Annotated in this window: 112 protein-coding genes and 2 tRNA genes (1 of these 114 running past the window's edge); 54 read left to right on the top strand and 60 right to left on the bottom strand. The window is 70.9% G+C overall.

Going from position 1 to position 108983, the window contains the following annotated elements; all coding sequences use genetic code 11:
• The 5 genes from ABD716_RS03025 to ABD716_RS03005 form a co-directional block, all read right to left on the bottom strand.
• On the bottom strand, positions 1–676 hold the 5' portion of the coding sequence (locus ABD716_RS03025; protein ID WP_344773665.1) for a zinc-binding metallopeptidase family protein. Its footprint begins 335 nt before the window's first position; 676 of the gene's 1011 nt are visible here — the first part of the coding sequence; its start codon is at positions 674–676; its stop codon lies off the left edge, out of view.
• Positions 677–686: 10 nt separating this feature from the next.
• Positions 687–1565, bottom strand: coding sequence for a transglutaminase family protein (locus ABD716_RS03020; protein WP_344773663.1), 879 nt, complete (start codon positions 1563–1565; stop codon positions 687–689).
• A gap of 2 nt (positions 1566–1567) precedes the next feature.
• Positions 1568–4078 carry a circularly permuted type 2 ATP-grasp protein gene (locus tag ABD716_RS03015; RefSeq protein WP_344773661.1) on the bottom strand — a complete coding sequence of 837 codons (2511 nt, stop codon included), beginning with the start codon at positions 4076–4078 and terminating at the stop codon, positions 1568–1570.
• A complete protein-coding gene (locus tag ABD716_RS03010; RefSeq protein WP_344773659.1) occupies positions 4075–4224 on the bottom strand; it encodes a transglutaminase family protein in 150 nt (49 codons plus the stop codon). Before ABD716_RS03010 ends, ABD716_RS03015 begins: the two co-directional genes overlap by 4 nt.
• A gap of 249 nt (positions 4225–4473) precedes the next feature.
• On the bottom strand, positions 4474–5070 hold the full coding sequence (locus ABD716_RS03005; protein WP_344773657.1) for a helix-turn-helix domain-containing protein: 597 nt from the start codon (positions 5068–5070) through the stop codon (positions 4474–4476).
• A 192-nt stretch (positions 5071–5262) separates the two neighbouring features.
• Here ABD716_RS03005 and ABD716_RS03000 point away from each other — a divergent pair, with 192 nt between their 5' ends.
• From ABD716_RS03000 to ABD716_RS02985, 4 genes are read left to right on the top strand one after another with little or no spacing between them, the layout of a single operon-like run.
• Positions 5263–6834: an NCS1 family nucleobase:cation symporter-1 gene (locus tag ABD716_RS03000; protein WP_344773655.1), complete on the top strand. Its 1572-nt coding sequence runs from the start codon at positions 5263–5265 to the stop codon at positions 6832–6834.
• Positions 6835–6857: 23 nt separating this feature from the next.
• Positions 6858–8924 carry an aspartate/glutamate racemase family protein gene (locus ABD716_RS02995; RefSeq protein WP_344773653.1) on the top strand — a complete coding sequence of 689 codons (2067 nt, stop codon included), beginning with the start codon at positions 6858–6860 and terminating at the stop codon, positions 8922–8924.
• A 35-nt stretch (positions 8925–8959) separates the two neighbouring features.
• On the top strand, positions 8960–10144 hold the full coding sequence (locus ABD716_RS02990; RefSeq protein ID WP_344773742.1) for a pyridoxal-phosphate-dependent aminotransferase family protein: 1185 nt from the start codon (positions 8960–8962) through the stop codon (positions 10142–10144).
• Positions 10141–11379 carry an allantoate amidohydrolase gene (locus ABD716_RS02985; RefSeq protein ID WP_344773651.1) on the top strand — a complete coding sequence of 413 codons (1239 nt, stop codon included), beginning with the start codon at positions 10141–10143 and terminating at the stop codon, positions 11377–11379. The genes ABD716_RS02990 and ABD716_RS02985 overlap by 4 nt, the downstream gene beginning before the upstream one ends.
• Here ABD716_RS02985 and ABD716_RS02980 read toward each other — a convergent pair whose 3' ends face one another.
• A complete protein-coding gene (locus ABD716_RS02980; protein ID WP_344773649.1) occupies positions 11380–11958 on the bottom strand; it encodes a nucleotidyltransferase family protein in 579 nt (192 codons plus the stop codon). It abuts the gene before it with no gap.
• A 36-nt stretch (positions 11959–11994) separates the two neighbouring features.
• Here ABD716_RS02980 and uraH point away from each other — a divergent pair, with 36 nt between their 5' ends.
• Entirely contained in the window at positions 11995–12822 is an 828-nt protein-coding gene (uraH, locus tag ABD716_RS02975) for a hydroxyisourate hydrolase (RefSeq protein ID WP_344773647.1), read from the top strand.
• Positions 12823–12828: 6 nt separating this feature from the next.
• Here the strand turns inward: uraH and ABD716_RS02970 are convergent, their stop codons facing one another.
• The 10 genes from ABD716_RS02970 to ABD716_RS02925 form a co-directional block, all read right to left on the bottom strand.
• Positions 12829–13332, bottom strand: a complete 504-nt coding sequence (locus ABD716_RS02970) for a nucleoside deaminase (RefSeq protein ID WP_344773645.1) — start codon at positions 13330–13332, stop codon at positions 12829–12831.
• Positions 13329–14195 carry a factor-independent urate hydroxylase gene (pucL, locus tag ABD716_RS02965; protein WP_344773643.1) on the bottom strand — a complete coding sequence of 289 codons (867 nt, stop codon included), beginning with the start codon at positions 14193–14195 and terminating at the stop codon, positions 13329–13331. Before pucL ends, ABD716_RS02970 begins: the two co-directional genes overlap by 4 nt.
• Positions 14195–15538: an allantoinase AllB gene (gene allB / locus ABD716_RS02960; RefSeq protein ID WP_344773641.1), complete on the bottom strand. Its 1344-nt coding sequence runs from the start codon at positions 15536–15538 to the stop codon at positions 14195–14197. The genes pucL and allB overlap by 1 nt, the downstream gene beginning before the upstream one ends.
• Positions 15539–15571: 33 nt before the next feature.
• Positions 15572–18403 carry a molybdopterin-dependent oxidoreductase gene (locus ABD716_RS02955; RefSeq protein ID WP_344773639.1) on the bottom strand — a complete coding sequence of 944 codons (2832 nt, stop codon included), beginning with the start codon at positions 18401–18403 and terminating at the stop codon, positions 15572–15574.
• Positions 18400–19212: an FAD binding domain-containing protein gene (locus tag ABD716_RS02950; RefSeq protein ID WP_344773637.1), complete on the bottom strand. Its 813-nt coding sequence runs from the start codon at positions 19210–19212 to the stop codon at positions 18400–18402. The genes ABD716_RS02955 and ABD716_RS02950 overlap by 4 nt, the downstream gene beginning before the upstream one ends.
• 65 nt (positions 19213–19277) lie before the next feature.
• A complete protein-coding gene (locus ABD716_RS02945) occupies positions 19278–19748 on the bottom strand; it encodes a MogA/MoaB family molybdenum cofactor biosynthesis protein (protein WP_344773635.1) in 471 nt (156 codons plus the stop codon).
• Positions 19745–20260, bottom strand: a complete 516-nt coding sequence (gene moaC, locus ABD716_RS02940; RefSeq protein ID WP_344773633.1) for a cyclic pyranopterin monophosphate synthase MoaC — start codon at positions 20258–20260, stop codon at positions 19745–19747. Before moaC ends, ABD716_RS02945 begins: the two co-directional genes overlap by 4 nt.
• On the bottom strand, positions 20253–21461 hold the full coding sequence (locus ABD716_RS02935; protein WP_344773631.1) for a molybdopterin molybdotransferase MoeA: 1209 nt from the start codon (positions 21459–21461) through the stop codon (positions 20253–20255). The genes moaC and ABD716_RS02935 overlap by 8 nt, the downstream gene beginning before the upstream one ends.
• Positions 21462–21524: 63 nt before the next feature.
• Positions 21525–22241 carry a cysteine hydrolase family protein gene (locus ABD716_RS02930; RefSeq protein ID WP_344773629.1) on the bottom strand — a complete coding sequence of 239 codons (717 nt, stop codon included), beginning with the start codon at positions 22239–22241 and terminating at the stop codon, positions 21525–21527.
• Complete coding sequence (locus ABD716_RS02925; protein WP_344773627.1) at positions 22238–23656, bottom strand: uracil-xanthine permease family protein; 1419 nt, start codon at positions 23654–23656, stop codon at positions 22238–22240. Before ABD716_RS02925 ends, ABD716_RS02930 begins: the two co-directional genes overlap by 4 nt.
• Before the next feature lie 158 nt (positions 23657–23814).
• On the opposite strand from ABD716_RS02925, the gene ABD716_RS02920 reads away from it, so the two are divergent.
• Positions 23815–24435: a helix-turn-helix domain-containing protein gene (locus ABD716_RS02920; protein WP_344773625.1), complete on the top strand. Its 621-nt coding sequence runs from the start codon at positions 23815–23817 to the stop codon at positions 24433–24435.
• Here the strand turns inward: ABD716_RS02920 and ABD716_RS02915 are convergent.
• Genes ABD716_RS02915 through msrB form a run of 4 tightly spaced genes read right to left on the bottom strand, consistent with a single transcriptional unit; the run spans position 24416 to position 26934 of the window.
• Positions 24416–25291, bottom strand: coding sequence for an ABC transporter permease (locus ABD716_RS02915; protein WP_344773623.1), 876 nt, complete (start codon positions 25289–25291; stop codon positions 24416–24418). The two genes, ABD716_RS02920 and ABD716_RS02915, sit on opposite strands and share 20 nt — an antisense overlap.
• Complete coding sequence (gene modA / locus ABD716_RS02910; protein WP_344773621.1) at positions 25288–26079, bottom strand: molybdate ABC transporter substrate-binding protein; 792 nt, start codon at positions 26077–26079, stop codon at positions 25288–25290. The genes ABD716_RS02915 and modA overlap by 4 nt, the downstream gene beginning before the upstream one ends.
• Complete coding sequence (locus tag ABD716_RS02905; protein ID WP_344773619.1) at positions 26076–26480, bottom strand: TOBE domain-containing protein; 405 nt, start codon at positions 26478–26480, stop codon at positions 26076–26078. Before ABD716_RS02905 ends, modA begins: the two co-directional genes overlap by 4 nt.
• Before the next feature lie 34 nt (positions 26481–26514).
• Positions 26515–26934 carry a peptide-methionine (R)-S-oxide reductase MsrB gene (msrB, locus tag ABD716_RS02900; protein WP_344773617.1) on the bottom strand — a complete coding sequence of 140 codons (420 nt, stop codon included), beginning with the start codon at positions 26932–26934 and terminating at the stop codon, positions 26515–26517.
• Positions 26935–26985: 51 nt separating this feature from the next.
• Here msrB and ABD716_RS02895 point away from each other — a divergent pair, with 51 nt between their 5' ends.
• From ABD716_RS02895 to groL, 5 genes are all read left to right on the top strand, one after another.
• Positions 26986–27495 (top strand): GNAT family N-acetyltransferase, encoded by a 510-nt coding sequence (locus ABD716_RS02895; protein ID WP_344773615.1) that lies wholly within the window; start codon positions 26986–26988, stop codon positions 27493–27495.
• A gap of 16 nt (positions 27496–27511) precedes the next feature.
• Positions 27512–27769 carry a DUF3263 domain-containing protein gene (locus ABD716_RS02890; protein ID WP_344773613.1) on the top strand — a complete coding sequence of 86 codons (258 nt, stop codon included), beginning with the start codon at positions 27512–27514 and terminating at the stop codon, positions 27767–27769.
• A gap of 46 nt (positions 27770–27815) precedes the next feature.
• Positions 27816–28400, top strand: a complete 585-nt coding sequence (locus ABD716_RS02885; RefSeq protein ID WP_344773611.1) for a LytR C-terminal domain-containing protein — start codon at positions 27816–27818, stop codon at positions 28398–28400.
• Positions 28401–28562: 162 nt separating this feature from the next.
• Positions 28563–28766 carry a cold-shock protein gene (locus ABD716_RS02880; RefSeq protein ID WP_344773609.1) on the top strand — a complete coding sequence of 68 codons (204 nt, stop codon included), beginning with the start codon at positions 28563–28565 and terminating at the stop codon, positions 28764–28766.
• Between the two features lie 217 nt (positions 28767–28983).
• On the top strand, positions 28984–30603 hold the full coding sequence (gene groL / locus ABD716_RS02875) for a chaperonin GroEL (protein ID WP_344773607.1): 1620 nt from the start codon (positions 28984–28986) through the stop codon (positions 30601–30603).
• 113 nt (positions 30604–30716) lie between these two features.
• Here groL and ABD716_RS02870 read toward each other — a convergent pair whose 3' ends face one another.
• The 3 genes from ABD716_RS02870 to ABD716_RS02860 all read right to left on the bottom strand — a co-directional run bounded on the left by ABD716_RS02870 (position 30717) and on the right by ABD716_RS02860 (position 33680).
• Positions 30717–31013: a WXG100 family type VII secretion target gene (locus ABD716_RS02870; protein ID WP_344773605.1), complete on the bottom strand. Its 297-nt coding sequence runs from the start codon at positions 31011–31013 to the stop codon at positions 30717–30719.
• A 131-nt stretch (positions 31014–31144) separates the two neighbouring features.
• Entirely contained in the window at positions 31145–32917 is a 1773-nt protein-coding gene (locus tag ABD716_RS02865) for a sensor histidine kinase (RefSeq protein ID WP_344773603.1), read from the bottom strand.
• A gap of 70 nt (positions 32918–32987) precedes the next feature.
• Positions 32988–33680, bottom strand: coding sequence for a response regulator transcription factor (locus ABD716_RS02860; RefSeq protein ID WP_344773601.1), 693 nt, complete (start codon positions 33678–33680; stop codon positions 32988–32990).
• A gap of 96 nt (positions 33681–33776) precedes the next feature.
• Here ABD716_RS02860 and ABD716_RS02855 point away from each other — a divergent pair, with 96 nt between their 5' ends.
• From ABD716_RS02855 to ABD716_RS02835, 5 genes are all read left to right on the top strand, one after another.
• A complete protein-coding gene (locus ABD716_RS02855) occupies positions 33777–35021 on the top strand; it encodes an NAD(P)/FAD-dependent oxidoreductase (RefSeq protein ID WP_344773599.1) in 1245 nt (414 codons plus the stop codon).
• Positions 35018–35938 (top strand): dihydropteroate synthase, encoded by a 921-nt coding sequence (folP, locus tag ABD716_RS02850; protein WP_344773597.1) that lies wholly within the window; start codon positions 35018–35020, stop codon positions 35936–35938. Before ABD716_RS02855 ends, folP begins: the two co-directional genes overlap by 4 nt.
• Positions 35939–35979: 41 nt before the next feature.
• Positions 35980–36750: a pyrimidine reductase family protein gene (locus ABD716_RS02845; RefSeq protein WP_344773595.1), complete on the top strand. Its 771-nt coding sequence runs from the start codon at positions 35980–35982 to the stop codon at positions 36748–36750.
• A 98-nt stretch (positions 36751–36848) separates the two neighbouring features.
• Positions 36849–37628, top strand: a complete 780-nt coding sequence (locus tag ABD716_RS02840) for a nucleoside phosphorylase (protein ID WP_344773593.1) — start codon at positions 36849–36851, stop codon at positions 37626–37628.
• Positions 37625–38986: an 8-oxoguanine deaminase gene (locus ABD716_RS02835; RefSeq protein WP_344773591.1), complete on the top strand. Its 1362-nt coding sequence runs from the start codon at positions 37625–37627 to the stop codon at positions 38984–38986. Before ABD716_RS02840 ends, ABD716_RS02835 begins: the two co-directional genes overlap by 4 nt.
• Before the next feature lie 36 nt (positions 38987–39022).
• On the opposite strand, the gene ABD716_RS02830 is transcribed toward ABD716_RS02835, so the two are convergent.
• Genes ABD716_RS02830 through ABD716_RS02820 form a run of 3 tightly spaced genes read right to left on the bottom strand, consistent with a single transcriptional unit; the run spans position 39023 to position 42830 of the window.
• A complete protein-coding gene (locus tag ABD716_RS02830) occupies positions 39023–40672 on the bottom strand; it encodes a DNA repair helicase XPB (protein ID WP_344773589.1) in 1650 nt (549 codons plus the stop codon).
• A 57-nt stretch (positions 40673–40729) separates the two neighbouring features.
• Positions 40730–42538: a helicase-associated domain-containing protein gene (locus tag ABD716_RS02825; RefSeq protein WP_344773587.1), complete on the bottom strand. Its 1809-nt coding sequence runs from the start codon at positions 42536–42538 to the stop codon at positions 40730–40732.
• Between the two features lie 25 nt (positions 42539–42563).
• The gene (locus ABD716_RS02820) at positions 42564–42830 is read right to left on the bottom strand and encodes a hypothetical protein (protein WP_344773585.1); all 267 of its coding nucleotides are present in this window, start codon (positions 42828–42830) and stop codon (positions 42564–42566) included.
• 76 nt (positions 42831–42906) lie between these two features.
• On the opposite strand from ABD716_RS02820, the gene ABD716_RS02815 reads away from it, so the two are divergent.
• Together ABD716_RS02815 and ABD716_RS02810 are read left to right on the top strand one after the other, a co-directional pair.
• On the top strand, positions 42907–43287 hold the full coding sequence (locus tag ABD716_RS02815) for a cold-shock protein (RefSeq protein ID WP_344773583.1): 381 nt from the start codon (positions 42907–42909) through the stop codon (positions 43285–43287).
• Entirely contained in the window at positions 43287–43943 is a 657-nt protein-coding gene (locus ABD716_RS02810) for a DUF3027 domain-containing protein (RefSeq protein WP_344773581.1), read from the top strand. The genes ABD716_RS02815 and ABD716_RS02810 overlap by 1 nt, the downstream gene beginning before the upstream one ends.
• Before the next feature lie 178 nt (positions 43944–44121).
• Here the strand turns inward: ABD716_RS02810 and ABD716_RS02805 are convergent, their stop codons facing one another.
• Positions 44122–44871 carry a hypothetical protein gene (locus ABD716_RS02805; RefSeq protein ID WP_344773579.1) on the bottom strand — a complete coding sequence of 250 codons (750 nt, stop codon included), beginning with the start codon at positions 44869–44871 and terminating at the stop codon, positions 44122–44124.
• A gap of 395 nt (positions 44872–45266) precedes the next feature.
• Complete coding sequence (gene serC / locus ABD716_RS02800; RefSeq protein WP_344773577.1) at positions 45267–46379, bottom strand: phosphoserine transaminase; 1113 nt, start codon at positions 46377–46379, stop codon at positions 45267–45269.
• A 117-nt stretch (positions 46380–46496) separates the two neighbouring features.
• Between serC and ABD716_RS02795 the strand changes: the two genes are divergently transcribed.
• The 5 genes from ABD716_RS02795 (at position 46497) to ABD716_RS02775 (ending at position 50743) form a co-directional block, all read left to right on the top strand.
• Positions 46497–47186, top strand: a complete 690-nt coding sequence (locus ABD716_RS02795; protein ID WP_344773575.1) for an iron-dependent transcriptional repressor DtxR — start codon at positions 46497–46499, stop codon at positions 47184–47186.
• Between the two features lie 231 nt (positions 47187–47417).
• Entirely contained in the window at positions 47418–48302 is an 885-nt protein-coding gene (locus ABD716_RS02790; RefSeq protein ID WP_344773573.1) for a C40 family peptidase, read from the top strand.
• Positions 48303–48710: 408 nt separating this feature from the next.
• Positions 48711–49211 (top strand): HNH endonuclease, encoded by a 501-nt coding sequence (locus ABD716_RS02785; RefSeq protein WP_344773570.1) that lies wholly within the window; start codon positions 48711–48713, stop codon positions 49209–49211.
• Between the two features lie 78 nt (positions 49212–49289).
• Positions 49290–50450: an inorganic phosphate transporter gene (locus tag ABD716_RS02780; RefSeq protein WP_344773568.1), complete on the top strand. Its 1161-nt coding sequence runs from the start codon at positions 49290–49292 to the stop codon at positions 50448–50450.
• Positions 50447–50743 carry a hypothetical protein gene (locus tag ABD716_RS02775; protein ID WP_344773566.1) on the top strand — a complete coding sequence of 99 codons (297 nt, stop codon included), beginning with the start codon at positions 50447–50449 and terminating at the stop codon, positions 50741–50743. The genes ABD716_RS02780 and ABD716_RS02775 overlap by 4 nt, the downstream gene beginning before the upstream one ends.
• 24 nt (positions 50744–50767) lie before the next feature.
• Here the strand turns inward: ABD716_RS02775 and ABD716_RS02770 are convergent, their stop codons facing one another.
• Complete coding sequence (locus ABD716_RS02770; RefSeq protein WP_344773564.1) at positions 50768–51178, bottom strand: VOC family protein; 411 nt, start codon at positions 51176–51178, stop codon at positions 50768–50770.
• Between the two features lie 31 nt (positions 51179–51209).
• The gene (locus tag ABD716_RS02765; protein WP_344773562.1) at positions 51210–51737 is read right to left on the bottom strand and encodes a pyridoxamine 5'-phosphate oxidase family protein; all 528 of its coding nucleotides are present in this window, start codon (positions 51735–51737) and stop codon (positions 51210–51212) included.
• A 60-nt stretch (positions 51738–51797) separates the two neighbouring features.
• Between ABD716_RS02765 and ABD716_RS02760 the strand changes: the two genes are divergently transcribed.
• Both ABD716_RS02760 and ABD716_RS02755 read left to right on the top strand, forming a co-directional pair.
• A tRNA-Arg gene (locus ABD716_RS02760) sits at positions 51798–51869 on the top strand.
• 123 nt (positions 51870–51992) lie between these two features.
• A complete protein-coding gene (locus tag ABD716_RS02755) occupies positions 51993–52340 on the top strand; it encodes a hypothetical protein (protein WP_344773560.1) in 348 nt (115 codons plus the stop codon).
• Between the two features lie 110 nt (positions 52341–52450).
• Here the strand turns inward: ABD716_RS02755 and ABD716_RS02750 are convergent, their stop codons facing one another.
• On the bottom strand, positions 52451–52774 hold the full coding sequence (locus ABD716_RS02750; RefSeq protein WP_344773558.1) for an SdpI family protein: 324 nt from the start codon (positions 52772–52774) through the stop codon (positions 52451–52453).
• Between the two features lie 831 nt (positions 52775–53605).
• On the opposite strand from ABD716_RS02750, the gene ABD716_RS02745 reads away from it, so the two are divergent.
• The 4 genes from ABD716_RS02745 to trxA all read left to right on the top strand — a co-directional run bounded on the left by ABD716_RS02745 (position 53606) and on the right by trxA (position 55653).
• On the top strand, positions 53606–54145 hold the full coding sequence (locus tag ABD716_RS02745) for an Hsp20/alpha crystallin family protein (protein WP_344773556.1): 540 nt from the start codon (positions 53606–53608) through the stop codon (positions 54143–54145).
• A gap of 106 nt (positions 54146–54251) precedes the next feature.
• Entirely contained in the window at positions 54252–54890 is a 639-nt protein-coding gene (locus ABD716_RS02740; protein ID WP_344773740.1) for a peroxiredoxin, read from the top strand.
• A complete protein-coding gene (locus ABD716_RS02735; protein WP_344773554.1) occupies positions 54887–55204 on the top strand; it encodes a glutaredoxin family protein in 318 nt (105 codons plus the stop codon). The genes ABD716_RS02740 and ABD716_RS02735 overlap by 4 nt, the downstream gene beginning before the upstream one ends.
• Entirely contained in the window at positions 55201–55653 is a 453-nt protein-coding gene (trxA, locus tag ABD716_RS02730; protein ID WP_344773552.1) for a thioredoxin, read from the top strand. Before ABD716_RS02735 ends, trxA begins: the two co-directional genes overlap by 4 nt.
• A 216-nt stretch (positions 55654–55869) precedes the next feature.
• Here trxA and ABD716_RS02725 read toward each other — a convergent pair whose 3' ends face one another.
• Positions 55870–56415: a TetR/AcrR family transcriptional regulator gene (locus tag ABD716_RS02725; protein ID WP_344773550.1), complete on the bottom strand. Its 546-nt coding sequence runs from the start codon at positions 56413–56415 to the stop codon at positions 55870–55872.
• Between the two features lie 102 nt (positions 56416–56517).
• On the opposite strand from ABD716_RS02725, the gene ABD716_RS02720 reads away from it, so the two are divergent.
• The 5 genes from ABD716_RS02720 to ABD716_RS02700 all read left to right on the top strand — a co-directional run bounded on the left by ABD716_RS02720 (position 56518) and on the right by ABD716_RS02700 (position 61828).
• Positions 56518–56880 (top strand): DUF4267 domain-containing protein, encoded by a 363-nt coding sequence (locus ABD716_RS02720; RefSeq protein ID WP_344773548.1) that lies wholly within the window; start codon positions 56518–56520, stop codon positions 56878–56880.
• Between the two features lie 29 nt (positions 56881–56909).
• On the top strand, positions 56910–58262 hold the full coding sequence (locus ABD716_RS02715; protein ID WP_344773546.1) for an FAD-binding oxidoreductase: 1353 nt from the start codon (positions 56910–56912) through the stop codon (positions 58260–58262).
• Positions 58263–58440: 178 nt separating this feature from the next.
• Positions 58441–58806: a histone-like nucleoid-structuring protein Lsr2 gene (locus tag ABD716_RS02710; protein ID WP_344773544.1), complete on the top strand. Its 366-nt coding sequence runs from the start codon at positions 58441–58443 to the stop codon at positions 58804–58806.
• A 214-nt stretch (positions 58807–59020) separates the two neighbouring features.
• Positions 59021–60163 carry an esterase-like activity of phytase family protein gene (locus tag ABD716_RS02705; protein WP_344773542.1) on the top strand — a complete coding sequence of 381 codons (1143 nt, stop codon included), beginning with the start codon at positions 59021–59023 and terminating at the stop codon, positions 60161–60163.
• A gap of 72 nt (positions 60164–60235) precedes the next feature.
• Positions 60236–61828: a S53 family peptidase gene (locus tag ABD716_RS02700; protein ID WP_344773540.1), complete on the top strand. Its 1593-nt coding sequence runs from the start codon at positions 60236–60238 to the stop codon at positions 61826–61828.
• 19 nt (positions 61829–61847) lie between these two features.
• Here ABD716_RS02700 and ABD716_RS02695 read toward each other — a convergent pair whose 3' ends face one another.
• A complete protein-coding gene (locus ABD716_RS02695) occupies positions 61848–62582 on the bottom strand; it encodes a pyridoxamine 5'-phosphate oxidase family protein (protein WP_344773538.1) in 735 nt (244 codons plus the stop codon).
• 69 nt (positions 62583–62651) lie between these two features.
• Between ABD716_RS02695 and pdxR the strand changes: the two genes are divergently transcribed.
• From pdxR to ABD716_RS02680, 3 genes are all read left to right on the top strand, one after another.
• Positions 62652–64079, top strand: coding sequence for a MocR-like pyridoxine biosynthesis transcription factor PdxR (gene pdxR / locus ABD716_RS02690; RefSeq protein WP_344773536.1), 1428 nt, complete (start codon positions 62652–62654; stop codon positions 64077–64079).
• 120 nt (positions 64080–64199) lie between these two features.
• Positions 64200–67919, top strand: coding sequence for a DEAD/DEAH box helicase (locus ABD716_RS02685; protein WP_344773534.1), 3720 nt, complete (start codon positions 64200–64202; stop codon positions 67917–67919).
• A gap of 320 nt (positions 67920–68239) precedes the next feature.
• Positions 68240–68374: a hypothetical protein gene (locus ABD716_RS02680; RefSeq protein WP_344773532.1), complete on the top strand. Its 135-nt coding sequence runs from the start codon at positions 68240–68242 to the stop codon at positions 68372–68374.
• Positions 68375–68402: 28 nt separating this feature from the next.
• On the opposite strand, the gene mscL is transcribed toward ABD716_RS02680, so the two are convergent.
• The 3 genes from mscL to ABD716_RS02665 are packed head-to-tail and all read right to left on the bottom strand — an operon-like array spanning position 68403 to position 69859.
• A complete protein-coding gene (mscL, locus tag ABD716_RS02675; RefSeq protein WP_425553370.1) occupies positions 68403–68879 on the bottom strand; it encodes a large conductance mechanosensitive channel protein MscL in 477 nt (158 codons plus the stop codon).
• A 58-nt stretch (positions 68880–68937) separates the two neighbouring features.
• Entirely contained in the window at positions 68938–69195 is a 258-nt protein-coding gene (locus ABD716_RS02670) for an FmdB family zinc ribbon protein (protein ID WP_344773528.1), read from the bottom strand.
• Positions 69196–69241: 46 nt separating this feature from the next.
• Complete coding sequence (locus ABD716_RS02665; protein ID WP_344773526.1) at positions 69242–69859, bottom strand: 5-formyltetrahydrofolate cyclo-ligase; 618 nt, start codon at positions 69857–69859, stop codon at positions 69242–69244.
• A 39-nt stretch (positions 69860–69898) separates the two neighbouring features.
• Here ABD716_RS02665 and galU point away from each other — a divergent pair, with 39 nt between their 5' ends.
• Genes galU through ABD716_RS02650 form a run of 3 tightly spaced genes read left to right on the top strand, consistent with a single transcriptional unit; the run spans position 69899 to position 72836 of the window.
• Positions 69899–70864, top strand: coding sequence for a UTP--glucose-1-phosphate uridylyltransferase GalU (gene galU / locus ABD716_RS02660; RefSeq protein WP_344773524.1), 966 nt, complete (start codon positions 69899–69901; stop codon positions 70862–70864).
• Between the two features lie 34 nt (positions 70865–70898).
• Positions 70899–71555 (top strand): GNAT family N-acetyltransferase, encoded by a 657-nt coding sequence (locus ABD716_RS02655; RefSeq protein WP_344773522.1) that lies wholly within the window; start codon positions 70899–70901, stop codon positions 71553–71555.
• Positions 71556–71606: 51 nt separating this feature from the next.
• Positions 71607–72836 carry a hypothetical protein gene (locus tag ABD716_RS02650; RefSeq protein WP_344773520.1) on the top strand — a complete coding sequence of 410 codons (1230 nt, stop codon included), beginning with the start codon at positions 71607–71609 and terminating at the stop codon, positions 72834–72836.
• On the opposite strand, the gene ABD716_RS02645 is transcribed toward ABD716_RS02650, so the two are convergent.
• From ABD716_RS02645 to ABD716_RS02595, 11 genes are all read right to left on the bottom strand, one after another.
• On the bottom strand, positions 72837–73337 hold the full coding sequence (locus ABD716_RS02645; protein WP_344773518.1) for a flavin reductase family protein: 501 nt from the start codon (positions 73335–73337) through the stop codon (positions 72837–72839). It lies immediately after the preceding gene.
• Between the two features lies 1 nt (position 73338).
• A complete protein-coding gene (locus ABD716_RS02640) occupies positions 73339–73839 on the bottom strand; it encodes an NADPH-dependent FMN reductase (RefSeq protein ID WP_344773516.1) in 501 nt (166 codons plus the stop codon).
• Entirely contained in the window at positions 73839–75251 is a 1413-nt protein-coding gene (locus ABD716_RS02635) for an MFS transporter (RefSeq protein ID WP_344773514.1), read from the bottom strand. The genes ABD716_RS02640 and ABD716_RS02635 overlap by 1 nt, the downstream gene beginning before the upstream one ends.
• An 18-nt stretch (positions 75252–75269) precedes the next feature.
• Positions 75270–76604 (bottom strand): NtaA/DmoA family FMN-dependent monooxygenase, encoded by a 1335-nt coding sequence (locus ABD716_RS02630; protein WP_344773512.1) that lies wholly within the window; start codon positions 76602–76604, stop codon positions 75270–75272.
• The gene (locus ABD716_RS02625; protein ID WP_344773510.1) at positions 76601–77281 is read right to left on the bottom strand and encodes a cysteine hydrolase family protein; all 681 of its coding nucleotides are present in this window, start codon (positions 77279–77281) and stop codon (positions 76601–76603) included. Before ABD716_RS02625 ends, ABD716_RS02630 begins: the two co-directional genes overlap by 4 nt.
• Complete coding sequence (locus tag ABD716_RS02620; protein ID WP_344773508.1) at positions 77281–78342, bottom strand: LLM class flavin-dependent oxidoreductase; 1062 nt, start codon at positions 78340–78342, stop codon at positions 77281–77283. The genes ABD716_RS02625 and ABD716_RS02620 overlap by 1 nt, the downstream gene beginning before the upstream one ends.
• Before the next feature lie 103 nt (positions 78343–78445).
• Positions 78446–79558 carry an ABC transporter substrate-binding protein gene (locus ABD716_RS02615; protein WP_344773506.1) on the bottom strand — a complete coding sequence of 371 codons (1113 nt, stop codon included), beginning with the start codon at positions 79556–79558 and terminating at the stop codon, positions 78446–78448.
• Positions 79559–79681: 123 nt separating this feature from the next.
• Positions 79682–80554 carry an ABC transporter permease gene (locus ABD716_RS02610; protein ID WP_344773504.1) on the bottom strand — a complete coding sequence of 291 codons (873 nt, stop codon included), beginning with the start codon at positions 80552–80554 and terminating at the stop codon, positions 79682–79684.
• 13 nt (positions 80555–80567) lie between these two features.
• The gene (locus ABD716_RS02605; RefSeq protein ID WP_425553373.1) at positions 80568–81398 is read right to left on the bottom strand and encodes an ABC transporter ATP-binding protein; all 831 of its coding nucleotides are present in this window, start codon (positions 81396–81398) and stop codon (positions 80568–80570) included.
• A 190-nt stretch (positions 81399–81588) separates the two neighbouring features.
• On the bottom strand, positions 81589–82008 hold the full coding sequence (locus ABD716_RS02600) for a hypothetical protein (RefSeq protein WP_344773500.1): 420 nt from the start codon (positions 82006–82008) through the stop codon (positions 81589–81591).
• Positions 82009–82107: 99 nt separating this feature from the next.
• On the bottom strand, positions 82108–82701 hold the full coding sequence (locus ABD716_RS02595) for a DoxX family protein (RefSeq protein ID WP_344773498.1): 594 nt from the start codon (positions 82699–82701) through the stop codon (positions 82108–82110).
• Between the two features lie 146 nt (positions 82702–82847).
• Here ABD716_RS02595 and ABD716_RS02590 point away from each other — a divergent pair.
• Positions 82848–82920 (top strand) — tRNA-Ala (locus tag ABD716_RS02590).
• 46 nt (positions 82921–82966) lie between these two features.
• Here the strand turns inward: ABD716_RS02590 and ABD716_RS02585 are convergent.
• Positions 82967–84187 carry an acyl-CoA dehydrogenase family protein gene (locus ABD716_RS02585; protein WP_344773496.1) on the bottom strand — a complete coding sequence of 407 codons (1221 nt, stop codon included), beginning with the start codon at positions 84185–84187 and terminating at the stop codon, positions 82967–82969.
• A 128-nt stretch (positions 84188–84315) separates the two neighbouring features.
• On the opposite strand from ABD716_RS02585, the gene ABD716_RS02580 reads away from it, so the two are divergent.
• Together ABD716_RS02580 and ABD716_RS02575 are read left to right on the top strand one after the other, a co-directional pair.
• Positions 84316–84507, top strand: coding sequence for a hypothetical protein (locus tag ABD716_RS02580; protein WP_344773494.1), 192 nt, complete (start codon positions 84316–84318; stop codon positions 84505–84507).
• Positions 84508–84543: 36 nt separating this feature from the next.
• Positions 84544–84957: a hypothetical protein gene (locus tag ABD716_RS02575; RefSeq protein WP_344773492.1), complete on the top strand. Its 414-nt coding sequence runs from the start codon at positions 84544–84546 to the stop codon at positions 84955–84957.
• A gap of 74 nt (positions 84958–85031) precedes the next feature.
• Here the strand turns inward: ABD716_RS02575 and ABD716_RS02570 are convergent, their stop codons facing one another.
• Entirely contained in the window at positions 85032–85970 is a 939-nt protein-coding gene (locus tag ABD716_RS02570) for an LLM class F420-dependent oxidoreductase (RefSeq protein ID WP_344773490.1), read from the bottom strand.
• A gap of 67 nt (positions 85971–86037) precedes the next feature.
• On the bottom strand, positions 86038–86430 hold the full coding sequence (locus ABD716_RS02565) for an arsenate reductase ArsC (protein ID WP_344773488.1): 393 nt from the start codon (positions 86428–86430) through the stop codon (positions 86038–86040).
• A gap of 174 nt (positions 86431–86604) precedes the next feature.
• On the opposite strand from ABD716_RS02565, the gene ABD716_RS02560 reads away from it, so the two are divergent.
• Together ABD716_RS02560 and ABD716_RS02555 are read left to right on the top strand one after the other, a co-directional pair.
• On the top strand, positions 86605–87900 hold the full coding sequence (locus ABD716_RS02560) for an inorganic phosphate transporter (protein WP_344773486.1): 1296 nt from the start codon (positions 86605–86607) through the stop codon (positions 87898–87900).
• Positions 87897–88229 (top strand): peptidase, encoded by a 333-nt coding sequence (locus ABD716_RS02555; RefSeq protein ID WP_344773484.1) that lies wholly within the window; start codon positions 87897–87899, stop codon positions 88227–88229. Before ABD716_RS02560 ends, ABD716_RS02555 begins: the two co-directional genes overlap by 4 nt.
• 30 nt (positions 88230–88259) lie before the next feature.
• On the opposite strand, the gene ABD716_RS02550 is transcribed toward ABD716_RS02555, so the two are convergent.
• From ABD716_RS02550 to ABD716_RS02525, 6 genes are all read right to left on the bottom strand, one after another.
• The gene (locus tag ABD716_RS02550) at positions 88260–88598 is read right to left on the bottom strand and encodes a DUF7882 family protein (RefSeq protein WP_344773482.1); all 339 of its coding nucleotides are present in this window, start codon (positions 88596–88598) and stop codon (positions 88260–88262) included.
• 127 nt (positions 88599–88725) lie between these two features.
• The gene (locus tag ABD716_RS02545) at positions 88726–89658 is read right to left on the bottom strand and encodes a helix-turn-helix transcriptional regulator (protein ID WP_344773480.1); all 933 of its coding nucleotides are present in this window, start codon (positions 89656–89658) and stop codon (positions 88726–88728) included.
• A complete protein-coding gene (locus ABD716_RS02540; protein WP_344773478.1) occupies positions 89655–89822 on the bottom strand; it encodes a hypothetical protein in 168 nt (55 codons plus the stop codon). The genes ABD716_RS02545 and ABD716_RS02540 overlap by 4 nt, the downstream gene beginning before the upstream one ends.
• A 188-nt stretch (positions 89823–90010) precedes the next feature.
• On the bottom strand, positions 90011–90220 hold the full coding sequence (locus ABD716_RS02535) for a cold-shock protein (protein WP_344773738.1): 210 nt from the start codon (positions 90218–90220) through the stop codon (positions 90011–90013).
• Between the two features lie 393 nt (positions 90221–90613).
• The gene (locus ABD716_RS02530; protein WP_344773476.1) at positions 90614–91732 is read right to left on the bottom strand and encodes a fatty acid desaturase family protein; all 1119 of its coding nucleotides are present in this window, start codon (positions 91730–91732) and stop codon (positions 90614–90616) included.
• Between the two features lie 126 nt (positions 91733–91858).
• Positions 91859–92353: a universal stress protein gene (locus ABD716_RS02525; protein ID WP_344773474.1), complete on the bottom strand. Its 495-nt coding sequence runs from the start codon at positions 92351–92353 to the stop codon at positions 91859–91861.
• A 95-nt stretch (positions 92354–92448) separates the two neighbouring features.
• On the opposite strand from ABD716_RS02525, the gene ABD716_RS02520 reads away from it, so the two are divergent.
• The 4 genes from ABD716_RS02520 (at position 92449) to yczR (ending at position 99347) form a co-directional block, all read left to right on the top strand.
• Complete coding sequence (locus ABD716_RS02520) at positions 92449–95178, top strand: cation-translocating P-type ATPase (protein WP_344773472.1); 2730 nt, start codon at positions 92449–92451, stop codon at positions 95176–95178.
• Positions 95175–96317, top strand: a complete 1143-nt coding sequence (locus ABD716_RS02515) for a S1C family serine protease (RefSeq protein WP_344773470.1) — start codon at positions 95175–95177, stop codon at positions 96315–96317. Before ABD716_RS02520 ends, ABD716_RS02515 begins: the two co-directional genes overlap by 4 nt.
• 40 nt (positions 96318–96357) lie before the next feature.
• Positions 96358–97443, top strand: a complete 1086-nt coding sequence (locus ABD716_RS02510; protein ID WP_344773468.1) for a YihY/virulence factor BrkB family protein — start codon at positions 96358–96360, stop codon at positions 97441–97443.
• Between the two features lie 464 nt (positions 97444–97907).
• A complete protein-coding gene (gene yczR / locus ABD716_RS02505) occupies positions 97908–99347 on the top strand; it encodes a MocR-like transcription factor YczR (RefSeq protein WP_344773466.1) in 1440 nt (479 codons plus the stop codon).
• A 7-nt stretch (positions 99348–99354) separates the two neighbouring features.
• On the opposite strand, the gene ABD716_RS02500 is transcribed toward yczR, so the two are convergent.
• On the bottom strand, positions 99355–101613 hold the full coding sequence (locus ABD716_RS02500) for a transglycosylase domain-containing protein (RefSeq protein ID WP_344773464.1): 2259 nt from the start codon (positions 101611–101613) through the stop codon (positions 99355–99357).
• A 118-nt stretch (positions 101614–101731) separates the two neighbouring features.
• Between ABD716_RS02500 and ABD716_RS02495 the strand changes: the two genes are divergently transcribed.
• The 5 genes from ABD716_RS02495 to ABD716_RS02475 are packed head-to-tail and all read left to right on the top strand — an operon-like array spanning position 101732 to position 105749.
• Entirely contained in the window at positions 101732–102700 is a 969-nt protein-coding gene (locus ABD716_RS02495) for a quinone oxidoreductase family protein (protein WP_344773462.1), read from the top strand.
• A complete protein-coding gene (locus tag ABD716_RS02490) occupies positions 102700–103911 on the top strand; it encodes a type III polyketide synthase (protein ID WP_344773460.1) in 1212 nt (403 codons plus the stop codon). The genes ABD716_RS02495 and ABD716_RS02490 overlap by 1 nt, the downstream gene beginning before the upstream one ends.
• On the top strand, positions 103908–104615 hold the full coding sequence (locus ABD716_RS02485) for a methyltransferase domain-containing protein (RefSeq protein WP_344773458.1): 708 nt from the start codon (positions 103908–103910) through the stop codon (positions 104613–104615). The genes ABD716_RS02490 and ABD716_RS02485 overlap by 4 nt, the downstream gene beginning before the upstream one ends.
• The gene (locus tag ABD716_RS02480) at positions 104597–104935 is read left to right on the top strand and encodes a hypothetical protein (protein ID WP_344773456.1); all 339 of its coding nucleotides are present in this window, start codon (positions 104597–104599) and stop codon (positions 104933–104935) included. Before ABD716_RS02485 ends, ABD716_RS02480 begins: the two co-directional genes overlap by 19 nt.
• 10 nt (positions 104936–104945) lie before the next feature.
• The gene (locus tag ABD716_RS02475; RefSeq protein ID WP_344773454.1) at positions 104946–105749 is read left to right on the top strand and encodes a nitroreductase family protein; all 804 of its coding nucleotides are present in this window, start codon (positions 104946–104948) and stop codon (positions 105747–105749) included.
• A 31-nt stretch (positions 105750–105780) separates the two neighbouring features.
• Here the strand turns inward: ABD716_RS02475 and ABD716_RS02470 are convergent, their stop codons facing one another.
• The 3 genes from ABD716_RS02470 to ABD716_RS02460 all read right to left on the bottom strand — a co-directional run.
• Positions 105781–107790, bottom strand: a complete 2010-nt coding sequence (locus ABD716_RS02470; protein ID WP_344773452.1) for an efflux RND transporter periplasmic adaptor subunit — start codon at positions 107788–107790, stop codon at positions 105781–105783.
• Positions 107783–108676 carry a DUF5666 domain-containing protein gene (locus tag ABD716_RS02465; RefSeq protein ID WP_344773449.1) on the bottom strand — a complete coding sequence of 298 codons (894 nt, stop codon included), beginning with the start codon at positions 108674–108676 and terminating at the stop codon, positions 107783–107785. The genes ABD716_RS02470 and ABD716_RS02465 overlap by 8 nt, the downstream gene beginning before the upstream one ends.
• 27 nt (positions 108677–108703) lie before the next feature.
• A partial coding sequence (locus ABD716_RS02460; protein ID WP_344773447.1) for an ABC transporter permease occupies positions 108704–108983 on the bottom strand: 280 nt, incomplete at its 5' end.

Genomic DNA, 108983 nt, shown 5'->3' with positions numbered 1-108983 from the left:
AGTGCCGCTCGAGCGCGGCTTGATAGTCGGCGCTCTCGTCGCCGAAGAGCTCGCGGCAGCGAGCCATGCGCTCCTCGCCGCGCACGAGCAGCCACTCGTAGTAGTGCCCGACTTCGTGACGGAAGTGGCCGAGCATCGTGCGGTACGGCTCGGCGAGCCTGTCGCGGATCTGCTCGCGGTAGGCGTCGTCGCCCTCGGCGAGATCGATCGTGACCACGCCCGAGTCGTGCCCCGTCGTCACGGGCTGGGCGGCGCTCGACAGCAGGTCGAAGGCGAGCCCCGTCTCGGGGTCGCCGGGGCCGGCATCCGTCTCGCTCTTGCCGGTGAGGGGGAAGCCGAGCCGATCGAGCTCGACGATCAGCTGTCGCTTGGCGCGCTCGGCGACCAGGAAGTTCGACAGCCCGGCGCGGTCGTCGTCGCGGGGGCGCGTGCGGGTGAGCGCGCAGTTGAAGCACAGGCCGCCGAGTGTGCGCGTGAGCCAGGTGCAGCCGGAGAGGGTGAGGTTCGCGCACACGTGCCACGTGTCGCCCGCGGCATCGATGTAGACGCCCGAGGGGTCGACGGGGACGATGTCGCGCTCGGCGCGCGAGTAGCCGAGGCCGGTGCCGCACGAGACGCAGACCGAGTTCTCGAAGTACAGCGGGCTGCCGCAGATGCGGCACGTGAAGGACCTCATGGTGCAGTCGTTACCCCTGTGGGGCCACGTCGACCGCGACGCGCAGCGTGGACTTCGTCGCTTCGGTGAAGATGACGCCCTTCAGGGGCGCCACGTCGCCGTAGTCTCGGCCCCAGGCGACCGTCACGTAGCGCTCGCCCGCGCGCTGGTCGTTCGTGGGGTCGACCGCGAGCCAATCGCCCGAGCCGGGCACCCACACCGCGAGCCAGGCGTGTGAGGCATCCGCCCCCACCACACGCGGCTTGCCGGGCGGCGGATCGGTCGCGAGGTAGCCGCTCACATAGCGCGCCGCGAGCCCGTGGCTGCGCAGGCACGCGAGGGCGAGGTGTGCGAAGTCCTGGCAGACCCCTGCGCGCTTCGCGAAGGTATCGGCGACGGTGCTGGTGACGGTCGTCGCGGTCGGGTCGTAGTCGAAATCCGCGTGGATGCGCGACATGAGCTCGGCGACGGCCTCGCCGATCGGCCGGCCGGGGGCGAGCGACGCAGCGGCGTAGTCGTGCGCCGCGAGCACGTGCCTGGCGCCGGGCGACTCGAGTGCGAACTCGGTCGCAGCCCACGCTCCCGGCGTCTCGGGGGCCGCGAAAGGCCGCGCGGACTCCCACGGCGCCTCGAGCGCCGCCTGGTCGTACCACGGCGTCATCGTCGTGACGTCGCTCGTCGCCTCGACGACCAGCTGCTCGTGCCCCGAGGTGACGTGGAAGTAGCTGAGCGCGTTGCCGAAGTAGTCGGTCTGCTGCGAGACGTCGCCGGGCACCGGGTCGATGACCAGGGAGTGCGAATGCACCTCTTGCCAGGGCAGCTGCCGCGGCACGAGGTGCGCGACGCCGAGGCTGTCGCTCACCACATCGTCATAGGCGTACTCGGTGCGGTGCGAGACGCGGTAGCTCATGCTCACCTCATCACCTCGACGAACGATCTGGCGGCGAGCGGCTGCCGCGGTGGACCGCCCGCGAGATGGAGCTCGGCGATCGCGTCCGAGATCTGGGTGAGCTGCGCGGATGCCTCGCCGAGGAATCCGGCGAGAGCCGTGCGCTCGCCGTCGCGCGCCTGGGCGAGCTCGTACGCGTCGGCGATCGCGACGGCGGCGCTGAACTCGTCGACGAGGCGCTCGGGCCGCGTCGAGCCGGTGGACAGCGGTAGCGCGCCGAGATGGAAGCGCAGCCGCGCGAGCGCGAAGACGAGGGAACGCGGGTTGTCGGGCGCCCCGAGGAGCAGCTCGAGCACGCCCTCGCTGCGCGCGCGCCCGCGGTAGCGGCGTCGGTAGGTGACCGCGCTCTCGGCGGCGCCGAGCACCGCCTCGAGAACCCGGCGGTCGAGCTCAGCGGCCGGGGATGCCGCCACCGCGGCGTCGAGCAGGGTGCACAGCTGCAGCGCGCGCTCGAGGTAGCGCCCCGCCTCGATCATGTGCCAGCCGGAATCCCGCATCATGCTCGCGGTGACGCCCTGGAAGGCGAGGACCCCCGTGAGCAGCTGCTCGCCGGCGTCGGCGATCTGCCGGCCGCGGTCGGACGAGCGCAGCGCGCCGAGGGCGCGCTCGGCGGTGCCGAACAGCCGCCAGGTGTCGTCGGACAGCTGGTCGCGGACCCCCTCGAGAGCGGTGCGCATGCGGGCGAGCGAGTGCGCCGCGGAGCCCGGGCGTGCCGCGTCGAGCAGCAGCGAGCGCAACTCGGCCTCCGGGACTTCCCAGGACCGGCCGCACAGCCGCTCGAGCACGCGCATCAGCTCGCCCGCGCCGATGCCGGCGGCGCTCGGCTCGAGGGGGCTCGGCGGGGTGAGCCGTTCGTGCGCCTCGAGCACGACACGCAGCAGATCCTCGGTGCGCTCGGCATAGCGGCCGGCCCAGAACATGTCGTCGAGGGCGCGCGGCGCCGCCAGCGGAACCGTGGCTACGAAGGGCAGCGGCGTGATCGCGGCGAGCCCCTGGTCGGCATCCGACAGCTCGCTCTTGAGGACCCAGACGTCCTTGCTGGCGAGCCGCGCGCCCGCGCTGCTCGAGACGGTCGCGACGCCGCCGAACAGCGGGCGATAGGCCGAGTGGTAGTCGACCGTGAACGTGCGCAGCACGATCGGCTGCGGTGTCGCAACGCCCTGGCCCTGCCACACGGGAGCCTGCGAGAGCGGCAGTCGCTCGATCGCCACGTAGCCGCGGGGGTCGGCGGCCACGCGCTCGGCGCGGGTGCGGGAAGCCCTGCCCGAGAACGGCGCGCGCGTGCCGTCGAGGTGCCGCAGCTCGAGCGTCGCGTCACCCGCGCGCAGCCGCTTTCGGACGAGCTCGTACGCCTCGGGGTCGCCGAGCCACCAGGCGGGGGCGGCCGGCAGCCGCAGCTGCTCGCCCAGCAGCGCCTCGCACGCCGCCGGCATGAATGCCTGCAGCGCGGGGTTCTCGAGCACGCCCGCGCCCAGCCCGTTGACGAGCCGCACCCGGCCCCGCCGCACCGACTCGACGAGCCCGGCGACGCCGAGCTGAGAGTCGCCCCGCAGCTCGAGAGGGTCGCACCAGTCGGGGTCGACGCGGCGCAGGATGACGTCGACGCGCTCACGGGGCGCCGCGTGCGGCCAGCCCGCCGGCTTGATCCACACCCAGCCGTCGCGCACGACCAGGTCGTCACCCTGCACGAGAGGGAAGCCGAGCAGGTTGGCGAGGGATGCCTGGTCGTAGGCCGTCTCGGAATGGGTGCCGGGCGACAGCACCACGACGAGCGGGTCCTCGACGTCTTCGGGCGCCGCGGTGAGCAGCGTCTCACGCAGTGCGGCGTAGTAGGGCTCGAGCCGGTGCAGCTCGGCGTCGCGGTAGAGCTCGGGAAGCACGCGCGAGATCACGCGCCGGTTCTCGACCGCGTAGCCGAGGCCCGACGGCGCCTGCACCCGGTCGCCGATGACGTGCCAGTCGCCGTGCGCATCGCGCCCGAGGTCGGTGCCGACGATCATCAGCGGGCGCCGGTCGGTGGCACCGGGCATGGCGGCCGCACGGGTGAACCCGCTGTGGCCGAACACCGCCGCGGCGGGAATGATGCCCTCCGCCAGCATCCGCCGCTCGCCGTACAGGTCGACGAGCAGCGCGTTCAGCAGCTCGGCGCGCTGAGCGAGGCCCACCTCGAGGCGCGCCCACGAGGCGGCGTCGATGACGAGCGGCATCGGGTCGAGCCGCCACGGCTGAGCGCTCGCCCCCGCGCTCGCGTAGTGCACGCCGTCGTCGGCGATGAAGCGCGCGATCTCTCCCTCGACGCGGTTCAGCACATCGGCGGTGAGACCGCCTGCGGCGTCGGCCAGGCGCTTCCACGGCGCCCGCAGGGCACCAGCAGGGTCGACGACCTCGTCGAAGCGCACCGCGCCGTCCCGCCCGGGCCCGAAGGGCAGGGTGGGCTGGGTGAGCGTCGCGGCGTAGTCGCGCAGCACGCTCACGCGGTGACGACCCTGCGCAGGTCGAGGGGGTGCGGCGCGCGCATCGCGATCGACGGATGCAGCGCAGACCAGGGCTGCCAGGCGCGGTAACGCACCCCCGCATCGTACTCACCGGGGGCGCCCGCAGCGGCGACCGTGATCGACATGGGCACAGTCTCTCGGCCCCGTGTTGCAGGGCGGTTACGGACGCCGCAGGCTCAGGCGCGCTCGAGCCGCACGACATGATGCCCGCGATCTCACCGTCGACGAGCGCGTGTGCATCTCGCGGGGCTCAAGGGCTGTAGTCGTGCCGCACTATCATGAGGGAACAGTTTCTACACTGCGTAGAAAATGTTCCCTCGTGCAAGTGCGCCGCAGTGGATGCGCAGCAGCCGTGCGGCGGGGAGCGCGGCGGCTCAGCGCGCCTCGGGGTGCACGATCAGCCAGACGGCGACCGCGGTCTCGTCGTGCGGGTTGCTGATGAGGTGCGGGGTGCGGCTCGGGTAGGTGATCGAGTCGCCGGGCCCGAGCTCGACGGTCTCGTCGGCGAAGCGGATCGTCAGCGTGCCCTGCGTGACGTTCCCGACCTCGTAGCCCTCATGCGTGTGCAGCACGGCCTGCTCGTCGCCCGAGCTGTGCGGTGGGTACGTCGACTCGAAGAAGTCGACGCCCTGCATGTGCGACGGCGACAGTCGCCGATAGACGATGCCGGTGCCGAGCTCGAGCGGGTCGGGGCGGGCGGAGGCGCGGGTGACGACGACGCGGTCGTGAGGGGCGTGGGCGACGGATGCCACGGGCCGGTCCTCGAACGCCTCGGAGAGCGGCACGTCGAGTGCCGCGACGATCGCGAGCAGCCGGTTCACGGAGGGCTGCATCGTGCCGCGCTCGATCTGCGACAGGGCGCTCGCCGAGATCTCGAGCTCGGCGGCGAGCGACCGCAGCGAGCGGCCCGACTGCTCGCGCAGCTCACGCAGCCGGGCGCCCAGGCGGGCGGAGGAATCCAGGCTGTCCACCGGCTCACCATAACCGCGCTCGATGGCGGAAACGCGCAGGAAAAGTGTGAAGCCCCCGCTTTACACACGTTTTACGTGGGTGAAACGGGCGACCCCGGGCGCGGCCGTACCGTTGCGGCATCCGCTCTTGTGAAGTGATCGCTTCACATGAAACCCCCGCCCCTGCTCGCACTCTCCCGAAAGGCCTGCGCCATGTCAGAGTCAGTAGCTCCACCCACCAAGCCCCACGACCTGCTCGAAGCGGCGGGTCTGCCCGAGGGCGCCGGCGTCGTCAAGCCCGACTACGACGCCCGCCTCGCCAACGACGACCTCGCGCCGCTCAAGAAGCAGAACTGGTCCTGGTACAACATCTTCGCGTTCTGGATGTCCGACGTGCACTCGGTCGGCGGCTACGTCACCGCCGGCAGCTTCTTCGCCCTCGGTCTCGCCGCCTGGCAGGTGCTGCTCGCGCTCGTCATCGGCATCGTGATCGTGTTCTTCCTCGCGAACCTGATCGCCCGGCCGAGCCAGAAGGCCGGTGTGCCCTACCCCGTCATCAGCCGCTCGGTATTCGGCGTGCTCGGCGCGAACATCCCCGCGATCATCCGCGGCCTGATCGCGGTCGCCTGGTACGGCATCCAGACCTATCTCGCCTCGGCGTCGCTGATCGTCGTGGCGCTCAAGCTCTGGCCCCAGCTCGCTCCGCTCGCGGACGCCCACACGCATGGCTTCGCGGGCCTGTCGAGCCTGGGGTGGATCACCTACGGCATCCTCTGGGTCGCTCAGGCCGCCGTGTTCTGGACAGGCATGAACACCATCCGCCGCTTCATCGACTTCGCCGGCCCGGCCGTCTACGTCGTGATGCTCGCGCTCGCGATCTATCTGCTCGTGCGCGCGGGCGGCTTCGGGAACATCGACTGGAACCTGAACCCGTCGCTGCACCTCTCGGGCGGGCACGAGTTCGCGGTGTTCGTCAGCGCCATCGCCCTCACCGTGTCGTACTTCTCGGGCCCGCTGCTCAACTTCGGCGACTTCTCGCGCTACGGCAAGACCTTCCGCTCGGTGCACTGGGGCAACTTCTGGGGCCTGCCGGTCAACTTCCTGTTCTTCTCGATCCTCACCGTCATCACGACGGCGGCGACCGTGCCGGTCTTCGGCAAGATGATCACCGACCCCGTCGAGACGGTCGGCAGCATCGACTCGACCTTCGCGATCGTGCTCGCCGCCCTGACCTTCACCGTCGCGACCATCGGCATCAACATCGTCGCCAACTTCGTCTCGCCCGCGTTCGACTTCTCGAACGTCTCGCCGAAGCGCATCAGCTGGCGCATGGGCGGCATGATCGCGGCCGTGGGCTCGGTGCTGATCACGCCGTGGAACCTCTACAACAGCCCCTCGACGATCAACTACACGCTGAACACGCTGGGCGCCGTGATCGGGCCGCTGTTCGGTGTGCTGCTCGCCGACTTCTACCTCGTGCACAAGGGCAAGGTCTTCACCGACGATCTGTTCACTCTGAGCCCGACGGCCAAGTACTTCTACAAGAAGGGCTTCAACCCGAACGCGATCATCGCCACGGCGATCGGCGCGGCGGTGGGCCTGCCGATCGTGCTCATCCCCTCGTGGGGCGACGTGCTCGGCGACTACTCGTGGTTCATCGGCTGCGCGGTCGGGCTCGTCGGCTACTGGGTGCTCGAGAAGCTCAACCCGATCGTCGCCCCGACCCTCGCCGCGGCGCCGCAGTCGGCCGAGATCCCGGTCGTGGCGGGGCTGGTCGCCGAGTAGTCCCGTTCAGCCTTCGAGATCGGATGCCCCACGCCGTGCACCTGCGCGCCATCAACCCCAACACCACCGAGTCGATGACCGCCGCCATCGGGCGGGCCGCGCTCGCCGCGGCATCCGCCGGGACGACGGTGACGGCGGTCAACCCGACGATGGGCCCCGCCTCGATCGAGAGCCACTACGACGAGGCGCTCGCCGTGCCCGGACTCCTCGCGGAGATCGCGCGCGGCGAGGCCGACGGGGTCGACGCATATGTGCTCGCGTGCTTCGGAGACCCCGGCCTCGACGCCGCCCGCGAGGTGGCGTCGGGGCCGGTGGTCGGCATCGCCGAGGCCGCAATGCACACGGCGACGCTGCTCGGCCGCCACTTCAGCATCGTCACGACCCTGCCCCGCACGGTGGGCAGGGCCGAGGAGCTCGCCGAGCGCTACGGCTTCCGGGCCGCCTGCGCGGGCATCCATGCCGTCGACATCCCCGTTCTCGAGCTCGACCTGCCCGGTTCGGACGCGCGGCGCGAGACCGCAGAGGCCTGTCGGCGCGCGCTCGACACTGACGGCAGCGACGTCATCGTGCTCGGCTGCGCCGGCATGGCGGATTTCTGCACGGAGGTCTCGGCGGCGCTGGGGGTTCCCGTCGTCGACGGCGTCGCGGCCGCGACCCGCCTCGCCGAGTCGCTTGTCGTGCTCGGGCTGTCGACGAGCCGCCGCAGCGAGTACGCGCCACCTCCGATCAAGGAGTACTCGGGCGCGTTGGCGGGCTTCGCCCCGGCCGCGGCCCCGGGTCCGCGGCGTGGTGACGCCCGCCCCGCGAGTTCGCCGTACTCGGTGCATCACGGCGGTTTCGGCCGCGAGTACTGCGTACTCGACGGCGGATCGCGGGAAGATCGGAGCGTGGACACTCCTCGAAGCCCTCTGGACACCTCGATGTGGCGCGTGACCGGCGACCCCCTCGTGCGCGGCACCGGTGCAGGACCGCTCGCGGGAATGACCGTCGCGGTCAAGGACCTCTTCGAGGTGGCCGGCCAGCGCGTCGGGGCGGGGGTGCCTGCCTATCTCGACGAGCAGACGCCGGCCGTGGCATCCGCCCCCGCCGTGACCGCGCTGCTCGATGCCGGCGCCGACGTCGTCGGCATCGCGCAGACCGACGAGTTCGCCTACTCCATCGCCGGCCGCAATGCGCACTACGGCGCCGCGCCGAACGCGGCCGTGCCCGGTGCGCTGCCCGGCGGCTCGTCGAGCGGCCCCGCCGCCGCCGTCGCGCTCGGCGAGGCGACGATCGGACTCGGCACCGACACGGGCGGCTCGGTGCGCGTGCCCGCCTCATACCAGGGCATCTGGGGGCTGCGCACGACCCACGGCGCGGTGCCCGTCGACGGAGTGCTGCCGCTCGCGCCGTCGTACGACACCGTCGGCTGGCTCGCCCGCGATGCCGAGACGCTCGCGGCCGTCGCCCGCGTGGGGCTGGCGAATGCGCCGCAGCACGCCGGGGACATCCGCTTCGCACTGCTCGACTTGCGGTCCGTGCAGCTGCCGCACGAGCTCGAGCGGCAGTTCCGCCGCACGGTCGACGCGATGATCGCCGACGGCTTCGAGGTCACCGACGCGGTGGACCCGGGCGACCTCGCGGAAGCCGCCGAGCTGTACCGCGTCACGCAGGCGCGCGAGGCGTGGCTCAGCCACGGCGAATGGGTGCGCGCCCACCCCGGAGCGCTCGGGGCCGACATCGCCGCCCGCTTCGAGGCGGCGGCGCGCATCACGCCAGAGCAGGCCGCCGAGGCCCGCGACGCCGTCGCCGTCTTCCGGGCGCGACTCGACGAGCGGGCCGAGGGGCGCGTGCTGCTGCTTCCTGCGGCGGCCTCGGCACCGCCGCGCGCCGACGCGCCGACGGCCGAGGTCGAGGCGATCCGCGCCGCGACGATGCGCCTCACCTGCATCGCGGGGCTCTCCGGCCGGCCGGCCCTCTCGGCGCCGCTGCTCGAGACCGCCGAAGACCCCGTCGGCCTCTCGCTGATCGGGGCGAGGAACACCGACGTCGCACTCATCGAGCTCGCGGCATCCGTCGCCGAGTCCCTGAACGGAAAGGACGCCGCGTGACGCACCCAGCCATCCACCCGCCGCACCGCCTGCTCATGGGCCCCGGCCCGATCACGGCCGACCCGCGCGTGCTGCGCGCCATGTCGGCCGCCCTGGTCGGGCAGTACGACCCCGTGATGACGGGCTACATGGCCGAGACGCAGGCGCTCTACCGCGAGGTGTTCCGCACCGGCAATGCCGCCACGCTGCTCGTCGACGGCACCTCGCGCGCAGGCATCGAGGCCGCTCTCGTGTCGCTGATCGAGCCGGGCGACCGCGTGCTCGTGCCGATCTTCGGACGCTTCGGCTTCCTGCTGCAGGAGATCGCCGCGCGCTGCGGCGCCGAGGTGCACACCATCGAGCGCGAGTGGGGCGAGGTGTTCCCGCCCGAGCAGGTCATCGCGGCCCTGGACGAGGTGCGGCCCAAGCTGCTGGCGCTCGTGCACGGCGACACGTCGACGACGCTGGCGCAGCCGCTCGCCGAGATCGGCGCGGCCTGCCGTGAGCGGGGCATCCTGTTCTACACGGACGTCACCGCGTCGCTCGGCGGCAACGAATTCGCGGCGGATGCCTGGGGGGTCGACGCCGCCACGGCAGGCCTGCAGAAGTGCCTCGCCGGCCCGTCGGGCTCGTCACCCATCACCCTCTCGGACCGGGCCGTCGCCGTGATCGAGGCGCGTAAGAGCATCGAGGCGGGCATCCGCGACGACGACTCGCAGGTGCTCGCGCAGCCGATCCGCTCGAACTACTTCGACCTTGGGCAGATCCTCGACTACTGGGGCGAGAAGCGCCTCAACCACCACACCGAGGCGACATCGATGCTCTACGCCGCGCGGGAGTGCGCCCGGCTGCTCGCAGAGGAAGGCATGGCCGCGGCCGTCGCCCGGCACGCGCTGCACGGCGGTGCGATGGCGGCGGGGCTCACGGGCCTCGGCCTCGAGCTCTTCGGCGACCAGGCGCACCGCATGAACAACGTGATCGGGGTCGTCATCCCCGCAGGCGTCGACGGCGAGGCGGTGCGCGGCGCCCTGCTCGCCGACTACGCCATCGAGATCGGCACCTCGTTCGGCCCGCTGCACGGCCGCATCTGGCGCATCGGCGTCATGGGCTACAACGCCCGCCGCGACGCCGTTCTCACGACGCTCGCGGCGCTCGAGCAGGTGCTGCGCCGCGCGGGCGCCGCGGTGCCGAGTGGCGGCGGGGTCGACGCCGCGCTCGCCCACTACGGGGCGCGCGCATGAACGCCGAAGCCGCCGAGCGCATCATGGCGCGCGCCGACGAGCTCGGCGCCATCAGCGAGGTCGAGGGATGCCTCACCCGCACCCACCTCAGCGAGGCGCACCGCCGCGCGGCGAAGCTCGTCGCCGGCTGGATGCGCGAGGCCGGCCTCGCGGTGTGGACGGACGCCGCGGGCAACGTGTGCGGTCGCCTCGAGGGCGCCTCGCCCGACCTTCCGGCCGTGGTGCTCGGCTCGCACATCGACACGGTTCCCGACGCGGGGAAGTACGACGGGCCGCTCGGTGTGCTGCTCGCGATCGAAGTGGCGCGGTCGCTCGCCGGCTCGCCCGGTTCCCTGCCCTTCGCCCTCGAGGTCGTCGCCTTCAGCGACGAGGAGGGCACCCGCTTCGGCAACGCCCTCTCGGGATCGCGGGCTTTCGCCGGCGCATGGGACGATGCGTGGTGGGAGTACGCGGACCGCGACGGGACGACCCTGCGCGAGGCATCCGTCGCCTTCGGCCTCGACCCCCGCAACATCGGTGACGCCGCGCGCCGGCCGCGTGATCTCGTCGCCTATCTCGAGGCGCACATCGAACAGGGTCCGTATCTCGAACGGGCAGGCGTGCCGCTCGGCGTCGTCTCGTCGATCGCCTCGGCGCGGCGTTTCGCGCTCGAGATCACCGGGCACGCGGGGCACGCGGGCGGCACTCCCTATGAGCTGCGCCGCGACGCGCTGGTCGGTGCGGCCGAGCTCGTCGTCGAGATCGAGCGGATCGGCCAGGACCTCGACGTGATCGCGACGGTCGGGAAACTCCAGGCGTACCCGGGCGGGGTCAACGTGATCCCCGGGAAGGTCGAGCTCACCCTCGACCTGCGCGCGGAACTCGACGACGACCGCGACGACGCGTGGGCGCGGATCCAGGTGGCGGCGGACGAGATCGCGGCGATCCGCGATCTGGAGTGGTCGGCGACCGAGTTCTACCGCGCGGACGGCGTCGCCTGCGCGGACGAGCTGATGGAGGCCGTCGAGACCGGCATCCGTGCCGCGGGCATCGATGACCCGCTCACGCTGTGGTCGCGCGCAGGCCACGACGCGATGGCGGTGGCGAACGTCGCGCCGATCGGCATGCTGTTCGTGCGCAACGGCCGGAACGGGGTGAGCCACAGTCCGGACGAGATCGTCGCGCCCGGTGACGTCGCGCTCGCGTTCGACGCGTTCCTGGCTGCCGTGCGCGAGCTCGCCCGGCAGCAGAGCTGACTAGCGCACGTCGACGTCGCGGCCCGACCAGAGGTCGCCCGCCTCGATCTCGTCGACGCCGTGATCGACGAGATAGCCGCGGCCGCCCGAGTCCCCGTGCAGCGTGCCGATGAAGTCGGCCCAGTGCTGGCGCCCGACGATCACGGGGTGCCCGGGGCGGCCGGCGAACACCGCCTGCCGCAGGCTCGTGATCTTGACGCCGCTGAGCAGGCGCTTCACGACCGCGACGGGCAGGTCGGGAAGGTCGACGAGCGTGATCGCGGCCGCCGAGACCGAGGGCGGGGCGGATGCCTCGAGATGCCGCATCGCCGCCCGCAGAGACGTTCCCATGCCGTCGGTCCAATGGGACTCGACGACCGTGTGCACGCGCGGGTCGCGCGGCACCAGCTCGCTCGCCTCTGCGGCGGAGGCGCCGAGCACGACCGTCACCTGAGAGCAGCCGCCGTCGAGCAGCCTCTCGGCCGCGAGCTGCACCCACGGGGTGCCGTCTGCCGCGCGAGCGAGCGCCTTCGGAACCCCGTAGCGCGTGCCTGCGCCGGCGGCCAGGACCACGCCGGCGGAGGGGAAGACGACAGCCATAGATAAGGTTATAGCGGCATTGCGAGGAGGTCGCTCATGGCCGGAACCCCGATCACCGCCGACGAGCTGGAACCCGTCGTCGCCGACGCACTGGGCGTCAGGCGCTGGGTCGACGGCATGCTCGCCGACGCCCCATACGACGGCGTCGACGCGCTCGTGGAGCACGCGCGTGAGCTGGCGACGCCGCTCACCGAGGCCGAGCTCGACGAGGCGCTCGCGCAGCACCCGCGCATCGGAGAGCAGGGCGATCGGATGTCTGAGGCCGAGCAGGCCGCGCCCGACGCCGACGACGCCGAGCTCGCACTGCGCATCGCCGAGGGCAACCGCGAGTACGAGGCGAAGTTCGGTCGCGTCTTCTTGATCCGCGCCGCGGGGCGCACGCGCGCCGAGATCCTCATCGAGCTGCGCCGTCGCCTCGCTCTCGACCCCGAGACCGAGCTCGCGACGGCCATCGAGCAGGCGCGCCAGATCATGGAGCTGCGTCTGCGCACCTTCTTCAACGCGGTCGCGCTGCCCGAGGGCCCCGCTCGCAGCCAGATCACCACCCACGTGCTCGACACGGCGCGGGGCCGACCTGCGCCGCGCGTGCCCGTCAGGCTCGACGCCTTCTCGGAAGGGCAGTGGCACGAGCTCGGCCGGGGCACGACCGACGACAGCGGCCGCATCGATCAGCTCGGCCCGGCCGAGGTGCCGGCGGGGCGCTACCGGGTCGTGTTCGACACGGCGGCGTACTTCGCGACGCAGGACGCCGTCTCGTTCTTCCCCGAGATCGTCGTCGACTTCGAGGTGTGGTCGGTCGACGAGCACTTCCACATTCCGCTGCTGCTCAGCCCGTTCGGCTACTCGACGTATCGCGGCAGCTGAGCCGACCTAGTAGCGGACCCTGCCGTCGAAGCGACCCCACAGCTCGAACGGCTCTGAGGCGTCGGCGGTGCGCAGCTCCTGCACGACGGGAAGCGTCCAGCCGTCGCGCGGGGTGGCCATGAGCTCGTAGAACTCGTGGTCGTCGAAGCCCGCCGCGGCGGCATCCATCTTGTTCGCCGAGAAGACGATGCGCTCGACACGCCCCCAGAGGCCGGCCGAGAGGCACAGGGGGCACGGCTCGCAAGAGCTGTACAGGATGGTTCCGCTCAGGTCGAAGGTGCCGAGCGCGCGGCCGGCCGCGCGGATCGCCTCGACCTCGGCGTGCGCCGTGGGGTCGTTGTCGCGCGTGACGCGGTTCTGCCCCACGGCGACCTGCTGGCCGTCCTTCACGACGATGGCCCCGAAGGGGCCGCCGCCGTCGCGCACGTTCTGCTCGGCGAGGCGCACGGCGGCCCCCAGCCAGTAGAGGTCGTCGGCGCGGCGCAGCTGCGCCGCGGCATCCTGAGTCATGAGCGCGTCACCGTCGCTTCGATGAGGCCGTAGGGGCGGTCGTCGGCATGGAACACCTCGTTGTCGTTCGGGATCGGCGGCTCCACGGTGAAGCGGCTGAAGTCATACAGGAAGTGGTGCTTGTTCGGCGCGGCGAGCTTCACCTCGGCGAGCTCGGGCACGGCGTCGAGCACGGCTTGGCCGATCTGCCACAGGGTCTGCTGCAGGGCCAGGGAGTGCCAGGTGGCGAAGGTGCCGACGAGGGCCGCGCGCGCCGCGTCGAACGCGGCATCCCAGTCGGCAGGGAACGTGCCGAAGCGCCACGCGGCGTCGATCGACGTCGCGAGGATGCGGTCGTCGGTCTCGCCGAGCGTCGTGTACTCGTCCTTGTGGAAGCCGTGGAACTCGCTGCCGGTGGACTTGAGGATCACGAGGTCGGTGACTCCGCCCGTGACCTCGAGCCGCTGGTCGTCGCCCGTGCCGACGGCGTCGACGCGCACGGTGCGCCGCTCGGGCCCGCGCCGCACCCACGTGTGCTCGTGCTCGGCGCCGCCGACGACGACGCGGTCCCACCCGTCGACGAGAACCTCGATGGTCGCCTCGCGCGCGAACTCGTCGTTGTCGACGAAGTGCCGGCCGAGGGCGAGCGCATAGTCCTCGACGGCGCCCTCGCCGTGCGTCTTCGCGAAGGCGAACGCCGTGTTCTTCTGCGTATCGGTGGGCAGCACCTTCGACTGGTCACCCGTCGTGTAGGCATCCTCGAAATCGCCGCGCAGCGACGTGGTGACGGTGAGGTCCCTGATCTCGTGCCGCGGGGAATCGCGGTAGATGCGCACGAGGTGGATCTCGGCCTTGCCGTACTGGTTCGCGCTGAGGGTGTACATCAGCTCTCCTTCCGGGTGATGAGCTCGCCCGCGGGTGCGGTGCTGCCTGGGTGCTCGCCGACCGGCGCGCCGCGCAGCCACGTCTGGCGCACCACGCCGCGCAGCTCGCGCCCGTCGTACGCCGTGATCGGATTCTTGTGCCTGAGCCGGGCCGCGTCCACGGTGAACGCGGCGTCGGGGGCGAACACGACGAGATCGGCACGGGCGCCGGGGGCGATGAGGCCGCGGCCTGCGAGTCCCGCGAACCGGGCGGTGCGGGCCGACATCCAGTCGACGACGTGAGCGAGGGGGACGCCGCGGGCGAGCGCCTGCGTCCACACGGCGGGCAGACCGAGCTGCAGACCGGCGATGCCGCCCCAGGCGCGGGCGAAGTCGTGATCGCGCGTCTTCAGCTCGACCGTCGCGGGGGAGTGATCGCTCACCACGATGTCGAGCGTGCCATCGGCGAGGGCGGCCCAGAGGGCGTCCTGGTTCGCGCGCTCGCGGATCGGCGGCGCGCACTTGAAGCTCGTCTCGCCATCGGCGACGTCGTCGGCCGCGAGGGTGAGATAGTGCGGGCAGGTCTCGGCGGTGATGCGCACGCCGTCGGCCTTCGCGGCGCGCAGCAGGGGCAGCGCGGTCGCGCTGGAGACGTGCACGATGTGCGCGCGGACGCCGGTGCGGCGGGCGACGTCGATGACGCGCGCGACGGCTGCGCTCTCGGCCTCGTCGGGGCGCGAGGCGAGATAGCCCGCGTAGTCGCCCCCGCCGCGATGGTCATGCAGGTGGCCCGCGTCCTCCGCATGCACGAGCAGCAGCCCGTCGAACGCCGCGAGCTCGCGCGCCGCCTGTTCGAGCTGCTCCTGCGTCAGGTGCCGGAACTCGTCGACCCCGGTCTCGGCGAGGAAGCACTTGAAGCCGAAGACACCGGCGTCGTGCAGCGCGCGCAGCTCGCCCGTGCCGAGGTTGTCGGGCACGACACCGCCCCAGAAGCCGATGTCGACGCCCGCCTGATCGCGTGCGGCGGCCTGCTTGACGCGCAGTGCGGCGAGGGTCGTCGTCGGCGGGATCGAGTTGAGCGGCATGTCGATGATGGTCGTGACGCCGCCTGCCGCAGCCGCGGCGGTCGCGCTCGCGAAGCCCTCCCACTCGGTGCGGCCCGGCTCGTCGGCGTGCACGTGGGTGTCGACGAGGCCCGGAAGGAGCACCTCGTCGGCCGCGAGCGTGCGGTCGACCCGCGTCTCGAGCTCGGCGTCCGGTTCGAAGATGCCCGCGATCAGCCCGTTCGCAACGGCGAGGGATGCGTCGCGCTCGCCGTCGGGCGTGAGAATGCGCCCTCGGAGCACGGTGTCGTAGACGGCCATAGCTCATCTAATCGGTCGCTCATTGCGCGCTGGTTACAGGGGTGCGACCCGGCCGGCGGAAGAACCACCGTCGGCGCCGTTCGCGAGCGCCCACACCGCGTCGCGCGTGAGCTGCGTGGTGGTCGGCCGCACGCCGACGGCATCCCTGATGGCGTTCGCGAGTGCGGGGGCGACGGGGTTGTACGGCGCCTCGCTCATCGACTTGGCGCCGCGCGGCCCGAGCAGGTCGTACGTGTCGGCGAAGAACACCTCGGTGTAGGGCAGGTCGGCGTACTGCGGAATGTGGTACTGCCGCAGCACGGGTGTCTCGACCACCCCGTCGCACACGATGAGGTTCTCGTAGAGCACGGACCCGATCGCCTGGGCCACCCCGCCCTCGAGCTGCCCGCGCAGCTGCTCGGGGTTGATGACGGTGCCGGCATCGGCGCCGTGCACCGAGTGCAGAATGCGCACCTCTCCCGTCGCCCGAGAGACCGCGACGCGGAATCCCTGGGCATTGAACGCGACCGATCGCGGCGTGCCGTCGTTGCTCGCCTTCTGCGTCACCTGGCCGGTGCGCGGCGCGAGCGCCTCGACGAGCTCGCGGAACCCGACGCGCCGCGGCTGCCCGGAAGCAGAGGTCGTCGCCGCACCCTGCGGCGCCGCGACGACCCCGTCGGCATCCAGCACGCAGGCCGCCGCCTCGACGCCGAGCGCCGCCGCCCCCGCCTCGATCAGCCGATCGCGCAGCCCGAGCGCGGCCGAGTGCACAGCGCGCCCCGCCACGACGGTCCCCGCAGAGCCGAACGCGCCGGTGTCGTACCCGGTGACATCCGTGTCCGACTGGCGCACGCGCACGCGCGAGGCGTCCGTGTTCAGCGCGGTCGCCGCGAACTGCACGTGCGCTGTCGTCGTGCCGTTCCCGAACTCGCTCGTGCCGACAGAGACCACGTAGGTCCCGTCGTGACCGACGCTCACGGATGCCTCGGCGAAGTGGCCCCGGGGCGGCAGCGTCGCGATCATCGCGATCGCGAGCCCCGTGCCCTCGGCCCACTCCGGCCCCGACGGCCGGCTGACGGTCGTGAGCGGCAACCCGCGGGGCTCCCATGACGGCGACGCGCTTGTGGCCAGCTGCGCCTCGACCCAGTCGAGGCACTGATCGAGCCCGTAGCTGCCGATCGCGAGGTCGTCGAACGTCTCGGCGATGAAGCGGTCGTCGGCGGTGATCATGTTGCGCCGGCGCAGCTCGGCAGGCGAGAGCCCGAGCTGCAGGGCGAGCTCGTCGATCGCCGACTCGACGGCGAACATCACCTGCCCCAGCCCGTAGCCGCGGAACGCCCCTGACGGCAGGTTGTTCGTGTACACGCCCTCGACGTGCACGCGCTTCTTCCCCCAGTGGTACACCTCGGTCGACTCGGTGACCGCGTGGTGCAGAACGCCGCGCGTGTGGTTGCCGTAGGCGCCCGCGTCGGCGAGCACGTCGAGGTCGAGCGCGCGGAAGCGCCCGTCGGGGTCGGCGGCGATCGTGATCGCGAGGCGCATGGGATGCCGCGTCGGCGCGACCGACATCGTGTCGGTGCGGGTCCACTCGTACTGCACGGGCGCGCCCGTCTTCAGCATCGCGAGCAGCACGAGGTCCTCGATGAGCATCTCCTGCTTGCTGCCGAAGCCGCCGCCGACACGGCCCGTGAGCACGCGCAGCTGCTCGGGCTCGAGGCCGAAGACGTGCGCGAGCTCGTCGCGCACGAGGAACGGCACCTGCGAGCTCGTGCGCAGCACGTAGCGGCCGCCGTCGTCGACCCACCCGCGCGCGGCGGGCGTCTCCATCGCGATGTGCGTGACCCGATGCGTCCGGTAGGTCCCGCTGTAGCTGTGAGGGGCGGATGCCAGCGCCGCCTCGACCTCGTCGCGGGGGTCGCCCTCGTCGAAGGCGATCACGAGGTTCCGCGTCGCGTCGTCGACGCGGTCGGCCGGGGTGCGCTCGGGGTGCAGCAGGGGCGCACCCTCGCGCCGCGCCTCGTCGGGGTCGTACACCGCGGGAATCAGCTCGTAGCCGACCTCGATCAGCGCGCACGCCTGCTCGGCGATGCGCCGCGACTCGGCGACGACGGCGGCCACGCGCTGGCCGCGGAACCGCATGACGGTGTCGATGACGAGCTGGTCGTCGGGGTCGTCCTCGCGGTGCTCGTGCCGCGCAGACGAGAACCTCACGGTCGGCGAGTCCTCGGCGGTCAGCACGGCGCGCACGCCGGGCAGCGCGAGTGCACGCGAGGCGTCGAGGTGGACCACGCGCGCGTGAGCGTGCGGGCTTCCGAGCACCGCGAGGTGCAGCATCCCCTCGGGCGGGTCCTTGTCGAGGGTGTACGCCTCTTCGCCGCTCACCACCCGGCGCGCGGCGGGCGGCGCGACCGCCTGGCCGTAGGCCGGGTCGCCGTTGCTGATGCCGGCCGGCGCCGTGTTGCGGGTGCCGGCGATGGCATCGCCGATCGCGCGGTAGCCGGTGCAGCGGCACAGGTTGCCCTTGAGCGCCTGCGGCAGATCCGCGAGCTCCTCGTCGCCGAGGGTCGACGCCATGACGACGAAGCCCGGCGTGCAGTAGCCGCACTGGTAGCCGCCCGCCGCCACGAAGCGCTCCTGCACGGGCGCCGGCTCGTCTGCCGTGCCGATGCCCTGCACCGTCGTCACCTCGCGGCCGTCGGCTCGGTGGGCCGGGATGATGCACGAGTTCACGGCGCGCCCGTCGAGCAGCACGGTGCATGCGCCGCAGTCGCCCGCGTCGCAGCCGCGCTTGACCTCATAGTGGCCGAGCTCGCGCAGCACCGTGCGCAGCACCTGGCCCGGCTGCGCCTCGATGTCCTGCGAGCGCCCGTTGACCGTGATCCTCACGCGGCGGCCCCCTCCAGCTCGGAACGCACGTCCTCGGCGAGCCGCACGGCCATCGCGCGCCGCCACGCCGGCGTTCCGTGCGGGTCGGCGAACCACTCGCCGAGGTCGCGCACGGCGTCGGCGAGCTCGCCCTGCTCCGGCATCCGCTCGAATCTCAGCGCACCGGGCCGCGTGCGCGCGCCGGCGATGACGATGACGGTGCGGCCGGATGCCTCGCGCCGCCCCGCCGCGTACACGCCCGCGCGGCCCAGCGGCGAAAGCGCCGCCTTGCGCCATGCGGTGCGGGCCGCGAGCGAGGAGGCGGGCACGTCGATCGCCCTCACCAGCTCGCCCGGCGCGAGAGCGGTCTGCCCGACCCCGGTGACGAAGTCGGCCGCGGCGATGCGTCGCTTGCCGCCCGGCCCCCAGACCTTGACGGATGCGTCGAGCGCGGCGGCGAGCACGGGCACGGGGCTCGCGGGGGCCGCGAAGCACAGGTTCCCGCCCACGGTCGCCGTGCGCCAGACCTTCGCGCCGGCGAGGAACGAGCGCACCGCCTCGGCGAACACGGGCCGGGCCGTGCCGCCGAGCTCGGCCGAGATGCCGTGCAGCTCCTCGAGGGTGCAGGTCGCGCCGATGCGCAGACCGCCGTCGGGTCGTCGCTCGAGCGACCGCCACCCCATCGACATCAGGTCGACCACCCCGGTCACGGCGGGCTGGGGCTCGCTGTAGAGCCAGGTGCCGCCCCCGAGGAACACCTCGCCGGGGGCGAGGGCGAGCTCGTCTCGGCTGCGCGGCGTGCGCACGGAGGCCACCTGGATCAGATCCATTGGAGTACTCAATCACGCCCGGCCGCCGCGGGCGCAGTCGACGCAACAGCGGCGCGCCGCGGGCGTCAGCGGCGGTGGTCGCCGCCCGCGATCTGGTCGAGGGCGTGCCGGTAGAAGCCGTCGAGCACCTCGAGGCCCTCGCGCACGGCGCCCGCGGAGCCCGGCAGATTCACGATCAGGGTGCGGCCGGCGACGCCCGCCACGCCGCGGCTCAGCAGGGCGTGCGGCGAATGGGCGGCCCCGACGCGCCTGAGCTCCTCGCCGAAGCCCGGGAGCTCGAGGTCGAGGACCGCGCGGGTGTGCTCGGGCGTGCGGTCGCTGGGGCCGATGCCGGTGCCGCCCGTCGTGACGACGATGCGCAGCCGGGCCGAGACCGCGCCGCGCAGGGCCGCCTCGACCCCGGGCCCGTCGGGCACCACCCGCCGCGAGGTGTCGAAGCCGCGCTCGGTGAGCCACTCGTGGATGATCGGCCCGGTCGCATCGGCATAGACGCCGGCGGCCGCCCGGGTCGACACCGTGAGAGCGAGCGCGGTCATACCTCGCGCCGATCGTCCGAGCGCCACGGGCCCGACTTGCCCCCGTCCTTCTCGAGCACGCGCACCTCGGCGATGACCGCGCCCTTGTCGACGGCCTTGATCATGTCGTAGACGGTGAGCGCGGCGACCGAGACCGCGGTCAGCGCCTCCATCTCGACGCCCGTGACGCCGACGGTCTTCACCGTCGCGCGGATCTCGATGCGATCGCCGACAGGGGCCAGCTCGACGTCGACGCCGGTGATCGGCAGGGGGTGGCACAGGGGCACGAGCTCCGGCGTCTTCTTCGCCGCCATGATCCCTGCGATGCGCGCGACGGCGAGCGCCTCGCCTTTCGGCAGGCGACCCTGCGCGACGAGCTCGACCACGTCGGGCCGGGTGACGACGGCGCCGAGCGCCACGGCGCGGCGCGCGGTGATCTGCTTCTCGCTCACATCGACCATGTGCACGGCGCCGTCGGCTCGCAGATGCGTGAGCCCCTGCGAGCTCGCGGTCTCGGCGGGCTCGTCACTCATCGATCCTCCAGACCTCCACGGATTCCCCTGCGTCGAGGTGGTCGACACCGACCGGCACCTGCACCAGGGCATCGGAACGAGCGTACGCCGCCAGCAGATGCGAGCTCGGGCCGCCGACGAGCTCGACGGTCTGATCGGCCGTGATGCGCCCGCGGCGCACCTGGTGCTTGGCGACGGGGGAGTCGAGGGATGCCGCGAGCGGCAGCCGCAGCACGGGGCGCGGCCCGCGCAGCAGCGGCCGCAGGAACAGCTCGAACGAGACGAGCGCGCTCACGGGGTTGCCGGGGAAGCAGAGCACGGGGGTCGGGAAGCCGGACACGGTGATCGCCCCCAGACCCTGGGGCCCGCCGGGCTGCACGGCGACGGAGTCGAAGGTCAAGCCGAGCGGCGCGAGTGTGTCGCGCACGACCTCGTGCGCGCCCGCGCTCACCCCGCCGCTCGTCACGACGAGCTCGACGGGGCCCGCCGCCTCGAGCGCCATCCGCAGATGGCCAGGGTCGTCGCTGTAGACGCCGGTGGCGAGCGCCACCCCGCCCGCGAGCGTGATCGCCGCCGAGAGCGAGACGGCGTTCGCGTCGTAGATCGCCCCGGGGCGCAGCGGCTCGCCCGGCTCGGCGAGCTCGGCTCCCGTCGAGATGACGAGCACGCGGGGCCGGGCCCGCACCGGCACCGTCGTGACGCCCGACGCGGCGAGCGCGCCGAGCTGTGCGGGGCCGAGCGCGGTGCCCGCCGTGAGCAGCACACCGCCCGCGGCGAGGTCGCTGCCGCGTGGCCGCACGAATGCGCCGGGCTCGATCTGCGCCCGCAGCTCGATCGCGTCGCCGACGGCGGCGAACTCGCCGGGGCGGCCGACGGCCTCGACCGGGACGACGGCATCGGCGCCGAGGGGCAGGGGGGCGCCCGTCATGATCGCAGCGGCACCGTCTTCGAGCTGCCTGATCGGGTCGCCCGCGGCGATGTGGCCCGTGATGCGCAGCGAGCGCCCCGTGCTCGCCTCGCCAAGCCCGTCGGAATCGGCCGCGCGCACGGCGTAGCCGTCCATCTGCGAGTTGTCGAACGGCGGCAGATCGATCGGGCTCGTGACGTCGGCGGCGAGCACGCGGCCGAGCGCCGCGCCCGTCGGCACCTGCTCGGTCATCGGCCGCCAGTGCGACGCGATGAGAGCGCGGACGGCGGCCTGGTGCTCGGCGACGGTGGTCATGAGACCACGCTATGCCGTCCTGCCGCGCCTGCTTCGCCGTGACAAGCCCGTCAGACGACGGCGTCACACGATGCGGCGCGCGGGCCGATCGACCGCCGCGGACGCCCAGGCGGCGAGCATTTCGGTGGACTCGGTCACGACGCCCAGATGCAGTGACACCATGGATAGCGCGGCGCGCTCCAGTCCCTCGTCGGTGCCGCGCACCAGGTCCGACAGCACGGTCACCCGGTACCCGAGGTTCGATGCGTCGAACGCGCTGTTGAGCACGCAGCAGTCCGCCATGATGCCGTCGAGCGCCACTGCGCGGACGCCCATCTGGCGGAGCAGGAAGTCGAGGTCCGTCGGGTAGAACGCGGAGAGCCGCTTCTTTCCGGTCACGATCTCGTCCTGTGGCTCGACCTCGGTCACGAAGCGCGTCCACCGGCTGCCGGCGAGCGCATGGTCAGGGGCTCCCGGGATCGGTCCGACGTGCTGCGGGAAGGTCGTCCTCCACGCGCTGTCGGACGTGCCGCGGACGTCGTCGATGCCGGAGGCGCGGAGCTCGGATCGAACGTGCACGACCGGGACTCCGAGCGCGCGAGCCGCCCGGTGGAAGTCGTCGATCGGTCGGACAATCGACCGGCCGCGAGGCGCGGGGCACGGGCAGTCTGGGTCCTCCGACAGGTGGCCCTGGTGCATGTCGATCGAGACGATCGCGGTGTGAGCGGGATCGAACCAGTCGCGAAGTGCCCCCTGCGGATCGGCGCTGCGCACAGTGCCGTGGACGCTGATCGTGGTCATGCGGGGGTGTTCCCTTCAGTGCGGGTGACGATGGGCGCGATCAGCCTTCGCGGATGTCCGCGACGAGCGAGGAGCGGTCGGACGCCGTGGTTGATCGCCCCGTGCAGGCCCAGCAGCAGGAACATGCCCATCATCATCGGGCTCGTCACGACGGTGGCGACCGACGACGGCAGCGCCGAGGAGATCGCGGTGGGGATGAACTGGGAGCCGAGGGCGACGATGAAGGCAACGGCCCCGACGGCGAGGTTCAGGTCGTCCCAGCGCACCGCGGCGAGCATCTGGATGCCGCTCACCGCGATGATCCCGAACAGGATCGTCGTCGCCGCGGACAGGACCGGACCGGAGATCCCGGCGAGGAACAGGCTGACCGGCGGAAAGAAGGCCAGCGCAACGGCGATACCGCCCGCGGTCATCGTCACGAATCGGCTGCCGACTCCTGAGACCCGGACGATCCCCGCGTTCTCGGGATACGACGTCGTGCCGATGCCGCCAAAGAGCGCACCGAGGACGGTGCCGGTGAACTCGGCGAAGAGGCCGCGGTTCACCCGGGCGGTGTCAACGGTTTCGCCACCCCAGCTCGCGATCATCGTGTACATCCCCATCGATTCGGTTCCAGCCTGGAGGAACGCGACGAGCATCAGGACGACGACGGGCAGAGAGACGCCGAACCCGTACGGCAGAAGGTGCGGTGCGCCGACCAGAGATGCTGCGGAGAGGTCGGGGAACGACCACTGCCCGACGAGGAGCGCGACGACGCTGCCGCCGACGATGCCCCAGAAGACGGCCCCGCGCTTCAGGATGCCGGTGCCGAGGACCAGGCACAGCAGGACGATCAGCCCGGTCGCGACCGTGACGAGCAGCGCGAGCACGCCGTAGGACGGGGATCCGGACGTGCCGAACCACCCGCCGGCCCCGATCGACGCGAGCTGCGCCCCGATGATCACGAAGAGCGTGCCGAGGACTATAGGCGAGGACACGAACGCACTGACGTGCCCGAACAACCCGAAGCGCTTGAGCGGGATCGTCAACAGCATAAAGACGAGGCCCGCGATCGCCATCGACCCGAAGGCCGTCCCGAGGCCGTAGGCGGCGCCCGAGGAGATGATCGCAACCATAAACGCGGCGGTCGGACCCTGGACGATCGGGAGCTTCAGCACGCGGCTGGACTGCAGGATCGTCACCAATCCGGTGAGCAGGAAGCACGCCTGGATCATCAGTGCAACCTGGTCGGAGGACAACTTCAGCGCGGAGCCGATGACGTTCGGGAAGACCCAGATGCCCGTGAGCGCGAGGAGGTGCTGCACGGCGAAGAGCGCGGTGCGGCCGGCTGGCAACCGTTCGCTGAAGCCCACCGACAGAACGGGAGGCGCCGAAGCGTCGGTGGGCGCGGGAGGGGGAGCGGCATGCGTGGTCATCAGGTGTCCTCTGCGGGAGTCCTCGGGGAATGGGGTAGATTTCACTCTGATGGGAAAAATTACGTCCACATTGTTGCAGCTGTGTTTCCCCGTGTGAACGCGTGTGAACACTGCGCGGGGGTTGTCGTAGACAGGCGTGCGACTACGAAGATGGACGCATGCAAGCATCGACCCCGGCGAGCGCGGACGGGACCGCGACGACGACACCGAGGCCGGACGACGACGACCTCGACGCGGTCGTCGCCGGCATCGGCGAGCGGATCCGGGCGCTCCGCCTGAAGAACGAGCTGACACTCCAGGACCTCGCCGAGCGCACGTCGCTGAGCCTGTCGATGCTGAGCACTGTCGAGCGTGGCCGGACGACGGCGTCGCTCGGAACCCTCCATGCCATCGCTCGGGCGCTCGGGGTGCAGATCACCACGCTCTTTGCGCAGAGCGGTGCGGACGACTCGCCGATCGTCGAGTTCCGGGACCAGATCCGCGACGTCACGGACGGGGGCCTGCACCGGCGTACCGCCGCGTATCGTGCTGACCTCGGGATCGAGGTCTACGTAGACGACTTCGAGCCGCACACGTCGCACGCACGGACGCCGTCGCAGCACCCAGGCGATGAGATCGGCGTGGTCCTCGAGGGTGAGCTCGAACTGCAACTCGGCGGCGAGATCTTCGCCGCCGCAGCGGGGGACGTCGCCCAGTTCAGTGCTCGGCGCGCGCACCTCGTGAGCAACGTGTCAGACCGTCCGGCGCGGGCGGTCTGGATCAACCTCCGCCGGCTGTGACGAGGTCCGGCGTCGGCTTGCTTCCTTCGCCGTTGAACGCGTCGAGCAGCTCGGCCCGCACGGCGCGGCGCCACGGCCGCCCGGCGGCGAACACGACGACGAGCGCGAGGACGACGAGCAGCAGCGACAGCGCGACGGCGGCGTCGGGGTCGAGGTTGTTCTGCAGGTAGATCTCGAGCGGCAGCGTGCGCGTCACCCCCTGCAGCGAGCCGGCCACGGTGATCGTCGCGCCGAACTCGCCGAGCGCGCGCGCGAACGACAGTACGGTGCCCGAGACGAGCGCGGGGCCGAGGCTCGGCAGCGTGATCTTGAGCAGCACCTGCGTGCGGCTCGCGCCGTAGGCGAAGGCGATCTCGTCGTGCGCCGCGGTGACGGTGCGCAGTGCGCCCTCGAGGCTGATGACGACGAAGGGAAGCGAGACGAACGACTGCGCGAGCACGACCGCCGCGGTGGAGAAGGGCACCTGCAGCCCGAGACCCTGCAGCGCCGGCCCGAGCAGGCCGCGGCTGCCCACCGTGTAGAGCAGCGCGAGGCCGCTGACCACAGGCGGCATCACGAGCGGAACGAGCACGAGGGCGCGCGCGATGCTCTGCCCGCGAAAGCGCCCCCGCGCGAGCACGACGGCCATGGGCACCCCGAGCACGACGCAGACGAGCGTAGAGAGCAGAGCCGTCTCGACGCTGAGACGCAGCGCGTCGAGCGACGACGTCGAGGTGATCAGCCGCCCGAAGCGCGGCCAATCGACGTGGGCGACGATCGCGACGAGTGGCAGCAGCACGAACAGGGCGCCGATGCCGGCGGGAATCCAGAGCCATGCGGGGTACGAGCGTCGCCCCGCCGGCCCGTGCGCGCTCACGTCGGCGGGGCGCCGAACCCGGCGGCGGCGAGCACCTTCTGGCCGGGCGCGCCGGTGACGAACGCGATGAACTTCTTGGCGAGCGCGGCATTCGCCGCGTTCGCGGTCTGCGCGATCGGATAGGTGTTCACGGCGCTGCGCGCCTCGGGGAACGCGACTCCGGTGACCTTCGCGCCCGCGCCCTTCACGTCGGTGACGTAGACGACGCCGGCATCCGCATCGCCGCTTTCGACCTTCGCGAGCACGTCGCCCACGTTCTGCTCTTCGCTGATGGGTTTCAGCGAGACGCCGGTCGCCTTCTCGACCGCCGCCGTCGCGTTGCCGCACGGCACGCCGTCGGCGCAGACGTCCACCCTGATTCCCGGCCGGGCGAGGTCGGCCCAGCCCGCCAGGTGGTGGGGGTTGCCCGGGGCGGTCGCGATCTCGAGCACATTGCTCGCGAAGTCGATCGGATTCCCCGCGATCAGCTTCTGCGCCAGGGCCGTCTGCATGTTCTTCTCGTCGGCGGAGGCGAGGACGTCGGCCGGGGCTCCCTGAGACAGCTGCGTCACGAGCGTCGAGGTGCCGTCGTAGTCGAATCGCACCGTCACGCCGGGGTTCGCCTTCTCGAACGCCTTCCCCAGCGTGTCGAAGGACGCCGTGAGGCTCGTCGCCGCGAACACGGTGAGGGTCTGCGGCGCCGCCGAGGTCGCGGGCTTCGAATCGTTGTCGGATGCCCCGGCCGAGCAGCCCCCGAGCAGCAGCGCGGCGGCCACCGCCGTGGCCGCGAGCGCCGGCCGGCGCCTCATCGCGCGGCCCCCGTCGTCTCGACGCTCACATTGGTCGCCTTGACGACGGCCGTGGCGAGCGTGCCGACCTCGAGCCCCAGCTCGGTCGCCGCCTCGGCGCTGATCAGCGAGACCACGCGATGGGGGCCGGCCTGGATGTCGATCTGGGCCATGACGCCGTCGAGCTGGACCCGGGTGACGATGCCGACGAAGTGGTTGCGCGCCGAGCTCAGCACGGGTGAGCTCTCGGGCGCCGTCTTCGCCCGCTCGGTCGCGAGCCGGGCGAGGCTCGCGCCGTCGACGGTCTGGGGTCCATCGGCGGCCGCGCTCGCCTCGAGCTCGCCGCGCTCGACGAGGCGGCGCACGGTGTCGTCACTTACGCCGAGAAGCGCGGCGGCCTCGGAAATCCGCAATTGCGTCACAATGCAGACTCTAGTGACGCAATTGCGGAATGTCTCAGGCCTCGGGGGTGAAGGCGAGCGAGATGGAGTTCATGCAGTAGCGGTCGCCCGTCGGAGTCCCGAACCCGTCGGGGAACACGTGCCCCAGGTGCGAGCCGCAGTTCGCGCAGCGCACCTCGGTGCGCACCATGCCGAGCGAGCGGTCCTCGATCAGCTCGACGGCCTCGGGGCGCACGCTCTCGTAGAACGACGGCCAGCCGCAGCCCGAGTCGAACTTGGTGCCGCTCTTGAAGAGCTCGGCGCCGCACGCCGCACAGGTGTAGATGCCGGCGCGCTCCTCGTCGAGCAACTCGCCGGTCCACGGCCGCTCGGTCGCGGCCTGGCGCAGCACCGCGTACTGCTCGGGGTCGAGCTGCTCGCGCCACTCGGCGTCGCTCTTGCTGACCTTGTAGTTGGTGGACGAGACGTCTCCCATGCCGGTTCCTCTCTGCTCTTGTGAAGCTGACCTCTAAGTAAACTCGCCCGAGTGTCAGAAAGTTCCGTGATCGTCAGGCCGTTCAGCGAGCTCAGCGCTCGCGAGTTCTATGAGATCGCGAAGCTGCGCACCGATGTCTTCTTCGTCGAGCAGCGCGTCGATGAGACCGAGCTCGACTATCGCGATCTCGAGGCCGCGACGCGCCACTACTGGGTCGCCGCCGAGGACGGCTCGGTGCTCGCCTACCTGCGCACGCTCTGGGACGACGAGCCCGAGCACCGCGCGGCGCACATCGTGGTCGGGCGGGTCGTGACCAGGGCGGATGCCAGGGGAAAGGGCCTCGCCAGTCGATTGCTCGCCGCCGCGATCGCCGCCAATCCCGGCCAGGACATGGTGCTGCACGCGCAGGAGTACGCTCAGCCGCTCTATGCCAAGGCCGGGTTCGAGCCCTTCGGCGACGTCTACCTCGAGGCGGGCATCCGCCACATCGGCATGTATCGGCAGGCAGGCGGCGCAGAAGACGCGCCCATCGGCGTTGCCGGCCGGCCCGCGGCCCTGTGATCGCTAGCCTGTGCCCATGCCGCGCGCCGAGCTGACCGACCTCGAGGTCGCCGTTCTGGACTTCGAGCGGGAGTGGCTGCAGGGGCCCGCGGCGAAGGAGCAGGCGATCCGCTCTCAGTTCGGGCTTTCCGGCGCCCGTTACTATCAGATTCTCGGTCGGCTGATCGATACCCCTGCTGCACTCGCCTACGACCCCCTTCTCGTGCGGCGGCTGCTGCGGCAGCGGGACGAGCGACGCGAAGCCCGCGCCGCCCGCACCCGGCCGATCGACTGACCCGCCGCGGAACCCCCGCCCCACAAAAGGACAGACCCCAGCGCGCATGGCCCAGCAATTCCCGAAGGACCGCTTCGACGTGGTCCCGACCGACCTCGAGCGCGTCGGTGCTCACCGCGCGCCCCGTCGTCGGGGGCAGGGCCTGCTGTGGCTCGTCTGGTGCCTCGTGGCCGTTCTCGTCATCGTCGGCGCCGGGTGGGTCTACCTGCACCTGCTCGACAGCAACGTCGGGCACTCCTCCGACTCGCAGCCCACGATCACCGAGACGGCGACGCCCCAGGGAACCGGGACCGGGTCGGCGAGTCCGACGCAGACGGCCACCGCTACGCCGACGCCGACTGCGACCATCGTTCCCTCCGCCCAGCTGAGCGTGCTGAACGGCACCGGCCGGGCCGGTCTCGCCGCGAGCGCCGCCACGAAGCTGAAGGGCGCCGGCTGGGCGACGATCTCGACCGGGAACGCGCCGCAGGACGCCGCGACCACCGCCGTGTACTACTCGGACCCGGCGCAGCGCGGCGTGGCGCTCGGCGTGGCCCAGTCGCTCGGCGTGGCGACGGTCACCCAGTCCGACCAGTTCGCGGGCGCAGGGGCGGTCGTGACGGTGGTGCTCGGAGCCGATTACTCGGGCTGAATCGGGCCGGGTATTTCGTCGATATGACGGGACCCTGTCGGGGCCGTAACTTTTTGACCGATCGACGTCGATTTTCGAATCCGCCCTCCATGCCATGGCTACGATCGTGGCCACAGTGATGCGACGAAGTGCGCGCGTCCAGCAACACGCAATGGAGAAACGATGGCGAATGGAACCGTGAAGTGGTTCAACGCTGAGAAGGGCTACGGCTTCATCACCGTCGATGGCGGGGGACAGGACGTGTTCGTCCATTACTCGGCGATCGACATGAGCGGGTACAAGAGCCTCGAGGAAGGCCAGCAGGTCGTCTTCGAGGTCGGCACCGGCTCGAAGGGCCCTCAGGCGGAGTCCGTGCGGCTCGCCTAGCGCGCAGCTTCTCGTACTTACCAGGAGCCGCTCGGCATCGCGCCGGGCGGCTCTTTGCGTGCCGGGCAGCTTCTGGTCGCCATTGCCCTGTGTGACGGATGCCCCGTCATTTCTTGCACTCGTGTGGTGAGAGTGCCAGAATCGCTCTTGGCACTCGTGCGATTTGAGTGCTAACGACATCTTTCGCTGCTACGTCCGGGAGGGACGAGAAACAACCATGGCAAAGATCATTGCTTTCGACGAGGAGGCGCGTCGCGGCCTCGAGCGCGGTCTGAACACGCTCGCCGACGCCGTCAAGGTGACGCTTGGCCCCCGCGGCCGCAACGTCGTCCTCGAGAAGAAGTGGGGCGCCCCCACGATCACGAACGACGGTGTTTCCATCGCCAAGGAGATCGAGCTCGACGACCCGTACGAGAAGATCGGTGCCGAGCTCGTCAAGGAGGTCGCGAAGAAGACCGACGACGTCGCGGGTGACGGCACGACCACCGCGACGGTTCTCGCCCAGGCGCTGGTCCGCGAGGGCCTTCGCAACGTCGCCGCCGGCGCCGACCCGATCAGCCTGAAGAAGGGCATCGAGAAGGCCGTCGCGGCCGTCACCGAAGAGCTCATCGCCGGCGCCAAGGAGGTCGAGACCAAGGAGCAGATCGCTGCGACCGCGTCCATCTCGGCCGCTGACCCCGAGATCGGCGAGCTGATCGCCGAGGCGATCGACAAGGTCGGCAAGGAGGGCGTCGTCACCGTCGAGGAGTCGAACACCTTCGGCACCGAGCTCGAGCTGACCGAGGGCATGCGCTTCGACAAGGGCTTCCTGTCGCAGTACTTCGTCACCGACCCCGACCGCCAGGAGGCGGTGTTCGAGGAGCCCTACATCCTCATCGCCAACCAGAAGATCAGCAACATCAAGGACCTGCTGCCGATCGTCGACAAGGTGATCCAGGCCGGCAAGCAGCTGCTGATCATCGCCGAGGACGTCGACGGCGAGGCCCTGGCCACGCTGATCGTCAACAAGATCCGCGGCATCTTCAAGTCGGTCGCCGTCAAGGCCCCCGGCTTCGGCGACCGCCGCAAGGCCCAGCTGCAGGACATCGCGATCCTGACCGGCGGCCAGGTCATCTCCGAGGAGATCGGCCTCAAGCTCGAGAACGTCACGCTCGACCTGCTCGGCCAGGCCCGCAAGGTGGTCATCACCAAGGACGAGACCACGATCGTCGAGGGTGCCGGTGACGCCGACCAGATCGCCGGCCGCGTGCAGCAGATCCGCAACGAGATCGAGAGCACCGACAGCGACTACGACCGCGAGAAGCTGCAGGAGCGCCTCGCCAAGCTCGCCGGCGGCGTGGCCGTCATCAAGGCGGGCGCGGCCACCGAGGTCGAGCTCAAGGAGCGCAAGCACCGCATCGAGGACGCCGTCCGCAACGCCAAGGCCGCTGTGGAAGAGGGTGTCGTCGCCGGTGGCGGTGTCGCCCTGATCCAGGCGGGCGCCAAGGCGTTCGACAAGCTGCAGCTGACGGGCGACGAGGCCACCGGTGCCAACATCGTCAAGGTCGCCATCTCGGCCCCGCTCAAGCAGATCGCCACCAACGCCGGCCTCGAGCCGGGTGTCGTCGCGGCCAAGGTCGCCGAGCTGCCCGTCGGCCACGGCCTCAACGCCGCGACCGGCGAGTACGGCGACCTGCTCGCCCAGGGCATCCTCGACCCGGCCAAGGTCACCCGCTCGGCGCTGCAGAACGCCGCGTCGATCGCCGGCCTGTTCCTCACGACCGAGGCCGTCGTCGCCGACAAGCCCGAGAAGGTCGCGGCCCCGGCCGCCGACCCGACCGGCGGCATGGACTTCTAAGTCCGCACCGCGTCAACGTCTCTGAAGAGAACGACGTAACCAGCGAAGAGGGGCGCTCCCGCACGGGGGCGCCCCTTTCGTGTGCCCGGGATGTGTCACATGCCCGGCGCGGTTCAGAGCCCCGCGGCGAACATCTGGTAGTTCCGCAGCTCGCTCTCCTGATACTGCTGGGCGGCCGAGGCGAGCACCTGCTGCAGCTGCGCCATCTGCGTCTCGATCGTGCGCTGCGTGGTCGTCCAGTTGGCGAGCACCTGCTGGAAAGCGCTTGCGGCCTGGCCCGACCACGAGCCCTGCAGTGCGGTGAGCGTCGCGGTCAGGTGCGCCGCATCGCCGCGCAGCTGCTCGAGCGTGGCCTGGGCGGAACGGGTTGCGTCGAGCACCGCGGTGCTGTCGACCTGGAACGTCGTCATGGCTTCCTCCGTGAGTGGTGTGGAGACAACGGATGCCGTGACGCTAGCCCGGCCGCGGAATCCGCCATCGCCGAGAAGCCGTGGATTGTGCACAGCCGGCCGCCCTCGCCGGCTGTGCTGGGGAAGACGGCTCAGGCGGCGCTGTCGGCGAGCGGCAGCGAGACGCGGAACGTGGCGCCGCCGCCGGGCGTTTCGACGACGTCGACCGAGCCCCGGTGTGCGTGCACGATCGAGGTCACGATCGCAAGGCCGAGGCCGCTGCCGCCGGTCTCGCGCGTGCGCGAGGTGTCGGCGCGCCAGAAGCGCTCGAAGATCTTGTCGCGGATCTGCGGCGGGACGCCCTCGCCGTGGTCGACGACCTCGACCGACGCGCGCCGCGTCTCGAGGTCGGCGGAGACGCGGATCTCGATCGGCGAGCCGTCCGGCGTGTAGCGCACCGCGTTTCCGATGAGGTTCGCGATCACCTGCCGCAGCTTGTTCTCCTCGCCCATGACGAGCGCCGGAATGGTGTGCGGCTCAGGAATGTCCTCGAGCTCCAGCGGCATCGTCTCGGCCATCGCGATCTCCTCGGCGCGGCGCCCGCCGCGGCGGCGCAGGCGCGCAAGCGCCGTAGCCGTGAAACCGATCGGCCCGGTCGGGCCGTTCCCTGGCTCGCCGGCGGTTCGCTGCGGCAGGCGGATGCCGCTGCGCTGCGCCACCCGCGTCAGGCCCGTCGCCGCCTGCTGCGGCGGCTGCGCACCGACGACCGGCAGCACCTGGGTCGGCGTCGGGTCCTCGCTGGCGGAGGGGCCGGGGGCGGGCGGCGGTGCGGGCGGCAGCTCGACGAGGACGCCGAACTGCCGGGTGGGGTGCGCGGCACGGGCATCCATCGCCGCGTCGTACGCGAGCGGCAGCAGGTCGACCTGCGCGAGCTGCAGGGGGCGCGTCTCGTCGAGGCGCGCCAGTTCGAGCAGGTCCTCGACGAGGCCGCCCATGCGCAGTGCCTCTTTCTCGATGCGCTCCATGGCGCCGGCGACGGCCGCCTCGTCCTGCAGGGCGCCCATACGGTACAGCTCGGCGTAGCCGCGCACGGACACGAGAGGGGTGCGCAGCTCATGACTGGCGTCGCCCACGAAGCGGCGCATCTGCTCGATGGTCCGCGCGCGGTCTTTGAAGGCGCGGTCGATGCGCGACAGCATCGTGTTGAGCGAGCGGTTGAGGCGGCCGACCTCGGTGTTCGGCTCGGCGCCGCCGAGGCGCTGGCTGAAGTCGCCGTCGGCGATCGCGGCCGCGGTGCGCTCGACCTGCCGCAGCGGCGCGAAGGTGGTGGTGACCAGCATGCGGGTGAGCACGGCGCCCACCACGACCACGATGACGCCGAAGCCGAGGAAGATCGTGAGGTACGCCGCCATCAGCACGTCGATCGACCCCGTCGACGTGGCGACGATGGCCGAGCCGGGCTGATTGTCGGCCGAGTAGCTGACCGTCACGCAGCGCGCACGGTACTGCACGGTGCCGTCGTTGCTAGCCAGGTTGAAGCTGTCGCCCGCGTGGCAGGCCTTCGCGAGCTCGCTCGAGAGACTCGTGCTGACGGCGGGCCGAAGCGAGCTCGCCTTCGACCGCCAGTTGTAGCCCAGGAGCTTGCCGTCGGCGTCGTAGATGGCGAGGAAGTAGGTGCTCGACTCGCCGTCGGGGCTGACCTGGTCATTGCCCTGCGACTCGCTGTCGAGCATGGCGTTGATGCTCGACGAGGTCGACGCCGCCTCGAGCTGCTGGTCGAGCTGCGAGATCAGCACGGGCTTGAACAGCAGCGTGGTGCCGATACCCGTGAGCAGCAGGCCGAAGGTCAGCACCAGCACGGTCACTCCCGTGATCTTCGTGCGCAGCGATACGGCGTTCCACGCTGCAAGAAGTGACCGGTGCATAGGTGACGAAAGCTACTCCGGCTAACTGGGGTCGGCCTGCGTGGGCGGGGATGCCCGCCCTGCGGCATCCCTAGGCCTTGCCCGCCTTCAGCATGTAGCCGAAGCCGCGCTTCGTCTGGATCAGCGGCTCGCTCGAGTGCGCATCGACCTTCCGGCGCAGGTACGAGATGTAGCTCTCGACGATGCCGGCGTCGCCGTTGAAGTCGTACTCCCAGACGTGGTCGAGGATCTGCGCCTTCGACAGCACGCGGTTCGGGTTGAGCATCAGGTAGCGCAGGAGCTTGAACTCGGTGGGGGAGAGCTCGATCGGCACATCGCCGACGAAGACCTCGTGCGTGTCCTGGTCCATCGTGAGCTCGCCGGCGCGGATGATGGCGTCGTCGTCGGCCTGCATGGTGCGGCGCAGGATCGCCTTGATGCGCGCGACGATCTCGTCGAGGCTGAACGGCTTGGTGACATAGTCGTCGCCGCCGACCGTGAGGCCGGTGATCTTGTCTTCCGTGTCGTCTTTCGCGGTGAGGAAGAGGATCGGCGCGGTGTAGCCCGCGCCGCGGAGGCGCTTGGTGACGCCGAAGCCGTTCATGTCGGGCAGCATGACGTCGAGGATGATGAGGTCGGGCTCCTCTTCGAGCACGGCCGAGATGGCCTGCGCGCCGTTGGCGACGGCTCGAACGGCGAAGCCCGCGAAGCGGAGGCTGGTGGTCAGAAGATCGCGGATGTTCGGCTCGTCGTCGACGATCAGAATTCGAGGTCCTGCGTTCATGTCCACCATTCTCTGATGGTTTCCTGGATTCCACCAGGGAGCTGATTGAACGCCGCGTATGGGCACCGCATGCCCTGGGCGGAATAGGCTCGGAGCATGACCACTCGGCGCTTCGTGATCATCGGCGGCGGCCTGGCCGCGGCCACCGCTGCGGAGACGCTGCGCGATGAGGGCTACGACGGCGACGTCATGGTCGTCGGCTCCGAGCGCCACCTGCCCTACCTGCGGCCGCCGCTGTCGAAGGACTACCTGAACGACCCGGCGAAAGAGCCTGCCGAGACGTACCTGCACCCCTGGGACTGGTACCACGAGCACGACGTGCACGTGCTCACCGGAACCCTCGCCGTCGAACTCGACCTGGTCGACAACCAGGTGATCCTCGACGAGACGTCGTCGATCGACTTCGAGAAGGCGCTCATCGCGACCGGCGCGAAGCCGCGCCCCCTCAAGCTGCCGGGGGGTGAGGCATCCGGCGTCTACTACCTGCGCACGCTCGACGACAGCGAGGATCTGCGCGACGCGCTGCGCGAGGGCGGCCGCAAGGTCGTCGTGCTCGGCACCGGCTGGATCGGCATGGAGACGGCGGCGGCCGCACGCGGCTACGGGAACGACGTCACCGTGATCGGACGAGCCGCCGTGCCGCTCTCCGGCGGCATCGGGCCCGAGCTCGGCACCATTTACGGCGCGATCCACCGCGACCGCGGCGTGCAGTTCAAGCTGCAGCGCGAGGTGCGGGCGCTCAGGACGAGCGACGCCCCCGGCGGCCCGGTGGTCACGGGCGTCGAGACCGACAACGACGGCGAGGTCATCCCCGCAGACATCGTGATCGTGGGCCGGGGAGCCGTGCCGAACGTCGAGATCGCGGAAGACGCCGGCCTCGACGTGAAGGACGGCGTGCTGGCGTCCGCCGCCCTCGTCACCTCGCACCCGCTCGTGTACGCGGCGGGCGACGTGGCCAACCCGATGAACCCGACACTCGACCGGCGCTTCCGCAGTGAGCACTGGGCCAATGCGATCGGCAGCGGGCGGGCGGCCGCGAAGTCGATGCTCGGGCAGGACGTGGCCTACGACGACGTGCCGTACTTCTACAGCGATCAGTACGACGTCGGCATGGAGTACGCGGGCTACGCACCGCTCGCCGCCGACACGCAGCCCGTGTTCCGCGGCGACGTCGACGGCCGCGAGTTCGTGGCGTTCTGGCTCGTGGGCGGGCGGCTCGTGGCAGGCATGAACGTCAACGTGTGGGATGTCTCCGACGACATCCAGACCCTCATCCGCAGCGGTCGCACGGTCGACGTCGGAAGGCTGACCGACCCGAACGTGCCCATTCTCGAGGCATGATCTACAGCCCGCCGCTGCGCGACCCCGTGCGCCGGATCGGCGCGCGCACCTTCGACTTCTCGCGCCAGGTGGCCGTGATGGCGGTCGTGAACCGCACGCCCGACTCGTTCTATGACAAGGGCCGCACCTTCGGGCTCGATGCCGCGGTGGACGCGTGCGTCGCCGCGGCGGATGCCGGGGCCGACTGGGTCGACATCGGGGGAGTGCCGTTCGCCCCCGGCCCCGCGCTCGCCGCCGCCGACGAGATCGGGCGCGTCGTGCCGGTGATCGCCGCGGTGCGGGCCGCGAGCGACGTCGTGATCTCGGTCGACACCTTCGACGCGCGCGTCGCCCGCGCGGCGCTCGAGGCGGGCGCCGACGTCATCAACGACACCACCGGGCTGCACGACCCCGAGCTGGCGCGCGTCGTGGCCGCGACGGATGCTTCGCTGGTCGTCACCCACTCGCTGGCGGCCGCCCGCGGCGCCGGGCCGCGCACGCAGTTCGCCCGACCGAGCTATGGCGACGTGGTCGCCGAGGTCGGCGCGTTCCTGGCCGAGCGGGTCGCCTATGCGATCGACGCGGGCGTGGCACCCGACCGCCTCATCGTCGACCCGGGCCACGACCTCAACAAGAACACTCTGCAGTCGCTCGAGCTGACGCGGCGGCTCTCCGAGCTCGCCGAACTCGGCTACCCGGTGCTCGCGGCCGTGTCGAACAAGGACTTCGTGGGCGAGGCGCTGGATGCCCCACGGGGCGAGCGCGTCGAGGGGTCGCTCGCCGCAGCCGTCGTCGCGATCACGCAGGGTGCCCGCATCGTGCGGATGCACAACGTGCGCGAGTCGGTCGCCGCCGTGCGCATGACAGAGGCCATTCTGGGGTGGCGGGCGCCGGCCGGAAGGCTGGTGCACAACATGTCCGAGGTGAATCGTGACTGACGCGGGCAGCAGGGCGCGCGCATGAACGCAGAGGAGAACGCGTGACGGCTGCGCGCATCGACCGGCTGACTCCGACCGCAGTGGCCGACGCCGACGACCAGCAGCTGCTGGACTGGTACGACGAGGGGGCGGTGCACGCCGACGGCAGGCCGTGGGTGCGGCTCAACTTCGTCGCCTCGATCGACGGGGCCGTGACGCGCGACGGCACGAGCGGAGGCCTGCAGGACCCGGCCGATCACCGCGTGTTCGATCTGCTGCGCCGGCTCGCCGATGTCGTGCTCGTCGGGGCGGGCACGGTGCGCAAAGAGGGCTACGGGGCGATGCGGCTGCCCGACGAGGATGCCGCCTGGCGGGTCGCCCACGGGCGCACGCCGCAGCCGGTCTTCGCGATCGTCTCGGCAGAGCTGGGCCTCGGCCCGAGTTCGCCGATCTTCGCCGAGGCGCCCGTGCGCCCCATCGTGCTGACGACGGCCGACGCCCCCGACGACCGCTTCCAGGCGCTCAGCGAGGTCGCCGATGTCGTGGTGGCCGGCGTCGACCTCGTCGAGTCGTCGTTCCTGCTCGAGGAGTTCCAGCGGCGCGGCCTGCTGCGCGTGCACTGCGAGGGCGGCCCGACGCTCGCCGGTCTCATGCTCGCCGACGGGGCGATCGACGAGATCTGCCTGACGGTGACGGCGACGCTCGAGGGCGGCGACGCGGGCCGGGTGACCGGGGCGGTGCCCTCGGACCCGCAGGGCATGCGCCTCGCTCAGGTGCTGCGCTCGGACTCGACGCTGCTGCTGCGCTACGTCAGAGACGAAACACCGGCGTAACCGCGCACCCTTAGCCTTCGAAGCACGCGTGTCCTATCACCATGGCCTGCAGCGGCAGCGCCAGGGCGGGGACCAGAGCCTCGAACAAGGAGCACGTGATGGCCGAATCGACCCTCGACGTCGTCGACAAGAGCACGGCGGGCGCCGACGCCCGCCAATTCCATATCGGGGTCGCCCCCGGCGAGGTCTCGACCGTCGCCCTGCTGCCGGGCGACCCCTTCCGCATCCCGCTCATCGCGTCGTTCCTCGACGACGTGGTGGACGTCGCGCACAACCGCGAGCATCGCACCATCGTCGGGGTCTACAAGGGGCGCCGCATCACGGCGACCTCGACGGGCATGGGCTGCCCGTCGACGGCGATCGCCGTCGAGGAGCTCGCACGGGTGGGCGTGACCTCGTTCATCCGCGTCGGCAGCTCTGCCGCGCTGCAGCCGGGAGTCGCGCCGGGGGAGCTGCTCGTCAGTGAGGGAACGCTGCGCAACGACGGGACCACCGCCGCCTACGCGCACCCCGGATTCCCGGCCGTGCCCGACACGGAGCTCACCCTCGCGCTCGCCCGGCACAGCGAGCGGATCGCGCTCGCCGCGGGCTCGGCGTCGCACCGGGGCATCAGCGCGAGCGACGACGCGTTCTACGCGGAGACGCCCGAGTGGATCTCCGAGCTCAATCGGCTCGGCATCCTCAACGTCGAGATGGAGAGCTCCGCGCTGTTCGTCGTCGCCCGCCTGCGCGGGCTGCGGGCGGGCATGGTGTGCTCGTGCTCAAGCAACCTGGTCTCGGGAATGAGCCTGTACGGCGACACGCACGATCTGCTGCACGCGGGCTGGCTGCGCAGCATCGAGGCCGCCCTCGAGACCGCCGTGGAGCTCGAGCTGTGAGCGGCCGCGTGGTCATCGAAGGCGGCTACGTCGCCACGGTCGACGCCGCGGGCACGGAATACGCACACGGCCACGTCGTCTTCGACGGCCCGCGCATCATCGCCGTCGGCGCCGGCCCTGCGCCTCGGGCCATCGTGGCCGACGCCGAGCGCATCGACGCCGGCGGCTGTCTCGTCACCCCCGGCCTCGTCAACACGCACCACCACCTCTACCAGTGGCTCACCCGCGGGCTCGCACAGGACGACATCCTCTTCGACTGGCTCGTCGCGCTCTATCCGCTGTGGGCGCGCATCGATGCCGAGCTCGTCGGGCGCGGTGCCGCCGCAGGGCTGGCGACGCTCGCGCTCTCGGGGTGCACCACGGTCGCCGACCACCACTATGTGTTCCCCGCGGGCAGCGGCGACCACGTCGGCGCGCTCGTCACGGCGGCCCAGCAGGTCGGGGTGCGCCTGCACGCGACGCGCGGCTCGATGGACCTCGGGGCGAGCGACGGCGGCCTGCCGCCCGATTTCGCGGTGGAGAAGACGGATGCCGCGCTGGAGGCATCCGCGCAGGCGGTGGCGCGCTATCACGACCCCTCGCCTGGAGCGATGGTGCAGCTCGCGATCGCGCCGTGCTCGCCGTTCAGCGTGACGACGGAGCTGCTGCGCGAGAGCGCCGCGCTGGCGCGGTCGCTGGGCGTGCGCCTGCACACGCACGGGTCCGAGACCGTCGAAGAGGCGGCGTTCTGCGCCGAGCGCTTCGGCATGGGGCCGACGGACTATCTGGAATCGGTCGGGTGGCTCGGCGACGACGTGTGGACCGCTCACGGCGTGCACCTCGATGCCCATGACATCGCGCGCTATGCGTCCTCGGGCACCGGGGTCGCGCATTGCCCGTCGTCGAACGCGCGCCTCGCGGCGGGCATCGCGCCGGTGCGCCAGTTGCTGCGCGCCGGCGTCCCTGTGGGGCTCGGCGTCGACGGCTCGGCGTCGAACGAGTCCGGCCGCCTCGGGCCCGAGATCCGGCAGGCGGTGCTCATGGCCCGCCTGCGCGACGGGGCCGATGCCCTCGGCTCCCGCGCGGCACTGCGCATCGCCACCATGGGTGGGGCGACGGTGCTCGGCCGTGCGGCCGAGCTCGGCTCGCTCGAGCCGGGCAAGCTGGCCGACGTGGCGCTGTGGCGCATCGACGGTGTCGCGCATCTGGGCCTGCCCGACCCGGTCGCCGCGCTGGGCCTCGCCGACACCCCGCCCGTCGAGCGGCTCTTCGTCGGCGGCCGCGCCGTGGTCGCAGACGGCCGGCTGCTCACCGCCGACGAGGACGCCCTCGCGCGCGACGCAGCCGCCGCGTCACGCGAGCTCGCCGAGCGCGCCTGAGCGCGTCGTGCCGGCGCGAGCCCCGAGTCGCGCAGGCTAGGCCGCGACCGCGTCGAGAGAGCGCGCGTCGAGGATCGTGTACGAGTAGCCCTGCTCGGCGAGGAAGCGCTGGCGGTTCTGGGCGAAGTCCTGGTCGACGGTGTCGCGGGCGACGAGCGTGTAGAAGTTCGCCGAGAGCCCGGATTCCTTCGGCCGCAGCAGCCGGCCGAGGCGCTGCGCCTCCTCCTGCCGCGAGCCGAACGAGCCGGAGACCTGGATCGCCACCGTCGCCTCGGGCAGATCGACGGAGAAGTTCGCGACCTTCGAGACCACGAGCGTCTTGAGCTCGCCGGTGCGGAAGGCCTGGAACAGCCGCTCGCGCTCGTCGACGGGGGTGGCTCCCGTGAGAGACGGCGCCCCCAGGGCATCCGACAGCATCTCGATCTGGTCCAGGTACTGGCCGATGATCAGCACGCGCTCGCCCTCGTGCTTCTTCACGAGCGAGCGCACGACGTCGAGCTTGGCCGGTGCTGTCGCGGCGAGACGGTAGCGCTCGTCGTCGGCGGAGGCCGCGTACTCGAGGCGGTCGGAGGGCGGCAGGTCGACGCGCACCTCATAGCAGGCCGCCGGTGAGATGAAGCCCTGGGCCTCGATCTCCTTCCACGGCGCGTCGAAGCGCTTCGGCCCGATCAGCGAGAAGACATCGCCCTCGCGGCCGTCCTCGCGCACGAGCGTCGCGGTGAGGCCGAGGCGGCGGCGCGCCTGCAGCTCGGCCGTCAGCTTGAAGACCGGCGCCGGCAGCAGGTGCACCTCGTCGTAGACCACGAGGCCCCAGTCGAGCGCGTCGAGCAGCGCGAGGTGGGCGTACTGCCCCTTCCGCTTCGCGGTGAGGATCTGGTACGTCGCGATCGTGACCGGCTTGACCTCTTTCGTCTGGCCGGAGTACTCGCCGATCTCGTCCTCGGTGAGCGAGGTGCGGCGCAGCAGCTCGTCGCGCCATTGGCGGGCGCTCACGGTGTTGGTGACGAGGATCAGGGTCGTGGTCTTCGCGGTCGCCATCGCTCCCGCGCCGACCAGGGTCTTGCCGGCGCCGCAGGGCAGCACGACGACGCCCGAGCCGCCCTCGAAGAAGTTGTCGACCGCCTTCGCCTGGTAGTCACGCAGATGCCAGCCGTCCTCGGCGAGATCGATGGGGTGCGGGGTGCCCGGCGTGTAGCCCGCGAGGTCCTCTGCGGGCCAGCCGAGCTTGACCAGCTCCTGCTTGAGGGCGCCGCGCGCCCACGCATCGACCGCGTAGGTCTCGTCGTCGATGCGCCGCGTGAGCAAGGGGGCGATGCGCTTGGCGGATGCCACCTCGGTGAGCACCGCGTGGTCGCTGCTCCTGAGGACCAGAGCCCCCTCGTCGTCTCTCGCGATCACGAGCTTGCCGTAGCGCTCGACCGTCTCGCGCATGTCGACCGCGACCGACTGCGGCACGGGGAACTTCGAGTAGCGATCGAGGGTGGCCAGCATGTCGTCGGCCTGATGCCCCGCGGCCCGCGCGTTCCACAGCCCGAGGCGGGTGATGCGGTACGTGTGCACATGCTCAGGCGCCCGTTCGAGCTCGGCGAAAACGGCGAGATCGTGGCGGGCGTCCTCCGCCTGGGGGTGCGCGACTTCGAGCAGCACGGTGCGGTCGCTCTGGACGATGAGGGGTCCGTCAGCCATAAAGAGCGAGCCTACCCCTGAGTGGTGCGGGGAAGCTCTGCGAGGATCGGCGCAGGGCTACGGTGCGCGGACGCCCTTGATGCTCTTGAGTGGCAGGGTGCGCTCGATGTCGGCCTTGCGGTCGCGCCCGCGCAGCCGCCCGCCCCCGACGCCGGTGGGCTCGAGTAGGAACTCGAGCTCGGAGCCGTCGGGCATGCCGACGGTCACCACGAGCGGCACCCGCGCCTTGACGGCCGTCTCGAGCTGTCGCGAGAGCCACGCCTCCGGCGACTGGGCGGCCTCGGTCGCGGACGCCTCGCGCAGGTGGGCGACCAGCGCCGACGCGCGGTCGACCGTCGGCACGGCGTCCGTGGCGGGCGCGTGCCGTTTCCTGACTCCGACGATGCGGCCGGCCGGGTCTTCGGCGGCCACCGGGTAGCGGGCATCCGCCAGTGCCCAGTAGACGACGTCGCGGGGGAAGCGGGAGACGAGCTCGTGATCGGAGACGCGGGTGAAACCGAGCGAGGTGAACGCCTGGTCGACAGCGATCGCCGCGATCACCCCGGCATCCACCGAGCGCACAGAGGTGCGCACGCGCTCGTCGCCGTCGTGGGCGCGCACCCGCACGAGACCGTAGCGCTTCACGGCTTCGTCGATGAGGTAGTCGAGGGGCTGCGGGATGCCCGTGATCGAGACGCTGTTCAGGAAGGCGCGGATCGACTCGGCCGTCTCGCCGGCTCCGATCGCGCGCTCGAGGCTGGCCGCGGTGACGCGGTAGCTCGAGGCGAGGGCCCGGCTCTCGACGTCGGCCACGCGGCGCAGATGCGCATCGAGGCTGGGCACGAGCGGCCCGGGGCTCACGATGGTGAGGTCGTGCTGCAGATAGACCTTGTCGACCTCGGCGGGCAGCAGGGCGGACATCGCGGCGGCCGCCTCTGCCGGGCCGGCTTCCAGCAGCGCCGCGCCCGCGGTGCTCGGCAGTTCCGCCGCCGTGATCCCGAGGAGCTCGGCGGATGCCTCGAAGCGCTCGACCGAGCGCAGCAGCGGCTCGCCGGAGGCCGGGTAGAACCAGGCGAGCGTCTCGTGCAGGGCGCTTCCCCAACGCTGATGGGTGCGGCCGCGCAGCAGTTGGCGGATGGACGGCGGCACGGCCTCGAGCCAGGTCGTCGCGAGCGCCTGCCAGCGCTGCGCGGTCGTGCCTGAGAGCCACTGCTCGGCGGCGTCGGTCGTGAGCCACAGCGAGCCGTCGCGGGCGACCAGCCCGGCGCGCTCTGACAGCCAGACGGCGACCGGCACGGCCGGGGCGTCGACCGCCATAGCGGTCGCGAGCCGCCGGCCGTCGGGCAGGCTGAGCCCGCCCTTCTGCAGCTCGCGCGCCGGCTCGCGCTCGAGCTCGCCGAACAGCTCGGCGAACGCGGTGACCGACTGGAAGGCCCGCTCGGAGGCGAGCCGATCGGTCGCCGCGCGGTCGTCGGAGGTGGCGGGGGCGAGCGCGGCGGGCGGTGCTTCGGTCAGGAGCTGCCGTGCCCCCGGCAGACCCTCGTGCGGCCAGGCGGCCAGGCGCTCGCGCACGGCCTCGTAGGCGACCCACCCGCTCTCGCCCTGCTCGATCAGGGCACGGTCGGCGAGTGCCGCGAGGTGCTCCGCGGTGGCGGCATCCGCCTCATCGATGTCTTCGCCTGTCGTGATCGCCGCGAGCGTCGCCAGCGTGGGCCGGTCGAGGCCGGTGAGCGCGTGCTGGACAGACGGATGCTCGAGCAGCGCCTCGGCCAGGTCGAAGAAGTCGTCGATCTTCGGCCGCAGCGGCAGTCGCAGCGAGATCAGCGCCCGCAGCGCCTCATCGTCGAGGTCAGCGAGCCGGGAGGCGAGCGTGAGAGTGCTCGTCATCGTTCGCCCCGCCCCGTCGCCATGGCTACTTCGACCCGGGCCCGTTGTACTTGCGGCGTTCGACGGCACCGACCACGAAGAGCGCGATGATGCCGAGCGCCCCGAGGGGAAGCGCGAGTAGGGGGAAGAACTGCACGAAATACTGCAGCTGAGTGCTGGGTATCTTCATGCCGGCGCCACCCACGATGATCAGGACGAGGATCGCGACGACCGAGAGCCCGATCAGCGCCAGGCTGAAGAAGGCCAGCGAACGCTGCAGTCGACTAACGGGGGGACGGGTCTCGTCGGGCACGAGATAAAGGATAATTGACTTCGGTCTCGGGGCGGCCAGCCCCGTTTCGAGGTCCAGTGACACGAAAGAGGTATCGATGCCCACCGGACGGGTGAAGTTCTACGACGAGGAGAAGGGCTTCGGCTTCATCGCAGGCGATGACGGCCAAGAGGTCTTCCTGCACGCCACGGCGCTGCCCGCAGGCGTCGAGGTCCGCAGCGGAACGCGCCTTGAATACGGCATCGCCGACGGCAAGCGCGGCGCCCAGGCCCTCTCGGTGCGCGTGATCGAGGCGCCGGTCAGCCTCTCGCGCCAGCGCCGGCCGAAGGCCGACGACATGGCGGCTGTGGTCGAGAGCCTGATCCAGGTGCTCGACGGCATCGGCAACGATCTGCGCCACGGCCGCTACCCGTCGAAGTCGCACGGAACGAAGGTTGCGCAGGCGCTGCGCAAGGTCGCCGACGACCTCGAGGCGTGATGAGCGACGAGGTGCAGGCGACGGATGCCGCAGCTGAGGCATCCGCATCGGAATCCCCGGCGCCCGTCGCCGACGACGTGCTGCTGAAAGCCGTCGACGTCGCGCGCGCGGCGCTGGCCGAGATCACGCCGGCCGCCACGATCGGTGCGCCGGCCGGGCATCTCGTCGAGGGCGAGCGCGTGCTGTCCCTGCTGTTCGAGAACAGGCTGCCCGGCTACCCCGGGTGGTTCTGGACGGTGTCGCTCTCGCGCGAGGCCGACTCCGACGCGGTCAACGTGCTCGAGGCCGAGCTCATGCCCGGCGATGACGCGCTGCTCGCGCCCGACTGGGTGCCGTGGGCCGACCGGCTCGCCGAGTATCAGGCGCAGAAGAAGGCCGAGCGCGAGGCCGCCGCGGCCGCGGGCGAGCCCGAGCCCGAGGACGAGTTCGTCGCGGACGACGCCGACGAGTCGGATGAGGACGAGGACGGCGACGAGCTCGACAGCGACGACGAGCTCGATGAGTCGGACGATGAGGACGACGACTCCGACGACCTCGAGGTCGCCGACCTGCACGACTTCGACGACGAAGAGGACGACGCCGAGGTCGACGACTTCGAGTCGAGTGAGCTGCAGGGCGCGGAGGCCGCGGCCCTCGCCTCAGACGAAGAGGAGTAGATCGGCGTCTCGTGCCGGGCCCATGCCCGGCCCTGGCTCTCGCCTCGCCTCGCCTCGCCTTGCATGGTCTTGCATGGTCTTGCCCCGAAGTGTGAGTTTGGGTCGCCTGAATTCGCCGGGAACGACCCGAACCCACACTTCGGTTGATTTCGGGTGCTCCGGGTGAGGTCGGGTTGGGTTAGTTTGCTCGGAAGCCGTGACGACGCAGGATCGCGAAGACGCGCGCAAGAAACGCCTCACGATCTTCAAAGAGGTCTCTCGCGGTCACCTCGATGACGTCCCACCCGGCCGCTCTGAGGAGCTCGTTCCGCTCGATGTCGCTCAAGTAGCGGTCCCGGCCCCGGTGGCCGTCACCCTGGTACTCGAAAACGACCCCGAGCGCCACGAGCACGAGGTCCGGGTGCAGAGTGATGGCCCCGTCGGCGACATCGATTGCCTGATGCACGACGGGTTCCGGCACTCCGGCTTCGACGAGCAGGAGACGTAGAAGCGATTCGGGGCGCGAGTCAACGCCGGGCCTGAGCCGCGAGAGCGCCCACCGCAGGTTCCGTGCGCCGCGTTTGCCGGCATACCGTCGCACGGCGTCACTCAGCTGCCCGATCGTGCATCGCGGGCGCCGGCGTGCGCCCTCCCACGCGTCACCGGAAAGCAGGAAGTCCCCAGCCGCGACCAAGTCCTCGCGAGAGATCACGGCCGCCAGTTGGCACCAGGCGTCGGGGCTCCACATCACAGGCAGCCCGGCAAGGAACACGACCTTCACCGAGTCGGCGTCGTATCGGTGGCCGATGATGCCGTCCGCGCGCGGAGCGGAGCGTGGGTCTGGAACCGCGACATCGAGCGCACGGTACTTGGAGTCGAGCGCCGGGGGCAACGGAACCCCGTGCAGCGCGGCCGCGGTCACACCGCTGAACGCCCACGCGCCGGTCATTCGCGCCGCGCATGCCTCGGCCCGTTCACGAAGCGTGCGAGGGCGCCCTACGGCGTTCGCTCCGCGGAAAGGCTGGCTGAGGTCGCGGCCCCTGAGCCGGCCGGGTGAGACACCTGCGGCTCTCGCGGCGCGAGTCGAGAACATGGGACCGAGATGCGGCGGAAGCGAGCGTGGCTGAGGCATCCGCTCACAATGCTCGATCGGGATGCCTCGCGATCCGGGCCACGTGCGGATCCGTGGATCGTTCGAGCTTTTCGAGCTCTGTGCTGGGGAAGACGGGGCGGAAACGGCAGGGACCCGAACTCACTCTTCGGTGAGATTCGGGTCCCCAAAAGCGCGAAGAGGGAGCCTGAACTCACACTTCGGGGGATTGGGGAAGGGGGAAGGGAAGGGGGTCAGCCGAGGTGCTCGACCACGTACTCGATCGAACGGATCAGCTGGGCGACGTCGGCGGGGTCGATCGAGGTGAAGGTCGCGATGCGCAGCTGGTTGCGGCCGAGCTTGCGGTACGGCTCGGTGTCGACGATGCCGTTCTCACGCAGCGTCTTCGCGACCGCGGCCGCGTCGATACCGTCGAAGTCCACGGTCACCACGACCTGTGAGCGGTCGGCGGGGTCGGCGACGAACGGCGTCGTGTAGGGCGTCGCCTCTGCCCAGCGGTAGAGCTGGTCGCTCGACTCCTTGGTGCGCGCCGATGCCCACGCCAGGCCGCCGTTGCCGTTGATCCAGCTCAGCTGCTCGTCGAGCAGGATCAGCGTGGCCACGGCGGGCGTGTTCAGCGTCTGGTTGAGGCGCGAGTTGTCGACGGCCTGCTTGAGGCTCAGGAACTCGGGGATGTAGCGGCCGGATGCCGCGATCCGCTCGATGCGCTCGATGGCGGCCGGCGACACCGCGGCGAGCCAGAGCCCGCCGTCGGAGGCGAGGTTCTTCTGGGGGGCGAAGTAGTAGACATCCGTCTGCGTCACGTCGAAGTCGATGCCGCCCGCCGCGCTCGTCGCGTCGATGACGGTCAGGGTGCCGTCGTCGCCCGCGACCCGCGCGATCTGCGTCGCGACGCCGGTCGAGGTCTCGTTGTGCGGCCATGCGTAGACGTCGACGCCCTCGGTCACCACGGGCTTCGCGCTCGAGCCGGCCGGGGCGTCGACGACGACCGGAGCCTCGAGCCAGGGGGCCTTCGCGGCCTTCGCGAACTTCGACCCGAACTCGCCGAAGGTGAGGTTCTCTGCGCGCTTCTCGATGAGGCCGAAGGCAGCGGCGTCCCAGAAGGCGGTGGACCCGCCGTTGCCGAGGATGATCTCGTAGCCCTCTGGCAGGCGGAACAGCTCGCCGAGACCATCGCGGACTCGGCCGACGAGGGACTTCACCGGCGCCTGGCGGTGCGAGGTTCCGAGCAGCTCGGCGCCGCGCGTCGCGAGCGCGTTCACCGCCTCCTGCCGGATCTTCGAGGGGCCGCAGCCGAAACGGCCGTCAGCGGGAAGCAGTTCGTCAGGCAGCGTGATGCTCGGCATGCGACCCAGCTTATGGGGCGGGGCGATGCGTCCCTTCCAAGTAGGCTGTTAGGGGGCGCGCTGTCAAGAGCATTCCGCCCGGGATTCTTCAATGCCCGTGTATATGAGGGAGCAGGGATGACTGATCTGGTCGACACGACAGAGATGTACCTGCGCACGATCCTCGACCTCGAGGAGGAGGCGATCGTGCCGCTGCGTGCGCGCATCTCGGAGCGCCTGGGGCACTCGGGGCCCACGGTGTCGCAGACCGTGGCGCGCATGGAGCGTGACGGCCTCGTGATCGTGTCGGGCGACCGTCACCTCGAGCTCACCGAGAAGGGCCGCAGGCGCGCGGTCGACGTGATGCGCAAGCACCGTCTCGCCGAGCGGCTGCTCTCGGACGTCATCGGCCTCGACTGGGAGTTCGTGCACGACGAGGCCTGCCGCTGGGAGCACGTGATGAGCGAGCAGGTGGAAGAGAAGATCCGCCGCATGCTGGGCGACCCCACCGAGTCGCCCTACGGCACCCCGATCCCTCCCATGGACGACGAGGGCCGCACCCTGTCGGCCGTGTTCCTCAAGGACGTCGTGAGCACGGTCGAGGCGGTCGCCTCGGGCGAGCCCGTCACGGCGACCATTCGGCGGCTCGGCGAGCCCGTGCAGTTCGACCCCGAGCTGCTCGCCCAGCTGCGCCAGGCCGGCGTCGTGCCGGGCAACACCGTGACGATCTCTCCCGCGGGGGGCTACGTGCTCGTCGAGGTCGCCGGCTACGCGGAGGGGCTCGAGCTTCCCCACGAGGTCGCAAGCCACATCTTCGTCGCCTCCTGAGCGCCCGGCTGGGGAGTTCCTGGCTATTCGACTGACGCGCGAATCCGGTGTGACTTTTTCGTTACCTTCCCCTATTCTCGTTCGAGTCGAAAGGCTGATACCCGGCCGCTAGACCCGGGTCGAGACGCTCCTGATTCCGTCGCTCGACTCGCGAAGCCGAAGCCCACCCCACAGGGCCCAAGACCACTAGGACGGACTCGCGCCTGCGCGGGAGCGCCGGAGGTACACACCTTGGCAGAACTCAACGGGAAGACGGACGGCGCGATCACGCGCCGCGAGGCGCGCGAAGCCTTCCAGGCGCGCAGCGAGGCGGGCGCGATGAAGCGCCGCCAGAGCGCGCAGGAACCCGCCGTTCCGGCATCCGTCGCCTCCGTCGCCAAGCCGAAGCGCAAGCTGAAGCGCTTCGCGAACCTGTTCGTGCTGGTCGCAGCCGCCGGCATCGTCGGCACCATCGCAATCCCCGCCTATGCGTTCAACCCGAGCTCGCAGGGGCACGCCGACTCCAGTTCCGCCGTGATCGACACGATGAAGAAGGCGAACGCGCAGTCGGCCGACGTGGCGACCACCGCCGCCGCTCCGGCCGCCGCGCACGAGGACTTCCAGGCGACCAGCGTCACCGACATCCAGAGCGCGAAGCAGGCTGCCGCGAACGCGGCGGCGGCGAAGGCCGCCGCGGCCACGGCAGCGAAGTACACCGCTGCGTACTCGGGCCCGACGGCTGCGCAGTACCTCACCCAGGTTCCTGCCGGCACGAGCTACAGCCTCGCTGACGTGCTCGCCACGGCGAAGAAGTACGCGGGCACCCCCTACGTCTACGGCGGCTCGACCCCGGCGGGCTTCGACTGCTCGGGCTTCGTGATGTTCGTGTACGCGCAGTTCGGCGTCTCGCTGCCCCACTCGTCGAGCCAACAAGGCCACATCGGCCAGACCGTGTCGCTGGCCGATGCGCAGCCCGGCGATGTGATCGCCCTCAACGACGGCTCGCACGACGGCTTCTACGCCGGCACCGATGCATCGGGGAACGTGCTGATCTTCGACGCGCCCAAGCCCGGCGGCTCCGTCGGCGAGCGGCCGATCTGGACCTCGGCGTACCACATCCAGCACTACGGCGGCTAAGGCTCGACCGGGATTCGACGTGTGCCGATGCGGCGTGGCCGCATCGGCACACGCATGCTCGGGCGGGCATCCCAGGTTAAATCCGTGCGACGACACGGCATGAGATCGCCGCGACCGCATGCGTGATCTGCACCTTCCGGGTTACGCTGGCCGCGTCGGTGCGCCGCATCCGGCGGCGCTCCACCGGTGGGAGACGTCCGTGAACACGACTGGGCCGAGCAACGCGCGTACCGCGCGGGTGCGGCCGAGCGCGGCCACGCGGCACTCGCACCACCGTCACCATCTGCACCACGTCCACCACTTCTGCCCGCAGGCAGTCTTCTTCGGCGTCGCCCTTGTGGCGGCGCCTTCGTCGTTAATGCGCGAGGTGACCAGCCAGGTCGTACGAGCGCATTCCGAAGGAGTCCCATGCGCACTCTCGTCCTGAATGCCGGTTACGAGCCGCTCGCCGTCGTCTCGTTCAAGCGCGCCCTCGCCCTTGTGATGAACCACAAGGCGACCATCGTGCAGATCGACACGGGCCACCCGGTCTTCGGCATCTCGGCGGAGTGGGACCGCCCGAGCGTCATCGTGCTGACGCGCTACGTGCGCCTGCCGCACGGCCGCCAGGTGCCGGTCTCGCGCCGGGGCGTGCTGCGGCGTGACGGGCATCGCTGCGCGTACTGCGCGAAGCCCGCCTCGACGATCGACCATGTCGTGCCGCGCTCGAAAGGCGGCCAGGACTCATGGGAGAACCTCGTGGCCTGCTGCCTGCGGTGCAACAACGTGAAGGGCGACCGCCTGCTCGCGGACATGGGCTGGGAGCTGCGATTCACGCCGCGGATGCCGCATGAGCCTGCGTGGATGGTGCGCGGCTCCGAGCACCTGCTGCCTGAGTGGGAGGACTACCTGCAGCCGCAGGCGGCCTGAGCCCGCACCGGGTTCGCCGGGGTCCACCAGCTGATTCCGTTCACCCCGATTTAACGGGCGGCACTTACCGTGCCCGCCATGGACGCGCTCGCGATCGTCATCCTGGTCGTCGTTCTGGGGCTCGTATTCGACTTCACGAACGGCTTCCACGACACGGCCAACGCCATGGCGACCTCCGTTGCGACGGGGGCGCTCAGGCCGCGTGTCGCCGTGCTGATCTCCGCAGCGCTGAATCTCGTCGGCGCGTTCCTGTCGACCGAGGTCGCCGCCACGGTTTCGAACGGCATCGTCAAGGAAGGGCAGGGCGGCATCCAGATCACGCCCGTCATGATCTTCGCCGGACTCGTGGGCGCCATCATGTGGAACCTCGCCACCTGGTACCTGGGCCTGCCGTCGAGTTCGACGCACGCGCTGTTCGGCGGCCTGATCGGGGCGGCGATCATCGGCAGCGGGTGGGGCGCCGTCGACTGGTTCAACGTGCTGTCGAAGATCGCGCTGCCGGCGCTGTTCGCACCGCTCGTGGCCGGCACCGTGGCGCTCGTGGCGACCTATGCGGCGTACATGATCACCCGCCGGGCGACGAGCCGCGGCGCCGAGCGCGGCTTCCGCTACGGGCAGACGGTGTCGGCATCCCTCGTCTCGCTCGCCCACGGCACCAACGACGCCCAGAAGACGATGGGCGTCATCACCTTGACGTTCATCGCGGCCGGCCTGCAGAAGGCGGGGACCGGGCCGCAGTTCTGGGTGATCCTGGCGTGCGCCCTCGCGATCGCCGCCGGGACGTACTCTGGCGGCTGGCGCATCATGCGCACGGTCGGGAAGCGGATCACCGAGGTCACGCCTCCGCAGGGATTCGCCGCAGAGACCAGCTCGGCCGCGACGATCCTCGTGTCGAGCCACCTCGGCTTCCCGCTGTCGACCACCCAGGTGACGACCGGTGCGATCGTCGGCTCGGGACTCGGCAAGAAGCTGGCATCGGTGCGCTGGGCAACGTTCGGGCGCATGGCGCTCGCCTGGCTGATCACGGTGCCCGCGGCCGCGCTGGTCGCCGCCGTTGCGACGCTGATCGTGAAGACCGGCGCCATCGGGACGGTCATCGTGGTCGTCGCCGCCGTGGCCGGCATGGCGGCGTTCTGGATGCTGTCGCGGCGGCACCCCGTCAGCCACGAGACCGTGAACGTCGATGAGGACGTGCTCGCCGGCAGGCGCGAGCCCGTGAGCGTTGGGGAGCCGAAATGATCGCATGGAGCGCGCTCGGCATCGAGTTCGTCGTGAGCCTGGTCGCGGCCGGCGGCGTCGTCGCGGTCTTCGCGCTCGGGCTGCGCCTGCTCGCGGTGGGCGCGCCGGCCGAGGCCCGCGCGGCAGCCGAGCGCGTCGGGGCCGATGGCCCGGGCGCGGTCGATCAAGCCGAGCTTCCGCTGACGCACCCGCGACCGCCGTGGGCGTCGCTCGCGGCCTGCCTCTGCTTCGCGCTCGTGATCGCCGCGGTGCTGTACGGGATCTACCTGATCATTCCGCAGTTCCACCAGTAGTCGCGAGAGGCGCCTGCGACCGGCTCAGGCGTGGCCGGACCAGTCGGAGACGCCCGCGTCGGCGGCATTCGGCGCGGATGCCTGCAGCACGATCCCGTTCCCATCGGGGTCGGCGAAGGTGACGAAGCGTCCCCAGGGGGCATGCTGCGGCGGGCTCACCTCGACGCCCTTGCCGCTCAGGGCCGCGACGTCGCGCTCGAGGTCGTCGGACTCCAGCACGGTGCCCTGCAGCGACCCGGGCGGCATCGACGGGAACCAGGTGACCAGGGTGAGCGCGGTCTGCCCGCCGGGCGGCGCCACCATGACCCAGCGCATCTCGGGCGTGAATCGCCGGTCGGCGAGCAGGGCGAAGCCGAGCACGCCGACGTAGAACTCCTTCGCGCGGTCCTGGTCGGAGACCGGGATGGAGACGACCTGCACGTGACGGATGGACATGCCCCCATCAATGCAGGGCGGCCGGATGCCGTCAAGGCCTGGCCGGGGCGCGGTGATATGCGAAGGCCTTCGAGGCGGCGATGCGGAAGGCGACCGAGCCGTCGTCGACCAGTTCGTCGACGAAGTGCGCCCACTCGGGGCCCTCGACAGGGACGTAGTGATCGATCATCGCCTGCCGCAGCGGCGCGGCCCGGCCGTCGCCGAACGGCATGATCTCGACCTCGCCGTGGACGATGAGCTGCGTCGTCTCATCGGGAAGCCATGTGGCGCTCACGGCGGCATTCCGCCGCAGGTGGGCGGTGCGCACTGCCGCCGCGCCCGACGAGAACCAGAGCTCGCCGTGCAGCAGGTAGCCGTCGACGGCCCCGGCGATGGGGCGGCCATCGCGGGAGACCGTGGCAACGGTGAGGAGCCGCATGCCCGGCATCCGCTCGATGAGCTCGCTCGCGCTCATCAGCACGTCGTCGGTGAAGATCTGGCGCAGGTGCGGCCCAGCTTGGGCGATGCTGTGGTCGAGCAGTGCCTGCAGCGCCGCGACCTCGTCAGCCGTCTCGAACATGCCGCAAGTAGAGCACGGGCCACCGACATCGGCGGGTGCTCCGATACGATTGACCAGCCGGCCTCTGTAGCTCAATGGAAGAGCAGCTCCGTCCTAAGGAGAGGGTTGGGGGTTCGAGTCCCTCCAGGGGCACGCGACGTAGAACCCTGGTTCGCCTCGAAAACACTGGCGATTCGGAGCTCTCTCTGTCTTGCGAGGGGCATCTGCCCACATTTGCCCACACCTGCATCCGCATCTGCGGCGCTTATCTCGGGAGTGATCGTGCGCGCCGCTCTCCGCTCGACCTATAGGTGGACAGACCGCGAGGCGCACGCCGAAGGGCATGTGGCGCGGGCCTCGCTTGAGGCGCGGATCCCGGACGGTTTCGAGCTCGCGCATGTCCGGTTTATCGACCGGAAGGGCGGCCAGCCCGTCACCGTCGAGGCTGAGACACACAGCCGGGTCACGCGCGAACTGACGATCGGGGCTCCAAGCTACGGTGAGGTGAAGGCGAAGCTGGCGGAGCAGGTCCCCGACGGCTGGGAGATCCTCTACTCAATCGCTGTCGACTTATCCACAGCCCGGCCGAATGTCGGCAGTGCGCTCGACGATGCACGCATGTAGCTTCAACTGATCCAGCTCGGTGAGCACGACCGGATCACGCTCGATGACGGCCGGCAGGTGCGGCACATCATCCACCGCGGGTCGCCTCGGCCAGTGAACCAACAGCCTTCTTAAGGAGCCAGGCGCCGGGCGGCGCGAGAAGCGCACGCGGCACCGACACCAAGTGCCAGCACCGTGGAGACAAGGGAGAGACCGAGAGCGGCGATGTAGGCAACTGGGGCGAGCTGCAAAGGGACGGACAACACCGCGATTGCCGCCGCCGCCACCAGGAAGGGCGCCATGACCTTGCGCGCCACGACATGGCCCGCGTGCCACGCGTCCTCGCTCCTCATCAGAGACGGCAGACGGATGCCCGCGAAGTGGCTTCTGCTCGCGCCATTGGCGGCCTGAGACACGACTGCCCAGATAACCGAATCGATGACGATCAGAAGCACAGCGCACCCAACCGCCGCGAACCAACCCGGACTCGTCACGTGCGTGTACCTCCATCTCGAAACTCGGGCTCGGCCCTCACCGCCCGAAAGCAAAGGCAACACCCACTATCCAGTCAAGCGCATCTACACGACCACATCACGAGGGTGCAGCAGCGCGACCTGGATGTCGTCGACGTCTTCCGGGGAGACGGCGACCTGGCAGCGCTCGCACCACCGCTGATCGAAGGTCGGGTGCGCCTCCATTGGCTCGAGACACTGCAGCAGTTCGGCGCGGCACGAGCCGGCAGTACGCGGCGTTGTCGCTGCCCTTGAACGACAGTGCGGGCCTCAGGTGGTTGCCCTCGGCGGGGTGGGTGAGCGCGGCGTAGGCCGTGTACTGCCTTCGCATGCGGGTCGACGAGCAGCTTGTCGGCGTCGAGCCTGAGGTCAGGGGCCGGGTCCCCAGGGGCCGGGCGCGCAGCCCGAAGCAGGCGCCGGCGCCGACGTCGGGCACGAAGTCGGGGAGCACCCAGCTGGCGCGGTGGCGTGGCTCGCGCAGACGCTCGATCCCGTCCTCGCAGACCGGGCAGAACTAGACCGCCTTGGCGGTCGGAGTGGACGGCCGCGTTCACGCCGCCCGCGGCGGGCGTGACGCCGAGCGGAGCGCGCCGCGAGTCGAACGGGGCAGGCATGTCTTTCGCGTCGTCTCGCTGGGACTCCGACCATCTCAGAGCGGGGTCTACGGCCAAGCTACCGCTCGGAGAAATTATCCGATTCGCGGGAATAGTGACGGATGCTCGAGCGTCACTCATGGCAGAAGTTGAGCCATCCCGACTCAGGAATTGGAGGTTGATGATGCTGTTCGATGTGTTGAATGAGTTCGACCGACTCGGCTCGGCGTTGTTCTCCGCCATGAACGGGGCGCAGGCGCCGGTAGGGGTGCCGCTGGATCTGCACCGCGAGTCGGATCGCTACGTGTTGAGCGCCGACCTTCCGGGAGTTGACCCGAAGTCGATCGACGTGTCCATCGATGGGCAGTGGCTGACGGTTCGAGCCGAACGCTCGAGCGACTCTGAGAAGAAGGATGGTCACTGGCTGGTGCGCGAGCGCTCCGACGCGTCCGTCCTGCGGCGGGTCGCGCTGGGCCAGGATGCCGATGTCGAACACGTCGAGGCGAGCTACGGTGACGGCGTTCTCCGCGTCACGATTCCGATCGCCGAGCACGCGCGACCGCGCAAGATCCAGGTCGCTACCGGCCGTGCGTCGCAGCGCGCCCTGGCCGGAAGCACGGCATCGAGCGAGGCACCAGCGAGCGTCGGCGCCAGCGCCGAGCACGAGGAGGCGGGTTCGAAGCAGGGAAAAGCCGAACCCGCGCATTCGCTGGTGCACTGACCAGGCACCTTCCGTGGGGCCGCCGTTCCGGTGGCCCCACGAAGCGGGTGCGCGGGAGGGTCACGATTCCTGTCCGCCGGCACGCACGCGTGAGGGGAGCAGCGTGATGGATGCGTTCGCGCTCGTCGACGGATTCGACGTTGACAAGGCCGCAGTGCCCACCAATGACGCCGCCGGGGTTGATGTTCGCGAGCTGTACCGAACGGCTCCGCCGATGGAGGGGGAGCGCGTTGCGGGCGGCCTCCCCGTGGGCACGCCGGCGCCCGACTTCAGCCTTCCCGACGCGAGCGGAAGGGTGGTGCGTCTGTCGGACTTCCGCGGGCGACCCGTTGCGCTCGTGTTCTACCCCTTGGACTGGAGCCCGGGTTGCAGCGTCCAGCTCGATCTGTACCAACAAGAGATCGCCGAATTCGAATCCCGGGGGATCCAGCTGATCGGCATCTCGGCCGACTCGATATACAGCCACGGGGCCTGGGCCGCGGTGCGCGGCATCAGGTATCCGCTGCTCTCCGATTTTCACCCGAAGGGCGAGACTGCCCGCGCGTACAACGTGTGGCGCGTACGGAACGGCTTCAGTGAGCGAGCCGTGTATCTGATCGACGATGAGGGCGTCATCCGCTGGGCGCACGTTTCGCCGCAACTTCACCATCTCCCGGACTTTGACGAGCTGGTCGCTGCGCTCGAAACCATCAAGGCGCCCGAGACCGGCTCAGCCCCGATCGAAAGCGAAGGTGAACGACAATGACTCTCTTCGACGTGATGGCTCCCACCCGGCCCATGGCTGAGCGTGCCGCCCGGCAGGCGGTGGACGTGCCCGTCGCGATCTATGGCAACAACTGGTGCGGGATCACCCAGATGACCCGCCGTGCGCTCGACCGCGCGGGAATCGAGTATCACTACGTGGACCTGGACCGCCATCCCGATGTGAACCGGAAGCTGCAACTGCTGGGTCGCGGACGCGCGCGCACGCCGCTCGTCTACGTCGGCGGCGAATGGTTGATGGCCCCCGGCCTGCCGCAGTTGCAGCGGGCGCTCGCGCGCCACGGGGTGAACCTGTGACCGTGACGCAGGCATCCGCTGTCGTCGCCTGCCCGGCCTGCGGCACCCGCAATCGCGTGCCGCAGGCCCGCGAGGGTCGCGTGCGCTGCGCCAGTTGTCACGCCGACCTTCCGTGGCTCGTCTCGGCCGACGACGCGACCTTCGACGAAGCGGTGGCGCGCAGCTCGCTGCCCGTGCTGGTCGACGTGTGGGCGCCGTGGTGCGGCCCCTGCCGGGCGATCGCGCCCGTCGTCGAGCAGCTCGCCACTGAGAACGCGGGCCGACTCAAGGTCGTCAAGCTCAATGCCGACGAATCCCCGGGTGTCGCCGCACGACACCAGGTCACGGGCATCCCCACGCTCTTGTTCTATGCCGGCGGCCGCGAGACCTCACGCACCGTCGGCGCCGCCCCCGCACAGCAACTGCGCGACTGGGTCGGCACTTCTTTGCAGGCGGTCAGCCAGCGGTAGCTCACGTCCCGTCGGATGACGAAGGAGCGGCTCGTGGACGTCCCACCCGCAGTTCAGGTGCCGATGGCCGTCGCCTCGACTCGACGCGGGTGGTGGTGGAAGGCGCTCATCGGCGGCGCAGCCCTCTGGGCGGTCACCATCGCCGTCACCAAGCGGAAGAAGAGAGACGCGCCGCCGGGGTCTGCACCTTTGCGCAGGCCAGGCCGACTGCTTCCGCTACCCGGTGCTCTCGGCGCGCGCCAGCATCTTGTCGAGGTGCTCGACGCGCGCTTGCGCACGGGAGGCGGGAAGGCGCCCGCCTGCTTGGAGGGTGGCCAGGCCGTGCAGCGCGGCCCAGGCGACTTCTGCTCTGGCATCGGCGCCGGGGAAGGCGGCCTGGATCGCAGCGAAGGCGCGGCGAAGGGGCTCGGGGCTGCTGCTGGCGCCGAATTCCAGGCCGGACGGCAGTGCGAACATCGCCTCGTAGAGGCGTGGGTGGCGGGTCGCGAAGTCGAGATAGGCGCGCATGCGGGCCGCAGGCTCGGGCGGGACGGACTCGAGCGTTGCGGCGATCTCGGTGAATCCGCTCAAGGCGACCGCATCGACGAGCGATTGCCGGCCGTCGGGAAAGGCTGAATAGAGCACGGGTTGGGTGGCCCCGAGCTCCTTCGCCAACCGGCGCATGGTGACGGCGGCCCACCCTTCCGCTTCAGCGAGCTCGCGCGCCGTCGCGGTGATCTGGTCCCGGCGACGATCGAGGTCGGGGGCGGGTCTGGGTGACATGCGCCAATCGTAGCGCGGTTACCTAACGACGCTAGACGAGCAGTCGTGCAGGTGATAGAACGGTGTTATAAAACATTGTTAGATTATCTCGGAAGGCTTCTCATGGCTATCGCAGCTCTCGTCGTCGCTGTTCTCGCATGTCTGTCCATCTTGTTCATCGGGGCGCGCTTCGTGCTGGCGCCCCGGGTCGCGCTGGCCGGTTTCGGAGTGCCAGAGGGGCGCACGCGCGCCCTGACGAGCATCAAAGGGGTCCGCGACATCACCTCCGGCGTCGTTCCCCTCGTCGTGCTCGCCGTCGCAGGCCACGAGGCCTTCGGCTGGGCTCTGATCGCCGCGGCGATCACCCCGATCGGCGATGCCGTGATCGTCGTCACCAACGGGGGCAGCGTGCGCCAGGCGCTCACCGTGCACGTCGCGACAGCGGTCGTGCTGGTCGCGGTCGGCATTGTGCTCGCACTGGCCTGAGCTCCGCGATCGACGAGGAGGGCAAGAGCATGATGTACGACTCATCAGCGCCCGAATACGCGCGCGCGACGCGTCCGCACAACACGGTGACGCAGCAGCATCCGCGGCTCGTGGCCGCGCCTACAACGGCGGCGGAAGTCAGCGAGGCGATGGCGGCGGCTGAGCACGGCCTGACCGTCGTGCCGCAGGCGACCGGTCATGGCGCCGGAGCGCCCGTGGGGGACGACGCGCTGCTCCTGGACACCTCGGGGCTGGCGTCGGTCAGCATCGATGCCGAGGCGAAGACAGCCACCGTGGGCAGTGGGGCGACGTGGGCCGCGGTCAATGCGGCGGCGTTCCAGCAGGGGCTGCTCGGGCCGGCCGGATCTGCGGGAACAGTGTCGATTTCCGGGTATTCGTTTGCGGGCGGCATCGGCTGGCTGGTGCGTCGAGACGGGCTGGCGAGCGGGGCGATCCGCCGCGTCGGCTACGTGGACGGCCTCGGCAGATCGCGCGTCGCCAGCGACGATGCGCGCGAGGCCGTCGACCGCGATGCACTGTGGGCGTTTCGCGGTGCAGGCGGCGTCGGCGTCGCCACCGAGCTCGAGATCGACTTGTTCCCGGCCCCTGCCCTCCACGCGGGCAGGCTGCTGTGGCCGGGTGAGGCGCTCGAGACCGTCGCGGAGGCGTGGGCCGGAAGCCTGAGCGCCATCGGGCCGAGTGTCTCCTCCAGCCTCGCGCTCATTCACCTCACGGCCGCCCCGGTGGTTCCCGCCGAGCTTCGGGGCCGTGTCGCGATCCTCCTGTCCGTCGCCGACCCCGACGGTGGCGACGGGGCGCAGCCGCTGCTCTCGGCAGTGCGGGCGGCGGCCCACCCGCTCGCCGATGATTGGGGTCCGGCCGATGCCGCCCGGCTCGCGCAGATCCACCTCGATCCTCCCGATCCGGTGCCGGCCCTCGGCGACGCACGCTGGCTCGAGGCATCCGCCCTGGACCTGGCTCCCGAGCTGCTCCGCACCGCGCATGCCGACGACTCGCCCATCGTGATGATGGAGCTGCGCCATGTGGGCGGTGCCGCGGCGCGGCGGCCGGGCGCGCTCACCGAGGTCGTGGCCCCACTGATCTACCACGCCGTCGGGCCCCTCGGCCGCTCAACGCGGCCTCAGCTGGGCGACGCCTTCGCACGCGCACGCGAGGTCTGGGGGACCGCGGACGCCGGCCTGGCTCCGGGTGCCTGGCACGACGGAGCAGCATCGGTGCCAGACGCGCTGCCGGCACCGCTTGCCACGCGAGCGCGGGCGATCGCTGATGAGGTGGACCCGCTTCACCGCATCCGGCGGTCGCGCATTCTCGGCGGGCCATTCCTCGGCGGGCCCCTCCTCGGCGGTGCCGCTGTGCGATGAAGGAGGTCGTTCGCTGGCATCCGATGGTGGCTGGGCGTATCACAACCGCATCGTCGCGGCGTGCGATACATAAGCCTTTCCCGGTATTTCGGCCGTAAGGAAATAGGCGGACGCCGCTAGTATCGCCTCGCACCGGTATCCCGTTACCGGCTGAAATCGACGATATGAGGGTGCCGTAATGAAGAAGGTTATCGAGCAACTGGTCGACGATATCTCGGGTGACGTCATCGCCGACGGCGAGGGCGAGACCGTATCGTTCGCTATCGACGGCAAGTCGTATGAGATCGACCTCGGTGCGAAGAACGCGGCGAAACTGCGCGAGGCGCTGCAGCCCTACATCGCGGCGGGTCGTCGCTCGTCGGCGCTCTCGAGCCCGGCGCGTCAGGCCGCGACGCGCGCAAGTCGACCCGGATCCTCGGCCTCTCACTGGAGCGCGGGCTACGCCGTTGTGCGCGAGTGGGCGCAGGCGAACGGTATCGACGTCTCGCCGCGCGGCCGAGTCGCCGATTCTGTGATGAAGGCCTACGAGGACGCGCACAAGTAACGCGCTTATGCGGGGCGGAAGCTGCGCGATCCGTTCCGTCGCCTAACGCACGATTCGTCACGCTTGAGCCCGATTCTGGGGTGACGAATCGTGCGTTTCGTCGTCCGGGGCGAGCGCGCCATACCTCTTCGGGCTACCGCCGGTTCATGTGTCGTCACCAGAATGGGGGACACCGTTGACGGCATGCCGAGCCGTCCGACTCGAAAGAAGGACCATGCGCACGACGTTCGTGTTCGGGGGTGCCGCGCTCGCGGCATCCGCCGCCCTGCTCATCGCCCAGCCCGCGCTCGCCACACCGTCGCACGGCGGCCCCGCCCACCCGGCTCACGCGAGCGACCCGCTCGCCTGCTCCGCATCTGTCGACGCCGTGAGCTACAGCGACGCGCTCGACAAGAAGGAGGCGTTCGGGGCCGAGGTGAGCGGCCTCTCGTCGATCGCGTGGGACGCGCGGCAGCACGCGTGGGTCTCTGCGCTCGACAACAACGGCGCGACGCCGGAATACGTCTGGTCGTACCGCGACCTCGCCGACCCGAAGGTCACCCATGCGCCGCTGGTGCTGAAGAAGGCCGACGGCACGCCCTACGACGGCGGGAACATCGCCACCGACCCGAACGCCGCCGATAACGAGGGTCTCGGCGTGCTGAAGGACGGGTCGTACGTCGTGAGCTCCGAGACCGAGCCGTCGATCCGCATCTTCGGGCGCGACGGAGCCCAGAAGGCCTCGCTGCCCGTGCCCGCGCGCTTCGCCGTGACCGGTTCGACGCCCGCAGGCGAGGCGACCGCGAACGCCACCCTCGAGGGGCTCACGGTCACGCCCGACGGCCGCACCATCGTCGCCGCGATGGAGGGCGCGCTCGCGGGCGACGTGTCGTCGACCGGCGACGCCACCGCGCACCGCCTGCTGGTCTATACGCAGGCCCGCAGGCACTGGACGCTGTCGAAGCAGATCGAGTACAAGACCGATGCCGGCATGCGGATTCCCGAGGTGGCCGCCTACTCGAACGACGGCCTGGTGGTCGAGGAGGCCTCGTGGTCGGCATCCGTCGGCAACGCCGTGAACCTGTTCGCGGTGACCGGGCTGTCGCACGCCGCCGACGTGAGCCGCGTCGCGAACCTGGGGGATGCCTCACCGCGCCTCGCCGTGAAGAAGACCTTGCTCGCAGACCTGGTCTCGTGCCCGACGCTCGGGGCGCCGGCCCTCGAGACGCAGGCGAACCCGCTGCTCGACAACTTCGAGGGCATGGCGGTGACCGGTCGGCTGCCCGGCGGCAGGTACGGCGTCACGCTCGTCAGCGACGACAACAACAGCGCCGAGCAGCACACCCGGCTGCTCAACCTCGCCGTTGCGCTGCCGTGATTCCTGACTGTTCCTGATGGTGTGCCCCGAGTGGGGGTGTGCATGTCGGTGGCCGCTGGTAGGCAGGGACGCATGACGAACTCAGCCGACCAGACCCCGAACGCCACCCCCGCGGGGCGCGCCCCGCTTCCCGGTAGCGCCCGCCCGCCCGCTGCCGGCATGCAGGCGGCGTCCGTGCCGGCGGGCGCCGAGGCGCGCATCGAGGCGACCCTCGTACTGCGCCGCCGCGCCGAGCTTCCCGAATCGGTCGTTCGAGGCACAGCGATCTCGCGGGACGAACTCGCCGCGAAGTACGGCGCCGACCCGGCCGACGTCGAGCGGGTCACCGCCGCGCTCGCCGAACACGGCATCGAGGTGCTGTCGGTCGACCCCGCGAGCCGTCGCCTGCGGGTCGCCGGCACGGTTGAGGCGCTGCAGGCGGCCTTCGGCACGAGTCTCGAGTGGGCCGAGAGCGAGGCGCCGTCGGGCGGCCGGGTCGCGCACTGGCACCGCACGGGCGAGCTGAGCCTGCCCGAGCAGCTCTCGGGAGTCGTGACCGCCGTGCTCGGTCTCGATTCGCGCCCGCAGGCGCGGGCCAACTTCCGCGCGGTGCTGCCCCACGCGGTGTCGTCGAGCTACACGCCGGTGCAGCTGAGCGACATCTACAGCTTCCCCGCCGGAACAGACGGCGGCGGCCGCACCATTGCGATCATCGAGCTCGGCGGGGGCTTCGACGCTTCCGATCTCGACACCTACTTCGCCGGCATCGGGGTGGCCTCGCCGACCGTCACCGCGGTGGGCGTCGACGGGGCGCAGAACCGGCCGGGCGGCGACCCGAACGGCGCCGACGGCGAGGTCGCCCTCGACATCGAGGTGGTCGGCGGGCTCGCCCCCGCCGCATCGATCGTCGTCTATTTCGCGCCCAACACCGACGCGGGCTTCGTCGATGCGGTCGCGCAGGCCGCCCACGCGAGCCCCACGCCCGACGCCATCAGCATCAGCTGGGGCCAGAGCGAAGACCAGTGGACGGCGCAGGCGCGCCAGGCGATGGACGATGCGTTCGCCGACGCCGTCGCCCTCGGCGTGACCGTCACCGTGGCGGCGGGCGACGACGGGTCTGCCGACCGTCAGGCCGACGGCAAGCCGCACGTCGACTTCCCGGCGTCGAGCCCGCATGTGCTCGCATGCGGCGGCACCCGGCTCGAGGTCGACGGCTCGGGCCGGGTCACGGCCGAGACGGTCTGGAACGACGGCAGCGGCGGGGGCGCGACCGGCGGCGGCGTCAGCGCCGCCTTCGAGCTGCCCGACTGGCAGCAGCCCGTCGATGTGCCGGCGGCAGCCGGCGGTCGCACCGGCCGCGGCGTTCCCGACGTGGCCGCCGTTGCCGACCCTGAGACGGGCTATGCGGTGCGCGTCGATGGCCACGACACCGTCATCGGCGGCACCAGCGCGGTCGCTCCGCTGTGGGCGGCGCTCGTCGCCCGGCTCGTGCAGGCCACCGGTGCGCCGCTGGGCCTCGCGCAGACGGCGCTCTACGCCGACGCCGTGAAGGGCCGGTCGCCCGCCGGGTTCCGCGACATCACCTCCGGCGAGAACGGGGCCTATTCGGCGACCGCCGGGTGGGACGCGTGCACCGGCCTCGGCGTTCCCGACGGCGAAGCGCTGCTGAAGGCGGTGCAGAGCTAGCGTCGGTCGGCGAGCCGCCTCAGCCCCGCACCGCGACGCCCAGCTTCTCGACGAGGGCAGCGCGACGCTCGGCGGCGCGGGCGCCGAGCGCCGCGGCGAGGGCGCTCACGTCGCCGGGAACCGGCACGCCAGCATCCGTCACCGCTCCCGTGATCGGTGCGCCGGCCTGCACGGAAAGCGGCAGAATGCCGGCCCACACGCCGTGGTCCTCACCGTCGTCGTGCGCTTCGCCGACCCCTTGGAAGCGCACCTTGACGCTGACCTGGTCGAGCGGCAGGCGCAGCACCGTCGTCGCGGCAAGCTCCTTGGCGGTGATCTCGCGGACGCCCGCGCGGCGGCCCGGCATGAGGTGGTCGCCCACGATCCAGAGCGCCGCGAGGCGCTGCTCGAGCGGCACCAGCGTGGCGCGACCGAAGATCATCGCGCTGCGGTAGTTGGCCGAGCTGTCGTTGAGCGAGCGTGCGTAGACGAGCCCGTCGAGGTGCGTGACCGTCGCCGACACGGGCACCCCGTCTGCGCCTGCGTCCAGGAAGAGCCCGCCGCCCGTCGATCCGTGCAACAGTAGCTGCGCGCCGAGCCCGTCGCCGAGGTCGCCCACCGCGTAGAGGTACGGCAGCACGATCGGAAGCCCATCGCGCACCATGCCGACGTGGGCGATGTGCCCCTCCGCGAGGATCTGCGCCAGCACGGCGGGGTCGTCGGTCTGGCGTTCGCGCTTGCGTCGCACGGTGAGGGTGGGTGAGGCATCCGTCATGCTCCTCACGGTAGGCATCGGACTGGTCTAGTGTGGGGTCCACTTTCCGCAAAAGCGAATGGACCAGTCATGCCCGCGTCGAGCAAGAGCGCCCGCGTCGCCGAGTCGGTGCGCGCCATGATCCACGACGGGCGCCTGCGCGCGGGCGACGCCCTGCCGTCGACGCGCGCGCTCGCCGCAGAGCTCGGTGTCGCGCGCGGCACCGTGGTCGCCGCGTTCGAGCAGCTCGACGGCGAGGGGTATCTGACGACGCGGCACGGCGCTGCGACGCGCGTGGCGGCCACTCTCGCCGGGGCGCCGGTTCCGGTGGCCGCCATGACCGCGATGTCGGGCTCCGCGGTGCCAGAGGCCGCACAACCCGCCCCGGCACTCACCTGGACGCCCGAGGCTGCGCCCGCGGTGCCGCCTCTCGACCTGACCCCCGGCGTTCCCGCCGTCAGGGCGATCTCAGAGCGAGACTGGCGCGCCGCCTGGCGGCACGCGGCCGCGGTCCCGTTGCGCGACAGCTACCCCGACCGCTTCGGCGAGCCCGAACTGCGCCTCGAGATCGCCAAGCAGCTGGGTTTCAGTCGCGGCTTCGCACCGACGGAGGGGCGCGTCATCGTCACGGCGGGAACCGCCGAGAGCCTCTCGCTGATCGCCGAGGCGCTCGGCCCCGGCGCACGCATCGCCGTCGAGAACCCCGGCTACCGCAGCGGCCGACAGGCGCTCGCGGCGGCCGGCGCGCGTCTCGTTCCGGTGGCCCTCGACGAGCACGGCCTGCGGCTCGACGAGCTGCGAGCGGCGCACGGCCGGGCGCGGCTCAGCGCCGTCTCGGTGACCCCGAGCCACCAGTACCCCATGGGTGCCGTCATGCCCATCGGCCGCCGGCACGAACTGCTCGAGTGGGCCGCCGCGGAAGGCGTCGTCGTCATCGAGGACGACTACGACAGCGAGTTCCGCCACCACGGCTCGCCCTTGCCCGCGCTCGCGGCCATCGACACGGCGGGCGTCGTGCTGCACATCGGCAGCCTCTCGAAGGTGCTGAACCCCCAGCTGCGGTGCGGCTACGTCGTGGTGCCCGAGGGTGGCGCGGCGGCCGAGCGCGTGCGCGCCGGCCGCTCGGCCCGCGGCGCGGTCGTCGCGAGTCCGACACAGCACGCGATCGCCTGGCTGATGAACAGCGGCGCGCTGCGGCGGCACGTCGCGCGCGTCCGGCGCGACTACGCGCACAAGCGGGCGATGGTGGCGGATGCCTTCGCTGCGCTGCCCGGAGTGACGGGGGGCGCTCTCGCCGGCGGTCTGCACGCCACCGTTCAGTGGGGCGACGGCCGGCCGGAAGACGCCCTCGTCGCCGGCATCCGTCGGCGCGGCGTCGTGGTCGTCCCGCTCGGGTTCTACGTCGTCGAGGGCAGCGGTCTCGTCACGCACGGTCTCGTCCTGGGGTACGGCGCGGTGCCCGCATCCGCCCTCGCTCGCGCGCTCGACGGAATCGTCGCAGAGCTCGCACTCGCGTGAGCCTCGAAAACGGCAGGAAATGGCGCGAAACCCAGCGGGAAATCCCGGGATTCCCCGGGCCCGCACCCTAGGGTGGGCCGCGTGTGGGGCATCGAGAGGAAGACCGCGCCGGGTGGCGCGATGACCGATTCTGAGCCCGACCACGCCCTCAATCCGCCGGCCCAGCAGGGTGCGACTCCGCACCAGCTGACCACGGGGGACCCGAGCGTCCAGGTCGGCAATGTCGCCGAGCACGCCTGGTCGAAGTGGCGCGAGGAGCTCGCCAACATCGGTGGTCCGTCGCCGCTGCTGCACTTCCGCGACGAGCCGCGCACCCGCATCGACCTGGGTTCCGCACACCCTGGCGGTATGCCGACGTTCATCACGGGTGAGCGAACGCTGCTGTCGAGCCTCATTCGCGACGACATCGCGCTGCGCAACGCGCGCCTCGCGGCCGGCGCGATCACTGAGAAGGGCATCGAGCTGCGCAGCGTGCGCGGCATCGAGGGCGTGCACCTCGCGATCGGGCTCGCCGCCTGGCGCAACGGCCTCGACGAGTACCTCGCCCCGGTGCTGCTGCGGCCGCTCGCGATTCGCCGCTACGGCCGCGACTTCGAGCTGAAGCTGCGCGGCAAGCCGTTCCTCAACCCCGAGCTCGCCCGCGCGCTGGGCGAGCAGTTCGGCATCCGGCTGGACCCCGATGAGCTCGTCGGACTGGCTCTCGCCAACGGCGCCTTCAAACCCCAGCCGGTCATCGACCGCCTGCGCGCCCTCACAGCCCAGCTCGCCTGGTTCCAGGTGCAGCCGCGGCTCGTCGTCTCGAGCTTCGCCGATGTCGCCGGCACGATGACCGCCGACGCCGCGCGGCTCGGCCACCCCGTGCTCGACGCGCTCGCAGGCAACCAGGCGGCGCACCACCAGGTCGAGAGCTCGTACAGCCCCGCGCAGGTGGTCGGCCAGGACGCGCGACCGCCCGCCGTCGACAACCTGCTGCTCGACGCCGACGAAGAGCAGGACGCCGTGGTCGCGCAGATCGCCGCGGGGAACTCGATCATCGTCAAGACGCTGCCGGGCACGGGCGGCACGCAGACGATCGTCAACGCGCTCGGCGCCCTGATCGCGCAGAACAAGCGCGTGCTCGTCGCGAGCCCGCGTCGCTCGAGCTTCGACGGCATCGCCGCCCGCCTTGCGCACGTCGGTCTCGGCGGCGTCGCGGTGCGGCCCGACACCCTGCGCCGCGATCTCATCGCCTCGATCGGCCGGAACGAGAAGGCCGAGCAGCCCCGGGTGGCCGACGTCGACGACGCCCTCGTGCGCCTGCGCAAGGTGCTGCTCGACTACCGCGGCGCCCTCACGAGCACGCATCCCGAGCTCGGCGTCAGCATGCTCGACGCACTCGAAGAGGTCGCGAACCTCGCCCTGCTTCCGACGCCGCCGTCGACGACGGCCCGGCTCGACTACGACTCGCTGGTCGCGATCGCCCATCGCCGCAAGGAAGCCGCGCAGACGCTGATCAAGGCCGCGCGCCTCGGCGAGTTCAAGTACGGCCCGGGGGATTCCCCCTGGTACGGCGCCCAGTTCCGCACGCCCGCCGACGGCGAGGCTGCGCACGAGCTTGCGAAGAAGCTCAACTCGATCGAGCTGCCGCGCCTCATCGACCGCGCGCAGAAGCTCATCGCGACGACCAAGCTGCGGCCTTTCGAGAACATCGCCGAGCTGGGGGTGTACCTGCGCCTCCTCGCCGATCTGCGCGAGACCCTCGACCGCTTCCAGCCGAGCGTCTTCGACCGCCCTCTCACCGAGCTGATCACCGCTGTCTCGGGGCGGCGCGATGCGGGCATGAGCAACGGCGACCGGCGGCGCCTGCGCAAGCTCGCGCTCGAGTACGTGCGGCCCGGCGTCCACGTCTCAGACCTGCACGAGAGCCTGCTCAAGATCCAGCAGCAGCGCACGCTGTGGAACCGCTTCGCCGAGGCGGGCGCTCCGCCGGCCGTGCCCGTCGGGATCGCCGATGTGCAGGTGGCCTACCAGCGCGTGGCCTCCGATCTCGCGAGCCTCGACGGTCCGCTCGCGCGTGCCGGCACGCCGGCCTCGCTCACCGTGTTGCCGCTCGCGCAGCTCAGCTACCAGATCGCCGGGCTGGCCGCCGAGAGCGAGGTGCTCGCCAATCTGCAGGAGCGCACCCAGCTGGTCGCGCAGCTGCGCGAGGTGAACCTCGACCCGCTGCTCGCCGACCTGTCGAGCCGCCATGTCGGCGAGTCCCAGATCTCGGCCGAACTCGAGCTCGCCTGGTGGCAGTCCGTGCTCGAGCACCTGCTGACGACCGACAAGGCGCTGCTCGGCGGGAACACCGGCGTGCTCGACCGGCTCGAGGCCGACTTCCGCCTCGTCGACGAGGCTCACGCCGGCGCTCAGGGCCGCAACCTCGCCTGGCAGCTTGCCGAGGCGTGGCGGATCGGGGTCATCGACAACCCCGATGAGGCGAGTGCCCTCAAGCAGCTGCTGCGCGCCGACAAGGCCACGCCCGAGGCTGTCACCCGCGCCGCGCCGCGCCTCTCGCGTGCGCTCGCGCCCGTCTGGCTGGTGTCGCCCTACGAGGTCGGCAAGCTTCCTGACTCCCTCGACTTCGATGCGGTCTTCCTGGTGGATGCCGGGGCCTGCACGCTGCCCGAGAACATCGGGGCCATCCGCCGAGCCCGTCAGCTGGTCGCGTTCGGCGACCCGGTGACGCAGACGCCGTCGCCGTTCGAGACGGCGGTGCGGGCGGATGCCGCCGCGAGCCCCGTCGTCGCGCACGACGTCGACGCGCTGCACACGAGCTCCACCCTCGCCCAGCTCTCCGAGCTGCTGCCCGTCTTCACGCTGACGCGGTCGTATCGCGCCGGTGGCGACGACCTCGCCGAGCTCGTCAACCGCCGCTTCTACGGCGGGAAGATCGAGGCGCTGCCGTGGGCGGGCACCTATCTGGGCCACGGCTCGCTCAACCTGCACGTGGTCAAGGAGGGCTTCGGGCTGCCCGACCCCGAGACGGGCGCGGTGGAGTCCGTCGACGCCGAGGTGGCCAAGGTCGTCGAGCTGGTCATCGACCACGCCGTGAACCGGCCGCGTGAGTCGCTCATGGTGATCACCGCCTCGAACCGCCATGCCGTGCGGGTCAACCAGGCGGTGATCCGCGCGTTCCAGACCCGGCAAGAGCTCGCCGACTTCGTGCTCGCCGATCGCGCCGAGCCGTTCACGGTCGTCACGCTCGAGCAGGCGACCGCGCAGAGCCGCGACCGTGTGATCTTCTCGGTCGGCTACGGCCGCACGCCGCACGGGCGGCTGCTGTCGAACTTCGGGCCCCTCGCGGCGCCCGGTGGCGAGCGCCTGCTCGCGGTCGGCCTCACCCGTGCGCGCCGCTCGATGGACATCGTCTCGTGCTTCCGCCCCGACGACGTCGACGACAGCCGCCTGCCGCACGGCGTGGTCGCGCTGTCGCACGTGCTCGGCGAGGCGGCTGATATGGATGCCTCGCTGCCGGACGCCCCCGAGACGACCGAGCCCCTGCTCGTCGACCTGCGCGCGCGTCTCGAGCGGCGCGGCCTGTCGGTGCGGCTGGGCTATCGTGGAGCCCTTCCGCTGGTCGCGTCGTATCACGGCAAGGCGGTCGTGGTCGAGACCGACCAGATCGTCGGGCACGGCTCGTTGCGCGAGTCGCTGCGCCTGCGGCCGGAGCTGCTGCGCCGCCTCGGCTGGCATTACCTGCGCGTGCACAGCTTCGAGCTGTTCGCCGACCCCGAGGCGATCGCGGGCCGCGTCGCCCGCCTCATCGGTGCAGCGCCCTCGCAGAACGCCGAGACGACGCCGCTCGACCTGCCGTAGCGCGGCGGGCTCGCTGCGCGTCTGTCTGTCTGCCGAGCCGCGGGCGTATGTTCCGAAACACTTGAACGAGCGAACCATTTCTGCGTGCCAGAGAACCAACGGTTCGACAGCGGCACCATTGGTTTGCGCGCGGTGACATTGGTTCGCGGGGAGAACCAATGTTTCCCTTGGGGCCAAGAATGGTTCTCTCGTTCAAGTGCGCGGAGCGGGCATCCCCGGCGCAGCGCCGTCGTCGCCCGAGGCGCACGCGCAGCGGCGCGAGAATTGACGGGATGAGCGAGGACGAAGAACGGATGCCTCGACGGCGTTCCCATCGTCGGGTGACGACTCCGCCGGCGCCCGGCTCCGACCCGGCGCCCGCGCTGCCGCCGCGGGTCGAGGCGCCCGAGGAGCGCTCCGAGCGCAGCGACTCGAACGATGAGCGGCTGAAACGCGACGTGCCCCCGCACTGGTGAGCACGGGGGCACGTTCGACGGAAGCCGACTACTGCGGCGGCTGATCGGCGGCGTGCGCGCCGGAGCTCGACGGTGCCGCAACCGCGGCCGCGGCCGCCTGCTGCGCCTTGAGCAGATCGCGGATCTCGGCGAGCAGCTCGACGTCGGTCGGCGCCGGGGGTTCGTCGGGCTGGCCGGCCTTCTTGCGGGCGTCCAGCCGGTCCTTGAAGTGGTTCATCGGCAGCACCATCACGAAGTACACGACGGCGGCGACAGCGAGGAAGCTGATCACGGCCCCGATGACCGAGCCGAATAGCAGGAACGACTTCTCGCCACCGACGGTCGGGATTCCGACCTTCAGCGCGTTGTCGAGGCTCTTCGCGTTGAACACCGCGCTGATCAGCGGGTTGATGATGCCGGTGACGATGGCGGTCACGACAGCGGTGAACGCAGCACCGATGACGACCGCGACGGCAAGGTCGATGACGTTGCCGCGCATGATGAAATCTCTGAAGCCCTTGAGCACTTTGCCCCCTTCGCGAACCGCCTGCGCTCGACGAGAATCCTGAGCGTTCACCTGCATATTAGGACCCGCTCGAGCTCGACCCGCCGGAGGACGCGCTGCCCGAGCCCGACGACGGCCCCGCCGCGCCCCCGGCAGAGCCGCTGCGCGAGTCGGTGCGATAGAAGCCCGAGCCGTTGAAGGTGACGCCCGTCAGGCCGAAGACCTTGCGCAGCTTGCCGCCGCAGTTCGGGCACGCGGTCAGGGCGCTGTCGCTGATCGACTGCACGACGTCGAAGGCGTGGCCGCATTCTGTGCACTTATAGGAGTAGGTGGGCATGGTTCCTCGCGTTCTCGAGCCGCGCAGCTCACCGACGACAGCAGGCTCAGGACTCGGGAAGGCCCAGACCCTTCGCGCGCTTCGACAGCGGCACGATGCGGCTCGGGGTCACGACCCCGTCGACCGGCTCATCGTGCCGTTCGCGGGGTACCTCGTCAACCAGTTCGTCGTCGAACAGCACGGCAAATACCGGGGGACATTTTCCCATGCTGCCGAGCATCTTGTCGAAATACCCCTTGCCCCAGCCGAGCCGCATGCCGCTCAGGTCGACCGAGGCGGCCGGAACCAGGATCACGTCGACGTCGTTGATGGCCATCGGCCCGAGCAGCTCGCCGGCCGCCTCCGGCCAGCCGAGGTGGCTGACGATCTCGGTCTCGCCGTCGCCGGTCGTCCAGTCGAGCAGCCCGTCGAGGCGCGAGATGGGCAAGAGCGTGCGGATGCCGGCATCCCGCGCCCAATTCAAGAACGGGCGCGTGTTCGGCTCGGACGTCGCGGAGAGATAGGCGGAGAGGGATGTCGCGCCCATGCTCGTGACGAGCGCCTCGAGGCGCTGCGTGAGCTGCTCCGTCTCGCGCTCGACGGTGACGAAGGGCTTGTTGCGGCGGCGTTCCCGCAGCTCGGCACGCAGGGCGCGCTTCTGATTCGCGATCTCGTCTGCGGGCATGCCGACATTTTAGGGAGTGGCGATCTGTACGCTGAGAACATGGCGAAGTCCTCGATCACGAAAGCCGTCATTCCCGCAGCGGGTCTTGGAACGAGGTTCCTGCCCGCGACCAAGGCGATGCCGAAGGAGATGCTGCCGGTGGTCGACACCCCGGCCATCCAGTACGTGGTCCAAGAGGCGGTGGACTCCGGGCTCCACGACGTGCTGCTCGTGACGGGCCGCAACAAGAACGCGCTCGAGAACCACTTCGACCGGGCGGCCGAGCTCGAGGCGTCCCTCGAGAAGAAGGGCGACGCCGACAAGCTGCGCAAGGTCAACTTCTCGACAGAGCTCGCCGACGTCCACTACGTGCGCCAGGGCGACCCGAAGGGCCTGGGCCACGCCGTGCTGCGGGCCCGCCCGCACGTCGGCAACGAGTCCTTCGCCGTGCTGCTCGGCGACGACATCATCGACCAGCGCGACCCGCTGCTGACCAAGATGCTGAACGTGGCCGAGACCCGGCACACCACCGTGGTCGCGCTGCTCGAGGTCGACCCCAGCCAGATCCACCTCTACGGCGCCGCCGCGGTCGAGACCACCGACGACCCCGACGTGGTCAAGATCACGGGCCTCGTCGAGAAGCCCAAGGCCGAGGACGCGCCGAGCAACTACGCGATCATCGGCCGTTACGTGCTGCGGCCCGAGATCTTCAACATCCTCGAGCACACCGAGCCGGGCAAGGGCGGCGAGATCCAGCTGACCGACGCGCTGCAGACGATCGCCGAGGGGCCCGACTGGATGGGCGGCGTGTACGGCGTCGTGTTCCGCGGCCGCCGCTACGACACGGGGGACCGGCTCGACTATCTCAAGTCGATCGTGCGCATCGCCGCCGACCGCGAGGACCTCGGCCCCGAGTTCCGGCACTGGCTCATCGAGTACGCCTCGACGCTGCCCGAGCAGATCCCCGCGAGCGAGGTGCTGCCCGACCCGAGCACGGGCACCATTCCGATCATCCACAGCGCATAGGGGCGATCCCCGCGGGCCGGATAATCTGGTCGGCATGGCCTTGTTTCTGCCGACGCTGACGGACGGCCCCATCACGGTGCGGCCGGCTCGCGTGCGCGACGCGAGGTCGCTCGAGCGCGAGCTGCTCGACAACCGCGGCTGGCTGCGCCAGTGGGAGGCGACGAATCCGCACGGATCCGGCGGCTTCGACACCCGGGCGAGCATCCGGGCTCTGCTCTCGAACGCGCGCGCGGGCCATGGCCTGCCCTTCCTCATGGAATACGAGGGCGAGCTCGCCGGGCAGCTGAACGTCTCGTCGATCACCTACGGCTCGCTCTCGAGCGCGACGATCGGCTACTGGGTCTCCGAGCGCTTCGCGGGCAAGAACATCACCCCGATCTCGGTGGCGCTCGTGACCGACTACTGCTTCTTCCAGCTCGGGCTGCACCGCATCGAGATCTGCATCCGCCCCGAGAACAAGCCGTCGCTGCGCGTGGTCGAGAAGCTCGGGTTCCGCTACGAGGGGCTCCGGCGCCGGTACATCCACATCAACGGCGACTGGCGCGACCACTTCTGCTTCGCGCTGGTCGTCGAAGAGGTGCGCCAGGGCGTGCTGCGGCGCTGGAAGGACGGCGCGGTGCCCGCGCTCAACGCCGTGCGCCCAGAGGCCGACGTGAGGGCCGCGCTGCAGCAACTTCCCGTGATCAAATGACACGCGTGTAATTTGCCCGGTCGGGCGCGAGATCGCCCATACCATCGCCCCATGGCGGACGGGAACCTGCTCGGGGGAGGCGTCGTCGTGGCGCTGGCCGCGGCGCTCTGGCTCGCCTACCTGATACCGACGTGGCTGCGACGCCGCGAATACATGGCGACCGAGCGAAATGCCGTCCGGTTGCAGCAGACGCTGCGCATCCTCGCCGAGGCAGCCGAGGTTCCGGAGGAGATCCACGTGGAGGCCACCGCACGCGACATCGCGGAGACGCAGAAGGCGCTTCGGAAGGTTCAGCAGCGCGCCGTCGCCGAGGCGAAGGAGCGCGCCGCGCTCGCCGCTCGCGCCGAGGCGCAGCTGCTGGCCGAGAAGAAGGCGGCCGCCGAGGCGGAGGCGCGCGCAGAGGCCCAGGCGTCCGCCCAGGCGCGCGCGTGGGCGGCGGCCGAGGCCAGAGCCCGCGTCGCCGCGACCCGCGAGCGCACCGAAGCCGCCGCGCGCAAGGCACGAGCCGCGGGGGCGGTCCTTCCGGCGAACGTCGCGCGGGGCATCCGCCGCGGCCGCATCCTGTCGACCGGCGTGCTGCTCGCCGGAATCATCGTCTTCGCCCTCGGCGCCTTCGCCGGCTGGGCGATCGTTCCGCTCGTGATCGGCGCGGCGCTGTTCGTGGGCGCGCTCGGCGCACTGGCACGGCTGGCGAAGCGGGTGACGGATGCCCGCCGCGCGACGCGCCTGCTGGCCCGCGGCGCCGACGCCGCAGCCTCCGCGCTGTACGACCACGCCGAGTACGACGTCTCGACGACGCAGCTCGTCGAGGCCGAGGAGACGGCGGTGGCCGAACCGTGGACACCGCGGCCCCTGCCGCGCCCCCTGCACCTGTCGCGCGGCACGGCTGCGGCGGCGACGATGGCCTCGATCTCGGCCGCGGCCGAGCTGCGGCGGGCGGCCGGGAAGGCCGAGCTCGAGGAGCGCGCGGCCGAGCTTCTCGCCCAGCGCGGTCCGCGCATCGCGAAGCTCGTTCCGGCGAAGCCCGCGGCGCAGCAGGGCCGCGCGGGGGTTCTGGGCGGCCACCTCGGCACGGACACGCCCCCGGTGCCGGTCTCGCAGCCGGCTGCCACCCCGGCCCCGGCCGAGACCGGTGCGGAGCGGGCGGCGACGACGTCGACGGCTGCGCCGGCGCAGGCATCCGCCCCGGATTCGCGCTATGCGCGCATGGGCATCGTCGGCGAGAGCGACGCGCCCGCCATGAACCTCGACGAGGCGCTGCGGCGTCGTCGGGCGGTGTAGCTAGGCCGGCAGCACCTTCAGCGACTGCCGGTGCCACACGAGCGGATTCCGCTCGTCATCGCTCATCATGGCGAGCACGCGCAACACGATGATGTCGTGATCGCCGGCGGGGTATGCGTGCTCGATCGCGCACTCGAGCCAGCAGGGCGCATCGAGCAGGAAGATCGCGCCGGAGGGCGCCTCGCCCGTCTCGACCCCCGCGAAACGCGACTGCTTGTCGCGTGAGGCGAGCTGCCGGGTCTTCTCGGCGTGGCTCTCGCCGAGGATCGAGACGCCGATCGCCGGCGCCGTGGAGAGCGCGGGCCAGGTGGTCGAGCTGCGCTGCACGGCGAAGGACACCATGGGCGGCTCGTACGAGACGCCGACGGAGAACGACGAGGCGATCATGACGGTCGGCCCGTCGGGAAGCCGAGCCGCCAGGGCCGCCACCCCCGAGGGGAAGCCGGAGAAAGCGGCCTTCATCTCGCCGGGGTCTGAGGTAAAGTCGCGGGTCAGGGTCATCTCACTTCTCCTTCACGGTTGCGGCGGCGAGCACGGCCGGCGCCCAGCGTTCGATCCAGGTGTCCAGCGAGCCGTCGTCTGCATAGCGGGAGTCGAGCTGGTACAGGCCCTGGGCCGGGGCGATCGCGCCCAGCTCGACGAGCACGGGCTTGAGGGTGAGCTCGGGCGCGAGGGCGTGAGCGGGCCCGGCGCCGAGCATGAACGGAATGCCCACTCGGCCGGCGAGCCCGGTCGCGGTGGCGAACTGATCGAGGAACAGCTTGAGCAGCCCGGTGTAGGTGCCCTTGAACGTCGGCGAGGCGGCGATCACGATGTCCGCCTGCTGGACGATGCCGACCGCCCGAGCGACCGCGGCGTCGCCCCAGCCGAGCAGCCCCGGGCCGAGCTCGGCGACCTCGATCACGGTCGGGTCGGCGCCGAGCGCGGCGGCGAGGCGCTCTGCGGCATCGCGGGTGCGCGAGGCGGGCTTCGGGTTTCCGACGACGACTGCTGCGGTGACCATCAGGCGACCATCCGTTCTTCTGTGTGTGCGGTTTCGATGAGACGTTCGGGGGCGGCAGGTGCTGGGCGCAGCCGCAGCGTCGCGGCCGCCGCAACGGCGACGAGGCCGACGCCGGCGAGGATTCCGAGCGCTGCGGCATCCGACCACGCCGCGAGCGCGACGGCCGTGACGGCACTGCCGAGGACCGCGCCGAGCTGCTTCATGGCGTTGAACGATCCGGATGCCGCGCCGACGGATTCCCGCGGAACCGTGGTGATCGCCGCGATGGAGAACGGCGACCAGACGAACGAGTTCGCGACGCCGAAGAGCGCGAAGGCCGTCGACAGGGCGATCAGTGAGGCGTCGGCCGCCACGAGCAGTGCGGAGGCGCCGATCGACACGACGAGCGCCACGGCGCCGATCACGGCGACGACCCGCGGCCCCACGCGGTTGTTGAGCCGCGCCGACAGCGGTGCGGCGAGCAGGCATACGGCGCCCATCGGCACCAGGGTGAGCGAGGCGGGGACGACGCCGAGGCCACGGGCGTCCTGCAGGTAGAGCATGAACGGAACGGGAGCGGAGCCGACGACGAATGCAGCGGCGGCTGCGCCCCATGAGGCGGTGACGAAGCCGCCGCTGCGGAACAGGGCGACCGGAAGCAGGGCCGTCTCATCGCTGTTCCGCTGCAGCCAGACGACCGCCGTCGCGGCCACGGCGCCGGACACCGCCCACAGCCAGCGCGGCGCGCCGAGCACATCCGGCGAGGCGGCCTCGAGCCCCTGGATGCCGAGCACGAGCGCGAACACCGCCGCCGCGTTCGCGACCATCGCCCAGAGCGGGATGCGGGCCGAGGTGCGGCCGCCGGCCGGCACCCACAGCAGCACGGCGGCCGCCGTGACGACGCCGAGGGGGAGGTTGACGGCGAAGATCGCCGGCCAGCCGCCGACCCCGACGAGGATGCCGCCGAGCAGCGGCCCGGCGATGGTCGCGGCACCGCCGACCGCGCCCCAGACGCCGAGGGCCACCGCGAGGCGCGGCGGGTGGAACAGGGCGCGGATGATCGTCAGGCACTGCGGGGTCATGAGCGCCGCCCCTACGCCCTGCAGCGCGCGCCAGAGCACGAGTGCGTCGATCGACGGGGCCAGCGCGCACAGCAGGGAGCCCACCGTGAAGACGGCGAGCCCGGCGAGGTAGACCCGGCGATGCCCGAAGCGGTCGCCGAGCCGCCCGGCGATCAGCAGCGGGACCGCATACGCGAAGAGATACGCGCTGTTGACCCAGATCGCCATGGTCAGCGTCGTGTGCAGCCCCGAGATCATCGCGGGCAGTGCGACGGAGGTGATGGTGCCGTCGAGCAGCAGCATGAAGAAGCCGAGGCAGAGGCTGGCGAGGGCGAGCCAGTGACGCGGCTTCGTGCCGTCCGTGTCGGTCATTCTCGGCTGCCGCCCATCTCAGACGGCCAGGTTCTCGCGCAGCGTGCTGCCGGGGTAGCGCGGCGCGAGCGCGCCACGGCGGCGCAGCTCGGGCACGAGCAGCTCGCTGAGCTCGCCGAAGCCCGACGGCATGGCGAGTGGGCTCGACAGCATGTAGCCGCCCCGCGCGCCCGTCGCGGCGAAGTTCTCCTCGAGGGCGTCGGCGACCATCGCGGCGTCGCCGACGATGGTGTGGTCGAGACCTGTGGCCGAGCGCCAGCCGTGCTCGAAGAACTCGGCCCTCGTGAGCGAGTGGTCTTCGCCGTAGCTCGCCACCAGCGACCCGACCAGCCCGGCCGGGCTGGCGTTCGCGGCGACGATCTGAGCGCGCAGCTCGCCGAGGGTGAAGGACGCGGGCAGGGTCGAGAAGTCGTAGCCGGCGTTGTGCGACAGGTAGGTGCCCACCGCCTCCTCGCTCCAGTACCGCAGCACCGAGTCGCGGCGCTCCTCGGCCTCGGCCCGCGTGCGCCCGACGATGACCTGGGTGGCCCACAGGATGCCGACGTGCGCGGGGTCGCGGCCCGCGTCGGCGAGTGCCTCGTCGAGCAGTGCGCGGTGGCGCTGCTGACCGGCGAGGCTGCCGCCGAAGCCGAAGATCAGCTCGGCGAACGACGCGGATGCGGCGATGCCGCGCGGCGAGTTCCCCGCCTGCACGATCACCGGGTGCACCTGAGGGCTCGGCACCGAGGCGAGCGGCCCCTTCACGGTGAAGAACCGCCCCGCGTGGTCGATGGCGTGCACCTTCGCCGGGTCGGCGAAGCGGCCCGACTCACGGTCGCGGATGATCGCATCGGGCGCCACCGAGTCCCAGAGCGCGCGGCAGACGCCGATGAATTCCTCCATGCGCTCGTAGCGCAGCTCGTGGTCCATCAGCTCCGCATAGCCGTAGTTGGCGGCATCCGCCCCGCGGGTCGAAGCCACGACATTGAACGCGACCCGCCCGCCCGTGACGTGATCGAGCGAGTTCAGCAGCCGCGCGACGTAGAAGGGATGCATGAACGTGGAGGAATACGTCAGGCCGAAGCCGATCTTCTCCGTCACGGTCGACATCGCCGCGATGATCGGCGACATGTCGTGGCGGGGCCACTGGATGCCCCACTCCACGGCCGGCTCGATGCTGCCCCGCCACGTGCTGGGCACCCCCGAGCCGTCGCCGAAGAAGAGCATGTCGACGCCCGCGCGCTCGGCCGTCTGGGCGAGCTCGAGGAACATCCGGACGTCGGGGAAGTCGCGCCCCACCCAGGAACCGGGGCGTGCCCAGCCGCCCTCGGTGTGCGTGAAGGACAGGTCGTAGGCGAGGTGCATGCCGCTCATGCAGCGGCCCCCGCCCCGGCGCGAACGGCGCGCGCCCAGAGCCCGACGACCTCGTCGACGTCCGAGATCACGGCGACGTTGAGCTCGAGTTGCACGAGCGCCGCCTCGTTCACCGCCAGGTCGTAGGCGGCGGTCGCGTCCCGGGGGATCACGACCGGCCAGTCGAGCTGCATCGCGTCCTGTGCGGTCGCGTCGACGCAGCACTCGCTCGTGAGGCCGACGATGGTGAGCCAGCCGTAGCCCGCGGCATGCAGCTCGGCGTCGAGCGAGGTGCCGAGGAATCCGCTGTAGCCGCGCTTGACCACGCGCAGCTCGCCGTCGGCGGGCTGCATGCGGTACCACTCAGCGCCCGGCGTGCCGACGATGCACGGCTCGGCGGCGCTCATGGGGGCGTTGTAGTCGCCCTCGCGCAGCCACGCGCTCGACTTCCAGGGGCGGCTCGGGTCGCTGCCGAGCTCGACCCAGACGACCGGCACGCCGATCGCGCGGGCGGTGTCGACGAGTTCGCCGATGCGGCCGACCGCGGCGTCCAGCGCGGCGACGGCGGCATCAGACAGGCCGTAGGCGCCGAGCAGCTCGGGGTCGCCGAAGTCGCGCTGGACATCGACCACGACCAGGGCGGGGCGCCGTGTGCCGTCCGTCAGCTGGGCGAAGCGCGCCTCACGCAGCTCTGCCATCACGCCGCCGCCTCGTCCTCGGCGCGCAGCCGCGGCAGCACGGTCTCGCCGAACAGCAGCATGTCGCGGTCGTACTCCGGGAAGATCAGCATGAGCCCGTCGAGCTCGGCCTCGTCGACGATGTACTGGATGTGCTCGCGCACGGTGTCGGCGGAGCCGGCGACGTAGGCGGTCTGGAACGCGGCCTCGCCGACCGCGCCCGCGGCCCAGGCGCGCGCCTGCTCCTCGGGAACCCCCCACGAGCGGCGCATCAGGGCGAGCGCTTCGCGATCGACGCCGGCGCCCCACTCCGCGACCTTCTTCTGCGCAAGCGCGTCCGTCTCGGCCTGCACGACCGTGAGCATCGAGTACGTCTTGCAGCTGCGCCCGTTCGCCGCGGCGCGCTCGTGCACATCGCGGGAGAGGTCGCGCATCTCCTCGAGGCTGTCGCCCGCGAGGAACGCGCCGTCGGCGAAGCGCGCCTGGAACTTCCGGGCGTCCTCCGACTTGCCCGCACTGATGATGGTCGGGCGCGTGGCGGGGTGCGGGCGCGACTCGCAGTCCTCGAGGTCGAAATATGGCGTGTGCATGGTCACGGAGTCCTCCGTCCAGAGCCGCGTGACGGCCTCCGTCCACAGCTCGGTCATCTCGTAGCGGTCGGCGTGGCTGAGCTCGGGGTCCCAGACGCCGAACTGCTCGAACTCGGCCGCATAGGCGCCGTTGACGATGTTCATGCCCGCCCGGCCGCCCGAGACGTCCTGCAGGGTGGTGTACATCTTCGCGGCGACCGCGGGGTTGTGCAGGTTCGCGTGCATCGTCGCCCAGATCTTGACCCGGCTCGTCGCCTCGGCGAGAGCCGACATCATCGTCATCGACTCGAGTGAGCGCCCCCAGTGGTCGGTCGTGCCCCCGAAGCCCCGCCACTTCGCCATCGACATGATGAAGTCCAGGCCGATCGCCTCGGCGTGCAGCGCCGCGCGCTTGTTCCACGCGTAGGTGGCCTCGGGGTGCGGGGCGCTCGTCGAGAGCATCCAGCCCCCGTTTCCGATGGGGAGGAAGATTCCGTATTCTTTCGCGGCCATGTCGCGGCCTGCCTTTCAGGGTGAGCGGATGCGTGGGAAGGCGCCGGTGCGCCGGGTCCGGGCGGGGCGCTGCCACGGGCCGGACCCGGCGGGGCGGTGAGCGCTACGGCGCGGGCCAGACGAGCTTTCCGCCGGAGTAGATCGCCGTGATGTAGGAGTTGTCGAACCAGCCCGCCGCCTCATCGGAGGTCACGCTCGCAGGCACGATCTTGAACTCGTGCAGCATGTCGACGAGCTTGGTCACGTTCGCCGGGTCGACGCCGCCGAGGGGCTGGCCGGGCGTCGGATTGTCCTTCACGACCTGCGTCTCGGTCTTCCAGATGGTCGCGTTGAGCTTCTTGTCGTAGGTCGCTCCGGAGAGCGCCGCCGCGTAGCCGACGCACTGAGTGACATGCGCGTCGCTCGAGGAGCAGTAGGCATAGGCGTGCAGGGCTGCGCGCAGGATGTCTTCGACGGCCGTCGGGTGCGCCTTGGCGAAGGCGGGGTTCACCGCCATGGCGCCCAGCGAGCTCGGAACGCCGTACTTGACGGGCTGCCAGACGGTGACCTTGTCGCCGGCTGCCTTCAGCTGGTTGGGCTCGTTGGAGATGAAGCCGGTCAGCGCCTCGAGGCCGCCCTGCTTGCGCGGCAGGACGGTCGGGTCGTAGCCCTCTTTCACGAGCTTCAGCGAGTCCCACGTGACGCCGGCCTTCACCATCATCGCCTCCACCGCGGCGGGCACGTAGCCCTTGTGGCCGACGACCTTGCCGTCGAGCTGCGTGAGGTCGGTGATGTCGGAGTTCGTCATCAGGATGTCGAGGCCGGCGTTCGAGTACGAGGAGATGCCCTCAATGTCGATGCCGTTCGCGCGCGCCTGGATCAGGTCCTGCTCGGCGACCGCGGCCACGGTGGCCTGCCCGGATGCGAGCAGCTTGGTGTTCTGTGCGGTGTCGCCGCTGCCCGGCTTGAGCTGGACGTCGAGGCACAGGTCCTTGAAGTAGCCGAGCTGGCTCGCCGCGATGTATTCGAGGATCGAGGCCGAGGACTGGAACTGGTAGCCGGACAGGTAGGTGATCTTGCCTGCGGCCTTGTTCTCGGCGCAGCGCTTCGATGAGATGTCGGCGCCGGCCTTGCCCGCGCTGGCCTGTGGTGAGCCCGAGCTGCACGCGGCGACGGCGACCGCGAGCGCGGCGGCGGCCAGGGCGGCGAGACCGGTCTTGATGAGACGGTGCTGCATGTCACTCCTAGTTGGTGAAGTGGTGCTGGGGGAGGGGCGGAATGTACGGAACGTGGGAAAAGAGGCAAGGGTCGACCGGCGCCCCCGCCGTTGCGGGGAGGAGACGGCCGTGACGGGGTCGGATCAGTCGGTGGAGCTCTCGTGCCAGTGCAGGACGCGGCGCTCGATGACGGTGATCACGAGCAGCAGCAGCACGCCCATCACGGCGAGGATGAGGATCGCCGAGTACACGACCGCGAGCTGGTTCATCGACGAGGCGGTGCTGATCACGGTCCCGAGACCGCCCGTCGCACCGGAGGCCGAGAGCTCCGCCACGACGGCGCCGATGATGGAGAGCGGGAAGACGATGCGCAGCGCCGCGAATAGGAACGGAAGCGCGTTCGGGATGCGCAGGTGGACGAGGAGCTCGATGCGCGAGGCATCCATCGTCTTGTAGACCTGCAGCACCTGCTGCGGCACCGAACGCAAGCCGGTCGTCGTGTTGATGAGAATCGGGAAGAAGCAGATCAGCGCCGTGATCACGAGCTTCGGCATCGGGCCGAAGCCGAACGCGACGACAAGCGCCGGAGCGATCGCGACCAGCGGCGTGACGTTCAGCACGACCGCGATCGGCATGACCGCGCGACGCACGATCGGCAGCTCGCTGATCAGCACCGCGAGCACGAAGGCGGCGACGAAGCCGATGACGAGGCCCGCCACGGACTCGCCGAGCGTGATCATCGCGTTCTGCAGGTAGTAGCCGAGGTTCTGGCCGAGCGACTGCCCGATGGCGGGCAGCGGCGGCAGCAGATAGGGCAGCTTGGCAGCGCCCAGCTGCCAGAGCGCGCCGAGGGCCGCGAGCATGACGACGAGCGGCAACCAGACCGCCGGCCTGACCCAGGCGATGCGCGACTGGGGATGCCTGAGGCTGTAGCGGCTCGGCTCGACCGGTGGCTGGGCGGCGGCGGTCGCGGTGGGCCGCTCGGCGGTGGCGGTGGTCTCTTCGACGGTGGTCATCAGGGTCTCCTCCTCAGGCGGCATCCGCCGAGCGCCAGGCGCTGTGCAGTGCGTCCCTGATGCGGTCCTCGTATTCGTGGAAGCGCGCGTCCTCGAAGAGGCGCTGATTGCGTGGCCGCGGCAGGTCGATGTCGATCCAGTCGACGATGCGGCCCGGCCGCGGTGCCATCACGACAACGCTGTCGGAGAGCCGGACGGCCTCTGAGACGGAGTGGGTGACGAACAGCACGGTCGTCTTGAGCTCGTCCCACAGGTCGAGCAGCTGGTCCTGCAGGCTCTCGCGGGTGAACTCGTCGAGTGCCGAGAACGGCTCGTCCATGAGCAGCACATCGGGCTGCAGGCCGAAGGCGCGCACGATGGCGGCGCGCTGCTGCATGCCGCCCGAGAGCTGCGAGGGCAGCTTGTCGACCGCTTCCGAGAGGCCCGCCTTGTCGAGCAGCGCGAGCATGTCGGGCGCGCCTCGGCTCTCATCGCGTGCGCTCAGCGCGCCGATGCGCTCTCGGCGGCCGGCCGCGCCGCGGTTGATCTTGTGGGGCAGCGTCACGTTCTTGAGCACCGACAGCCAGGGCAGCAGTGCCGGCGACTGCGGGACCAGGCCGATGAGCTTGGCTGCGCACGCCTCCTCAGGCGTCACGCCGTGCACGCTGACCGTGCCGGCATCGGCCGACTCGAGCCCCGCGACGAGACGCAGCAGGGTGGACTTCCCGCAGCCGCTCGGACCGATGAGGCTGACGAAGCGCCCCGGCTCGATCGTGAGCTCGACATCGTTGAGCGCGACCATCGCCGACGGGCCGAACCCGTAGACCTTGCGAACGGAAGCCAGCTCGACTGCCTGCGTCATGATGAACACCCTCCATACCGGCGGCGGGCAGAACAGAACTGCCCGATCTCGTATGGCGGAGAGCGTGCGTAGCGAGCGATGATCTGCCACGCGGAAATCCGCTTGTCTTGCCGCTATCGTAAACAGCCCACGTTTCGCGGAATCGATGCTCTCGGTTGCGTGTGTGTTACATCTGCCGGCTGCGGGACGTTCGTCACTTGCTCAAGGGAGCGGTGCGGATGCCGTCGAAGACGCGCACCTCGACGCCGAGATCCGCTGCGGCGGTCGCGACCCAGCCGCCGAGGGCCTGCACGACGACCTCGGTCACGACGAGCACGGCGCGCTCGGCGCTCGGCACGCCTTCCCGCAGCCAGAGCAGCTTGAAGAGGTCGGCCATGACCTTGTTGCGGTAGCTCGGCTTGTAGGCGCCCTGGTTGGCCACGAGCTGCACCACGATGCGCCCCTCGGCATCGATGCCCTCGACCTCGACGCGGCTGCGGTTCTCGAGCAGCAGCGCTTTGGGTCGCAGTGCGGTGCCGAGCTCGTCGCTGAGTGCACACAGCATGCGCCGCTCGACGGAGCCCTCCGCGAAGCGGCTCCACTCGTTCGGCGCATCCACGACTGTCAGGCGCACGCTGGTGAGCATAGGCAGCCCAGATTGCCCCCGTGTTTCACTGGTGGGCAGCGCAGAGGCCGGGAAGCTGCACGCATTCCCGGCCTTGGCTGCTGCGGTTCAGATGAGCCAGCGCTGTGATTGCACGACAGGCAGTCGCTTCCACTGGTGGCCGAGGCCCCAGGTGTCGCCGGCCGAGACGGCAGCCACGACGATCAGCGCAAGGGCGTAGATGATGTGGTAGTCGACGAGCGGGTTGGTGGATGCCGCGTTCGCGCCGAACGGCCACTCGGCGAGGTACATCAGCAGCAGCACGACCGTGCCGGCGACCGCGCTGATGCGCAGGCCGACGCCGGCCATCACGGCGACGCCGATGGCGAGCATCGCGATCATGAACAGCCAGTCGGTCGCCGGGCTGGCGATGGCGGCGAAGGTGCCCTTGAGTGGGCCGACGACGGCGTCGCTGTTCAGGAATCCCTGGCTCGGCGCTCCGCCGTTGATCCATGCTCGTGCGACGGGCGTCGAGAATCCGAGGCCGAACGTCTTGTCGAGGAAGGCCCACAGGAAGATGAAGCCCGTCGCGAGGCGCAGCACGGCGAGCGAGCGGCGGCCGAAGGCGCTTGTCACGATGTCGGCCTCGTCGCGCACCTTGGCGCGACGCGTGGTGGCGGTTGGTGCGGCACCCATGGGGTGGGCGGCGGTGGCGGTGCTCATGATCCTGGCTTCTTCCCGATCGACCTGGTATCTATGTCGTACCGAAAGCTACTCTCGACGTGGTCGGCCAATAGGGTCGTAAGTCCCGCAGGGGGAGCGGGCGGTCAGGAACGCCCTGCTCGCCGTGATAGTCTTTTCGAGCACTTGGGCCCTTGGCGCAGTTGGTAGCGCGTCTCGTTCGCAATGAGAAGGTCAGGGGTTCGAATCCCCTAGGGTCCACGAAAAGATGCCCGGTCAGAACGCGTTCTGACCGGGCATCCTGCGTTCAGCGGTAGATGCTGGGGCGCGGCGCCTCGCCGTTCAGGAAGTAGCGGCCCACTTCGTTCAGCTTGTAGGCGATGGGGTCGTGCAGGCTCAGGGTGCGCGCATTGCGCCAGAAGCGGTCGAGGCCGTACTTCGTTCCGGCCGAGCGCGCACCCGTCAGGTCGTAGATCCCGCTCGTCACGGTGAGGGCGGTGGTGGTCGCCGTGATCTTGGCCCCCGCGATGGCCTCGGCGACGGCCGCGCGCGCCTCGGCCGTGACGGCCGTGCCCTGGTCGTGCAGCCACTGCAGCCGGCGCTCGCCGCGCACGACCGCGGCGGCCGCGGACTGGGCGGCGGCGACGAACTCGCCATAGCCGTTCAGGATGAAGGGGTCCTCGCCTGCTTCGGAGACGGAGGCGTGCGACCACGGCATCGAGCGCTCGCGCGTGAAGGCTCGCGCTTCGAGCAGCGCGCCCTCAGTGATGCCGAGCTGGATCACGCCGAACATGAGCTGGAAGTTCAGCACGGCGACCGACGCGAACGGGTCCTGCAACTCGGTGACGGGGCCGAGCTCGGCGATGAGCTCGCGCGCGGGCACGACGACGTCGACGAAGCTCAGCGAGCGGCTCGCGGTGAGTCGCTGGCCGAGCATGTCCCAGTCGCCGCCGATCGTGAGGCCCTGCGCAGCGGGGTCGACGGCGACGACGTTGAGCCGGCCGCTTTCGGCGTCGATCACCTGCGTGAAGAGGCGCTGCGCGACCGGCGCCCCGGTGGCGAAGCCGACCTCGCCGTTGAGGATCATCCGGTCACCGTCGCGCCGCAGGCGGATCGGGCCCGTGTGCCGCGCGGTGCCCGGGCTCGCCCACAGCCACTTCTGCGCAGCGGTCGCGGCCAGCATCCGCCGCGTGGTCTCGGTGTCGTAGTGGGCGAGGATGCGGGTCCAGCCGTAGTGGTAGCCCAGGATGTGCGCGATGCTCGCGTCCGCTCGGGCGATGCGGCGCGTGACCTGGGCGGCCAGCGCGAAGGGCAGCCCGTCGCCGCCCGCGGCGGCCGGCAGCGCGATGCCGAGCAGTCCGCGCGAGCGCAGCAGCTCGACCTCGGCCTCCGGCAGGTCGGCTGCGGCCTCGCGCTCGACGGCGTCGGAGCGCAGCTCGTCAGCGACCTCGTCGGCGACGCCCAGCCAGTGCTCCCACTCCGCGGGCAGGCTCAGCGACGGGTCGGCGATCAGATCAAGGTCGGTCACCCGCCTAACCATAGGGTTTGCGGCCGTCCTGTCGACCGCCCCCAGAACGGGCGGCGGCATGGTTCGCGCGCCGGGCGGGTACCGAGCACAGAACACACGGACTCACCGGTGGAAGGAAAGGGAGTCGCATGCGCAAGTTCTTCACCCTGCTCGTGCTCAGCGTCGTCGCGTTCATCGCGTACACCTACGGCGCCAAGGCCGGCCGCGGGCGTTATCGCGAGATCCAGGCGGGTATCGATGCCCTGTGGAACGACCCCCGCGTGAAGAAGGCCCGTAAGCAGGCCGTCAAGCGCGCGGAGAAGGCGGCCAAGTCGCTGTAGTGCAGCACCCGGTCATCGAGACGAGGAGTGGTTGATATGGCTCAAGTGAACGACGACGCGGCGCAGAACGGCCTGAACGCGGCCGGCGACGACGCGCACGCGGCAGTGGACAAGGCGGCCGGTGCCGCCGACGAGAAGATCGCCAAGACGTTCGAGGCGGCGTCGCAGGCCGTGGATTCCGCCACCGAGGCGGTGCACAGCACGGTGGACGACGCACGGCACAAGGCCTCGGCGGCGACGAGCACCGCGACTCGCGCCGTGAACGGTGCGGTGGACGACGCGCGCCGCAATCTCTCGCAGACCGTGAGCCAGGCGAGCGGGTCGGCGGGCGAGGTGCGCGACGTCGCGGTGAACACGGTGCAGGACCGCCCGCTCGAGTCGGTCGCGCTGGTGGCCGGCGTGGCCGCGGTGATCGGATTCATCATCGGGCTGATCGTGGGCAAGCGGTAGCGCATCGGGCCGCGCTCGACATGCGCCGGGGCCGGGGGCCGCGATCCGTCCGGGTCGCGGCCCCCGGCGCCTGTTCAGTGCGCGACGAGCGGTGCGAGCGCCGCCCCGAGGGCGCTTACGACGCCGGGGACGTGGCCGTTCACCGGCGCGTTGACGATGATGCCCTCGACGCCGGCCCCCAGGATGTCGTTCGCGATGCGCTCGGCGATCACGTCGGCGGTGCCGACGAACGCCCGGTTGCGGCGCTCCTCTGGCACGGCCGCGAGCATCTTGTCGGCCTCGGCCTGAGACTCGACGAGCGCGACGCTCGCGAGGTAGCTGGTCTTGAGGGTCGCCGGGTCGCGGTCGATCTCTTCGCAGCGCTGGCGCAGCACCTGCACCTTGCGCGGGAGGTCCTCGATCGGGGCGATGATGTTCATATGGTCGGCGTAGCGCGCCGCGAGGCGGAACGTCTTCCGCTCGCCCTGCCCGCCGAGCATGATCGGGATGCTGTCGCGGAACCGCGGCACGTTCATCGCGCCGTGCACGCGGTACCACTTGCCGGTGAACTCAGGCCGCTCGTCGCGCAGCATCGGGTGGATGATCTGCAGCGCCTCGTCGAGCTTCTCGAAGCGCTCGGTGAAGGTGTCGAAGTCGATGCCGAGCTGCTCGTGCTCGAGCTCGAACCACCCGGCGCCGAGCCCCAGGATCGCCCGCCCGTGGCTGATCACGTCGAGCGTGCTCACGGTCTTCGCGAGGATCGCGGGGTTGCGGTAGGTGTTGCCCGTCACGAGAGCGGACAGCTGGATGGTGCTGGTGGATGCCGCGAGGGCGGCCAGCGTGGAGTACGCCTCCATCATCGGCTGGTCGGGCGTTCCGATGCCGGGCAGCTGATAGAAGTGGTCCATCACGAGGACGGTGTCGAAGCCGCTGCCTTCGGCCTCTCGCGCCTGGGCGAGGACGGTGTCGAACAGCGTCTCGACACCGCCGGGGTAGGTGAAGTTGGGGATCTGGTATCCGAGTGAGATCGTCACGATTCCGACGCTACGCCGATTCGGGCGAAGCGGATAGTTCTCCGCTCAGCCTTCGCGTGCAGCCCGCTCAGGCGAGCTCGTCGAGCAGCGCCTCGACGCGCCGTTTGATCTCGTCGCGGATCGGCCGCACCTCATCGATCGGCCGGCCCGCCGGGTCGGCGAGGTCCCAATCCTCATAGCGCTTGCCGGGGAAGACGGGGCAGGTGTCGCCGCACCCCATCGTGATGACGACGTCGGATTCCTTCACGGCATCCGTCGTCAGGATCTGCGGCGCATTCGCCGAGATGTCGATTCCGAGCTCGGCCATGGCCGCGATCGCGACCGGGTTCAGCCGGTCGGCGGGCTCGCTGCCCGCCGAGTAGACGCGCACCCGCTCTCCGGCGAGCTCGCGCAGGAATCCGGCCGCCATCTGCGATCGGCCGGCATTGTGGACGCACACGAAGAGCACGCTGGGGGTCATGGATGCCTCGTCTCGGGCCGTGGGAGTGAGGGGCGGTCACACGTAGCTTCGCATGCCCATAGCTGGGCGAGCGCCCGGCGGCCGCGCCCGCCGATTGAACGGGCGATGAACGTGTGGTGACGGTTCTCAGCCTGGTCTGCGATAGCGTTCCATGGTGCGAGTGAAAGCCTTCGCGTGGATCTGACGCTCATCGTCGTGCTGGTGATCGCGTTGGCACTCTTCTTCGATTTCACCAACGGGTTCCACGACACGGCCAACGCGATGGCGACGCCCATCGCGACGGGAGCGCTGAAGCCGCGCACCGCGGTCGCGCTCGCCGCGGTGCTGAATCTGGTCGGCGCGTTCCTGTCGACGGAGGTCGCGCAGACGATCTCGGGCGGCCTGATCAAGGGCGAGGGGGGCCAGGTCGCCATCACCCCGCCGCTCGTCCTCGCGGGTCTGGTCGGGGCGATCACCTGGAACCTCGTGACCTGGCTCTGGGGCATCCCCTCGTCGTCCAGCCACGCGCTCTTCGGCGGGCTCATCGGCGCGACGATCGTCGGCACGTGGGATGTCGGATCGATCGACTACAGCGTGCTGCTCGGCAAGATCGTTCTGCCCGCGCTGCTGTCGCCCGTCGTCGCTGGCCTCGTCGCCTACTGCTCGACGCGGCTCGCCTATCGCATCACGCACCGCAACGACGGGCTGCCCGACGGCCGCAGCGGCTTCCGCTACGCGCAGATCTTCTCGTCGTCGCTCGTGGCGCTCTCGCACGGCACCAACGACGCGCAGAAGACGATGGGCGTCATCACGCTTCTGCTCATCTCGGCCGATCTGCAGGCTGCCACGCACCCGGGGCCCGAGTGGTGGGTCATCCTGCTGTGCGCGCTCGCCATCGCGACCGGCACCTACACGGGCGGGTGGCGCATCATCAAGACGCTCGGCACCGGCCTCACCGACGTCAAGCCGGCGCAGGGCTTCGCGGCAGAGACCAGCACCGCCGCGACGATCCTCGCCTCGTCGCACCTCGGCTTCGCGCTCTCGACCACGCAGGTCGCCTCGGGGTCGGTGATCGGCTCGGGCCTCGGCCGCAGCGACACCAGCGTGCGCTGGGGCACCGCGGGCCGCATCGCGCTCGGCTGGCTGTTCACGCTGCCCGTCGCCGCCGTGGTCGGCGGCGCGGCGGCGGTGATCGCGCGCTTCGGCACGGCGGGGCTCGTCGTCGACCTCGTCGCCGCGGTCGTCGTGATCGTCGTCGTCTTCCGCATCAACGCGCGCCGCCGGGTCATGGCCGACCATCTCACGCCGGCCCACGCCGAGGCCGAGGTCGCCGAGACCGCGGCGCTCGCCATCGCCATCGCGCGCCTCGAGCCCGAGCTCGAGGCGGCCATCGAGGAATCGATCGAACGCGACCGCGCGCACGAGTCGAGCGGCTCCGGCGACCAGCCGCCGCCGCACGCGGCGCCCGGCGCGGGGGAGGAGCCCCGATGATCGACTGGCTCGCCTTCGTCGAGGTGCTCATCGCCGCGCTGGTCGGCGCCGCCGTCGTCGTCAGTCTCTACGCCCTGGGGCTGCGGCTGCTCGCCGTCGCGGGGCGCACGCCGTTCGTGCCGCCCGTCGCCTACGACGAGGCGATCACGGTGCTCTCGCCGAAGCAGATGAAGAGAGAGGCCAAGAAGGTCAAGAAGGCGCGGAAGGGGAATCCCTATTCGCCGGTCGTGAAGCGCATCGCGCTGATCGCGGCCTACGCGCTGTTCTCACTCTCGGGAATCGTCGTGCTCTTCGGCATCTACCTCATCGTGCCGTACTTCCACGGCTGACCCACGAACCCGGGCAGGCTGCGTGGCCGGTTACGGCGCCGCGGGGGATCCGGCGGCTCGAAGATAGCTCTCCGCCTCCGCCTCGGGCATCACGGTCATGCCGCGGATGCCGTGGGCTGAGCGCGCGAGCGCGTCGACCCAGACCTTGTTGAGCTGGGGCGGCTTCGAACCGTGGAAGACGAACACCAGGGGCACCTCGGGCGAGATCCAGAGGCTCATGCGCCCGGACCCCTTCTCGGAGGGGACCACCCAGTTCAACAGGAACGACTCGCGCACCCTCAGCTTCGCGGTCATCGCGATCTTGAGATGGGCCAGGGTGCGCTCGTCGAATTCGTATGCGTCGTTCGCGCCGTAGATCAGTCGTGCCACGTCCACACCTTCACCTGCCGCGGTGGGCCCGGCCTAATCGGCGCGACGCGATCGTCCGGAAAGCGCACCCCGTGGCCGGTGCGCGCACCCGCCCCTCTGACGGGGGACGGGCACGTGGCCGCCCGCGTCAGCGGCGCAGGGTGTCGCCGGGGTTCTCGCCGAAGCGCGCGCGGTACTGCGCGGCGAACCTGCCCAGGTTGGCGAACGCCCAGCGGCGGGCGACGTCGGCCACGCGCGTGTCCTCGTCGGCGGCGCGCAGCTCGGCGCGCGCCGCGTCCAGCCGGACGTCGCGCAGGTGGCCCATGGGCGTGGTGCCGAGTTCGCGCTGGAACCCGAGCTGCAGCGCTCGGACGGACATCCGCGCGGCTTCGGCGACCTGCGTCACCGTCAATGCCTGATCGGCGTTGTCCTCGATGAAGGCCTTCGCGCGCCGGACGGCGGCCGAGGACGCGAAGTCGAAGGTGCGCGCGCGTGCCGCAACATCGATCGGGAACGCAGCGAGCGCGGCCGTCACGACCGTCTCGAACGTGGCCGCGCGAATGGCGTCGTTGTGGAAGACGTCGCTGACCTGGATCACGCTGTTCCAGGCGTAGTTGACGGTGCGCATCCAGTGGGCGCGCATGACGGGAGAGACGGCCTCGTGCCGACCGAAAACCAGTCGCGCGTCATCGACGCCCTGCCGCGCGGCAGCCGCCTTCGCAAGGTGCTCCGTGTCGATGTTCACCATCAGAACGTCGAGTTCCTCTGAGCCGGAGCTTCCCGGCCCGGGCGTGAACAGGAACGGCTGCGACGAGTCGATCTGGTCGCGATTCGACTCGACGGCGTAGCGGCCCGCGAGGCGCAGGCCGAAGGCGGCCACGTCGTGGAAGTCGACCGCGATGTCCATGCGGGAGTTGATCTTGAACCGGGTGAAGTTGACCCCGTTCTCACCGCGCGTGAAGTGCTGGTAGGCGAAGTCGCCGGTCGCAGGCTCGCGCAACTCTGCGCGCGGGTACACCCTGCGGGCGATCTGCTCGGCCTCGCCGACGTCGGTCGTCTGGAACGACTCGTCGATGATCACGTGAGCGATTCCGAACCGCCGTCCTGACCACTGCCGCCGCCGGAGTGGTCGTCTTCCTCATAGAAAAGATCGCAGCTCGCGCAGTAGAGCGCGTTGCCGCGATCGATCAGGATGCTTCCGCAGATGGGGCAGACGTCCGGGGAGGTGGCGTCTGGCTGGGTCATGGCGGCGACCCCCTGTTCTTGATGTATCGGTGTGCCGGGTCGGCCTCGACGGTACGCGGAAGAACCGCGATCGGGACACTCCCTTGACCTCTCCGGGGAGTAGGCCCTATAGAGGCGGCACGGCTGCGTGCGGCCGGAACGACGAAGTGACCGGCGGAGACCCGCCGGTCACTTCGTGGTACGGCTGCTCAGGCCTGGGCGGGGCGAATGTTCGCCGCCTGCGGGCCCTTCTGGCCGCGCTCGGTGTCGAATTCGACCTTCTGACCCTCTTCGAGGTTGCGGAAGCCGCTGCCCGAGATGGCGGAGAAGTGGGCGAAGACGTCGGCCGAGCCGTCGTCGGGGGAGATGAAGCCGTAGCCCTTCTCCGAGTTGAACCATTTGACGGTGCCGGTGGCCATATCGTCGTCTTTCTTTCGTGTTCCCGGACGGCTGTTGCGGTCCGGCGTTCCGCGGCGGCGGCGCCGTCGCGGACGTGGGGGGACGTGCTGCACGGCGAGGTGCACCACGTCGAAGTCGTCGCTGCTCAGAGCCTCGCACGCGAGCGCGAGCGTAGGGAAGAGCCCGCGTGGTCTTGCGTGTGCGTCGTGAAGCGCGAAGCCGTTCGCCGAGGCGGCGACGAAGCCGGCGAATTCGCCCGCGATCGTCGCCACGTGGATGTCGTCGTCGGCCTGCCGCCAGACGGGGTGAACCGCGGCGAGGGTGTTCGGTGAAGCAGAGAGGTAAATCGGATTTCGTTTCGTGAGCCGCGGCCCGGCCGACATTGGTCGGGCGCCGCGGGAAGATCTGGGGCGCTATGCGCGCCGGTACTGTGCGATGACGGGGCAGGCGAACGGATCGCGCGCCTGAAGCCCCACCCTATTGAGATATGCGATCACGATGGCGTATGACTGCGCCAGCGTGGTCTCAGTGTACGGGATGCCGCTGGCAGCGCAGTGCTCGCGCACGATGAGACGCGCTTCCGCCAGTCGGGGGCGGGCCATGCTCGGGAAGAGGTGGTGTTCGACCTGGTAGTTGAGGCCGCCGAACAGCGCCGTCGCCCACCAGCCGCCCGACACGTTGCGCGAGGTGCGCACCTGCTTGGAGAAGAAGTCGAGCTTCACCGATGCCGGGATGATGGGCATTCCCTTGTGATTCGGTGCGAACGAAGCCCCCATGTAGATGCCGAAGACGGCGAGCTGCACGCCGAGGAAGGCGGCGGCGATGCCGGGCGGCAGGAACCAGAACAGCAGGCCGAGGTAGACCCCGAAGCGCGCGGCGATCAGCGCGATCTCGGTCGCACGGTGCTTGACCGGCTCGGGGCGCCCCAGCAGCTTGAACGACGTCCAGTGCAGGTTCAGCCCCTCGAGCGTCAGCAGGGGGAAGAAGAGGTAGCCCTGGCGGCGCGTGATCCACGCGAGCAGGCCGGTCTGGCGGGCGGCATCCTCTTCGGTGAACGAGATGGTGTCGAACGCGATGTCGGGGTCCTTGCCGAGCTGGTTCGGGTTCGCGTGGTGGCGCGAGTGCTTGTTCTGCCACCAGGCGTAGCTCATGCCGATCACGAAGGTGCCGAGCACGCGGCCGACCCAGTCGTTGGCCGAGCCGGAGACGAGGATCTGCTTGTGCGCGGCCTCGTGGGCGAGGAACGCGAACTGCGTCAGGATCAGGCCGAGCACGCCGGCCAGGATGAGCTGGAACCAGCTGTGGCCGAGCAATACCATTCCCACCACGTCGCCTGCGGTCGCGACGAGCAGTCCGAGTGCGAGGAGCGCGTAGAACAGCCGCGCCCGACGCAGCAGCCCATCGGCCTTCACGGCGCGTGAGACCGCCGTGTACGACGCGGTCGCGTCGAAAGCGTCGTCGCGCCGCGTTGTGGTGCGGATCGCGCCCAGGCGCCCCTCGAGCAGTTCGGCAGTGGTGAATGGTGTGGCCATCTGGCCCCCGTTCGATCGCGGCCTCAGAAAAGCCTTCTACACAAAAGGCAAGCCGCCGATCGTTGCGGGCAACGCTACAGAGGAACTGCCGGTCGAAACCGGCAGTCCCCTGGCAATCCGCAGCCGCTAGCCGAGCATCAGCTCGGCACCGGCCTCGTCAGGCGTGACCCTCTCGAGCGGCGAGGCCATCGGGCGCCAGACGAGCACCGGGCACGCGGCGCGCTGTGCGACCCGGGTGCTCACCGAGCCGAGGAACAGTGCCCGCGCCATGCCGGCGCCGGTGCTGCCGGTCACGACCATCTCGGCGTGGCGGCTCGCCTCGATCAGGATGTCGGCGGCGTCGCCGTAGACGGACTGCGTGACCACCTCGACGCCCTTGGGGACCTCGACCTTCGCGAGCGCGTCGCTGAGGATCTCGAGCGAGTCGGCCTCGGGGTTCCAGTTGATCGGGGGGCCGGGCACGAAGCCCTGCCCGACGGGCCACGACCAGGCGCTGATCACGCGCACCGTGCAGCCGAGCGCCTGTGCCAGGCGCAGACCCTCACGCAGCGCTCCGAGGGCCGCTGCCGAGCCGTCGATGCCGACGACCAGTTCGCGGTTCACGGGGGTGTGCTCGTTCATCGGTTACCTTCCTGTCCTGCCTGGCGTGGTTGCCATGCATCTTGTATCTGAGATGAGTCTAGCGCATGAAGGCCGTGCTGACCATACTGATTTCCATGGACCTCGATCGAACGATCCAGACCAGCGAACCGTGGGCAGCGCCCGCAGCCGCCGTTCTCGAGGGCCTGGGGAGTTCGGATCAGGGGCTCACCGCGGCTGAGGCATCCGCTCGCCTCGATCAGCACGGCCGCAACGTGCTCAGCCCGCCCAAGTCGGCGCCGTGGTGGAAGCGCGTGCTGCTGCAGTTCAAAGACGTCCTCATCTACGTGCTGCTCGCGTCGGCGCTGCTCAAGGCGGTCATCGGCGACTGGGTCGACTTCGCCGTGATCCTCGCGGTCGCCGTGATCAACGCCGTCATCGGGCTGGTGCAGGAAGGCAGGGCCGAGCAGGCGCTCAACGCCATCCGCGGCATGCTCTCGACGCAGGCGCACGTCATGCGCGCCGGCGTCTGGATCGAGCTGGATGCCTCAGAGCTGGTCCCCGGCGACGTGGTGCGCGTGCGCGCCGGCGACCGGGTGCCGGCCGACGTGCGCCTGCTCGACGCGGCGAACCTGCAGGTCGACGAATCCGCTCTCACGGGCGAGGCCGAGCCGTCGACCAAGTTCGTCGAGCCGGTCGCGCAGGCCGCTGAGCTCGGCGACCGCACGTCGATGATGTTCTCGGGCACGCTCGTCGCCGCGGGCACGGGGCGCGGCGTCGTGGTCGCCACGGGCGGCACCACCGAGATCGGTCACATCCAGACGCTCGTCACCGAGGTCGAGGCCGTCGAGACGCCGCTCGCGATCGCGCTCGCGCGCTTCGGCCGGCTGATCGCCTGGACGATCGTCGCGATGACGGTCGTGATGACGGCGATCGGATTCTTCGTGCACGGCTTCGGCCTGCAGGAGATCGTGTCGGCGGCCATCGGCTTCGCGGTCGCCGCGATCCCCGAGGGGCTTCCCGCGCTCGTGACCATCACGCTCGCGCTCGGCGTGCAGCAGATGGCGCGGCGGCACGCGATCACGCGCCGCCTTCCGGCCGTCGAGGCGCTCGGCTCGGTGACCGTCATCTGCTCGGACAAGACGGGCACGCTGACGAAGAACGAGATGACGGCGCGCGCCGTGCGCACCGCCGCACGCGCCTACGAGATCGAGGGAACGGGCTATGCGCCGCTCGGGGCGGTCACGCGCGAGGGGGCGCCGGCGCCGGCGTCCGCCAATGCCGACCTGCGGATCCTCGCGGAGGCCGTGGCGGTGTGCAACGACGCGCGCGTCGTCGGCTCCGGCGGCGACTGGAGCGTCGTCGGCGCCCCCACCGAGGGGGCGCTCGCCGTGCTCGGGCTGAAGGCCGGCGTCGACCCGGGTGTCTGGCGCCGCGAGGCCGAGGTGCCGTTCGACTCCGAGACCAAGTACATGGCGGTGCTCGCACGAGACGCATCGGGCGAGGCATCCGTTTTCCTGAAAGGCGCGCCCGACCGGGTGCTCACCCGCGCGACGACGCAGACGCAGCCCGACGGCTCGTCGGCGCCGATCGACGTCGAGCACTGGCAGCGCCAGATCAGCGAGCTGGGCCGGCGCGGCCTGCGCGTGCTGGCGGCCGCGCGGCGGCGGCCGGGCGCCGGGCAGTCGACCCTCGCGCACGCCGACCTCGAGACGGGCTTCGAGTTCATCGGAGTGGTCGGCATCGTCGACCCGCCGCGCCCCGAGGCGATCGAGGCGATCGCGACGAGCCACCGGGCCGGCGTCGCGGTCAAGATGATCACGGGCGACCACCCCGACACCGCGCTCTCGATCGCGCGCGAGATGGGCATCACCGAGCCGGGCGCCGCCGGGCGCGCCGAGCCGCGTGTGCTCACCGGCGCCCAGCTCGAGGCGATGAGCGACGACGAGCTGCGTGCGCTCGCCGCCGAGGTCGACGTGTACGCGCGCACGAGCCCCGAGCACAAGATCCGCATCGTCTCGGCGCTGCAGCACGAGGGCGAGGTCGTCGCGATGACGGGCGACGGGGTCAACGACGCACCCGCCCTCACCCAGGCCGACGTCGGCGTCGCGATGGGCCTCAAGGGCACCGAGGCGACGAAGGAGGCCGCCGACCTCGTGCTCACCGACGACAACTTCGCGACCATCGAGCGCGCCGTCGAAGAGGGGCGGCGGATCTACTCGAACATCCGCAAGTCGATCCTGTTCCTGCTGCCGACGAACGGGGCGCAGGCGCTCGTGATCCTCGTCGCGGTTCTGGTCGGGGCGACCCAGCTGCCCCTCGAGCCGGTGCAGGTGCTATGGATCAACATGGCGACCTCGGTGACGCTGTCGCTCGCGCTCGCCGGCGCGGGCGCCGAGCCCGGCCTCATGGACCAGCCCCCGCGCGGGAAGAACGCGCCCCTGCTCGACGCGCGCATGGGGGTGCGCATCGGGGTCGTCTCGCTGCTGATCGGCGCGGCGACGATGTTCACCTTCTACTTCGAGATCGGCTACGGCGAGAACCTGCGGCAGTCGCAGACCACGGCGGTCACGACGCTCGCGCTGTGCCAGCTCGCCTACCTGTTCAGCTGCCGCTTCCTCGACCGCTCGAGCGTCTCGCTCGCGGTCTTCCGCGGCAACCGGGTGATCTATCTGTCGGCCGCCGTGCTCATCGTGCTGCAGCTGGCGTTCGTGTATCTGCCGTTCATGCACATCTGGTTCCTGTCAGACACGATCGACTGGCATCAGTGGGGGCTGTCGGCGCTGCTCGCGATCGTCGTCTTCTTCCTCGCCGAGGGGAACAAGGCGCTCACGCGGCGGATCGGGGAGACAGGGGGAGCGCGATGAGTGATCGGATGCCGGAACCGGGCGAGCCTGCACAGGAAGCCGCCGCCCCGGCGAGTGGCGGCGGCGCGGGGCATCCGCTCGGTCGCCGCCTGCGGTGGGCGCTCATCGGCACCGTGATCGCCGCGCTCGTGCTGGGCGCGGCGGGCGGCGCCGCGACGGCGCTGGTGCTGCACAAGAACCCGACGGTCGCGCGCGCGACCGGCACGGCGACGGTCTGCGACTCCGTGCACATCGCGAGCACCGTGCTGCCGTCGGTCGTGACGGTGTCGGTGCGCGCCGCCTCGGGTGAGAGCGGCGTCGGCAGCGGCGAGGTGATCCGCGCCGACGGCTACATCGTCACGAACAACCACGTGATCTCTCCGGCCGCGAGCGGCGGCAGCATCACGGTCACCTTCTCAGACGGGACGACAGAGCCCGCCGAGCTGACCGGCCGCGACCCGCGCAGCGACCTCGCCGTGCTCAAGGTCGACAAGCGCCCGGGGCTCAGGCCCATCGACTTCGCGGACTCCGACCACGTGGTCGTCGGTCAGCCGGTGGTCGCGCTCGGCGCACCTCTCGGCCTGTCGAGCACCGTGACGACCGGTATCGTGAGCGCCCTCGACCGGAACGTGCCGGTGCCGAGCGACGGCGGCCAGACGACCGTTCTCGTCGGGGCGATCCAGACCGACGCGGCGATCAACCCCGGCAACTCGGGCGGCGCCCTGGTCGACTGCGCCGGGCACCTCGTCGGCGTGAACACGGCGATCGCGACGGTGCCCAACGAAGCGGGGCAGGCGGGCGGCGGCAGCGTCGGAATCGGCTTCGCGGTGCCCGCGAACCTCGCGGGGCACGTCGCGCGGCAGATCATCGCGGGCGACCCGATCGGCTACGCGTACTTCGGGCTGCAGGCCGCGCCCGTGACCTCGCAGAGCGGCCAGACCGTGGGGCTGTTCGTGCAGGCGATCACCTCGGGCGGCCCTGCGGACGACGCCGGGCTGCGGGTCGGCGACATCATCACCCGGCTGCACGGGCACGCGGCATCCGACCTCTCGGTGCTCACGGCGCTCGTGACGGCGCTCAGTCCCGGCGACCGCGTCGAGGTCGAGTACGTGCGCGACGGCGACCGGCACACGACGACGCTCACGCTCGGAGAGCAGTAGCGGGCGCATCCGCGGCGCCGCGCGCGGGTACCGAGAGCACATGCCGCAGCCGTCTGCGTGGCGCTATGCGCTGCGCCGCGCCATCCACGTCCTGCTGGTCGAGCGTGTCGTCGACATCTCCGCCACGCTGGCGTTCTTCAGCGTGCTGTCGGTGTTCCCGGCGCTGCTCGCGGTGTTCGGCATCTTCGGGCTCGTCGGGCGGGGCGAGCGCACCGCTGACGAACTGCTGGCGGTGGTGCGCCGCGTGGCACCGCGCGAGCTTGTCGCGCCGCTGCGCTCGACCATCGAGCACCTCGCGAGCGTCGGCGGCTCCGGCGCGGGGATCGGAGTCGGAACGGCCGCCGCGCTCGTCGTCGCGATCTGGACCGCCTCGCGCTACGTCGCCGCCTTCAGCGGCGCCCTGAACCGGCTCTACGGCGTGCAGGAGGGGCGGCGCTATTGGAAGTACCGGCTGGTGCAGCTCGCCATCACGCTCGCCGTGGTCACCCTGACCGCGCTCGTGCTCTTCGTGCTGCTCTTCTCAGGCCCGATCCTCGGGCCGGCGGGCATCGCGAGCCTCGGCGACGCGGCGTTCGCCGTGTGGGCCGTGGCGCGATGGGTGATCGCCGCGGCCGCGATGGTGGTGGTGATCGTGCTGCTCTATTGGGGCACGCCGAACATCAGGCAGCCGCGGCTGAGGTGGATGACCACGGGCGGCGTCACCGCGCTCGTGCTGATGGCCGCGGCATCCGCGTGCTTCGTGCTCTACGTCACCCACTTCTCGACCTTCCATCGTGAGTACGGCACGCTGGCGGGCTTCGTCGTGTTCCTCGTCTGGCTGTGGCTGATGAACCTGATGCTGCTCTTCGGTGCGGCGTTCGACGTCGAGCTCGAGCGCGTGCGCGAGCTGCGAGCCGGAGAGGACGCCACGCGGCGGGTTCGGCTGCCGCTGCGCGACGACCGCCGGATCGAGAGCCTGCGGCGCCGCGACGACGAGCTCGCGGCATACGCGGTGCGCTTCCTACCGACCCGGTACGAGCCCCCGGCGCGCGGGGGCGGCGTCGCTCTCGGCGCGGGCGACGACCATGGTGGCCGTCACGAGGCGCGTGCGGCCGCCGACCTGGTCGACGATCGCCGTGACCCGTAGCGCGCGCGAGCCCACGGTCGCGGCGAGCGGCAGCAGGAAGCGGCAGCGCGCGCGGCCCTCGACGGCGCCGAGCAGCTCGTCGTCGTCGAGGCGGTCGCGGTGCCGCAGCGCCGTGCGGCGCGTCTGGGCGTCGAGCATCATGACGGCGGCGAGGGATGCCGCACGCGCGCGGGCCGAGACGACGACGGGGCTATCGTTCTGGTTGTCGATGACGACCTCGGCGAAGAGGGCGCCCTCTGCGGCCGTGCGGATCAGCCGGATGTCGACGCGCGCGTCGCCGAACCTGTCGCCGTCGTTGACGCCGACGCGGAAGAGGGCGGCGACGGCTCCCAGGGCGAGGAGGGTGCTGAGGAAGAAGCCAAAGAGATCGCTCACGGGATGCCTTGCAGAAATGGACTGAATAAGAGCGATCCAATCTGCTGAATGCCTCGCATTCAAGGTGCCGCATGGCATAAATTGGCCGCATGGTGTCGGGGCGAATCGGGGCGCGTGCGCTCAGGGATCTACTGGGCGACTGGCGCACCGAGGCGCCGGCGAACGAGGCGCTGGCCGACCGGGTGCGGCTGCTGCTTCTGGACGGACGCATCTCGGCGGGCATCCGGCTGCCCGCCGAGCGCGAGCTCGCCGACGCGCTCGCCCTCAGCCGCACGACGGTCGCCGCGGCCTACCGCCGCCTGCGCGCGGCCGGCTTTGCGACGAGCCTGCAGGGCTCGGGAACCACGACCCGGCTGCCGCTCGGCCGGCCCGCGGCGCCGAGTCCCGGCGGCACGGTGATCGGATTCATGCACGCGTCGCTGCCTGCCACGCGGATGCTTCCGGGGGCGCTCGACGACTCGCTGCTCGCGGCCTACCGCAGTCACTTCGCCTCGCTCGGCTATGACGGTGTGGGGCAGCCTGAGCTGCGCGCCGCGATCGCCGACTGGTACGGCCGGCGCGGTCTGCCGACCGACCCCGAGCAGATCGTTGTGACGACGGGCTCGCAGAGCGCCATCTACCTGGCGGCGAGGGCGCTCGTCGCGCGCGGCGACCGGGTCTGGGCCGAGAGCCCCTCGTACCCCAATGCCTATGACGCGCTGCGCGAGGTCGGCGCCAGGCTGATCACGACGCCCGTCACCGTCGAAGACGGGTGGGACATGCCCGCGCTCGAGGCCGCCTTCCAGCGCTCCGCCCCGACCGTGGCCTACACGATGCCCGACTTCCAGAACCCGACCGGCCGCTCGATGTCGGTGGAGGACCGCGAGCGCCTGCTCGAGGCCGCGGCCGCCACCGGCACCGTGGTGCTCGCCGACGAGGCGACCGCCGAACTCGACATCGACCGCGGCGAGGCGCTGCCCCCGCTCGGCACCCTCGCCGACGCGCACGGAGCCGAGGTGGTGCACCTCGGCTCGGCGAGCAAGCAGCTCTGGGGCGGCCTGCGCATCGGCTGGCTGCGAGCCGCGCCGCAGCTCGCCCGCCGCATCGCGGCACTGCGCGGGTCGACCGACCTCGCCGTGCCCGTCTTCGAGCAGCTCGTCGTCACCCGGCTGCTGCCGCACTCGGCCGAGATCGCCGAGGAGCGGCGCGAGCAGCTGCGCGCAGGGCGTGAGACGGCACGCGCAGCGATCGCCGAGCTGCTGCCCGACTGGACCTTCCCGCCGCGGCTCGAGGGCGGGCTCGCGGCATGGGTGAACCTCGGTGCGCCCGTCAGCTCGCAGCTCGCTCTCGCCGCGCACGGCCGTGGGCTGCTCGTCGCCGCGGGGCCGCGCTTCGGCATCGACGGCGCCTTCGAGCGGCACCTGCGCGTGCCGATCGCCGCCGACCCCGACAACCTGCGCCGGGGGCTCGAGGTGCTCGCCGAGCTGTGGCCGTCGGTGCATCGGCTGGCGCGCGTCGAGTTCGACAGCTACGCGGGCACGGTGGCGTAGTCGCGGGTCAGTGGTGCCCGTGCCCGCCGCCCGGCTGCGGGGCGGCCGGAGGCGCAGGCGGCGCAGGCGGAGCCGCGGGCGGCGCTGCCGGCTGCTGCGGCGCCGCGGGTGCCGCGGGCTGCGTGGAGCGCTTGGTGTCGTGCTTGACCGCGCCGACGAGGGCGGGGTCGGGCGCAGGCAGCGGGTTGCCCCCGAGGGCGGCGTCGAGCGCGGGCAGCAGCTCGCGCCCGATCGAGAACTTCGCGGTGTAGCCGGTCGTGCCCTGCAGCAGCGGGAAGTGCTCGAGGCCGACGTGGCCGAGCGAGTTGCCCACCCAGATCGCCGTCGTGTAGTTCGTCGACGAGGTGATCAGCCAGTTCTGCTCGTCGCCGTCGGTCGTGCCCGTCTTGGCGAAGAGCGGGGTGCCGTCGTTCGGGTTCGCGCTCGCCGCGGTGCCCGAGCCGGTCAGCACCGACTGCAGCGCGTACTGCACGGTGTTCGCGATGTTGCCGGGGATGCTGCCGTGGCACTGCGAGCCCGTGAAGGGGACGGACTTGCCCGTGGAATCCGTGATCTTCGTCACGGCGACGGGCGTGCAGACCGTGCCGCCGTTCGAGAACCCGGCGTATGCCTCGGCCATCGTGAGCGGCGCGATGGGGTTCGTGCCGAGGATCTCAGACGGGTACTCCTGGAAGGCGCTGTTGTCGGCGACGTGCACGCCCATCGACTTCGCGACGTTCGCGATGCCGCACAGGTCGAGCTGCATGCCCATGTGCGCATAGGCCGTGTTGATCGACTGGGCGGTCGCCTGCAGCACCGACATCGACGCGGGAACGCGCTCGTTGTCGTTGTTCTGCACGGGCCAGACCGCGTTGCCGATGTTCTCGCAGCTGTTGTGGAACTCGGTGAACGGGAACTGGCGGCCCGTCGTCGACACGTAGTCGTTCAGATGGTGGCCCTCTTGCAGCCACTCGGCGAGGGTGAAGGCCTTGAAGGTCGATCCGGTCTGGAATCCGCTCGACCCGCCGTAGCCCTGATCGGCGTTGTAGTTCACGCTCGTCGTGCCCGGCTGGTCGCTGTTCCCGAACGCGGTGTTCTGCACCATGGTGATGATCTCGCCTGTTCCCGGCTTGATCGTGACGTTCGTGCCGCCGAGCGAGACGCCCGCGGCGGTCTGCGGCACGTAGTCGCTCAGCGCCTTCTGCGCCGCCGCCTGCAGGTCGAGGCGCAGCGGCGTGTGGATCTTGAGGCCCGCCGTGTTGAGCTTTGCGGCCCGGTCGGCCGCGGTCTTGCCGAGCTTCGGGTCGGCGAGCAGCTCGTCGCGCACGTACTCGCAGTAGTAGGCAGCGTCGTGCGAGGTCGCGGCGGCGCACCCGGATGCCTGCGGCGTGATCTTCGGCGTGATCGGGGTCTTCTTCGCCTTGTCGTACTGCGCCCGTGAGATCGAGTGATGCGCGAGCATCTTGTCGAGCACGTAGTCGCGCCGGTCGAGGGTGGCCGCGTAGTGGTTCTTGGCGCCGTTCTTCGGGTTCTTCGGCTGGTCGATGCGCAGGTTCGACGGGTTGTTGAGGATTGCGACGAGGGTCGCCGCCTGCGCGACGGTGAGGTGCGCGGCGTCCGTGCCGAAGTAGTAGCGCGCGCCCGCCTGCACGCCGTACACCGTGCCGCCCAGGCCGACGATGTTGAGGTAGCCCGTGAGCACCTGCGCCTTCGAGTACTGCTTGTCGACGGCCGAGGCGTACCGCATCTCCTGCAGCTTGCGCTCGGGCGACACCTCGGTCGCCTTGTCGTAGCAGCGGTTCACGGCCGCTTTGGTGCTGAGCTGCTCGCACTGCTGCACCAGCACGTTCTTCACGTACTGCTGGGTGATCGTCGAGCCGCCCTGGATGTTGTCGCCGTGGCCGAGTGCGGTCGCGAGCGTCGCGCGGATCGTTCCGATGACGTCGACCCCGCCCTCGGAGTAGAAGCGCGGATCCTCGGTGTCGATCGCGGCGTCCTTCACCGTCTGGGCGATCTGGTCGGGCCTGACGTTCACCCGGTCCTGCGAGTAGAAGGTGGCGATGGGCACCTCGTGGCCCGAGCCGTCCTGCGCGTAGAGCGTGCTGATCTGCTGCGGCGTCTCGATCTTCAGATAGTCGGGCATCGAGAAATAGGTGCCGAGCGTGCCGTGCACCCCGTCGGCGCCGATCACGGCGAACGGCGCGAGCGAGGCGGCAGCCAGCACCCCCGCCACCGCCGCTGCGATGACGAAGCCGACCAGTGCACCGAACCGACCGAGAATGCGCATCTCTTCGACGATAGGCACGCGCGCGGTTTTGCTGTACCCCTTTCAGGGGATGCATGGCCCGGCCATAATGCGAACATCGGGAAGCATGCTTCGCCGCGGTGCGGGGCAGGATGAAGGCATGACCCTGTCACAACAGCCGGAGCTCCCGGAGACCGCAAAGGCCGTTCTGATCACGCGGGCCGGTGGGCCCGAGGTCCTCGAGCTGCGCGACGTGCCCGTCGCGCCGCCGGGCGCCGGCGAGGTGCTCGTGCGCGTGCGCGCGGCGGGCGTCAATCCGGTCGACGCGAAGATCCGCAAAGGCACGCGCGGCGCGATCACAGAGCCGAAGCGCGTCGGGGCGGATGCCGCGGGCGAGGTCGTCGCGGCCGGGGAGGGCGTCTCGTTCCGCCCCGGGGACGCGGTCATCGGCTGGGGCCAGCCCGGAACGTACGCGGAGTATGTCACCGGCCCTGCGGCCAAGTGGACGCCCAAGCCCGAGGCCGTCGGCTTCGCGGAGGGCGCGGCCCTCGGGGTGCCTGTGTCCACCGCCTACCAGTGCCTCAGGTCGCTCGGCCTGCGCAGCGGCGAGACCCTGCTCGTGCACGCGGGCGCCGGCGCGGTCGGCCAGGCCGCCGTCCAGTTCGCGAAGCTCTGGGGCGCCGAGGTGGTCGCGACCGCGAGCGAGCGCAACCACGACAAGCTGCGCGCGCTCGGCGCCACCCCGGTCGCCTACGGCGACGGCCTGCTCGAGCGCGTGCGCGAGGCGGCGCCGCAGGGCATCGACCGCGTGCTCGAGGCCGCCGGAACGCAGGAAGCGATCGAGGTGTCGCTGGCCCTCGTCGACGACCCGGCGCGCATCGTCGAGATCGTCGTTCCGGGCTGGGCCGCGGAGTACGGCGTCACGGTGTTCAGCGGGGGCCTGCCCGGCTCGATGACGCCCGAGGCGAACGCGCTGCGCGACGAGGCGATCCCCTACGCGGCCCGGCTCATGGCCGACGGCCGCTTCACCGTCGAGATCGGCGAGCGCCTCCCGCTCGCGGAGGCGGCTCGTGCGCACGAGCTCGTCGAGACCGGCCACGCCCAGGGCAAGATCGTGCTGAACCCCTGATGGCCGATGCCAGAATCGTCGCGATCGGCACCGCCGTTCCGCCGGTCGTTGTGCCCCAGCGCGCGGCGCGCGACATCCTGCTCGCGCAGCCGGGGCTGGGCCGCGTCGCACAGCGCCTGATCGGCGCCGCGATGGACGGCTCTGCGATCGACGCACGCCGCACCGTGATCGCGGAGTTCGCCGGGCTCGACGGCGCGGGGCGTGCCGAGGCGGCACTCGCGGGCACGCGGGCAGCCGACGCGGCATCCGCGCCGCCGCCCGTGTTCTTCGACGCCGCGACGCGGCGAATGCTGCGCCCGACGACGGGGCAGCGCAACGCCGAGTACGTGCGCCAGAGCGTGCCGCTGGCCCTCGACGCGGCACGGGCCGCCCTCGCGTCGGCACCCGTGCCGGCATCCGCGATCACCCACGTGATCACCGTCTCGTGCACCGGATTCTTCGCTCCGGGCCTCGACGTCGCCCTGGTGCGCGGGCTCGGCCTGCGGCCCGATGCTCAGCGTCTCAGCATCGGGTTCATGGGGTGCCACGGTGCGTTCCCCGCGCTGCGGGCCGCGGTGGACGCGTGCCGGGCGGACCCGGCGGCGGTCGTGCTCGTGGTGTGCGTCGAACTGTGCACGCTGCATCTGCGCTCGTCGGAGGACCCCGACCAGATCGTCTCTGGCACCGTCTTCGGCGACGGCGCGGCGGCTGCGGTCGTGGCGGCGCACCCCCGCGCCGGGCTGCGCATCGACGCGCTGCACTCGCAGCTCGCAGGCTCGCAGAGCGCAGGTGACCTGACCTGGGCGATCGGCGACCAGGGCTTCGACCTGGTGCTGAGCTCGTATGTGCCGAAGCTGCTCGAGCACGAGATCGGGGCGGCGCTCGCCCCGCTCGACCCGGGGCGCAGCTGGTCCGAGATCGAGAACTGGGCGATCCACCCGGGCGGGCGGGCGATCCTCGACCGCACGCAGGAGGCGCTCGGCCTCGCCGATGAGCAGCTCGCGCCGTCGCGAGCCGTGCTGCGCGAGTACGGCAACATGTCGTCGCCGACCGTGCTGTTCGTGCTCGAGCGCATCCTCCGCACGGCGCGCGCGGGGGAGCGGGTCGTGGCGACGGCGTTCGGCCCCGGCGTCACGGTCGAGAGCGCGCTGATGACGGTGGAGGGGCCCGATCGGGAGCGCCCCGGCGCGCTCCGACCGGAGGCCGAGCGGGCGGGAAGCGGCACGCCGTGACCCTCGCCGCGCGCGAGCCGGCGCTCGCCGAGATCATGGACGGGCCGTGCGACGAGGTGCGGCTGTTCGCCACGTACCGGCACTTCGCCCTGGCCAACCGGGTCGTGAGCGGGTGGCGGCGGATCTACACCACGCGGCTGCGCCCGCTGCTCGCCGCCGGCCCCATGCGCCTGCTCGACATCGGCTTCGGCGGCGGCGACATCCCGCGCGCGCTCGCGAACTGGGCGGATGCCGACGGGCTCGACCTCGACGTGACGGCGATCGACCCCGACGAGCGGGCGCTGCGCTTCGTGCGCTCGAGCGGCGGTGCCGGGCGCGACGGTGAGGGGCGGGTGCGCTTCCGCGCCGCGACCTCGCGCGAGCTGGTCGCCGCGGGCGAGCGCTTCGACGTGGTCGTGTCGAACCACGTGCTGCACCACCTGGGCGACGCAGAGCGGGCCGAGCTGCTCGCCGACAGCGCGACGCTCGGCACGCGGTTGATCGTGCACGACGACATCGAGCGCAGCAGGCTGGCGTATGCCGCCTGGGCGGTCGGCGCGCTGCCGTTCGCGGTCGACTCGTTCGCGCTCGTCGACGGGCTGCGCTCGATCCGGCGCAGCTACACGGCGCGCGAGCTCGCCGCCATCGAGCCCGGATGGCGCGTGGAGCGGATGTTCCCCTGGCGCCTGCTGCTCGTGAGGGACGAATGGTCGGGGGCACGGTGATCGCCGGGGTCGCGCTGCTCGTGGCATCCCTCAGCTACGCCTCGAATCTGGCGCTGGGAACGCTCGTCGCGACCCGGCGCGTGGATTCGAGCGGATTCCACTGGCTGCACCACGCGCTCTACATCTGCACCTTCGTGCTGGCGGCCGCGGCAGTGGCCGCCGGGCTGTGGCGGCAGCCGCTCGCCGGCTGGCTGCTGCTGCCGGCGCTCGTGCCGTTCGCGCTCATCCCGTTCGTCGGCACGCGCGGAGTGCGGCATCCGATCACCGGGCTCGCGCCCGCCCCGTTCTATCTCGCCGCGGCGTTCGCGCTGCTCAGTTGAAGGAGAGCCGATGGAGTTCCTCGAGGTCGTGCGCCGCCGCAAGACGACGAACGGGCCGTTCCTGCCCGACCCGGTGTCGCAGGAGCACCAGCGGCTGCTGATCGAGGCCGCCTCGCGCGCCCCCAGCCAGCTGAACAGCCAGCCGTGGCGGTTCGTTCTGATCGAGGACCGGGCGACGATCGAGCAGATCGCCGAGATCAGCGGTGCGAGCATGACGACCGCGATGTCGAACGGCACGTTCTTCGAGCGCTACAAGCCGTACTTCCGCTTCTCGCAGGCCGAGATGGACGAGGAGCGCAGCGGCATGCTGTTCGACAAGCTGCCGGCGCCGCTCAGGCCGTTCACCTCGCAGGCGTTCACTCCCCGCGGTCAGAAGCTGATGAACCTGCTGCGCGTGCCGCAGACGCTCGGCGAAGAGAACCGCAAGCTGGTCGCCGGGTCGCCTCTTCTGATCGGCGTCATGCTCGACCGCAGCGAGAACCGGCCGGGCGAGCTGTCGTCGTTCTACTCGATCTTCAGCATGGGCGCCGCGATGGAGAACCTGTGGCTCACGACGGTCGAGCTCGGCATGGGCATCCAGTTCGTGTCGTTCCCGATGGAGGTGCCCGGGCAGTGGGAGCGCATCGTGTCGCTGCTGCGGGTGCCGGACTCGCTCGAGCTGATGGCCGTCTACCGACTCGGGTACGTTCCGGACGAGCAGCGTCGGCCCGCGATCGACTGGACCTCGCACGAGCGGAAGCTGCCGTCGCAGTTCGTCTTCCGCGAGTCGTGCGAGACCCCGCAGCAGGGGTGGGACGCGCCGGCGGGGCCGTAGGGGCCGTATGGCCGCAGCCGGCGCGCCCGGGTCACCTGCCGACGCCTGCGCCTGTGGGGCCGGCGCCGCCGAACCCCGCGCCGCCGAAGCGCTGGCCACCGGCTCCCGCTCCGGCGCCCGCGCCGCCGAGCCCGCTCAGCCCGCTGCGGCTGCTGGTCTCGGTGCTGTCGCTCGAGACCGTCGACGACAGATCCGCGAGGATCACCTTGTCGCCCGCGGACAGGCCGCTCGCGATCTGCACGCGGTCGGCGCCGATCGCGCCGAGCTTCACCTGCCGCCGCGACGCCGTGCCGTCCGCGAGCACGTCGACCGAGTAGCTGTTCGCACCGGTCAGGTGCACGGCGGAACTCGGCACGGTGAGCACGTTCGTCGCGGAGTCGACGTTCACGGTGAGGCGGGCGGATGCCCCGTTCAGAAGTCCGCTGCTCGAGCCGGTCAGGGCGAGGGTGACATCGTAGGACGGGGTCGAGGAGTCGCTTGAGGTGTTGAGGAATCCGATCGAGGTGATCTTCGCCTTCTGTGCGCCCGAGACGCCCGAGACGTTGACGCTGGCCGTCTGACCCACTTTGAGCGGGCCGATCGAGCTCGCGGTCGCCGAGGTGTCGACGACCCAGCCGTCATCGCCGATCACGCTGATGACCTCGGAGCTCGACCCCGCGCTCACCGATGACCCGGCCGAGATGCCGACCGCGGCGACCGTGCCCGCGATGGGCGTGGTCAGCGTGGCGAGGCCCGTGTTCTGTTGGGCGACGGCGAGGTTCGCCTGCGCCGACGCGAGAGAGGCCTCGTCTGCGGTGATGTCCTCGGCCGTCGCGGCCTGGGTCGCCTGGCCGCCGGAGGCGCTGCCGGCGCCGCTGCCGCTGCTCTCGCCGCCCGAGGTCGAACGGGCCGAGCCGCCGGAGGAGCCGCTGCCGCCTGCGCTCGCGGTGCCGCCTGCGGAGCGGCCCGCTGTGTCACCTGGTGCCGCCCCGGCGGGCTGGGACCCGGAGGGTTGGGACCCGGACTGCGAGCCGGAGCCCGCACTGGGCTTCGAGCCGCTCGACGGGGCCGTGCCGGAGCCCGAGCCCGACGTGCTCTTCGCCGCGTCGGCCGCGTCCGATGCGAGCTGCTGGACGGCGGCGTCGAGGGACTTCTCGGCCGCCGTGATCTTCGTCTGCAGCTCGGACAGCGTGCTGAGATCGGATGCCAGCGCCGTGAGCGTCGACGCCACGGACGCCGCGCCGCTCGTTCCCCCGGACCCGGTGGCGCTCGCCGAGCCGAGCGCGGCGGTCACCGCGGCCTGGCAGCTCGCGAGGGCCGCGTCGGCATCCGACTGCGCAGTCCCGGCGGGCAGATTCGCGAAGGTCGTGCAGGGGCTGCTGCTCGCGCCGAGGTCGGTCAGCGTCTTCTGGACGGCTTCGAGCTGCCCCTGCACCGCGGTCGTGACGGCGGTGACGCCGTCGCTGCCGGTGATGAGGTCGATCAGCGCGTTCTGCGCGGCCGTGACCTTCGCGACGTCTGACGTGATCGTGTCGTCGCTGCTCGCTGCGCTCTGAGTGGGGGCGGCCGCCACGAACGCCCCCATGGCCAGCCCGCCGCTCGAGGAATCCGTCGTGCTCGACGACGTCTGCGTGCTTGTGCTTGTGCTTGTGCTCGTGGCTGCGCTCGAGGTCTGCGAGGCGAGATCGTCGTTCAGCTTCTGCTCCGCCGTCGTCACCGCCTGCTGAGCCTGCGTGACCGCCGAGTCGAGCGCACTGGTGTCGAGCGTCGCGAGCGTCTGGCCCGCCTTCACCTTGTCGCCGACCTTGACCTTCACGGCGGCGACGGTGCCCGATGTCTGGAACGCGCGGTCCGCGCGCGTTGCCGAGGCGACGGTTCCGGCCAGCGAGGCGGTCTGCGTGACGTCGGCCTTGGTGGCCGTGGCCAGGCGGTAGCTCGGGCTGTCCGGGCGCAGCGCAGCCCACGCCGCGCCCCCGCCGGCGAGGCAGACGACCACGCCGATCGCGACGCCCGTGATGACGCGCCCCCTCCGCCGGGCGCGGGAGCGCTTCGCGTCAGCCATTCGTCGTCCCGCCCTGTGCACCGGCGCCCTGGCCGCCGCCGAAGCCGCCTCGACCGCCGAAGCCCGAGACGCACTCGCCGTTCACGGGCTCGGTCACCGAGATCGCGGTGGCGGCGACCGTGCCGCTGTCGTCCGCTTTGCCCTGAGCGAGCACACACTTGCCGACGACGAGGTCGGACGCGGCGCCCGTGGCCTGCTCGGTGTATTTCGTGGAGGAATCCACCGTGACCGTCTTCGAGCTCGTCTTCTGCGTCTGGAAGTCGATGGCGTCGACCGTGATGGTCGAGCCGCTCACCGCCGTCACCTTGCCGCTCGTCGGCATCACGAAGCCGCCGCCGGCGCCCGCGCTGCGCGAGGGGAAGTTGGACGGACGGCCGCTCGGCCTGTCGCTGGGCCGGTCGGTCGGGCGCGTGCCGCCCGAGCCGCCGCGCCCGCCGAAGCCGGCGGTGCAGCTGCCGTCGGTCGCCTGCGAGATCGACACGGTCGTCACCGCGCTGTCCGACGAGTCGGAGGAGCTCGACGAGCCGGAGGAGTCCTGCGGCGTCGTGCTGGCCGTGATGCACTCGCCGACCTTCACATCCGACAGCGAGACGTCTACGGTCTTGGTGATCTTCGTCGACGAGCTGACCGTGACGGCGGTCTGCGACGAGCTCGACTGCACCTGGAGCGTGCTGCCGCTCACCGCGGCGATCTCGCCGCTCGTTCCGCCCGCGCCCTGACCGCCAGGGCCGCCTTGGCCGCCTTGGCCGCCGGACTGGCCCTGCGCCTGCTTCGACGTCGACGAGCCGGCGCTGCTCGATGAATGCGACGAGCAGCCGCTCAGCACGAGCACGGCGCCGACGGCGATCGCCGAGGCCGCGGTGATGAAGGAGTACTTGCTGTTCATAGTTGTTTTCCTCGTTGCTGGGGTGTCTTACTCGGTGCGCAGCGCGTCGATCGGCGCTAGTCGCGCCGCGCGGGTCGCCGGGTAGACGCCGAAGATGATGCCGATTCCGATGGAGACGACGAGCGAGAGGCCGATCGCGAGCCCGGACACCTCGATCGACGAGCCGATCAGGCCGGGAAGGACGAGCGCGGCCACGATCCCCAGCGCTGCGCCGACGACCCCGCCGGTCAGGCCGAGGGTGCCGGCCTCGACGAGGAACTGGTTCCTGATCGCCCCGGGCGGCGCGCCGAGCGCCTTCCGCAGGCCG

Source organism: Gryllotalpicola kribbensis (assembly GCF_039538245.1).
Taxonomy (GTDB): Bacteria; Actinomycetota; Actinomycetes; order Actinomycetales; family Microbacteriaceae; genus Gryllotalpicola; species Gryllotalpicola kribbensis.
The sequence above is the reverse complement of the archived record's forward strand: the minus strand, read 5'-3'. Positions and strand labels throughout refer to the sequence as shown.

Excerpts from the sequence above, each read along its gene's own strand:
- ABD716_RS03020 (WP_344773663.1), bottom strand. The coding sequence starts at position 1,565 with ATGAGCTACCGCGTCTCGCACCGCACCGAGTACGCCTATGACGATGTG.
- ABD716_RS03010 (WP_344773659.1), bottom strand. The coding sequence starts at position 4,224 with ATGTCGATCACGGTCGCCGCTGCGGGCGCCCCCGGTGAGTACGATGCG.
- ABD716_RS03000 (WP_344773655.1), top strand. The coding sequence starts at position 5,263 with ATGTCAGAGTCAGTAGCTCCACCCACCAAGCCCCACGACCTGCTCGAA.
- ABD716_RS02995 (WP_344773653.1), top strand. The coding sequence starts at position 6,858 with ATGCCCCACGCCGTGCACCTGCGCGCCATCAACCCCAACACCACCGAG.
- ABD716_RS02990 (WP_344773742.1), top strand. The coding sequence starts at position 8,960 with ATGGGCCCCGGCCCGATCACGGCCGACCCGCGCGTGCTGCGCGCCATG.
- ABD716_RS02985 (WP_344773651.1), top strand. The coding sequence starts at position 10,141 with ATGAACGCCGAAGCCGCCGAGCGCATCATGGCGCGCGCCGACGAGCTC.
- ABD716_RS02980 (WP_344773649.1), bottom strand. The coding sequence starts at position 11,958 with ATGGCTGTCGTCTTCCCCTCCGCCGGCGTGGTCCTGGCCGCCGGCGCA.
- uraH (WP_344773647.1), top strand. The coding sequence starts at position 11,995 with ATGGCCGGAACCCCGATCACCGCCGACGAGCTGGAACCCGTCGTCGCC.
- ABD716_RS02970 (WP_344773645.1), bottom strand. The coding sequence starts at position 13,332 with ATGACTCAGGATGCCGCGGCGCAGCTGCGCCGCGCCGACGACCTCTAC.
- pucL (WP_344773643.1), bottom strand. The coding sequence starts at position 14,195 with ATGTACACCCTCAGCGCGAACCAGTACGGCAAGGCCGAGATCCACCTC.
- allB (WP_344773641.1), bottom strand. The coding sequence starts at position 15,538 with ATGGCCGTCTACGACACCGTGCTCCGAGGGCGCATTCTCACGCCCGAC.
- ABD716_RS02950 (WP_344773637.1), bottom strand. The coding sequence starts at position 19,212 with ATGGATCTGATCCAGGTGGCCTCCGTGCGCACGCCGCGCAGCCGAGAC.
- ABD716_RS02945 (WP_344773635.1), bottom strand. The coding sequence starts at position 19,748 with ATGACCGCGCTCGCTCTCACGGTGTCGACCCGGGCGGCCGCCGGCGTC.
- moaC (WP_344773633.1), bottom strand. The coding sequence starts at position 20,260 with ATGAGTGACGAGCCCGCCGAGACCGCGAGCTCGCAGGGGCTCACGCAT.
- ABD716_RS02935 (WP_344773631.1), bottom strand. The coding sequence starts at position 21,461 with ATGACCACCGTCGCCGAGCACCAGGCCGCCGTCCGCGCTCTCATCGCG.
- ABD716_RS02930 (WP_344773629.1), bottom strand. The coding sequence starts at position 22,241 with ATGACCACGATCAGCGTCCACGGCACTGTGCGCAGCGCCGATCCGCAG.
- ABD716_RS02925 (WP_344773627.1), bottom strand. The coding sequence starts at position 23,656 with ATGACCACGCATGCCGCTCCCCCTCCCGCGCCCACCGACGCTTCGGCG.
- ABD716_RS02920 (WP_344773625.1), top strand. The coding sequence starts at position 23,815 with ATGCAAGCATCGACCCCGGCGAGCGCGGACGGGACCGCGACGACGACA.
- modA (WP_344773621.1), bottom strand. The coding sequence starts at position 26,079 with ATGAGGCGCCGGCCGGCGCTCGCGGCCACGGCGGTGGCCGCCGCGCTG.
- msrB (WP_344773617.1), bottom strand. The coding sequence starts at position 26,934 with ATGGGAGACGTCTCGTCCACCAACTACAAGGTCAGCAAGAGCGACGCC.
- ABD716_RS02890 (WP_344773613.1), top strand. The coding sequence starts at position 27,512 with ATGCCGCGCGCCGAGCTGACCGACCTCGAGGTCGCCGTTCTGGACTTC.
- ABD716_RS02885 (WP_344773611.1), top strand. The coding sequence starts at position 27,816 with ATGGCCCAGCAATTCCCGAAGGACCGCTTCGACGTGGTCCCGACCGAC.
- ABD716_RS02880 (WP_344773609.1), top strand. The coding sequence starts at position 28,563 with ATGGCGAATGGAACCGTGAAGTGGTTCAACGCTGAGAAGGGCTACGGC.
- groL (WP_344773607.1), top strand. The coding sequence starts at position 28,984 with ATGGCAAAGATCATTGCTTTCGACGAGGAGGCGCGTCGCGGCCTCGAG.
- ABD716_RS02870 (WP_344773605.1), bottom strand. The coding sequence starts at position 31,013 with ATGACGACGTTCCAGGTCGACAGCACCGCGGTGCTCGACGCAACCCGT.
- ABD716_RS02865 (WP_344773603.1), bottom strand. The coding sequence starts at position 32,917 with ATGCACCGGTCACTTCTTGCAGCGTGGAACGCCGTATCGCTGCGCACG.
- ABD716_RS02860 (WP_344773601.1), bottom strand. The coding sequence starts at position 33,680 with ATGAACGCAGGACCTCGAATTCTGATCGTCGACGACGAGCCGAACATC.
- ABD716_RS02855 (WP_344773599.1), top strand. The coding sequence starts at position 33,777 with ATGACCACTCGGCGCTTCGTGATCATCGGCGGCGGCCTGGCCGCGGCC.
- folP (WP_344773597.1), top strand. The coding sequence starts at position 35,018 with ATGATCTACAGCCCGCCGCTGCGCGACCCCGTGCGCCGGATCGGCGCG.
- ABD716_RS02840 (WP_344773593.1), top strand. The coding sequence starts at position 36,849 with ATGGCCGAATCGACCCTCGACGTCGTCGACAAGAGCACGGCGGGCGCC.
- ABD716_RS02830 (WP_344773589.1), bottom strand. The coding sequence starts at position 40,672 with ATGGCTGACGGACCCCTCATCGTCCAGAGCGACCGCACCGTGCTGCTC.
- ABD716_RS02825 (WP_344773587.1), bottom strand. The coding sequence starts at position 42,538 with ATGACGAGCACTCTCACGCTCGCCTCCCGGCTCGCTGACCTCGACGAT.
- ABD716_RS02815 (WP_344773583.1), top strand. The coding sequence starts at position 42,907 with ATGCCCACCGGACGGGTGAAGTTCTACGACGAGGAGAAGGGCTTCGGC.
- ABD716_RS02810 (WP_344773581.1), top strand. The coding sequence starts at position 43,287 with ATGAGCGACGAGGTGCAGGCGACGGATGCCGCAGCTGAGGCATCCGCA.
- ABD716_RS02805 (WP_344773579.1), bottom strand. The coding sequence starts at position 44,871 with ATGACCGGCGCGTGGGCGTTCAGCGGTGTGACCGCGGCCGCGCTGCAC.
- serC (WP_344773577.1), bottom strand. The coding sequence starts at position 46,379 with ATGCCGAGCATCACGCTGCCTGACGAACTGCTTCCCGCTGACGGCCGT.
- ABD716_RS02795 (WP_344773575.1), top strand. The coding sequence starts at position 46,497 with ATGACTGATCTGGTCGACACGACAGAGATGTACCTGCGCACGATCCTC.
- ABD716_RS02785 (WP_344773570.1), top strand. The coding sequence starts at position 48,711 with ATGCGCACTCTCGTCCTGAATGCCGGTTACGAGCCGCTCGCCGTCGTC.
- ABD716_RS02780 (WP_344773568.1), top strand. The coding sequence starts at position 49,290 with ATGGACGCGCTCGCGATCGTCATCCTGGTCGTCGTTCTGGGGCTCGTA.
- ABD716_RS02775 (WP_344773566.1), top strand. The coding sequence starts at position 50,447 with ATGATCGCATGGAGCGCGCTCGGCATCGAGTTCGTCGTGAGCCTGGTC.
- ABD716_RS02770 (WP_344773564.1), bottom strand. The coding sequence starts at position 51,178 with ATGTCCATCCGTCACGTGCAGGTCGTCTCCATCCCGGTCTCCGACCAG.
- ABD716_RS02765 (WP_344773562.1), bottom strand. The coding sequence starts at position 51,737 with ATGTTCGAGACGGCTGACGAGGTCGCGGCGCTGCAGGCACTGCTCGAC.
- ABD716_RS02745 (WP_344773556.1), top strand. The coding sequence starts at position 53,606 with ATGATGCTGTTCGATGTGTTGAATGAGTTCGACCGACTCGGCTCGGCG.
- ABD716_RS02740 (WP_344773740.1), top strand. The coding sequence starts at position 54,252 with ATGGATGCGTTCGCGCTCGTCGACGGATTCGACGTTGACAAGGCCGCA.
- ABD716_RS02735 (WP_344773554.1), top strand. The coding sequence starts at position 54,887 with ATGACTCTCTTCGACGTGATGGCTCCCACCCGGCCCATGGCTGAGCGT.
- ABD716_RS02725 (WP_344773550.1), bottom strand. The coding sequence starts at position 56,415 with ATGTCACCCAGACCCGCCCCCGACCTCGATCGTCGCCGGGACCAGATC.
- ABD716_RS02720 (WP_344773548.1), top strand. The coding sequence starts at position 56,518 with ATGGCTATCGCAGCTCTCGTCGTCGCTGTTCTCGCATGTCTGTCCATC.
- ABD716_RS02715 (WP_344773546.1), top strand. The coding sequence starts at position 56,910 with ATGATGTACGACTCATCAGCGCCCGAATACGCGCGCGCGACGCGTCCG.
- ABD716_RS02710 (WP_344773544.1), top strand. The coding sequence starts at position 58,441 with ATGAAGAAGGTTATCGAGCAACTGGTCGACGATATCTCGGGTGACGTC.
- ABD716_RS02705 (WP_344773542.1), top strand. The coding sequence starts at position 59,021 with ATGCGCACGACGTTCGTGTTCGGGGGTGCCGCGCTCGCGGCATCCGCC.
- ABD716_RS02700 (WP_344773540.1), top strand. The coding sequence starts at position 60,236 with ATGACGAACTCAGCCGACCAGACCCCGAACGCCACCCCCGCGGGGCGC.
- ABD716_RS02695 (WP_344773538.1), bottom strand. The coding sequence starts at position 62,582 with ATGACGGATGCCTCACCCACCCTCACCGTGCGACGCAAGCGCGAACGC.
- pdxR (WP_344773536.1), top strand. The coding sequence starts at position 62,652 with ATGCCCGCGTCGAGCAAGAGCGCCCGCGTCGCCGAGTCGGTGCGCGCC.
- ABD716_RS02685 (WP_344773534.1), top strand. The coding sequence starts at position 64,200 with ATGACCGATTCTGAGCCCGACCACGCCCTCAATCCGCCGGCCCAGCAG.
- ABD716_RS02670 (WP_344773528.1), bottom strand. The coding sequence starts at position 69,195 with ATGCCCACCTACTCCTATAAGTGCACAGAATGCGGCCACGCCTTCGAC.
- ABD716_RS02665 (WP_344773526.1), bottom strand. The coding sequence starts at position 69,859 with ATGCCCGCAGACGAGATCGCGAATCAGAAGCGCGCCCTGCGTGCCGAG.
- galU (WP_344773524.1), top strand. The coding sequence starts at position 69,899 with ATGGCGAAGTCCTCGATCACGAAAGCCGTCATTCCCGCAGCGGGTCTT.
- ABD716_RS02655 (WP_344773522.1), top strand. The coding sequence starts at position 70,899 with ATGGCCTTGTTTCTGCCGACGCTGACGGACGGCCCCATCACGGTGCGG.
- ABD716_RS02650 (WP_344773520.1), top strand. The coding sequence starts at position 71,607 with ATGGCGGACGGGAACCTGCTCGGGGGAGGCGTCGTCGTGGCGCTGGCC.
- ABD716_RS02645 (WP_344773518.1), bottom strand. The coding sequence starts at position 73,337 with ATGACCCTGACCCGCGACTTTACCTCAGACCCCGGCGAGATGAAGGCC.
- ABD716_RS02640 (WP_344773516.1), bottom strand. The coding sequence starts at position 73,839 with ATGGTCACCGCAGCAGTCGTCGTCGGAAACCCGAAGCCCGCCTCGCGC.
- ABD716_RS02635 (WP_344773514.1), bottom strand. The coding sequence starts at position 75,251 with ATGACCGACACGGACGGCACGAAGCCGCGTCACTGGCTCGCCCTCGCC.
- ABD716_RS02630 (WP_344773512.1), bottom strand. The coding sequence starts at position 76,604 with ATGAGCGGCATGCACCTCGCCTACGACCTGTCCTTCACGCACACCGAG.
- ABD716_RS02625 (WP_344773510.1), bottom strand. The coding sequence starts at position 77,281 with ATGGCAGAGCTGCGTGAGGCGCGCTTCGCCCAGCTGACGGACGGCACA.
- ABD716_RS02620 (WP_344773508.1), bottom strand. The coding sequence starts at position 78,342 with ATGGCCGCGAAAGAATACGGAATCTTCCTCCCCATCGGAAACGGGGGC.
- ABD716_RS02615 (WP_344773506.1), bottom strand. The coding sequence starts at position 79,558 with ATGCAGCACCGTCTCATCAAGACCGGTCTCGCCGCCCTGGCCGCCGCC.
- ABD716_RS02610 (WP_344773504.1), bottom strand. The coding sequence starts at position 80,554 with ATGACCACCGTCGAAGAGACCACCGCCACCGCCGAGCGGCCCACCGCG.
- ABD716_RS02595 (WP_344773498.1), bottom strand. The coding sequence starts at position 82,701 with ATGAGCACCGCCACCGCCGCCCACCCCATGGGTGCCGCACCAACCGCC.
- ABD716_RS02580 (WP_344773494.1), top strand. The coding sequence starts at position 84,316 with ATGCGCAAGTTCTTCACCCTGCTCGTGCTCAGCGTCGTCGCGTTCATC.
- ABD716_RS02575 (WP_344773492.1), top strand. The coding sequence starts at position 84,544 with ATGGCTCAAGTGAACGACGACGCGGCGCAGAACGGCCTGAACGCGGCC.
- ABD716_RS02565 (WP_344773488.1), bottom strand. The coding sequence starts at position 86,430 with ATGACCCCCAGCGTGCTCTTCGTGTGCGTCCACAATGCCGGCCGATCG.
- ABD716_RS02555 (WP_344773484.1), top strand. The coding sequence starts at position 87,897 with ATGATCGACTGGCTCGCCTTCGTCGAGGTGCTCATCGCCGCGCTGGTC.
- ABD716_RS02540 (WP_344773478.1), bottom strand. The coding sequence starts at position 89,822 with ATGACCCAGCCAGACGCCACCTCCCCGGACGTCTGCCCCATCTGCGGA.
- ABD716_RS02535 (WP_344773738.1), bottom strand. The coding sequence starts at position 90,220 with ATGGCCACCGGCACCGTCAAATGGTTCAACTCGGAGAAGGGCTACGGC.
- ABD716_RS02530 (WP_344773476.1), bottom strand. The coding sequence starts at position 91,732 with ATGGCCACACCATTCACCACTGCCGAACTGCTCGAGGGGCGCCTGGGC.
- ABD716_RS02525 (WP_344773474.1), bottom strand. The coding sequence starts at position 92,353 with ATGAACGAGCACACCCCCGTGAACCGCGAACTGGTCGTCGGCATCGAC.
- ABD716_RS02520 (WP_344773472.1), top strand. The coding sequence starts at position 92,449 with ATGGACCTCGATCGAACGATCCAGACCAGCGAACCGTGGGCAGCGCCC.
- ABD716_RS02515 (WP_344773470.1), top strand. The coding sequence starts at position 95,175 with ATGAGTGATCGGATGCCGGAACCGGGCGAGCCTGCACAGGAAGCCGCC.
- ABD716_RS02510 (WP_344773468.1), top strand. The coding sequence starts at position 96,358 with ATGCCGCAGCCGTCTGCGTGGCGCTATGCGCTGCGCCGCGCCATCCAC.
- yczR (WP_344773466.1), top strand. The coding sequence starts at position 97,908 with ATGGTGTCGGGGCGAATCGGGGCGCGTGCGCTCAGGGATCTACTGGGC.
- ABD716_RS02500 (WP_344773464.1), bottom strand. The coding sequence starts at position 101,613 with ATGCGCATTCTCGGTCGGTTCGGTGCACTGGTCGGCTTCGTCATCGCA.
- ABD716_RS02495 (WP_344773462.1), top strand. The coding sequence starts at position 101,732 with ATGACCCTGTCACAACAGCCGGAGCTCCCGGAGACCGCAAAGGCCGTT.
- ABD716_RS02490 (WP_344773460.1), top strand. The coding sequence starts at position 102,700 with ATGGCCGATGCCAGAATCGTCGCGATCGGCACCGCCGTTCCGCCGGTC.
- ABD716_RS02480 (WP_344773456.1), top strand. The coding sequence starts at position 104,597 with ATGGTCGGGGGCACGGTGATCGCCGGGGTCGCGCTGCTCGTGGCATCC.
- ABD716_RS02475 (WP_344773454.1), top strand. The coding sequence starts at position 104,946 with ATGGAGTTCCTCGAGGTCGTGCGCCGCCGCAAGACGACGAACGGGCCG.
- ABD716_RS02470 (WP_344773452.1), bottom strand. The coding sequence starts at position 107,790 with ATGGCTGACGCGAAGCGCTCCCGCGCCCGGCGGAGGGGGCGCGTCATC.
- ABD716_RS02465 (WP_344773449.1), bottom strand. The coding sequence starts at position 108,676 with ATGAACAGCAAGTACTCCTTCATCACCGCGGCCTCGGCGATCGCCGTC.